Source organism: Candidatus Enterococcus courvalinii (assembly GCF_017315945.1).
Classification (GTDB): domain Bacteria; phylum Bacillota; class Bacilli; order Lactobacillales; family Enterococcaceae; genus Enterococcus_B; species Enterococcus_B courvalinii.
In genome coordinates, this window is record NZ_JAFLWI010000008.1 from 57,672 (window position 1) to 163,178 (window position 105,507).

Below are 105,507 nucleotides of genomic sequence, written 5' to 3' on the forward strand. Positions count from 1 at the left end.
TTTGGGAAATCAACAAAGCCGAAAATGGAGTTGGTGAAGACGCAGATAAATATAAAGCAACCTATTATCAAGCTTATGTTTCAGAATTTACACCCAATGCGACAGCAGAAGACAATGTGGAACTAAGCTTAGCTTTTGCTGTTAACGGTGTTGGTCAAGAAGGATATGCAACGTTATCAGAAGACCAAGCTAAAGTGATTCAGTATACATTCAAGGACACTGTTTCAGAAACAGTTTAAACCAATGATGGATTGTGTAGTTTTATGACGAACACAATCCATTTTTATCAAAAATAATTGATTTTCAGGATTAAAAAGGAGAGAAAAAATGAATTTAGTGATTAAAGAAAAGGACTACCAATTTGTATTTGGTTATGGCTTTATCAAGGAAATGAATCGTCGTTATTCGGTAACAGAAAATGGCTTAACTTTGAAAATGGGGCTAGAAAGTATTTTATCGAATTTCTTTAATAAAGATGTTGAAACGTTAGTTGAGATGTTAAAGGTTGCAAACAGTACAGAGACACCAAAAGTAAGTGAAGATGACTTAGCCAATTATATTGTGGAAAATGGGGCTGAGGTATTGTTTGAAGAACTCTTGGAAGAACTAAAAAAGTCGGAATTTACGAAGAACAAGACCCTACAGTTGTTAGAACGCATTCAAGCAAACCAATAAATTTCACTGAGGTATACCAGCAAATGCAGCTGAACTGTTTGCGTTATTTAGAAATGAACGATTTTCTTGAAATTGATCGAATGACGATTTCTGAATATCAGTTACGGCAAAAAGCATATCAGCTAAGACAACTGGATCAGGAATATTTTCTACATCTTTCAGCATGGAAAAACTATGAAGTTCAAGCACAGAGTAAAAAAGGAAAAAAACAAGTACCGGTTTATCCAACGTTTCAGTCATTCTTTGATTACGAAAAACTACAAGAAAAAATTGTTGGCTATTTACCACAAGGTGAAAATCAAGAATTCTTGGATCTGGTCAAAAAAGCAAATACTTAAGAAAGGAGGGTATTTATGGGAGACTATACAGCGGAAAGTATTCTTGCAGCTTTTAGTGAAGGGGCTGTGGGAGTAATGAATACAGGCATTGAGAAGGCAAGCAAAGCAATCAAATCAATGACAAGTAATCTTTCTGGTTTTGACTCACTTAATTCAGTTATTAACACAGTCACTGATTCATTAAAGGAAACAGTCAAGCAATTTGAACAGCTTACTAGTAAAGCTTCAACAATGAATCTAGCTGGTTCCTCTTCAAAGGAAGTAGAAAGTTTTCAAGACTTGATTGGAAAAATTTCTGAGGTGACGAGTGCTGTTGATAATGGGATACAAGGGGCTGGTTTTGGTGAAACGATGGCGGGTTTTGATGATGTTTTAACCACCTATTCTACAGTTGTTGGAATCCAGGATAAGATTGCTGGTTTAGGTACTGCATATCAAGCTTGGACAAAGGCTACGGAAGGTGCAACGATTGCACAGAAATTATTAACGACTGCAATGAATGCGAACTGGATAGCAATTATTATCACTGCTGTCGTGACTTTAGTTTCAACATTGATCTATTTATGGAATACCAACGAAACCTTTCGTCAAGCAATCATTACTGCTTGGACAGCAATCCAGTCATTTCTGGAGCCAGTCATCACAACGATTACGACTTTTGTTCAGACCATGTTTACGATGCTTTTAACTTGGTGGCAAACAAATCAGGAGACAATTATGAATGTTGTCAGTACGGTGTGGACAAGTATTCAAAATGTTTTTACTATTGTTTTGGCTGCAATTCAACTAGTTGTTCAAGTTGTTTTGAGTCAAATTCAAGCATATTGGACTGCATGGAGTACGGTGGTACAAGTAATCGTTCAAACAGCATGGACAATTATCTCCAATGTATTCAAAACAGTGTTATCTGTCATTTTGTCAGTAGTTAGCGGTGTCTTTAATCAAATTCAAAACACAATTAACTTTATTATGGGCTTCATTTCGGGCATTATCCAAACGGTATTAGCGTTGATCAAAGGAGATTGGGATGGCGTATTAGCGGGAATTCAGTCAATTGTCAGTACTTTTGGTGATTTTGTAACATCTTCTTTTTCAACCTTTATGGCGACAGCAAAAGAGATTGTCAATGGCATTATTGAGGGAATTCGAGATTTGTTTAGTTCATTGTCAGAAATCAATCTTTTAGAAGCAGGAAAAGCGATTATTGATGGCTTTATCAATGGCTTAAAAGCAGCCTGGGAAGCAGGAAAAGAATTTGTTAGTGGCATTGCAGATTGGATCATTAAACATAAGGGGCCAGTTAGTTATGATAGTAAAATTTTGATTCCTGCAGGGCAAGCAATGATGTCAGGACTAAATCAAGGCTTAACAAATGGCTTTTACACTGTTCAAAAAAACATTGGGACAATGGCAGACCGTTTAACCGATGGGTTTCAACCAGTTCGCGACTTAGATTTAGAAGCGACATTAACTCGAGCAAATGGTCAGATGAATACGCAAGTTGAACATCGGATAAATTCTACAGATTCCACAAAGCCAGCAGTATTTACGATTACATTAGGCAAACAAAATTTTAGAGCTTTCGTGGATGATATCTCACAAGCTTTAGGTGAAGGGACAGAATTGAATTTAGAATTTTAGGAGGGAACAATGGAAGAATGGAAGAACAAATTATATTCATTTAAAGACACTGTGATGAGTTGGCAGATGTTCGAACAATTTCTGCCAACTTCTGCTATGAGCTACGATGGAGTTTATTTGGAAGAGCTGATTGATGGGTATCAGACACTGAAGGTTGAGGGGAGGGAAATGCTTTCGACAGAAATCGAACAACAAGCCATTCAAGTGGGGGCAATTGTTATGAACCAGACACTACCAGTACGAGAATTAAAAATCACGTATAAACTTGAGGATCGTAATCCAGAAACCTTGCAATTTAAGTTTAAAACTTTGTTGAATCACTTGTATCGTTCAAAGGATGTTGAAATTCGTTTTTATGATGAGCTAGATTACCATTATTATGGCCGCTATGCCTCTGCTGAAACAGTCAGTGGAGAATCTAATTCTGTTATTTCCAGTTTTACGATTCTTTGTGTTGATCCATTAAAGTATACGAAAGAATTTATGACAGACGGCTATGTCGGCGTACCAACTTTTTTCCCGGTGACACCTCGTAAAATCGAAGCTGTATTGTCAAGTAATCAATCAATTAAAATCACTAATGGAAAACAAACGATTAGCATCAGTGATGCACCAATTCAAATCGGTGATAAGATTGTTTTTCATTTTGCTGAGCAACGTGTACTAGTAAATGGAGCAGATTGGACACCGATAATTGATCTAGACAGTGATTTTGAAAATTTTTGTTTGGAACAGGGGCAAGAGATAAAAAGCAGTAATGGGACACTAAAAATTTATTATAAGGGGGCGACTATTTGAATTCATCGGTTTATTTTTTTGATAACTTTCAGCATTTGATCAAACGAAAAGATGCGAAGAATTTAATTGAAGTTTCTCAAGAAAAAGAAATTACTGCGGAGAAAAAAGAATTATTGAACGACGTACTTTATGTTACAACGAAATTCGATGAGACCATTACAAGCGCGCAATTCATGGCGGTTCGTGAAAGCGAATCGTCTTTTTCATTGTATCGAATCACGAAAATTAGTGATCCAAACGAAACACTTGAATTTACTGGGATTGGCTTTGCGTCTGATGAACTAGACTCGTATATCATCAATCAGATAGTAGCAAATAAGCAATCCATTGATTCTTTACTTAATGAGCTATTGGCTTTTACTAATGGTAATTGGCGAGTGGGCTACGTCGAACCAGGGCTATCCAAGATTACAACAACTTTTGATTATGTATCTGTACGAGAAGCACTAAAACAATTGCAAACTTTTGGAATGGAGTTTTTGTTTTGTTGCACACTAGATTCTGATGGGATCAAAGATAAGTGGATCGAAGTATATCTGCAGATCGGCACAATTTCTAATAAGCGATTTACTTATGGCAGTAAGGCATTAACTGTTATCAAAGAAGTCGATCAAAGTGCCATTTATACTTCAATCATCGGGCGTGGAAAAGGTGAAAATGTTGGAAGTGGTCAAGGAAAAAGGCTAGATTTTACCAATATTGAATGGAAAAAATCCAAGGGAGATCCACTTGATAAACCAAAAGGACAACCTTTTCTTGAAAACGTTGAAGCAACGCAAAAGTACGGCGTTCCACAAAAAAATGGAAAGATGTACAAACGAGAAAAAGTTGTTGTTTTTGATGATATTGATGACCCACAAGAATTGTTACAGAATACCTATCTGACTTTACTAGATTCAGCTAGACCGTTAGCTCAATTTCAAGCAGAAGTAACGGAGGGTGACGTCATAGGAAATACTGTAACTATTCACAGATATGACAAAGGATATCATTATGCCACACGGATTTATAAAACAAAAATCAATCGTTTAACCGGAAAAGCAACTGTCGAATTAGGTGATAATCTAACAAAAGATACAAGAAAACAGTCAGCAAAAGTTGCAACTAATTTGTCTGAATTGGAATCAACCAAAATGACTTTTTATCAATCAACTGAAATTGGAAAATATCAAGATGATATTATGCGTGGTGCTGGTGAAAATGGTGGTTCTGTTTATCAGGTGAATGGAATTGAAGCAGGTGTTAGCAATAGTCGGGAAGTATATGAAACGGTCTATATGGATGGGGAAAATATTCCTAACTCGAAGTATTTTATGATTGAAAATAATTCTGGAATTTCATTTAAGCAATGTAAGCAAGGTCAATGGAAAACAATCAAAGATGTTCATAATGGTCCGTCAACGACTGCATGGTCCTTAGATGGTCAATTCAATGCAAATTTTATTCGTACAGGTATTTTGAACGGGGTACTTGTGGAAGGCGTTATGTTGAAATCGGCTCATCGAAATATGACTTACCAAGCTGTTTTAGATAGAGGATCATTAGAATTTCAATACTACAAAGAAACACCAGAAGATTTAAATTATACGAATGAAAATTGGCAAAACGCAGTTGAGGGAGAAGTTGTAGGTAGAATCGAAGGAACTTTGGGAGCAGCTGGTAAACCAAATGGATTTGCAGTCATCCAGTATCCAGGACAGATTTTTTCCATTAATTCTGCTTATGAAAATGGTAGTACGGGAGCTGTTTTCCAGATTCCTAAAGAATCTAGTGGTGAAAAGCGGAAGTACAAGCTTTTGGGAGAAGGTACGTTTAGCAATGGAAAAATTATTTTTGAAGACGATGTGACATTTGAGGGAAAGGTACAAGTCAATGGACGACTGGATGCGAAAGAACTCTATATCAATGGTGTAAAAATTGACACAAATGGTGGCGGAAGTTCTGGTGGAAATAACGGAAGCTGGAATGGACAATATCCATCAGAAGTCACTTCTGATCGTGACAAACGTTATTGGCAGATTTGGGCAATGGCTATTAGCGCTGGGTTTACGAAGCAAGCTGCTGCTGCACTATTGGGTAATGCACAAGGTGAATCAGATGCCAACCCAGTTGCAGATGAAGGCAACGGTGTACCAGGCTATGGTTATGGTGTATGGCAATGGACAGATAATACAGGTGTGAATAGTGGGCGTGTGTATATGATTAATCTCATGACACAAGCAGGAGTCACAGAAGATCCAGACACAATCACAGCACAGTTTAAGTTGTTAATGTGGCATTCATTAAATGGGCAATGGATTGCAACTAGCGCTTATCCACTCACATGGACACAATTTATGAATTTAACTGATATCAATACAGCCGCACAAGCATTTGTGACCAATTTTGAAAGACCACGCGATCCACATCCGGAAAGAAGTGTATGGGCGCAAGAATGGTATGACAAATTCGTAAATTTGGATATTCCAAAAAATGAAGGATACACCAAACCTATCGCGAGTCCAATCACCGTTACAAGTGAAATGGGATGGCGCATTTCGCCAATCACTGGACAACAAGAGTTTCATAATGGAATTGATTTGGTGAATGGAAATCCGAACACCCCGATTTTTGCAGCAGGCGATGGTGAAGTCATCACTGCGGGGGCAGAATATTTTGATTGGTACGGGAATTACACGGTTATAAAACATACGGATGGAATGTTTACTGGATACGCACATCAAAGTCGAGTAGATGTCTCTAAAGGGCAAACAGTGGTTGCTGGTCAGCAAATTGGCTTGATGGGAACGACTGGACCATCCACAGGTGAGCATCTGCATTTCCAATTTATGGATGAGTTTTACCCATCATCGAGTAATCATTTTCATAATCCAAGAAACTATATTGACTTTTAAAGGAGGAAAACAATGACAAATCATAAAATGATACTAAGTACGACCACACCTAACAACAATGTACCTTTAATCCGTATCATTCAAGACGATAAAAATAGCCAGATTTTTGAAGCTGAAATGACAGAAGAAGGAAAGTTACTAGATTTTGAGGATAAAATTGTTTTCTTTAATGCTCAAATCGGACCGTATAAAGTACGCGATAAGGTAGAAAGTGTTGATTATACAAATAGTCGCGTCTCATATACGTTAATTGATGCTTTCTTGCAAAAAGTGGGTAATTTTGAAGCTTGGTTTAGCTTTGCTGATAGTGACATACCAGAGTCGGACTCATTCAGTACGATGAAATTCGCTTATAAAATCCTTCCTGGAATCAGAAAAAATATTTGGGAAGGAAATTACTTTTGGGACTTAAAAGAGTTAGTTGACTATTATCAACGTTATAAAAATATTATTGCTAATATTATTGAAAATGAGAATTTCAGTGGATTAGTTGATAAAATTGCTGAAATTGAAGGAAAAACGAATCAAATAGATAATTTTTCCACTGCTACAAAGACAGAAGCGGAGCAAGGAACAGCAGTCAATAAGTTCATGACGCCGCAAAGAGTTGCGCAACAAACAGATGCGCGATTAAGTACAAGTAGTGAAGCTATTAATGCGATGGATGATAAAAAGCTAATGACTCCACAAAAAACTGCACTTTTGATAAATGAAAGTCGAGTGCCTACAACTCAACTTATTGGTAAAAAAGAGATGTTTCTCGTTTATAATCCAGAAGCTGAACCAACGCTCGTGTTAGAGCGAATGGGTGATTGGGTTTTTATGATGATGCGGTGGACTTCTCCGACAAACGTACAAGCAAATAAAGTAATTGATCTTTTGACTATCCCGAATGGATTCAGAAGTTATGGTTTATTAAATGTTGGTCTAACAGCGCAATATGATGCTACTAGTATACCAACTTATTCAAGAATCAATGCAGGTAAAACCATTCAGTTGAAGATGGTTGAAGGAGGTTCTCATGGCTATTCCGTGAATGGAATTTGGAGGACAGGTGATCCTTTCCCCGATGATGCCGGCGACATTATGCCGGCTCTCTATCACATTGACGCATTAGAAGAATTCAGACGCAAAATCAATCCTAAAAAAGTTAACATTGGTTTTGTAACAGATTCACATTTTGATGAATACACTTACAGAGACGCTTATTCTCGATATGCATTAAAAAAATTAAATAATATTTTGTATTTGCAAACAAATTTCGACATCCTTCATTCAAATGGCGATAATTGTGATAGTGATCATGAAGACCATGAGATGTTATTGTCTTATTATAAACGTTATACAGATAGATGGTTTAGATATAGAGAAACACCTAAATTTATGGTAAACGGCAATCATGATGATGGTAGTTTTGGTTATGCAGTAGTAAATAATAATCATTATTTACCTAGCGCTGGAATCCTCACTCAAGAAGAATTTGCAGAACTTTTTAGAGGAAATGATCGTTTATATGGTGAGACAAGATCAAGTACAAAACAAGACTATGTCTACGATATAGACAAAGAAAACCATACTGTACGCGTGATAGGCTTAGATTCACTTATTCGCTCTTCTATTTTAGATTCAAATGGATATATCAAGTATCCTTCCCAAAATACTTACGGTTTTTCTGTGGAGCAACTTCAATTTATATACGAAGCATTAAAAAACACAGACAGTAAAACACATGTTGCTATTTTGATGCATGTACCTGTTACTGATTATTTAGACGGAAACGGTGTAAATGTCAATGTAGATTCCTTCATTCAGTTAATTAGCGCTTTTGTAAAAAAAGAGACATTGACCATCACTGGCACAAATATTGATTTTCCGTTTGCAATGGAAGTTGATTTCACGAAAACTGCAGGTAAATTTATTGCAACTTTTACTGGTCATACGCACTCTGAACATTTGAGGTTAATTGACAACACGTGGTACTCAGTATGTCATGGTAGAGCTATGCATAGTGAAGGCAATTCTTTGACAGGCACAGTGAAAGAGGACTGCTTCTATTGTATTGAAATTGATACATCCACGAAAACCGTGGATGTTAAAGGGTACGGGAGGGGAACTGCCTCACGAAAATTCACTTATTAGGAGGAATAAAATGTCAAAAAAAATAGGAAAAATTATAGTACCTACAAAACCCAAAAATTCACCAGTAACTATCACTGGATTTACTTTTAAATCATACGATAAAAATGCCGGTTTTCTACAATTCCAAATACAGAATCAAGATGGAAGCCCAACTGACTTGTTCGGAGCAACTGTTCGTTTGTTTATGTATATTTTTAAAGGGGAAGAGAAAAAAGAATTTCCAATTTTTGATAATCAAATTATTACTGAGAGCTATATGCAAGGTACTGTAAAATATCAAGTTCCAGAAATGCTACTTTCATACAATGGAAAAGTTGATGCTTATATCTATATTGATTTCCCTGATGGAAGTCATACCGACAATTTGGCGTTTACATTTAACATAGAAAAGTCTGTTATTGATAGTGATGTTCAATCAAATGGCGATTATTATTTTAAAGATTTTGAACAATTGTTAAAAAGCGTTGAAGATAAAACTGCAAAAAAAATTGAAGAGTTGGAAGATAACGCGTCAGAAGTAAATAAAAAGTTTGATGATTTGAACGAAAAGCTATCTTCGCTGAATTTTGAATCTTTTCAGAAATTAAAATTAACGAGAGATGACGGTAAGTCGCTGCGTTTAGCTGACTTAAATCATCTACCAACAACCATTGATGAGTTGACGCGACCGGGATACTACTATATTACTAGTGCAGAATCTAACACTTTTATTCCAGCTAATCACTACATTCGACAAATTGGCATGTCTGGTTCAGGATGGTTGACTGTTTATCCGGGAGATACAAGCGGAATGGTCGTCCAAGAATGGTATCGAAATACGTCGAGTACTGTAGCGAGCACTCGACACCTATATCGCAGGCAAGAATCAGCTGCACCTGTTAGCTGGAATCCTTGGTCAGAATATGCACAGACAAATAGTACAATGTTGTCTAGTAACTACTATCAAGGTGCAGCGCACAGGTTAGCAGAAGCAACGACTACTGGAAAACAAGCAACTAGTTACCTTGAATTAAGTGAGAATACAGGAATATATTATTTAACCACAAACGAAAGCAAATCAATGACCGATTTTTCTAGTTTACCACCAGAGTTTATTTACGGGATATATATCGAAAATATTCCCAACTCTTCTCTTGGTAATTATCTTCAAAAAATCACTAGCAATATCTTAGATGGAAAAGTACAACCACCAACCAGATATTGGCGAATTGTGGTAAAAACGGATAGTGGCTATGATGTCACAAAATGGCGTAAGTCTTTATCACAAGATGATGCTCAAATGTACAAGACAACTAAAGACAACGGTGACAGTTGGAGATTAGAAGATTTACCTACTAGACCAGATGGGTTAGAACAGTGGGCTAGATTGTACAAAGGTTGGTATTATATACCGAACTCTAGCTTAAAAACAATGAGTGACTACAGTACACTTCCAGTTGAGTTTGCTAACGCACATGTGCATATGGAAATACAAGGTGGCGCTGGTAGTGTATATGCGCGTCAAACTTTGACGATGTATCAAGCACCGTACACTCAAATATATAGAGTAGTCACAAATACTTTAGCTCAGCCATGGCAAACAGTAGCTATGAGTTCAGATTTGGATGCTGAGCGTCAAAGAATGATTGACCAGACACACGGATCGCTTGAATGGATCGCACATCGTGGGAACAATACGAATTTTCCGGAAAACAGTACAGTTGCATTTGAAAATGTAAAACGTCACTGGGGGATTGAAACAGATATTCACTTAACATCAGATGGGAAATGGGTAGTGATGCATGACGAAACAGTAGACCGGACAACGAATGGAACGGGAAAAATTACAGAAATGACTTACGCTCAATTTAGGGCTTTAAGAATAGATACTGGTCCCAATCTGAACGCATTGAGCGATGTAGAAAAAAGACCACCAGATTTAGATGAATATCTAACAATTTGTAAAAACAATAATAAGATTCCAGTTTTAGAATTAAAAGCTTCATCAAATTATACTCTTGATGAGTTAAAAAAAATAAAAAGTTTAGCAGACGATTTCGGAATTACTAATAAAATTGTATTCATTAGCTTTAGTTACGAGACTCTTCTTAATTTGAGAAAAATTTTTCCGTACAACATGCTACAGTTTCTGTTTAATGGAACAATTAGCACAACAGATATGATAAATAAAGCTTTGGCATTGCGGTTGCCTTCTGCAGTGAGTGTGAATTATGATAACGCAGGACTTAACTGGTTGTTTGTTTCGAAGATGCACCAAGCAGGTGTAAAAGTTGCGGTTTGGACTGTTCCAGATGCCTCATTCCAAGTAATGAAAAATTTAAAAGTGGATTATATTACGACTGATAGTCTGTCTGGAAATCTACGTTATCAAAAATTAAAATTACTAAATGGTTTCACTGAAAGCATAGACGCGGGTAGACTTAAAGAATCTTATGTTGAAGAGATCGGAGGTGGTATGATACATCTTAATTTCAATGTTTCGACTGGAGCTAATGATCAAAACAAAGCAATCGCTGAGTTACCTGATTGGGCTAATCCGATGTACAGACAATACAATAATTGTGCTATTAGAAATTCAAGTGGTGTTCAATTTGGAACTTTTGATGTGACGGGGCGACTATCACCAGAAAGCGGAACTCCCAAAACGTTAAGCGTTGGTTTAAACTGGTCTGGCAGAACAATGTGGGCAGCTGGATCATGTGTATACAAAGTAGATTGATAAAAAATATAATAAAAAGCACTCTTTTGAGTGCTTTTTGTATGCTCAAAATAGAAAGCGAAGGGTGGGAAACATGGTGTTAGTTGATAATACGGTACTTCTGGGAGAATTCCGAGGATTACTAAATAACATTTACATCCAAATTTTTGTTTGGATTGTGATTGCAGATATTGTGACAGGTATTTGTAAAGGAATTTTTGTTAAAGAAACGAATAGTACGAAAGGTTTAATGGGGATTGTAAAACATTTGCTCGTTGTTGGTTTGGTTTTGATTGCTTATCCTTATCTAAAAATTATGGGGTTTGAAGGAGTAGCAACAGCGTTTGTTTTTTCTTATATTGCTGTTTATGGTATTTCAGTGATTGAAAATCTAGGGCAGTTAGGCATTCCTGTACCAGAATTTGTCAAAAATCGTTTTAGTAAATTAAAAGAAACATCAGAAAAACAAGGCGAAGAAAATGGAGGGGAAAAATAATGGTCAAAATTATCAATAATTCTGTTTGCCGCGGTGTAGCAGGTAAGCGGGTGGGAAGTGTAAAAGGCGTTGTCATCCACAATACTTGGACGAACACGACAGCAGAACAAGAAATGAATCGTTTAGCTTCCATGTCAGCTAAACAATTAGAAGCTGGCTTTGCCCATTATTATGTGGATGAAAAGACAATTATTCGCACGGAAGACACTTACAATCGTGCTTGGCACGTGGCGAATTCAGATGGTAATAATAGTTACCTTGGTTATGAAGTACGTGGCAATCGCGAAACGCCTAGAGCAGTATTCCTACAGGCAGAACAAAATGTTTTCTGGCAAGCTGCGATTGACTTACATTATTATGGCTTACCAGTCAATCGTGACACAGTTAAATGCCATCATCAGTTTTCAGCAACTGAATGTCTGAAGCGCTCGTTGATGGAACATTGTGGATACGATTCGACGTTTGCCGTACCAACAGAGGTGACTGGTAAAATGCAAGATTACTTTATTACACAAATCAAAAAATATTATAATAATCCAGCTTTGCAGCCTGATGGAAGTAGTGAAGGAAACAATGAACATGATGAAATTATTGCAGCAAGTCCTGCAAAAACGATTAATGGGATGACTGCAAAACTAGACATTTTTAATGAAAATCCAACTGGTTCTTTCCGCGGAGCAGGCTGGATGATTCCAGGTTATAGTTATGGATTTGTATTTTTAATGGACGGAACAAATAAACAAGAACTTGCAAGAAAGCTGTCGTCTGGAATCGTACGAGATGATGTCAATCAAGCATATGGATTGCCTCTTGGCTCAAAATATGGATTAGATTGTACATTTGATATTACAAAATTAAAGGGACGTAAGGTGTATATCATGTTTAGACGAACAAATGATAAAGATGGAAATACGATAGGTGGAGCAAAGGATATTCATTTCGATGAGTATGTATTAACTGTACCAGAACGATAAAAAATATGAAAATTGAAGGAGAGAGAAAAATGGGAACACAAGAACAAACAGCAAAACAAATTTGGGATTATTTGACAAGCAAAGGATGGACAAAGGAAGCAGTTTCCGCAATTTTGGGTAATATGCAGTCGGAAAGTGGGATTATTGCTGATCGTTGGGAATCAGATATTGTTGGTAACATGTACGGTGGATATGGTCTTGTTCAATGGACACCAGCTACTAAGTATATTGATTGGGCCGTAGGGAATGGGTTAGACTATCGAAATGTGATTAGTCAATGCAAACGAATCGAGTGGGAAGTTGCAAATGGTCAACAATTTTACCATCCATCAATGACGTTTAAACAATTCACTCAAAGTACACAAAGTCCTGAAACGTTAGCTGATATTTTTATTCGTTATTATGAAAGACCAGCCAATCCTAATCAACCTGTTCGTCAAACACAGGCTCGCTACTGGTATAATAAATTTAAAAATTCAAGTACTGAAGGAAAAACGCCACAGGAAATCCATGATGAAGCTATTGCTAGTTCATCAATTAAAATTTCGAATGGTGTACAAGCAAAAATCGAAATTTTTAAAGAACAACCTACGGGTAATATTACTGCAGGTGGTTGGATGGGCCCTGGTTATAACTATGGGTTTGTTTTGGTATTAGATCATAATACGGGAAAAGAATTGGACAGAAGGATGTCTCCAGGAATTGTACGTGATGATGTAAATGCCCATCTAGGGTTACCTAATGGATTGAAATATGGAATCCAAGGTGTATTTCCAAAAGCACAATTTAAAGGTAAAGTAATTGATGTAGTGTTTCGTAGAACAAATGATAAATCAGGAAATACTGCGGGGGGCTATCAGGATTTTCGTTTTAATGAGTTTTATTTAACAATCTGATATTTAAGAAAGCTGCCAATCTTACAACGACAAAAACACACAAATAAACTCTAAAATTTAACAGACATAGTAACTTTATTTGCACGAATTTTGATTAAACAAAACAGAAACGTGCCTGAAACATGAATCAAAATGGTTATGTTTCAGGCACGTTTTCATAAATAAAAGGTGATCAAAAAGCAATTCTTTCTTAAAGTTGCTTATTTTTTGCCCCTGTTTTGTTCTACATAGAAATAAAAATGATCAACTAATATACCCATTATTTTTTAACGCTTTTTGATGTTCACAAGGTTCCCCAACAATTGTAAAGTTAGTGATTCTAGCGCTTTCTTGTTGATTTGTCCAATCGTACGTGTAGTTTTTGCCAGTCCAGATGCTATCACAAGCAAAGCAATGATATTCCACTTCAATTAGTCCAGCTGGGGTTTCAGCTTGAATCCACCCAATACATTTAGCCGTACCATTTGTAATCGTGGCTTGGTCTAAGTCAAAATCATAAGGATTATAAGTAAATTCTGTTAAAGGTATCGCTTCAGTAGTTAGTGCTTTTGCTAATACAGGATCGACAGGAGCTTTCTCTTCTGGTACTTTCTGTTCTTTTGATGTTTGTTCTTCTGATACTTGTTTTTCCGGTTGTGTCTGTCCTGTTTGTTGACTTGTTTCAGTTGAAATAGTTGAAGAAGCAGTCTGATAGACTACTTGCGTTGATAAAGATGTTGATGCTGTTGCTGTCTGTTTTTCTGAAGTAAGCAATGGGAAAGTAAGCATTCCTAAAATAAAAACACCAATTAATACTACGATTCCTGCCAATACTCCTACAATCACTTGCCATGTTTTCATCGTTCAATCCTCCATTCACTATTAAGTTTAGCGCTTCAATAGTGTTTCGTAAATATAAGATATTTTTGTGGTACAGCACACGAAGAGATGAAGTAGGAAAAGCTTACTTTCCACTTAATACCTGTTTCAATGCTTCTTCAATTTGTTGAACATCGTCAGGATATTGTCTTTGAAGTTTAGTTGCTTCAGCAGTTGCTGCACTTTTAGGTGTTTGAACAGAGTGTTTGATATAAGGATCTTCTAATGACTCAATATAATCCGTTTGTTCTTGCCAAGATGCTTTGATCGAGTAATAATAATTAGTTTTTTCTGAAGATGCTCTTTCTTGGTAAATTGTTTCTGATTGCGTGCTAGTTGTCTGAGGAACTATTTGGTTTGTTGAAGTGGTTTCGTTTGTGAATGATAAATTTTCAGAACTATTTTTGGAACCACAGCTTACTAGAAACGACAGGGAACAAATAAGGATATTGACCAACATTATTTTTTCATTCTTTCCACCTCTGGACGTTTGTTACTTTTGAAAACTTTTTCTTTTACTATTAGTATAATACAAATACATAAGAATGGTTTGCGCAGTTCATGTACTTATTTTTGAGTGAACAGTTTATCGTTTTTGTTGAAGAAGCTGTATCAGTTTTCTTTTCTTTTCAGGATTTTCCTGAATAATGGTAAAATAAAGAAAAGGGGGGATGCGTGTTGGAACTTACGTTTTCCATGGTTGATCAAACCACAACGATTTCTTACGGTGAAACGTTAAGCAGTCTGCTAAAACCATTGGCTATTAGAGAACCAATCTTGTTCTTAACGAATCAGCGTTACTATGATTTGTTTTCAGAAAAAATGAATCAATTTTTTGCAAATCAGGCGAATGTTGATTGGTATATTTGTACGAATAGTGCGCAATGTAATAACTTAACAGAACTCGCGCATCTCTTAGACTATGTCAAACGTTTTCCGGAAAATCAGCAACTGATTGTGATTGGATTTGGAAATGAAGGAATGATGGAATTAGCTAGTTTTTTTCAAAAACACACGATTCTCACAACGAAACTTTGGTTGATTCCTGTGTCTGCTCGTTCATTTGGTGGAGCATTAACAAACAAACGCAGCATTTTACAGTTGCCTTATCAGGCTGTTTTAGAAACAGAGAATTTGCCAGAACAAATTTTCTATGACCAAACGATTAGTGATCGCCAAGTTGAAGGCAAACAAATCGACTTTTTAACGTTCATTGTTTGTGGATTGGTTTGTGATTATGGTTTCTTACAGAATTTATACAAAAATTACTCAACCCAGCAAAAATTACACAATGTACCTTTTGCCGGGATGCTTGAAGAATTGGTCCATTTTTACCAAGAAGAGGCGGAAAATCTTGCAACTTATGGTAAACTATTTGAGCAAGCTTTTTATCTAACAGAAAACGGACATTTATTATCAGCAAGTATGAAAAAATTTTTAGGATTGATTTTTCAACTAGTTTGGAATATCGAACGAAATGAAATCTCTTTTCAATTGAAAAATTTTTTTATTTGGTTGCAACATCTTGGCTATCCAATTGATTGGTTGGAACAGCTATCTGAAGCTGAATATTTAGAAAATGTCTTGAGTTTAGCAGAAAAAAGCAAAAAGATTCTTGTTTTAGAAAAAATTGGTATAATAGAAGGATACCATTCACCGAGCGAGAATGAATTGTTGAAAATGATGACAAGATATCAACAAATTGTCAACGAGATTAGAGGGAATTGAATGAAAACGTATAGTGAAAAAATGTTACAAGCCTTGTCTGAAGAAGATTTAGCACAGGCACAGCTATTGCTTGTACAGGCTTTAAAGGAAGACCCAGCAGATGTTTTAGCTGAATTAGGAGAAGAGTTACTAGCAATTGGCTTTTTGGAAGAAGCAAAACAAATTTTTGAACAACTTGTAACACAATATCCTGAAAATGATGGCTTAAATATTCCATTGGCAGAGATCGCGATTGAAGATAATGAAATTGACGAAGCATTTACGTATCTAGAAAAGATAAGTAAAGAGAGTGATTATTATCCGCAAGCGTTATTAGCCATTGCTGACTTGTACCAAGTAATCGGGATCCCAGAAGTAAGCGAAGCGAAATTAAAAGAAGCAGCTAGTTTACTTCCCGACGAGCCATTGATTCAATTTGCTTTAGCAGAATTGTATTTTTCAGTGGACCGTTTTAAAGAGGCCGCTGTTATTTATGACAACTTGTTAAACAGTCAGATCAAAGAAATTTCTGGTATTTCGATGCAAGAACGTTTAGGTCAATCACTAAGTATGCAAGGTGAATTTGAAGCAGCAATCAAACCATTAGAAGCAGCATTGGAAGAAGATCGTACAGATGATCGATTGTTCCAGTTAGCTTTTACGAATTTACAATTAAAAGAAAATCAACAGGCAATCAATTATCTGCAAGAATTACGGACAGTTAATCCGCACTATCAATCACTTTATTTGTATTTAGGACAAGCGCTACAAGAAGAAGAATTGGTTGAAGAAGCACAAACAGTGTTGGAAGAAGGAATCAAAGAAAATCCTTATCAAGTCGAACTGTATCATTTGGCTTCTGAAAACGCCTTTCGTTTGCATGACAAAGAAAGTGCTGAAAAATTATTGTTGCAAGCTCTTGAATTAGGAGAAAAACAAGATGATACGTTATTGACTTTAAGTAATCTTTACTTAAATGAAGAACGTTATGAAGATGTTATTAATGCAGTCAACCAAATGGAAGAAACAGCAAATCCATATGCCGAATGGAATTTGGCTCATGCGTATAATGAATTAGAAGATTTTGCTGTTGCAGCGCTCCATTATGAGCAAGCTTTCCACGAGTTGCAACATGAACCAGATTTCTTGAAAGAATACGCATTTTTCTTACGTGAAGAAGGAAAACTGGATCAAGCAAAAGAACTATTAAAACATTACTTACATCATGAACCTGGAGATATGGAGGCCCTGTCTTTATTAGATGATCTATCATAAGGGGTGATCAAGATGTTTATAAATGTGCGAGAAAAAAAGAATTTCTTAACGTGGATGGTGAACCATGTTTCGTTTAGTCGCCGTGAAGTTTTTTGGATTTTGAATTACTTGTCAAATCATGAAGCGATTTTGAAAAATGTTCATTTTGTTGAGGGGGCGGATCAAACTTCCCGTGGCTTACAAATCAGCGACTTGTCTGTAGCTGGTGAACCAATGAAGTTGTTTTTAAAAGGCAAAGTATTTACTGATACGGATCAAATTTTTCATGAAATTCGATTGAATCGAACGGAACCGTTGTACGTGGAATGTTTTTTTGAAGATGCTTGGCAAACGAGTGAATATCTATCGATTTTAGAAGATAATCCTTTTGCTACTTGGGATTCAACGATTGCAGAAGAAGAAACAGAAGCAATTGAAAAATACTTTCAAGCAAAAGAACAAGAGGCACAGTTAAAGATGCTTTACGCACAAATTGATCAAGCATTAGAAGATGGAAATAAGGATGCGTTCTTGAAACTATCCGATGAAGTCAATCGCCAAATTCTAGCAGATGCGCAAAAAGCGTCAAATAAAAATGGCGTTAGCTAATCAAAGAAGCTGCTTGGGGAACACCATGGATAAGGTTGTGGCGCAAAATGTTTAGCTCCGACAAGATAACGAGCAGACATGTAAAATAGCTTTCAATTGTTTGTTATTTCGAAGAGTTATTTTGAGAACACCGTTGATTTGGAAGAAAGGCTGTGACAATATTTTTGTCACAGCCCTTTTTTTTGTCTGAATGTCAATCGTTTCGCTTGAGGCTTTAAATAGGTAAATCCTTCACCGGCCACTTCATGAACATTAATGACGGAAATAAAAGCTTGTTCATCAATTTCATAGATGATTTGCTTGGCAGAAGCTAATTCACTGGAACTGACAACTAAGTAAATTATTTTCTTCGAATAACCAGAAAATCCACCTTCACCATTTAAAAAAGTGACGCCTCGTTGTAGACCAGTCATCAATAACGGTGCGATTTCTTCGCTTTTATTAGAAACAACTAGTAGCCCTTTTGCGGAATAGCCACCATCAAGAATCGAATCAACCACTCGACTAAACACGTACGAAACAATCAAGGTGTACATCATTCGTTTCAAATCAAGATAAGTTAATGAAGCCAGTAAAACGATAATATCAAAAGTGAGTAATGAGCGCCCCATAGAAATACCATAATTCTTTTCTAAAATACGTGCGATGATGTCACTACCGCCAGTCGTTCCTCCCATACGATAGACCAAACCGCTACCCACGCCAGCAATGAGTCCTGCTAATAAAGCAACAATCAATAAGTCATGTTCTAAATTGATCTCGATGGGGACACGTTGCCAAACCCAAAGAGCAGCTGATAAAGAAACGGTTCCTAGAATTGTGTAAGCTAGTGAGCGTCTACCAAGAATTTTTCCACCAATGAGAATCAACGGAATATTGATAAGTAAAGTTGTATAAGCGGGATCAATACCAAAGAGTGCGCGTAAAATCAAAGTAATCCCTGAAACGCCCCCTTCAGCTAAGTGATTTGCGATATTTAGATAAACAAGTCCAAAGGCATAGATACTTGTTCCAATAATAATAAAGAAAACCTCTTTAATTGTTTTTAATAATGTCATGTGATCCCTGCTTTCGATAAAAATAGCTGACAAAGTTAGAAAATTTTTTCAATTCAATATTTAATGTAGCATGTAATTTTCATTTTCACAATTGCTCTTAACTATGTTTTACTGTAAAGTTTTGTTAGGATAGTCTTGAAAGGGGAACGTTATGAAGAACGAACGGACATTAAGAAGTATGCAGATAGAAGTGGATGAGTATATCCAACAATTCAAGGTCGGTTATTTTTCTCCTTTAGCGCAAATGGCACGCTTGACGGAAGAAGTTGGCGAGCTTGCGCGAGAAGTCAACCACTCTTATGGTGAAAAAGCGAAAAAGAAAACGGAGAAAGAAAATTCTGTTGCACAAGAGCTAGGCGATGTGCTTTTTGTTACAATGATTATGGCTAATTCACTAGAGATTGATTTGACAGAAACTTTTGAGAAAAATATGGAAAAGTTCAATCAAAGAGATCATTATCGATTTGAGAGAAAAGATGGCCAAAGCGGCGAAGAATAAACGTCCTATCAAAGAGAAATACTAAAGAGGTAGAAAAATGAAATTAGAACAATTACCGTTGGAGTACCAAAAGGCGATTCCAGTTTTACAAAAATTAGAACATGCCGGATATGAAGCTTATTTTGTCGGTGGGAGTGTTCGCGACATCTTGTTACATCAAGAAATTCATGACGTGGATATTGCAACGAGTGCGTTCCCACAAGAAATCAAAGCGCTATTCCCTCGAACGATTGATGTCGGCATTGAGCACGGAACCGTTTTAGTCTTAGAAGAAGAACAATATGAGATCACAACCTTTCGAACAGAATCGACCTATCAAGATTTTCGACGTCCGGATAAAGTGGAATTTGTTCGTTCGCTTGAGGAAGATCTAAAGCGTCGTGATTTTACAATCAATGCATTTGCTTTAAAAGAAGACGGAAAAATCATCGATCTTTTTGATGGGTTGGCTGATTTACATAACCATGTTTTACGAGCTGTAGGAAATCCTCACGAACGTTTTCATGAAGATGCACTACGAATGATGCGTGGGCTGCGATTCGTTAGTCAATTGGGCTTTGAATTAGAATTAGAAACAGTGGAAGCAATCAAAGAAAACCATGCCTTATTGGGGAAAATTTCTGTTGAGCGAATCAATATTGAATTTGTTAAAATGCTTTTGGGAAAAAATCGTCGAGCGGGTTTACAGGCATTTGTTGAAACCGAGTGTTACATCTATTGTCCAAATCTAAGTGAGCAAGGTGAGGCCTTACTGCGAATGGCCGATTTGCCAGAAGTTCCGTTGAAAACGGAAAGTCAAGCATGGGCATTGTTACTAAATCAATTAGGTCTAGCTGGTTCAGCAGTCCGCCCCTTTTTGAAAAGTTGGAAGTGCTCCAATCAAATGATCAAAGAGGTACAGGCGTTAGTTCAAGGATTGACTTTGCGACAACAGGGACCGTTATTACCAATGTCTCTGTATCAACTAGGCGAAACAGCAGCTGTTCAAGTAGAAGAGTTAATGGTTTACTTTGAGAAAACACCTGAGCTTACGAAAGTGAAGAAAGATTATCAAGAACTTCCAATCAAATCATTACGAGAATTAGCGATTGATGGGAAAATTTTACTAGCTACGATGGAGCGAAAACCAGGTCAGTGGGTCAGTGAGGCGCTGCAATCAGCAGAAGAAGCGGTCATTAATCAAGTAGTGAAAAATGAGCGTGAAGCATTATTGACTTACGTGAAGGAGCAACTCAGTAATTAAAGTATAAGAGAGGGGCCGTGGCAAAAAAATATTTTTGCAGGCCCTTTTTCTGAATCAATATTGTTTCCCAAACAGCTTTTCCAAGTAGCTTGCATCCACTTCAATACAGGAAGAGCTATTTTGTGTCTGGCTATATTGTCGGGCAAAAATGTTTTGAGGCACAATTTCTATTCACGGTGTTCCTCAAGCAGCTTCTTCAACAATAAGTTCTCTATTGATCAAAATATGAAAAACTATTTTTAGAAAAATATCCTGATTGCTTGAAGCAAATCGGTTGGAGCAATAACCTCTTGATTTTTAGAACTTAAAATGTGACCACTTACATTTGTTATGCTAAACTTGTAGTGCAATGCTGATTATTATTTGGAAGAAGGAGATTTTTTATGAAAAAAGAAATGACAGCGCTAAAATTTTATTTCCGTAATGGAGAAACTTGGACGATTGATCGTCGTCATATTGGTGACTTATGGATCAAACAAATTACAACGAGCTTTGGAAGAATCAAGGGAAGTGAATTTGTTGAGATTCATCCATGTGCTGGATTTAAAATCGAAATTTTTCAAGAAGGCGACTCAGTTGCAACTCATGATATCAACTTGGGCGGCTTAGAAATGGGCATGTTTAGCCGTGCGTTAAAATATGAAGATATTGAACGAATGGAAATTTTATATCGTAATGGTACGCCTGATATGGTTTACTTCCCTTACATGGACAAAGGAACAGAAGGTTTGGATAATCAATATCAATCAACAAAAATCAGTGAACAAACTGGAAGCTTGTACATCGTCATCAATCCTGAACAACGTGTAGAAGAAGTTTACGGACAATTTTTCGAATAGAAAAAGTAGTAAAATGTATTTGTTTTTTCCTCAACTATGGGGTGAAAAATGGATACATTTTTTGCTGCATTCATTTGTAAAATTGCTTAGTGCAGTGAAATGAAAACTTCATTTTTATTTTCTGAAAGAACTTTTTAATTTTTTTGCGGAAAACTTGCTATCTTGCATCTTTTGGAATAGAATAGGGTCTTGAAAAATCATTGTAAACAGCAAACGGACAATAGTGAGACAAGGGATGAGCTCGATTAAAAGAGTTCAAAGTTTTGCTATCAGATGTGCAGTTTGTATATAGGAGATCTGAAAAATGAGAGAGAGTTTTGAAAAACAAAAAAGACTGTTGCATGATCGCTATGGGGCATTTTCGATGGAAGATCGTCGTCGAATTCTTTGCTATTTACGAAAGAAAAATATTTTAACATATCGTCAAATGGAACGTTTGAAACATGAATTACTTCGTTTAGAATCAAAACGAGTACAGTGTGAATTAGATGGCAATGAAGTACAAGCTGAAGCTGTCGAAAGTAAGATTTTGAAGAAAAAGGAACAATTTTTAAAAGTACTTGCACAAAATAAAAAATAGAGGAGATGGGCCATGGAATTTGCTGAGTTAGTAATCATCTTTGCTGTAACGATTACTGCATCAAACATAGTCAGCCGCATCTTACCGGTAATCCCAGCACCATTGATTCAAATTTTTCTTGGAGTTATTTTAGGTCTAACGGAATGGGGAGAATCTATCAACTTTGAACCAGAATTGTTTCTGGTGATGATCATTGCTCCTTTGCTGTTCCGTGAAGGTGAAAAAGCAGATGTTACATCGATTCTTAAAAATTTTGATACGATTCTATTTCTAGCCTTTGGAGGAGTTATTTTGACTTTGCTTGGTGTAGGGATGACATTGTCATTTTTACTACCAAGTTTACCTTTTGCTGCCTGTTTTGCCTTTGGCGCGGCACTTGGACCAACAGATGCCGTTGCAGTCAGTTCATTGTCAGGACGAGTGAATATTCCCAAAAAAGCCATGCATATCTTAGAAGGCGAAGGATTGCTCAATGATGCGTCGGGCGTTACAGCCTTCCAATTTGCGTTAGCTGCCCTGATCACTGGGTCTTTTTCTGCAGTAAATGCAGGAGTGAGTTTAGTGATCTCAAGTTTGGGTGGGGCACTTGTTGGTTTCTTGTTGGTTTGGGTTAAACGAAAAGTCATCAATATGATTGAAAAAGCTTCAGCTAGAGATGTGACAGGATATCTATTAATCGAACTTTTGCTACCTTTTTTGGCTTATGTGTTGGCAGAAGTCTTTGGTGTTTCAGGTATTATTTCTGCGGTCGTTGCTGGGATATTACAAGCATCGAGTTTTCGAAAAATCACGATTTTTGATGCAGAATTATCTAGTTTATCTAACAGCACTTGGACCACTGTGACATTTACGTTGAATGCGCTCGTGTTTATTTTCTTAGGAATTGAATTGACACAAGTCTTTTCTCCTGTCTGGGAGAATGGAGCCTATCCCAATTGGATGTTGATTCTTGTCATTTTGTTGATCTCAGTGATGTTGTTTGTCATTCGTTTTGTTTCAATTACGGCTTTTTATTTATTTAAAGGTGGCTTGACCAGATTTAAAGAGGAACTCAATGAAATTTTGATTTTAACTTTTGGTGGAGTTAAGGGAACAGTCAGCTTAGCAACGATTTTTATTTTACCGCTGACAATTAATGGCATGGTCTTTCACCAGCGATCATTGCTACTATTCTTAACAGCAGGTGTCATTTTGGTTACTTTAGTTGTTGGGATACTTGCATTACCAATCTTGACTGAAGAGCAAGAAACAAATGGAACGGATTTAAACGCATTGATGATTTTAGAAGAAGTTGTCGAAAGTTTGCGTCAAGAAGCAAAAGACTTACCGAAAAATTCAAAAGAGTATCTAGCGACAGAAGCTGTGATTGAAAATTATCAAGAACGAATCCGAGAATTGTATTTTGAAGATTTAACAGAAGATGAAAAACAAGAAGTACAAGAAATCCAAGCACTTATTTTGTCGATTGAACGTGATGGATTAGATGAAAGCTATCGTTCAGGAAAATTGACAGTCAATGGTTATCGCTTCTATTCGCGCTTTTTATCACGTTTTGAACGCTCAATTACAGGTGAAATTCTCTCTTTTATCGGTTTTTGGTTATTATTTGTTCGTCGAGTCATTCGAATTATTTTGCATCCAAAAATGTTCTGGGAACGTCGCAAAAGAGAGCAACAAACGATTGTTACGAAAAAAGATATTAGTGATGTAAGAGATGTCTACCATAAAAATACGCAATTGATTATCGAAAGCTTGGACAACTTAACAGATGTGTATGGTGATGTGATGATCCAATTCTTTATCGAACAAAGGAAAGCGCAAGAAATGCGGATGATGTCGAAAAACTTTTTCTCTACAATGATGATTCAACAAGAAACTTTGTTTACGAAAAAAATGCTTCGAGGCTATTATTTGGAACGAAAGGTTGTCGATGAATACGAAGTTGCTGAAACGATTACCACTTTTTCAGCAAATGATTATCGTAAAAATATCAATCTTTTAGAATCCTACACAATGAATAAACCGGCTGATGCTTCACCTTTACGATTTGCGTATGGTCGAAAAAAGCGTGAGCTACAAACTCAAAAGATGAAGCAACAAGCGCACGATAAATAATTGATGCAAAGAATGAATTTAAGCAAGCTTGAAAGAAAGATCATGATGATTTTTGTTTCAAGTTTGCTTTTTTGTTTTTGATAATAGTTAAGTGAAAAAGTCTCATTATTCCTGTAGATTTTATGATACAATAACCGAGATAAGGAGGGGACAAGTTGAAAGAATTAAAAGTAACTGACCTCAAAAAAACTTACGGAGAAAAAGATTTATTTAATCAAATTTCTTTTTTGATTCATGAAAAAGATCGGATTGGATTAATTGGAACGAATGGTACTGGCAAGACCAGCCTCTTAAATATCTTAGCCGGCATAGATAGTGGTGATGGGGATCGTCAAACAGTTTTTTATCCGACGAATTACCGAATAGGCTATTTATCACAATCAACAGATTTTTCAGATGAATTAACTGTTTTACAAGCAGTTTTCCAAGGTACAAGCCCGCTCATTCGAACGGTGCGTTCCTATGAAGAAGCTTTGCTACGCTTGAGCACTAATGGTGATGATCCGGCTGCACAAAAACAATATGCACAAGCGGAAGAAGCAATGAATAAAGAAGATGCTTGGACAACAGATACGAATGCAAAAATTATTTTGCAAAAGCTAGGTATCAGTGAATTAGATAAAAAGATTGGTACACTTTCTGGTGGACAAAAGAAACGTGTGAGCTTAGCTCAAGTCTTGATTGATGAACCAGATTTATTATTGTTAGATGAACCGACAAACCATTTGGATTATGCAGCAATTGAATGGCTTGAATCTTATTTGAAGCAGTATCGTGGTGCATTACTAATGGTTACCCATGATCGTTATTTCTTAGATCGAGTGACGAATCGAATTTTTGAGTTGGCGTTTGGCGAGCTTCATGAATATAAAGGAAATTATGAAGCATATGTTCTAGAAAAAGCGGAGCGAGATCGTGTCGAAGTCGAACAAGAAGAAAAGCGCAAGCGTTTATACAAACAAGAACTTTCTTGGATTCGCGCAGGTGTGCAAGCACGAGGTACAAAACAGCAGGCTCGAATCAATCGCTTTGAAGATTTAAAAGAAAACTTGTATCAAGTAAACCAAGAAGCGGACCTAGAGTTAAACATCGCAACACAGCGTCTTGGGAAAAAAGTTTTAGAAATCAAAGATGGCTATTATTCCATTAACAACCAAATTTTATTAGCTGATTTGCAATTGTTGATTCAAGCAAAAGAACGACTGGGAATTACTGGAAAAAATGGTGCTGGAAAGTCCACCTTGCTAAATATTTTGGCAGGACGAATAACCTTAGATAGTGGCACATATTCCATTGGTGAAACGGTGCGATTAGCGTACTATACACAAGAAAACGAAGAGATGGCGCCAGATCAACGAATGATTTCTTATTTGCAAGAAGCTGCTGAAGAAGTGAAGACGGCTGACGGCGCACAAATTGGTGTAGCCGAATTATTGGAGCGATTCTTATTTCCAAGATATATGCACGGCACACGAATCGGCAAACTTTCTGGTGGCGAAAAACGACGTTTATATTTATTAAAACTTTTGATTCAACAGCCAAATGTTTTATTGTTAGATGAACCAACCAATGATTTAGATATTGCGACGTTAACCATTTTGGAAGATTATTTTCGAACATTTCCAGGTGCGGTAATCACTGTGTCCCATGATCGTTATTTCTTAGACAAAGTAGTTGATAAATTACTTGTGTTTCAAGGAAATGGCAAACAAGAACTCTTTTATGGAGACATGTCCGACTATTTGGAAAAGCAAAAGGAAGAAGATAAAGTAGTCATTGCTAAAGCAAAGCCAAAAGCTACACCAAAAGACGAAACAAAAAAGAAAAAGCTCTCTTATATGGAACAAAAAGAATGGGTAACCATTGAAGATGATATCGCAGAGTTAGAAAATAAACTCGATGAATTGCAAGAAGAAATGAACCATCAAGGAGATGATTTTACACGTCTTCAAGAATTACAAAAAGAAGTGAGTTTGACAGAAGAACAACTGGAAGAAAAAATGGCTCGCTGGGAGTATCTTAGTGAGTGGGCCGATAATTAGGAGGAGAATGAATGGAACAAGCTTATCTTGATTTAGGAAAAAAGTTGTTGGAAGAAGGAAATCAAAAAGGTGATCGAACAGGGACAGGTACACTTAGTACGTTTGGTTATCAAATGCGCTTCGATTTACAAAAAGGTTTTCCATTGTTAACAACTAAAAGAGTCCCATTTGGTCTCATTAAAAGCGAATTACTTTGGTTTTTAAAAGGAGATACGAATATCCGCTATCTTTTAGAAAACAATAATCATATTTGGGATGAATGGGCGTTTGAACGCTACATCAAAAGTGAGGATTACACTGGTCCAGATATGACGGACTTTGGTCATCGAAGCTTAGTTGATGAGGCATTTAATGAACTTTATCAAGAACAAAGTAAACGATTCTGCGAACAAATCGTCAATGATACAGAATTCGCAGCTAAATATGGAGACCTGGGACATATTTATGGGTATCAATGGCGTCATTGGGAAACAAAAGATGGCAGTTTTATTGATCAAATCAAAGAAGTGATCGAAGCTATCAAAACGACACCAGATTCCCGACGTTTAATCGTTTCAGCGTGGAATCCTGAAGATGTACCAAGTATGGCATTGCCTCCTTGCCATACTATGTTTCAGTTTTATGTTTTTGAAGGTCGCTTAAGTTGTCAGTTGTATCAACGAAGTGGTGATGTGTTCTTGGGTGTTCCATTCAACATTGCTAGCTACGCGCTGCTTACTCATTTGATTGCGCATGAAACAGGATTGGAAGTCGGCGAATTTGTTCATACGCTAGGTGATGCGCATTTGTATTCCAATCATGTAGAACAAATGAAAGAGCAATTAAGTCGTGAAGTACGTGCGTTTCCAAAATTAAGTTTGAATCCAGAAAAACAATCTGTATTCGATTTTGAAATGGAAGATATCCAACTAGAAGGATACCAACCACATCCAGCAATTAAAGCACCGATTGCTGTGTAAGAAAGGATGAGAAGATGCTAGCTGCAATTTGGGCACAAGATGAAAATGGATTGATTGGAAAAAATGAGCAACTTCCTTGGCGATTACCAAATGACTTGAAATTTTTTAAACAAACAACCGAATCAAATATTTTAGTAATGGGAAGAAAAACGTTTGAAGGAATGGGCAGTCGACCATTGCCAAATCGCCAAACAATTGTCCTTACACGTGATAAAAATTATCAAGCAGACGGCGTAACCATCATGCATGAGCTAGAAGAAGTCCTTGCTTTTGAAAAAAAAGCAGATGGCATTGTCTTTATCGCAGGTGGTGCTGCCATTTACCAAGAATTTTTACCTTACTGTAATGTATTGTACCGCACCGTGATTCAGCACGTTTTTGAGGGAGATACATACTTTCCAGCTGTTAATTGGGAAGACTGGTCATTGATCAATGTCAGTACAGGTGAAGTAGATGAAGCCAATCCTTATGCACATCAATTTGAGACGTACCAACGAAATGAAAAATAATGACGACAAGCAAATTTCATTTTGCTTGCACGCATAAAAAAAGAACTTTGCGCGTCCTTCGCGTAAAGTTCTTTTTTTATGCGTTCTTTTTAGAATCAAGTAAAGAATAAGACAGAAAAATACATGAATCCTGCACCTAACATAACGAAAAGGTGCCACACGACGTGCATGAAACGAACGGATTTCAAACTATAAAAAAAGGCGCCGACTGTATAAGAAAGTCCACCTAAAACCATTAACGAAATCCCCATTAAACCTAATGAATGGTAAAGAGGAACGGCAGCAATCAGGCAAAGCCAACCCATCACGATGTAAATGAAGGTTGAAACTTTTGAGACCGTTTCTTTTTTGTGTAAGGTTAGTGACTTATAAACGATTCCTGCAATTGCAAAGACCCAAATCAAACCAAAAAGTGTCCATCCTAACCAGCCTTTAACACTTAAGAGACAAAAAGGTGTATAGCTTCCAGCAATCAATAGGAAGATGGAACTATGATCAAAGACCTGAAAAACGCTTTTCGCTTTGGTAAAAATCAATGAATGAAACAATGTTGAAGTTAAAAATAAAAGAATCATCATAGATCCATAAATAGCATAAGTGACAACATGAAGTGGAGAATGAAGATGCGCGCCTTTAACGAGTAAAATGACTAAGCCAGCGATACTTAATCCAGCACCAATTCCGTGAGTGATCGCATTAAAAACCTCGTTGACAATCAAGTAACTGCGACTAAATTTTGTTTTTTCCATGAAAACGGCTCCTTTGTTTGACGTATTTAATGAAAAATCATTATTTGTCTGTTATACTAAAAAAAGAAATTGCCTTGAATGTAAGTTTAACATGAATAAGGCAGCTGTTAAAGGAAGAGTGAGAAAACAATGACAAATGTAAAAATTGTAACAGATTCTTCTTGTACAATGGAAAAAGATGTACGAGACACTTTAAATATTCATGTCATGCCACTATCAGTAATGATTGATGGCGTTATGTATCCTGATGATGATCAGTTAGATGGAGAAACATTCATGCAGATGATGTCTACTGCTAAGGCTTTACCAAAAACGAGCCAACCACCAATTGGTGAATTTGTTTCATTATATGATGAATTGGGCAAAGATGGCAGCGAAATTATTTCCATTCACATGACAAAAGGATTAAGTGGAACTGTAGAAGCTGCACGTCAAGCGAGCAATTTAACTAAAAGCAAAGTAACGGTTATTGATAGCGACACAACGGACCAAGGCTTGTCTTTCCAAGTCATTCAAGCAGCAAAATTAGCAAAAGAAGGTAAATCTTCAACCGAAATTTTAGCTGAAATCGAAAAAATTCGAGACAATACCAAATTATATATTGGCATCGCTACTTTAGATAACTTAGTCAAAGGCGGACGAATCAGTCGTGCGACAGGACTGCTATCAAGTATGTTGAACATTCGTGTGGTCATGAATTTTACCCATGGAGATTTAATTCCAGTTGCCAAAGGCCGCGGAAAGAAAACTTTTGATAAATGGTTCGATAGCTTGAAAAAAGAACTAAAAGAATTGCCGAATGTTCATCAAATTGCTATTTCCCATGCTGATGCAAAAGAGTTGGCATTAGAGTTCAAAGAAGGTCTACAAGAACTATTTCCTGAAATGCACATCCCAGTTTTACAAACAAACCCAGTAATTGCTACACATGCGGGTAAGGGTGCTTTTGCGATCATGTATTATGTCGATTAAAAATCAATAGCGTCACAAAAAGAACTAGTGATAGTTTCCTTTCACTAGTTCTTTTTGTGTGTTTTTTGAAAAAAAGATAAATTCTTATGATTTCTTTCGAAAAGCTACCTTTTTCAAATAACTTTTGATAAGATTAGACACAATTGAAGACAGAGGTGAAAAAATGAAATTAGTTAAGAGATATGGATTATTTTTTATTCCAATCGTCATTGCAGTCATCGTTTTCGCTGGATTATCATTGACTATTCCGAAAGCAGAACCCTTAGTAAAGCCATCAGTTGCGACGAAAAAAACGTCGAACATGAAAAATAAACTTCATTATGTAGCAATTGGCGATTCTTTGACTGAGGGCGTAGGTGACCAGACCAAACAAGGTGGTTTTGTGCCTTTAGTTGCCAATGATTTACGAGAAGATTATCAGTTGAAGACTGTTGAAACAGAAAATTATGGTGTCAATGGCGAACGAAGTGACCAGATACTTAAGCGAGTGAAGGAAAAAGAAACAATCCAATCAAACATTAAGTCCGCTGACTTTATCACGTTGACTGTGGGTGGAAATGATTTGATGAAGGTGATCCAAAATAATTTTTTTGGGTTAACAACACGCTCTTTTAAAAAACCTTTAAAAAACTATCAAGAAAACGTGACTGAACTTTTAGCAGAGATCCGAGACTTAAACTCAAGTGCGCCGATTTATGTTCTAGGTATTTACAATCCTTTTTATTTGAATTTTCCAGAAATTACAGATATGCAGACAATTGTAGATAATTGGAATCAAGGAACAGAAACGATTGTTAAAGAGACAGCTAATTGCTATTTTATTCCAATCAACGATTTACTTTATCAGGGATTAGATCAAAAAGTTGGTGTAGCTGAGGAACAATCAGATACAACTGATAGTACAGCAGAAAGTCTGAATGATATTAAAAATAATGTGTTGTATGAAGAAGATCATTTTCATCCAAACAACTTAGGCTATCAATTGATGGCTAATGCAGTAAAAGAAAAATTAGTTGAGACTAAAGAACAATGGCTACTAAAGGAGGGCGACAAATGATAGAACCAGAAAGTCCAAAAAATCCAGAAATAAAAGTAAAAGAACCCTTGAATGAGAAAAAACGTCATGTGTCAAATTATTGGCGAATGGCTTTCTTGATTTTATTAGGCGTTGTGGTTGGCACAATCGTTTTTTTAGGTGCTCGAATTTTTTCAAGCCAACCCGAGTACAAAAATATGCCAGAAATTACAGCAATCGAAGGTGAACCAGTTCTAACAATCAATTCAAATAAAGAAAAAGTCAATCAGCTGATTAGCTTTTTCTTGAGTGATTTTCAAAAAGAAGGCGACATTGAGTATAAATTCTATTTAGAAAATGAAGCCATGCTAAATGGTCAATTTGAAGTCTTAGGTTTTCCTGTAAATTTCTATCTGTATTTTGAGCCTTATGTTATGGAAAATGGGAATGTTCAGTTGAAAGCAAAAAGTTTATCCATTGGTACATTGAGTTTGCCAATCAAAGATGTGATGAACATGGTTAAACGTAATTATAATTTACCTAAATGGGTCGAGATTGATACGAAAGATTTAACAGTTATGATTCGACTTGATAAGTTTCGAATGCAAAACGGAATGTACATTAAAGCCGATAAAATAAATTTAGTAGACGATGATATTCGTTTTAGTCTATACTTACCCGCAAGTGAAGAAACAACAAAAGAAAGTTCCAATCAATAAGTGAAATCAATGAAAGAATCAAAAGGGGGAATTTGATGGAACGTGCAATTTTTGCAGGTGGCTGCTTTTGGTGTATGATTCAGCCATTCGATACTCTACCAGGTATCCACTCCATTATGTCGGGATATACTGGCGGACAATTGGCTAATCCGACATATGAGCAAGTGAAGAGCCAAACAACTGGTCATACAGAGGCCGTTGAAATTATTTATGATCCACGGGTGATTTCCTATCAAGAATTAGTTGAACTATATTGGGAACAAACAGATCCGACTGATGCGTTTGGTCAGTTTGAAGATCGAGGGAGTAGTTATCGACCTGTCATTTTTTATTCAACAAAAGAGCAACAAATGATTGCAGAAAAAAGCAAACAACAGTTAGCTGAGAGTGGTCGTTTTACAGAAAAAATTGTGACGACTATTGAACCCGCACAGCCGTTTTATTTGGCTGAAGCTAATCACCAAGACTATTATAAAAAGAATCCAGAAAACTTTGCACGCAATCATGCAAGAAGAGCGGCTTTTGTCGAGAAAAATTGGAGGAATCATCAGTGAATCGAAGTTTTTACCATTATTTAATGACCCTTCGTGGACCAAACCATCTAGATCCAGTGACTGAATTTGCAAATGAAGCAGGAAAAGATATTCAATTTCCAAAACATAGCTCAGATTATGAAGAACTTTCTGATTATTTGGAAATGAATGTAGACTATCTGGCTTCCATGGATGTGTTCGATGCAGCCTGGGAACAATATTTGGAAAACAACCATGCCTCTTGAGTTTCTGTTTATCTTTGAAAGAAGATTAATTTTATCTCTTGGTCGCAATTTGTTTGAATTTTTTCTATAATAAAAATAGAACTACAAATGAGGGATGAATGTTGACAACAAAACAGAAGTGGACGAATCGTTTTTGGTTAGCTGTGAAATATTTACTGATTTCGATTTTTCTGGCATTTATTTTACGTGGCTTTCTTTTTATTCCAGTGCCGGTTGAAGGAAATTCAATGGAAAATACATTGAGTCAAGGAAATATGACAGTAATGGAGAAGTTTACCGAGATCAAACGATTTGATGTCGTCGTTTTTCAATTAGCAGATGGAACGATCTACATCAAGCGAGTAATTGGGCTGCCTGGTGAAACAATCAGCTATCAAAATGACACACTACAAGTGAACGGAAAAAAAATCAAAGAACCTTTTTTGAATAAAAATATCCAATCAGATCACGAGACGGCTCCTTATACGACAGATTTTACATTGCAAGGATTGACTGGTGAAGCAAAGTTAGCTGAAGATAATTATTTTGTCATGGGAGATAATCGAAGAATTTCAAAAGATAGTCGTTCTTTTGGTACAATTTCTCGTGAAGATATCTTGGGTAAGGCACGTATGGTGTACTATCCTTTGAGTGAAATAAAATGGATCAAATAATTGATGGCTTGAAATAATATCAGTCAAAAAAGACAATTGAGTAAAATCAATTGTCTTTTTTTGTTTTTTTAAAATATAGATAAAGTTATTTTTTGACAGTTTATAACGGGATATGTTAACGTTTTCTTGGGCGATGATTTTTTTTATTTGTTGTTTTATCTTATCTTTTTTGGAGGAGGTGAAAGTTGAAAAGAGCGATTGAATAATTTGTTGAAAAAAATAAAACAAAAAAAGGAGAAAGAAAATGAAAAAGATCGTTGGGTTGATTTTTACTTTATTTCTATTATTTCCTCAAGTAGTGGTTCATGCAAATGAAACGGAACAAGAGATTGACGCAAAAAGTAGTGAAATAAATTACGGAATGGAGTTTGTAGTTACCAGAAATGCTGAAGTATCTTCATTGCAAGAGGGTTGGGGAATACAAGGAATGAGAGTAACAGAAGATGTAATTGAATTCGATGTTGATATGTCTGACGAATTTTACAAATACTGTCAACCAAAAGAGATACAAACTTTAACTAGTGGACCAGGGGGCCAATACCAAGTAAATGGCAAACGAATTCTTCGTGAAATAAAAAATGGGAGACGCTATTACACAATGCGTTTTGATAGAAACCAATATATAAATGGTTCTAATACAGTTATCTATATAAAGACAGTTGTGGATTCTCAATTTGTATACAACGAGCTAATTATCTCTTTAGATACAAAGATACCAATCAATTACAATGACATACTTGTTTCGATTCAAAGCAAAATAGATCCTTGGAAAGTAGTTGATTGGTATCAAGAACGAAATACGGCAATCAGTTTTAATAATGATGGAAACAGTAATCAAAAATGGTATTTACATTACAATGAAGCAAAAAATGCTTATAGTATACATAGTTATAAATCTCTCGCTTATAGCTTAATAGAAAATGCCAACGGAACTGTTGGTGTTAAACCAAATGTTAGTGACAGTGATAGTGCACTGTGGCAATTAATTTGGGAAGGGTTTCATGAAAATGGGAGTGCATATTACTTGAAGAATTTGAAGAGCGGAAAAGTAATGGATGTTGAAGCAAATCAATTAGATGGCGGCAATATTATTACATTTAATCAAAGAGAGACAGAGAATCAAAAATTTATTTTGCACATTGAAGGTAGAAAATGAATCCTAATAACATTTCCTGTAAAACATGAAGATAAACTAGCAAAAAAGGAAACACATTCATGTGTTTCCTTTTTTGTTTACTTGAAAAACTTTTTATAACCAAGAAGAAATCAGTCAAAATTGTGGGGTGATTTTGATGATAACTTCTTGACTGTTAGCCAGACAGTTATCCAATTTTTTCGTTTCCTTTTACATTGCCATCCAAGATGGTTCTAACATATTTCCATCTAGGTCCTGCACTTCAAGACCAAACATCTGATCTTCTGGAATACCCATGTCAACGTGGTAATAAGATCCACCATTTTCTTTCGCTGTTTCAGCAAACTTTTTGACTGCTTCTGCATTAGGCAGACTGAAAGCAATCAGTGCGCCACTGGTTGTCTGTGCATTTGCAATTTTTCGGTCGTTGATAAATGTTTGATAAAATTCATGATCCAATAGCATAATCCAAAAGTGATCATCCCATACCATAGAGCTTGCTTGTTCTGTCGAGAATTCTTGATTTTGTTTAAAGCCAAGCTTCGTATAAAATTCTGTTGACTTTTTCACATCTTTAACTGGAAAATTAACAAAAACCATTGTACTCATTTTTTTCGACCCCTTTCTACCTTTTATCATCCTCTGTTAAGTAAGCGCTGTCAAAAAATCTGCTTAACTTTTAATGAAGAAAAGAAATGTTTAACATTGAATGTTCAAAACAATAGCTGGTTTTATTTTTAAGGTAACTAGATATGAGATGGTTACACCGCTAGCTATTATTTGATTTATCTAATGCGCAAGATTATTTCCTAGTGAGGAGCTTTTTTTGATTTGTTTTATTGGATGGGTCATTTTATACTTTTATTGTCTATTCTCTATTAAAAAGTTGGTGGTTTTGATAAAGAGAAATAGCACAAAAAGCATAATGGAAAATGTAGCTGGCAGTTATTAACTGAAGCAGTTTTATTTTTTCTAAACAATAGGCGTTTTGCCAGAAGGAGTAAGTAAAAAATGTCAAAGAAAAAAAGGTTTGTTAATCGGGGGAGACCATTGAAAAAAGGAAAAAATTGGCTTGTCATAAGTATTGCAACGCTAACAATCTGTGGAAGCATTCTTCAAAGCAGTCCTATTTTAGTTCTGGCTGCCGTAAGCGAATTTAAACAAAACACATTTAAATCTACAGAAGACTTAGCACAAACAGCTGTCACAGCTGAAACTATCGCTGTATTAGGCAGTGAAGAAACAAAAGAGACCGAAGAAATTTTGACAATGCCAACGGAGTCTTTGACAAGTGAACAGGTGACTAGTCAATCAGAGGATACGAGCCCTGCAACAAGGACGACGGTCGATTCTTCAACCACCAATTCGTCAACGAATGAGGCAATGGAAGCCATTAGCCAGAAAGAAGTAAGTCAAGAATCAGAAACCAAAATGGTAGCTGCTGATTCCGATGTCAAATATTTTGGGGTAAAAGATGGGATACATTGGTACATAGATCATGCAGACACACTTCACTTAGGTACAGAGAATCTTGGAGGAACAGATTCTTGGATTAACTATCAGAAAACGATAAAAAAAATTGTTGTAGAATCACCGATAACTTTACCACGATATGCAGCTGGCTACTTCGCAAACATGGAAGAAGTAATGTCTTTTGAAAATGCTGAATTAATCGACACAAGTAAAGTCGTGGAAATGAGTCAGATGTTTCAAAAAAATCTTAAATTAATTTCCATTGATGTATCAAATTGGAATTTGGAAAATGTAACTACAGTTCATTCGATGTTTTCTGGATGTACGGAGTTGAGAAAACTTGATGTATCAAAATGGGACACAAAAAATATTAAGGATTTCAATTCAATGTTTTCTAACACATGGTCTCTAACTGAACTTGACGTATCAAATTGGGATGTATCGAATGCGACAAATATGGAAAGGATGTTTTTTTCGTACAATGGTTCAAAATTAGATGTCTCGAACTGGAATGTAGGGAATGTTGTAAATATGTCAGACATGTTTGGACGATCCAGTATCAAAGAATTGGATTTATCCAAGTGGGATGTGAGCCGTGTCACTAGTATGTACAGTATGTTTACTCAAATGGCTGAACTTGAGGCACTAAATCTATCGAATTGGAATGTTGCCAATGTTAAGAATATGGAGAGAATGTTTTATACTTATGGAGAACCGACGAAACTAAGGTCATTAAATCTTGCCACTTGGGAAAACGCTTCAGCTGAAGGAATGAAGTTAATGTTTGCCGACCTAACTCAATTGACGGAACTGGATCTATCAAGTTTAGACATGTCGAATACACTGAATAAGGAATCGATGCTAGAAAATTTACCTAGCTTAACGAAGCTGACTTTAGGTAAGAAAACAAACATTGCTGGAACAAATTTGACTGAACCAGCTAATGAACAAAGATGGCGTGCAGTTGGATTAGGAACACTGGACGATCCTGCTGGTAACGAACTCTTTTCATCAGCCGATTTGATGGTTAACTATGAGGGAGATACGATGGCGGATACCTATGTTTTGTACAGTGCTAAGCCTATCATCGTTCATTATGTTGATGAAAATGGAGATGCCATCAAGGGTGTCGCAGATCAAGAGTTGAAGTATTCTAATCAAGGAAATATAGTTGGTGAAGAATATGAGGTCACCCAGAATATCATACCGATTACAGGTTATCATTTTATGAATCAAGTTGATGACACTAAAAGTGGATTGCCGATGTCTGGTAGGCTTACCAACGATATGGTTATCCATGGTGGAGACATTTATCTGCAGTATCATTCGATTGACTTTTCAACTCAGATTGTTTATCCAGACAATACTGTGAAGAAAGTTCCGACTATATTTGAAAAAGTGATGACCGTAACTGAAAATTCTAAGTATGGGATTGACTTAGAAAAGACCATTTTTCTAATGAAAACTGAAACCTCAGAAGAAAAAACGATAGGTTCTCTAGCCGATTTTGCGAAAAACTTTGGGATGGATTTTGGTGGAAAAACACGAGTTTTTAGTGTAGATGACCTCACTAAAGTACAAATAATTATCGATAAGGTTCAATCGGTTTTAGAAAATCCTACTGCTGAAAAACAGAAAGCATTCCGTGGTTCAGTGATTTATACCGGGCCCTATCGCTTAGATTATCAATTAGTAGAGAATAAATCAGAAATTACAGGAGTTAATCAAACGGTTTTTGTTAATGAGTATAGTACTGACAATAAGCCATTAAAAGATAGCTATATTGACAAAGTAATCAACGCGTTAGGAGAACATAGTGATATAAGCACCGAAGAAATTGTTGTAGATGATAGTCGTGTTATCTGGGATACAGTTGGAGATTATCAAGTGATCTTGTCTTATACTGATAGCTTAAGCGACAAGGTGGTCACTGCTGAGGTAACGGTTCATGTGAAGGCGACTAGAGCCGAAGTGATCGGTCACGATAGTACACTAATTGCAAGTCCTAACCAGAAATGGGAAGCAAAAGACAACTTTGACTCCGCAGTTGGTGCAAATGGAGAAGTAGTTGACTTTAAAGACATAAAAGTAAAAGGTGAGGTTGATCCAACAACTCTGGGTGATTATGAAGTCACTTATAGTTATGAAGACACATTTGGCAATGTTGTTTCATCAACGGTGACAATTCATGTCGTGAAAGAAAAGGTAAGTACACCTGATAGTGAAGAACCAACAATTCCAGTGAATGAATCTTCCTCTCCAGAAAGTAAAACAAACAATAAAAATAAGAAGAATGTATTTCCGAAAACGGGAGAAATCCTTAGTTATTCGATGGAATTGATAGGCATGCTATCCAGTACGCTTGGGTTTATTGCTTTAGTTGTACATAAAAAAAGGAATAAAAAGAGTAAATAAGTTTAGCTTAAAAGATGTTTACCAAATAGAAAAAGTCTGACTATCTAGTTAGAATAAGAAAGATTGAAAAGGTGTATAAACAAGTAAAATGTAACAAATTATTTTTTGCGGAGTAGATAAATTTACTTCGCTTTTTGTTGTCAAAAATAATTAGGGTCAGTGCAATTTACTGATTAAATTATTTTTGCTGAGTAATGAAAATTGATAAGATTTGAACAGTTCCTCAGTAAAATTATTTATTTTATTAGGTAGAGAAAGGTAAGCGCGACAAAAAACAAATTTGAATGTCAAAATGAAAGCCAAAAATGGATTGTGAATTATGCTTGAAAAAAGAAAAACTGCTTGTAAAAAAGCAAAGACTTGCAAGTGTATGGGTTATTGTTTAATCTAGCAGAGATTTATGGTAAAATGCGAAAGATGTCTAGTGATAAGATAATACATGGAACAGTTTTTTTACAAAAGAAAAAACATGGTTCTATGAAAGATATTTTATTAGAAATGAAACAGTTTAAGGTTCAATAAACCTTAATACGAAAGGAGTTGCATTTACAAGATGGCTATCCAATGGTTCCCTGGACACATGGCTAAAGCACGTCGTGAAGTGTCTGAAAAAATGAAATATGTTGATATCGTGTTTGAATTAGTTGATGCACGTTTGCCATTATCATCAAGAAATCCAATGCTTGATCAAATCATCCAACAAAAACCACGGATTGTTTTATTAAACAAAGCTGATTTAGCAGATCCACAACAAACAAAATTGTGGCAAGAATACTTCAAAAAGCAAGGTCACGCAGCTTTAGCAATCAATGCACAAAAAAATAAAGGTGTTAAGGGTTTGATTCCAACCGCCAAAGAAGTGTTAAAAGGAAAAAGAGCGAGAGATGCGGCTAGAGGATTGAAACCACGCGCGATTCGAGCAATGGTTTTAGGAATCCCGAATGTTGGAAAATCGACATTAATGAATCGCTTAGTTGGAAAAAAAATTGCACAAACAGGAAATAAACCTGGGGTTACTAAAGGTCAACAATGGTTACGTCATGGGACAGAACTAGAATTATTAGATACACCAGGAATTCTTTGGCCTAAATTTGAAGATGAAGAGATTGGTAAAAAACTGGCATTGACTGGTGCAATCAAAGATCAATTACTTCATTTAGATGACTTGGCCATCTATGGGTTGGATTTTTTTGCCCGTTATTATCCAGGGAGAATTCAAGAACGTTACCACTTAACAGAAGAACAAGAACAAGGACTTGCACCAGAAATTTTGATGGATATCACGGCTAAAAGAGGGTTCAGGGATGATTACGCTCGTGGAAGTGAACTAGTTGTGTTTGAAATCAGAGATGGCAGACTGGGTCGCTACACGTTAGATCGTTGTGAAGAAATGGGGCAAGTAATGAATGAGTGAGTCGATTCAAGCCATTAAGGAAAAACTAGCCACAATCACTTCCTTCACTGATCCTTCACTTGAATATTTGAAACAAGATCCGCGAAAAGGCGTGCAACAAGCACTTAATTCCTTAGCAAAGCGACTAGAAAAGGAAGCAAAAGTCAAAGAAAAGTATCAAGAAATGTTTATTTTTGAAAAACAAGGGTATGCCAATGGTCATCAATGGATTGCAGGGATTGACGAAGTTGGTCGGGGGCCTTTAGCTGGTCCGGTTGTTGCGGCAGCTGTTGTATTACCCAAAGATGAAGAAATCCTTGGCTTGAATGATTCTAAGCAGTTATCTGAGAAAAAACGTGAATTACTTTATCAGGAAATTCAAGAGAAAGCTTTGGCTATTGGAATTGGAATTGTTGATGAAAAAATAATTGATCAAGTCAACATTTATGAGGCAAGTAAACTGGCAATGATTCAAGCAGTTGAAAAATTAGCAGTTAAGCCAACTTACTTATTGATTGATGCGATGAAATTAGATTTACCCATTCAACAAGAGAAGTTAATCAAAGGTGATGCGCGTTCTGTTTCTATTGCCGCCGCCAGTATCATTGCTAAAGTTTACCGCGATCGTTTGATGGAAGAATACGACCATTTGTATCCAGGGTATGGATTTGGGCATAATGCTGGTTATGGGACAAAAGAACATTTGATTGGTATGGAAAAACAAGGAATTACGCCAATTCATCGTCGAACATTTGCTCCAGTGAAAAAATATTTATAAAAATTTAAACTCATCTTTTGCGTATCTTATCAAAAAGAAAGCAAAAGGTGGTTTTTTTATGGAAAAAATAAAAGAATATTTATTGCGTTTGACTTATGCAAAGGGGATCAGTAGCCAAGGAAAATGGCAAGTGCTTCAGTACTTATTGGCAAACCCAGAAGTGCGGTTAACAATAGAAGAGATTTGTAAGATTGCTTCCATTACGAGTCATCGTGAACTGTTTCGACAAAGCTGGTTGGAAATCGAAAGCAACTGGGAAACGATTAAACAAGACCAACAATATATTACTTGCTTGGATTCATGCTATCCACCACAATTACTGGATTTGACATATCCTCCCATTCTATTATTTTATCGAGGAGATGTATCCTTATTGACGTGCAAGATGCTGAGTGTTGTTGGAGGAAGACGTTCGTCAGTTCTGGCAAAAAAAACTGTACTTCAGCTCTTACGTCCGGTGATTGCTGATGGTTACGTGATTGTGAGTGGCTGTGCCAAAGGAATTGATACATATAGTCATTGTGCAGCAATTAGGGAAGGCGGACGAACGATTGCGGTTGTTGGAACAGGCTTGGGAAAATTTTATCCGAGAGAAAATGAACAATTACAAATGAAAATTGCTGAGGAGCATTTGCTGTTAAGTGAGTATCCGCCAGAAGCGGGACCAAGGAGACATCGCTTTCCGATGAGGAATCGAATTATTGCTGCATTGTCACTGGGAACTTGTGTGGTTGAAGCAAGGAAAAAAAGTGGTTCACTAATAACAGCACAGCAAGCATTAGACTTAGGTAAAGCTATTTTTGCCGTCCCAGGGAACGTATTAACAGAACACTCTGAAGGCTGTCATCACCTCATTCAAGATGGCGCAATTTGTACGATTTCAGGACAAGATATTTTAGCAGAATTGAAAGAATAACATCACATTTCCCATTTGCTTTCCTTGACAAACGATTTCTGAATGGATATGATTAGCTACGATTTGTAGGAAACCTCTAATATAAGTATATATAGTAGGAACTCGACAATGAAAGGAGTCCATTCAAGAATGGCATATAAATATTTAGTGATTGTAGAATCACCAGCAAAGGCCAAAACAATTGAAAAATATCTGGGCCGAAATTATAAAGTAATGGCAAGTGTAGGCCATATTCGTGATTTACCGAAAAGTAAAATGGGAATTGATGTCGAAAATAATTATGAACCCCATTATATTTCTATCCGAGGAAAAGGCGACGTTATCAAAAGTTTAAAATCTGCGGCTAAAAAAGCACAAAAAGTTTATCTCGCAAGTGACCCGGATAGAGAAGGAGAAGCTATTGCTTGGCATTTAGCTTATTTATTAGGATTAGATCTTGAAGACAAAAATCGTGTTGTTTTCAATGAAATCACTAAGGATGCTGTGAAAGCTGCGTTTAAAGAACCTCGTTCAATTGATGTTGATTTAGTGGATGCACAACAAGCACGCCGCGCATTAGACCGATTAGTTGGTTATTCAATCAGCCCAATTCTTTGGCGTAAAGTGAAAAAAGGATTGAGTGCAGGACGTGTTCAATCTATTGCTTTAAAAATTATCATTGATCGTGAGCAAGAAATTCGCGAATTTATTCCAGAAGAATACTGGAGTATCGATGGAAATTTTAAAAAAGCACGTAAGAAATTCAAAGCGAACTTCTGGGGAATCGATGGGAAGAAGAAAAAATTGCCGAATGCAGAAGCTGTGAAAGAAGTCACTGCTAGAATTGATGGTCAAGACTTCGAAGTAAAAAAAGTTGAAAAGAAAGAACGAAAAAGAAACCCAGCAAACCCATTTACTACGAGTAGTTTGCAACAAGAAGCTGCACGTAAGTTGAATTTCCGTACAAGAAAAACAATGATGGTCGCGCAACAACTTTATGAAGGAATTGCATTAGGAAAACAAGGGACAGTGGGGTTAATCACCTATATGCGTACCGATTCAACGCGAATTGCCGACACAGCAAAGGCAGAGGCAGCCTCATTTATCCAAGAAACGTATGGCAATGAATTTTCTGCTCATGGAAATAAAAAGGTAAAAAATGCTCAAGGCGCACAAGATGCCCATGAAGCAGTAAGACCAACTAGTGTTTTACGCACACCCGACGAAATCAAACAGTATTTGGATAAAGATCAATTAAAATTATATACATTGATCTGGTCACGTTTTGTTGCCAGTCAAATGACGCCGGCAATTTTAGATACAATGAAAGTTACTTTAGACCAAAATGGTGTCATCTTTATTGCTAACGGTTCAAAGGTGAAATTCAAAGGATTTATGCAGGTGTATATTGAAGGGCGCGATGATGGGAAAGAGGACAAGGAAAATATCTTGCCTGAATTAACAGAGGGAGATATCGTTCAGTCTGTGGACATCGAACCAAAACAACATTTTACGCAACCACCAGCAAGATTTAGTGAAGCAACACTTATCCGAGCATTGGAAGAAAATGGTGTAGGTCGTCCATCTACTTATGCACCAACATTGGATACGATCCAACGTCGATACTATGTCAAATTGACACAAAAACGTTTTGAACCAACAGAGTTAGGGGAAATTGTCAACTCATTGATTGTTGAATTCTTCCCTCAGATCGTTGATATTCATTTCACAGCAGAAATGGAAAATGACTTGGATAAAGTGGAAGAAGGGAAAGAAGCTTGGGTCCAAGTAGTTGACCGGTTCTATAAACCGTTCGAAAAAGAATTGAGTAATGCAGAAGAAAAAATGGAAAAAATCCAAATCAAAGATGAACCAGCTGGATTTGATTGTGATGTCTGTGGACATCCAATGGTGATTAAATTAGGAAAATATGGTAAATTTTACGCATGTAGCAATTTTCCAGAATGTCGTAACACAAAACCAATCGTTAAAGAAATCGGTGTTACTTGTCCTGTATGTCACGAAGGCCAAGTGATTGAACGTAAATCCAAGAAAAATAGAATTTTTTATGGTTGTTCTCGTTTCCCAGATTGCGAATTTACTTCTTGGGATAAACCAGTGGGCAGAAATTGTCCAAAATGTAATCAATATTTGGTTGAGAAGAAAGTTAAAGGCGGCAAACAAGTTGTCTGTGTAAATGGCGACTATGAAGAAGATGTTCAAAAATAATCGAAAAGAGGTTTTTACTTGAAAACTGTAAATGTCATTGGTGCCGGCCTTGCCGGAAGTGAAGCAGCTTGGCAAATTGCACAAGCTGGAGTTCCTGTTCGTTTATATGAAATGCGTCCAGTTAAATCAACGGAAGCACACCATACTGAAAATTTTGCGGAATTAGTTTGTTCTAATTCTTTAAGAGGAAATAGTTTAGCAAATGCTGTCGGTTTATTGAAAGAAGAAATGCGTCGTTTAAATTCCGTAGTGATTACTTCGGCTGACGAAACAGCTGTTCCTGCTGGTGGTGCATTGGCGGTTGACCGAGATTCGTTTTCAGAAACGATTACTCGAAAAGTGAAGGAGCATCCATTAGTCACTGTTGTCAATGAAGAAATGACTGAAATACCAGAAGGCATTACAGTTATCGCGACAGGTCCGTTGACCTCTCATCCATTAGCAGAAGCGATCAAAGAATTTAATGGTTCAGATGGTTTTTATTTCTATGATGCTGCTGCACCCATTATTGATAAATCAACGATTGACATGGACAAAGTTTATTTGAAATCACGTTATGATAAAGGCGAGGCAGCCTACTTGAACTGTCCAATGACAGAAGAAGAGTTTACGGCGTTCCATGATGCATTGATTCATGCAGAAGTCGCAGAATTAAAAGCATTTGAAAAAGAAAAGTATTTTGAAGGTTGCATGCCAATTGAAGTAATGGCACAACGTGGATTTAAAACGATGTTGTTTGGTCCGATGAAGCCAGTCGGATTGGAAGACCCAAAAACAGGCAAACGTCCTTATGCAGTAATCCAATTGCGTCAAGATAATGCGGCTGCTTCTCTTTATAATATTGTTGGTTTCCAGACTCATTTGAAATGGGGCGAGCAAAAACGAGTATTCCGTATGATTCCTGGCTTGGAAAATGCTGATTTTGTACGCTATGGTGTCATGCATCGTAATAGTTTCATGAATTCACCAGAACTATTGAAACCAACTTACCAATCAGCTAAGCGTGAAGATTTATTTTTTGCAGGTCAAATGACTGGTGTGGAAGGTTATGTAGAAAGCGCAGCTAGTGGTCTGTTAGCTGGAATCAATGCTGCACGATTGGCAAAAGAAGAAGAGCCAGTAGTCTTTCCACAAGAAACAGCGATTGGAAGTATGGCATACTATATCACGCATGCCGAAGGAAAACATTTCCAACCAATGAATGCAAACTACGGCTTGTTTCCGGAATTACCTGAACGAATCCGCGATAAAAAGTCGCGCTATGAAGCATTAGCAAACCGAGCATTAGCAGCCAATGAAAAAGTGATTGCTGACTTATCTTCACCTGTATCTGCACAATAACCAGAAAATTTGATTCGACTTAGAGAATGATGATTGATTCATCTTTCTCTAAGTTTTTTTGTCGCGCAAAATGAAAGATTCACTGAAAAATTAGCGAGAAAAATGAAAACAAAACGAAAAATTGTGCGAATTGTGAACAAACTTAGAAATATTGATTAAATTCTGACAATTTATTTGTTTTTTTATAATGGCTATGCTAAATTTATTTCTGGGATTGTAAGGAAGGTGAGAAAATGGCAGAACTAAGCTTGGAAGAAAAGTTTCTACGCTATTTGATTGTCGAGCGAGGATACTCGGATAAGACGCGTCAAGCATATGAAGAAGACATTAACGACTTCAAGGAGTTCCTAAAAGAATCTGGTGAGGAAGACTTATTTAGTATCAATCACTTAGATGTAAGAGTGTATTTAGGATTTTTATCGGACAAAGAATACAGCAGAAACACAATTAGCAGAAAAATTGCCAGTTTGCGTTCATTTTATCAATATCTTTTAAAAGAGGAACTGATTGAGGAGAATCCTTTTTCTTATGTCCATTTAAAGAAAAAAAATATTCGATTACCACGCTTTTTTTACGAAAATGAAATGCAAGCTTTGTTTGAAAGTGTGGCAGGTGATAAACCTTTAGATTTTAGAAATCGAGCAGTGCTGGAAGTTTTATATGGCTCTGGTATTCGATTAAGTGAATGTAGTGGGTTGCAAGTGAAAGATATCGACTTTCAAGCAGAAGTAATGTTGATCCATGGAAAAGGAAACAAAGAAAGATATGCGCCGCTGGGATCATTTGCTCAAGAAGCTTTACAAGAATATTTTGAAAAAAGTCGCTCGTTCTTGATGAACAAATACCATAAAGAACATGGTTTTGTTTTTGTTAATCACCATGGTGATCCGATTACACCAACTGGAATTGAATATATTTTAAATCAAATAATTAAAAAAAGTAGTTTAGACAGTGATATTCACCCCCATATGTTGCGCCATACGTTTGCAACGCATTTGTTGAACAATGGTGCAGATATGAGGACAGTTCAAGAGTTATTGGGACATGCAAATCTATCTACAACTCAAATTTATGCTCATGTGACGAAAGAAAGTCTACAAAAAAATTATCGCTCTTTTCATCCAAGAGCATAGCAAAGACATTATTTTATTAGGGGGTCTACAAATGGTAGAATCACAATTTCATTCAACCACGATTTGTGCAGTTGAAAAAGACGGAAAATTTGCAATGGCTGGAGACGGTCAAGTAACAATGGGCGAATCTGTTGTTATGAAAGGAACAGCTCGCAAAGTTCGCAGAATTTATAATGATGAAGTGGTTGTCGGCTTTGCTGGAAGCGTAGCGGATGCCTTTACTTTAGAAGAGAAATTTGAAGGGAAATTGAATGAATACAACGGTAATCTGCAACGTGCTGCTGTTGAGTTAGCGCAAGAATGGCGAACACAACAATCCATGCAGAAATTGGAAGCAATGTTGATTGTTATGAATGATAAAGAAATGTTGTTGGTTTCTGGAACGGGTGAAGTGATTACACCTGATGATGGTATTTTAGCCATTGGTTCTGGCGGAAACTTTGCATTAGCTGCTGCAAGAGCAATGAAAAATTATGCACAAAATGAGATGAGTGCAAAAGAAATTGCTGAGAACGCACTGAACATCGCAGCGGATATTTGTATCTTCACAAATCATAATATCATTGTAGAAGAATTATAAGAGGTGATTAGAATGAATGAATTAAGACAAACACCAAGACAAATTGTGAGTGAATTGGATCAATACATCGTGGGACAAGAAGCAGCTAAAAAATCTGTGGCTGTCGCTTTACGAAACCGCTACCGTAGACTCCAGTTGGATGAAAGAATGCAACAAGATATTACACCTAAAAATATGTTGATGATTGGACCAACAGGTGTTGGGAAAACAGAAATTGCCCGTCGACTTGCAAAAATCGTCCATGCACCTTTCATCAAAGTAGAAGCAACTAAATTTACAGAAGTTGGTTATGTTGGCCGAGATGTTGAATCAATGGTTCGTGACTTGGTTGAAAATGCGATTCAAATCGTTGAAAAAGAACAATACAGCCGAGTGTATACAAAAGCTAAGAAAAATGCTGAAAAGCGGTTAGTGAAAGTTTTAGTACCAGGTATCAAGAAGGAGCAAAAACAATCGACAAATCAATTTGAACAGATGATGAATATGTTCAATGCTTCTACACAACAGGCTGAACCACAAGAAGAAATCACTGAAGATATTCGTGTTAATCGTCGCACAGTCTTAGATCAACTGGAAAAAGGTCTGCTTGATACACGTGAAGTGACGATCGAAGTCGAAGAACAAAAAAAATCTGCGCCAATGATGAATAATGGTTTAGAACAAATGGGTATTGATTTGAATGAAACATTAGGGGCATTAACCCCCGCTAAAAAAGTTGAAAGAACAGTCACAGTGAAAGAAGCACGTGAAATTTTGATTCGTGAAGAGTCTGCTAAACTTGTGAAAGATGCAGATATTCACAGTGAAGCAATCAAATTGGCTGAATCAAGTGGGATCATTTTTATCGATGAAATCGACAAAGTAACTTCAAAATCACAACAGTCTGGCGAAGTTTCTCGAGAAGGCGTACAACGTGATATCTTACCAATTGTTGAAGGCTCACAAGTCAATACGAAATATGGTACGTTACAAACCGATCATATTTTATTTATTGCTTCAGGTGCCTTCCATTTATCAAAACCAAGTGATTTGATTCCAGAATTACAAGGGCGCTTCCCGATTCGTGTCGAATTAGATGATTTATCAGCGGAAGATTTTGTGAAAATTTTGACAGAACCTAATAATGCATTGATAAAACAATACATTGCATTGATTGAAACAGAAAATGTTTCCGTTACATTCACTAAAGAAGCAATCGAGCGTATTGCACAAATTGCTTTTAATGTGAACCGTGATACAGACAATATCGGTGCACGTCGTTTGCACACAATCTTAGAAAAATTATTAGAAGATTTATTATTTGAGGCACCAGATATGCAGATGGGTGAGATTACAATCACAGAAGCATATGTCGATGATAAATTAGTTTCAATTGCACAGAATGAAGATTTGAGCCGCTATATACTTTAAGAATCGGAGGACGACTATGACGGATTTGCTAACAAAAACCCGAAAAATCAACAAGCTTTTACAACAAAAAAATACCTTTGATATGGATGCTGATTTACCATATGACAAAATGGCAGTGACACTAGGTGGAGTACTGGATAGTAATACGTATATCATAGGCAGCGATGGTGTATTACTTGGTTATAATGAACGTCATGATGTGAATAACGAACGTGTAAAAACAATGTTTGTAGAAAAACAATTTCCACTTTCTTACACGGATACAGTCGATCAACTAGTTAAAACCGAAGCAAATATCCCGATCACGAGTGAAATTACAGCTTTTCCAGTAGAATCGAGAGAAAAATATCCATTTGGCTTAACGACAGTCGTACCGATTTTTGGTGCGGGGGAACGGTTAGGAACAATTATTTTGTCACGTATGGAACAAGCATTTACCGATGATGATTTAGTTTTAGCGGAATATGGTGCAACAGTAGTAGGTATGCAAATTCTTTACCAACAGTCACGTAGTATTGAAGAAGATGTACGGAGTGCAACAGCTGTCCAAATGGCGATCAACACTCTTTCTTACAGTGAATTAAAAGCAGTTCAAGCCATCTTCCATGCCCTTGATGGCGATGAAGGTCGTTTGACGGCTTCAAATATTGCTGATGAGATTGGAATTACTCGTTCAGTAATTGTTAATGCTTTGCGTAAATTGGAGTCTGCAGGTATCATTGAGTCACGTTCTTTGGGAATGAAAGGAACCTACTTGAAAGTCCTTAATTCACGCTTCAAAGAGGAACTAGCAAAACACAGCTACTAATATTTCATTAGTCAAGACAATCAAGGAAAGTAGCAATTTTAAAAATGGGGGAGTAACAATGACCGTAATTATTCAAAATGATCAGCTTATTGCTAAAATAGCTGAACATGGAGCAGAGCTAATTAGCTTACAATCAAAAGAGCATAATCTTGAATATATTTGGCAAGGGAATCCAGAATTTTGGGGACGTCATGCACCGGTTCTTTTCCCATTTGTTGGTCGTTTAAAAAATGACGAATACATGTATCAAGGAAAAACGTATTCGATGGGACAACATGGTTTTGCAAGAGATATGGATTTTGAAGTGATTGAGCAAGGATCAGAGCAAGCAAGTTTTCGGTTGAAAAGCACACCCGAAACGAAAAAAAATTATCCATTTGATTTCGAATTAGTCATCACTTATGAATTAGGTGGCGACGGAATAACTGTTCATTACCAAGTTGAAAATGTTGGAGAGGAAGAAATGTACTTTTCAATTGGTGGACATCCAGCGTTTAATGTACCACTGGAAGAAGGCTTGACATTTGAAGATTTTTATTTGGCTTTCTCGCCACGAAAATCAAGATTGCGTTTACCGTTGGCAGGGCCTTATATCGATTTAGATCAACGAACTTTGGGACAAACCAATACGAACTTAGCTCTGGATCGTGAATTGTTTGATCAAGATGCACTTGTTTTTGAAACAAAGGGACTAAATGCGTATTCGATTCGTAGTGAAAAATCACGCCACAGTGTGACTTTAAGCTACAAAGATATGCCTTATGTTGGTATCTGGTCGCCTTATCCTAAAGAAGCACCATTTGTTTGTATTGAACCTTGGTGTGGGATCGCCGATACAGTGAATAGTAATGGTAGTTTGATGGAAAAAGTGGGAATCAATCAATTGGGTGCCCATGAAATTTTCCAAACAAAATATTCAATCACGGTGAAATAAATATAAAAAAAGTGAGCTACGACAAATGGTCGCAGTTCACTTTTTTTAGAAAAGAAAAATCATTTCTTTTTGCTACTATTTAAACCAAAAGGAATTCGGCTTTCCGTTTTGTTTTTGATTCGTTGGATGTTTTCTTTGTGGCGAAGAAAAATAAAGGAAGACACTAGAAAAGCGATGATCGTTAACAGCCAATTATGTTCTGGTAAAATGACTGGTGCGATATAAGGTAAGAAAATCGTTGATAAAGTAATCAGTACCGCACTGATCATGCTACTCAAACTTACCATGCTTGTGAAGTAAAGACTTACGACAAAGATTACTGCAGAATAGACGAAGAAAATGGGACTGAATCCTAGAAGCATGCCAGCGCTGGTGGCGACTGCCTTTCCACCTTTAAATTTGGCGAAAATCGGAAAAGTATGACCCAGAATTGCACAGACCCCAAACCAAAGTGGATTGATTGTCGTAATGTGAAAAATAAGTGGGAGACAAGTTGCCAATGTTCCCTTTAAGATGTCCATTAATAAGACAACGATTCCTGCTTTTTTGCCTAATACTCGAAACGTATTGGTTGTTCCAGTATTTCCACTTCCATATGCGCGAATGTCTTTATTGAAAAAGATTTTTCCAATCCAGACGCCGGAAGGAATAGAACCCAAAAGATATGCTACAATAAGTAATAAGATCAATTTCATTTTTTTACCTCTTTCAAGTTGAAAACTAATGTTTATTTTAGCATGAAAGAGTAGTAGGAACAATCGAAATTCACGAATGAAAGGAATGAGTAGGATGCCATTTGAAAATCCAAGCCAAGAAACGATTTTTGACTATTTAAAGTCAGCAAAAAATATTGCTGTTGTCGGTTTGAGTAATAACCCTGAGCGAACAAGTCATCAAATCGCAAAACTGTTACAGCAAAAAGGTTACCGCATTTTTCCAGTGAATCCAGTTTTGACTGGACAAGAAGTATTAGGTGAGAAAGTTTATGATCACCTGACAGAAATTACAGAACCAATTGATATTGTTGATATTTTTCGACGTGATGAATTTTTACCTGAAGTAGCAAAGGACTTTTTGCAAACAGATGCAAAAGTTTTTTGGGCACAGTTAGGAATTGAAAATGAAGAGGCAGCAAACTTATTGCAAGCTGCTGGTCGAAAAGATATCGTGATGAATCGTTGTGTAAAAATTGAATTAGCTAAGATGGAAAATGACAAGGTTGAATGAAAATAAATAAAAATTTTAATGTGCAAAAGTTGTTAGTTAAAAGCAGGTTGGGCGACTGTTTCTCTTGATTTTTTCCCAACCTCTTTTTTTTCGCAGTTTTTTTTAGTATGATTAGTTCGATGCGGTCTTTGCTATTTCCGCAAGTATTATTGAAGGAGCGTTTGCCTTGGCAAAAAAAGTAATCAATGAATATAATGATGCGTCAATCCAAGTTCTTGAAGGATTAGAAGCAGTTAGAAAACGACCAGGGATGTATATCGGTTCCACTGATAGCCGAGGCTTACATCATTTAGTGTATGAAATTGTTGATAATGCAGTCGATGAAGCATTATCAGGTTATGGAAATGAAATTGATGTAGTGATACATAAAGATAACAGTATCACTGTAGTAGATAGTGGTCGCGGAATGCCAGTTGGAATGCATGCTTCAGGAATTCCAACGGTTGAAGTGATTTTTACAGTGTTGCATGCTGGAGGAAAGTTTGGTCAAGGTGGGTATAAAACATCTGGTGGATTGCATGGTGTAGGTGCTAGTGTGGTAAATGCTTTATCAAAATGGTTGACTGTGACTATCGTCCGCGATGGCGTTGAATACCAGCAAAAATTTGTAGACGGTGGAAAACCACAAGGTACCTTAAAAAAACTTGGCAAAACAAAAAAAGCAAATGGAACCACCGTTCACTTTTTACCTGATGATACAATCTTTTCAACAGTGAAATTCTCATATGAGACGTTATCAGAACGGTTGCGTGAGTCTGCTTTTCTTTTAAAAGGTGTTCGAATTACACTAAGTGACCTCCGTGGTGAGGAAGAAATCACAGAAGTTTTTCACTATGAAGAAGGAATCAAGGAATTTGTTGAATACTTGAATGAAGAAAAAGACACCTTGACACCAGTTGTCTATTTTTCAGGTGAAAAAGACGGTATCGAAGTGGAAGTATCTTATCAATATAATGATGGCTATTCAGAAAATATATTATCTTTTGTGAATAATGTACGGACGAAAGATGGCGGTACACACGAAGCCGGAATGAAAACAGCAATGACGAAAGCTTATAATGAGTATGCCCGTAAAGTTGGTCTTTTGAAAGAGCGAGATAAAAACCTAGAAGGCAGTGATTTTCGTGAAGGACTCGCGGCAGTTTTATCCATTCGCGTACCAGAAAACTTATTGCAGTTTGAAGGTCAAACAAAAGAGAAATTAGGTACGCCAATTGCTCGGACGGCCGTTGATAATGTCATTGGTGAACAAATGGGTTTTTATTTACAAGAAAACAGTGAAATGAGCCAAATGTTGGTCAGAAAAGCAGTGAAGGCTCGTGAAGCGCGAGAAGCTGCCCGTAAAGCGCGAGAAGAAAGCCGTAATGGGAAAAAACGCAAAAAAGGCGAATCTTTATTATCAGGGAAATTAACGCCTGCTCAATCACGTAATCCTAAAAAGAATGAACTTTATCTAGTCGAAGGCGATTCTGCTGGCGGTTCTGCCAAACAGGGGCGTGATCGTAAATTCCAAGCTATTTTGCCACTTCGAGGTAAAGTCATCAATACTGAAAAAGCCAAAATGCAAGACATTTTGAAAAATGAAGAAATCAATACGATGATTTATACGATTGGTGCTGGTGTAGGACCAGAATTTTCGATTGAAGACTGTAATTACGACAAAATTATCATTATGACCGATGCGGATACGGATGGTGCACATATCCAAGTGTTATTGCTCACTTTCTTCTATCGATACATGAAACCTTTGATTGAGGCTGGAAAAATCTACATTGCTTTGCCACCTTTATACAAGGTCTCTAAGGGTCAAGGGAAAAAGCAAGTAGTCGAATATGCTTGGACAGATGAAGAGCTAGCTGAAGAAATCAAAAAAGTTGGTAAAGGTTACTTATTACAACGTTATAAAGGACTAGGAGAAATGAATGCTGATCAGCTGTGGGAAACAACAATGGATCCAGCTTCACGAACATTGATTCGAGTACGAATTGATGATGCGGCTCAAGCAGAACGACGTGTAACAACATTAATGGGAGACAAAGTTGAACCACGACGAAAATGGATCGAAAGCCATGTCCAATTTACATTGGAAGAAGATGGCAGTATTTTAGATAAAAAAGAAGACACTGAAATGCCAATTTCATCTTCAAGTGAACGATTAGATGAAGAATATGAAAATGTTGAAAAGCCAATTCAGTTGTTTGATGTAGAATAGGAGGTCACCTGATGGAAAATCGACAAGAAATCCAAGAATTAACCTTAGAAGAAGTAATGGGTGACCGATTTGGACGTTATTCAAAATATATTATTCAAGAGCGCGCCTTGCCGGATATTCGTGATGGGCTAAAGCCAGTCCAACGCCGAATTTTATATGCAATGAACAAAGATGGAAACACCTACGATAAAGGCTTCCGCAAATCTGCGAAATCAGTCGGAAATATTATGGGTAACTATCACCCACATGGAGATAGTAGTATTTATGAAGCGATGGTTCGTATGAGTCAAGACTGGAAGCTCCGAGAAGTGTTGATCGAAATGCACGGAAATAACGGTAGTATGGACGGCGATCCTCCAGCAGCCATGCGTTATACAGAAGCGCGTCTGTCTAAACTAAGTGGGGAAATGTTAGCTGATATTGAAAAAGATACGGTTGATATGGTTTGGAACTTTGATGACACTGAAAAAGAACCAACTGTTTTACCTGCTAGATATCCAAACTTATTGGTAAATGGTTCGACAGGGATCTCAGCGGGGTATGCGACCGAGATACCTACACACAATTTAGGGGAAGTCATTGATGGGACAATTTACCTTATCGACCATCCTAATGCAAGTTTAGAGAAACTGATGGAATTCATTCCAGGACCTGATTTTCCAACAGGAGGAATCTTACAGGGAAAAGATGAAATCAAAAAAGCATTTGAAACTGGGCGCGGAAAAGTAATCTTGCGTTCTAAAACAAAAATTGAAGCAATTAAAGGAAACAAGGAACAAATTGTTGTTGCTGAAATTCCTTATGAAGTAAATAAAGCAACACTTGTGAAAAAAATCGATGAAGTTCGTTTAAACAAAAAAGTTGATGGAATTGCTGAAGTTCGTGATGAAAGTGACCGAACAGGGTTACAAATCGTTGTAGAATTAAAAAAAGATGCAAACGCACAAGGAATCTTAAATTATCTATTTAAAAACACGGAACTACAAATTAACTACAACTTTAATATGGTAGCCATTGACCATATGACACCACATCAAGTTGGTCTACGAGATATTTTGAGCAGTTATGTGGGACATAGGAAAGATGTGATTACGAAACGTAGCCAGTATGATTTAACAAAAGCAGAAAAACGTCAACATATTGTAGAAGGTTTGATGAAGGCATTATCGATCTTAGATCAAGTGATCACGACAATTCGTGAGAGTAAAGATAAACGTGATGCGAAGAAAAATTTAGTGGATGTCTTCCAGTTTACGGAAGAGCAAGCAGAAGCAATCGTGACGTTACAACTTTACCGTCTAACAAACACCGATATCACTGAACTTCAAAAAGAATCCGAACAATTGATTGCGCAAATCACAGAATTAAATAAAATTCTTTCAGATGATAAAGAATTGTTTTCATTAATGAAAAAAGAATTGCGCGAAGTGAAAAAAAATTATGCAACAAAACGTATTACAACAATTGAAGATGAGATCGAAGAAATAAAAATTGATACGAAAGTATTAGTTGCACAAGAAGACGTAGTCGTTAGCGTTACGCGTGAGGGATATGTGAAACGAAGCAGCCTACGTTCTTATAGTGCTTCGAAACCAGAAGAGATTGGTATGCGTGAAGGCGATTATCTTCTATATACAGGCGAATTAAGTACATTAGATCATGTTTTGTTTGTGACGAATAAAGCGAATATGATTTATCGTCCTGTTCACGAGTTACCGGATCTAAAATGGAAGGAAGTTGGAGAACACATTTCACAAACGATTTTGAATTTGTCAATGGACGAATCCATTATTGCAGTGTTCCCATACACGAAAACCCATCCAGAACAAACCTTTATCTTTATCAGTAAAAATGGCATGATCAAACAGACTAGAATGACTGAATTTGAACCATGGCGTACGTATAAGAGTCGTCCCCTTAGTTCAATGAAACTAAAAGGCGATGACGAGCTGATTGCGGTCTATTTGGAAGAAGGACAAACGGATTTAGATGTCTTTTTAGTTACTCATCAAGGAATGGGCTTAAGGTATCCGCTGGTTGAAGTACCAGTCGTTGGTGCAAAAGCAGCAGGAGTGAAAGCCATCAATCTAAAAGAGGATGATACGGTAATAAATGGGTTATTAGTTTTGACTGAAGGTGATACACCAATCGTCATCGTCACGCAAAGAGGTGCAGTCAAACGAATGCTTGCGCAAGAAATCTCACAAACTTCACGCGCAAAACGAGGGGTGCAAGTTTTAAGGGAATTAAAGAAAAATCCTCACCGAGTGGTTTATATGTCAGAAGGAACAAGTCGTGAATTAACCATTGTGAACCAAAAAGGAAAACAAGTAGAATTTAATCCAACTGATTTTCCAATTGGTGATCGTACGTCGAATGGTTCGTTTGTGTTGGATGAAAAACAAGGCGGAGAAATTATCGATGTCCTTGAAGCTCCCATCACAAAAATAGAAGAATAGCTGTATCATTTTTTATTGAAGGAGCACAATCTGTAGTAGTACAGATTGTGCTTCTTTTTTCATTTGTTAACTAGAATAAATTGAACTTTTTTATTGGAATATGAAAGTGTTCACAATGCTTAATGCTTGGTATTGAAGCATTGTTTAGTAATGTAGTAATTAAAATCTAAAAATTGTTAAAGAAAAAACAAGAAAACCCTTGCAAAGATGCCGCTCTGTGTTATACTAATCACGTAAAAACTGTTACATAAAACAGAAACTTTTAGGAGGTCCATACAATGGAGCAATGGAATGGATTTAAAGGAAAAACCTGGAAAGAAGAAGTAAACGTTAGAGATTTTATCCAAGAAAACTATACCCCTTATGATGGTAATGACGAATTTTTAGCTGGTCCAACAGAAGCAACAACAAAACTTTGGGATCAAGTAATGGAATTGAACACACAAGAGCGTGAAGCTGGTGGCGTATTAGATATGGATACTAAAGTGGTATCTACAATTACTTCACATGGCCCAGGCTACTTGAATAAAGATTTGGAAACAGTTGTTGGATTCCAAACAGAAAAACCATTTAAACGTAGCTTGCAACCATTTGGTGGAATCAGAATGTCTGAACAAGCAGCTGAAGCTTACGGCTTTGAAATTGATTCAGAAGTTTCTCACATTTTCCGTGATTACCGTAAAACACATAACCAAGGCGTTTTTGACGCATACACACCAGAAATTCGTGCGGCACGTCGTTCAGGTGTTATCACTGGTCTTCCTGATGCTTATGGTCGTGGACGTATCATTGGTGACTATCGTCGAGTAGCACTTTACGGTGTAGATTATTTGATTAAAGAAAAACAAATTGATTTGTCTAACTGTGGGATTGGCATCATGTCAGATGATATCATTCGCCAACGTGAAGAATTGAACGAACAAATCCGTGCATTAAGCGAGTTGAAAGAATTAGGAAATATCTACGGTTTCGATATTTCAGGCCCTGCTACAAATGCAAAAGAAGCATTCCAATGGTTATACCTTGGATATTTAGCAGCAATCAAAGAACAAAATGGTGCAGCAATGTCATTAGGGCGTACATCAACATTCCTAGATATCTATGTGGAACGTGATTTACAAAATGGTGTTATTACTGAAGAAGAAGCACAAGAAATTGTTGACCATTTCGTTATGAAATTACGTCTTGTTAAATTTGCTCGTACACCAGATTACAATGCATTATTCTCAGGTGACCCAACTTGGGTTACAGAATCAATCGCTGGTATCGGTGAAGACGGACGCCACATGGTAACTAAAAATAGTTTCCGTTTCTTACACACATTATCAAACTTAGGACCAGCTCCAGAACCAAACTTAACTGTTTTATGGTCAACTCGTTTACCACATAACTTTAAAACTTTCTGTGCAAAAATGAGTATCCAAACATCAGCTATCCAATACGAAAATGACGACGTTATGCGTAAACACTGGGGCGATGACTACGGAATTGCTTGCTGTGTGTCAGCAATGCGAATTGGTAAACAAATGCAATTCTTTGGAGCTCGTGCAAACTTAGCGAAAACATTATTGTATGCAATCAATGGTGGGGTTGACGAAAAATCAAAAGCTCAAGTTGGACCTAAATATCAACCAATTACTTCAGAAATTCTTGATTACAATGAAGTAATGGAAAAATACGATGTCATGATGGACTGGATCACTGAATTATATGTGAATACGTTGAATATCATTCATTATATGCATGATAAATATTCATACGAACGTATTGAAATGGCTTTACAAGATACAGATATCTTGCGTACGATGGCAACTGGTATTGCAGGATTCTCAGTAGCAGTTGACTCATTATCAGCAATCAAATATGCAACTGTTCGCACAGTTCGTGATGAAAATGGTATTGTTGAAGATTACGAAATTGAAGGCGACTATCCTAAATATGGTAATAATGATGACCGTGTTGATGAAATTGCTATTCAATTACTAAAAACATTTATGACAAAAGTGAAACGTAATAAAACTTATCGTGATTCAACACCAACAACCTCAATTCTTACAATCACTTCAAATGTTGTGTATGGTAAGAAAACAGGGAATACACCTGATGGCCGTCGCGCAGGCGAACCATTTGCACCAGGTGCTAACCCAATGCATGGTCGCGATACACACGGAGCATTAGCAAGCTTGTCTTCAGTAGCAAAATTACCATATGAATATTCATTAGATGGTATTTCAAATACATTCTCAATCGTACCGAAAGCTTTAGGTCGTGACGAAGAAACACAAGAAGAAAACTTAGCAACAATGCTTGATGGTTATGCGAAGAAAATGGGTCACCATTTGAATATCAACGTATTCAACCGTGATACTTTATTGGATGCCCAAGAACATCCAGAAAAATATCCTCAATTAACTATCCGTGTTTCTGGATATGCTGTAAACTTCATTAAATTAACACGCGAACAACAAAACGATGTAATTGCACGTACAATGCACGAATCAATGTAACAAAAGTCAAGGAGGCGGATGGACTGATTCAGTCGATTCGCCTTTTTTTACTCGAAAGTCATTATTAGGAGGACACGTCTATGACAACACCTGTAACAGGTTTTATTCACTCAACTGAAAGCTTTGGGTCCGTTGACGGCCCTGGTATCCGTTTTATCGCATTTATGCAAGGATGTCGGATGCGTTGTCAATTTTGTCATAATCCAGATACTTGGAATATTGGCGGTGGTGTTGAACGATCAACAGACGATGTGTTAAATGAAGCACTTGCTTACCGAGAATTTTGGGGAGATAAAGGCGGTATTACTATTAGTGGTGGTGAGCCATTGCTGCAATTAGATTTTTTAATCGATCTTTTCAAAAAAGCAAAAGCGCAAGGGGTTCATACAACAATTGATACATGTGGTAAACCATTTTCGCGTGAAGAACCATTTTTCAGCAAATTTGAAGAGCTAATGGAATACACAGATTTGTTATTATTTGATATCAAACATATTGATAATGATCAACATAAAATTTTGACAGCGAATGGAAATCAAAATATTTTGGAAATGGCACAATACTTGTCAGAAATCGGTAAACCAGTTTGGATTAGACACGTCCTTGTTCCTGAACGTAGTGACTACGATGAGTATCTGATTCGGTTAGATGAATTTATCAAAACGTTGAATAACGTTGACAAAGTGGAGATCCTACCTTACCACACCATGGGTCGATACAAATGGGAAACATTAGGTTTGAAGTACCCGTTAGATGGAATTGAACCACCGACGAAAGAACGTGTAGAAAATGCAAAACAATTACTTCACACAGAAGATTACCAAGGATATTTAACTAGATAGTTTTGAAACGGAAAAGGAAGTTAGTATTGCTCTTTTCCGTTTTTTTGCTATTATTAAATAGGAGAAAGAACAAAGGAGCGAATGACATGTCAAAAATTTTAGTTTTTGGACACCAAAATCCAGATACAGATGCAATTGGTGCGGCGATCGCATTTTCACATTTACAAAATGAATTAGGAAAACAAACAGAAGCTGTAGCATTAGGAACACCGAATGAAGAAACGCAGTTTGCCTTGGATTCCTTTGGATTAACAGCGCCTCGCGTAGTAGAGTCAGCGAAGGCAGAAGATGCAGCTGTTATGTTGGTTGACCATAACGAATTTCAACAAAGTATTTCAGATATTGCAGAGGTAACGATTTTATCAGTTGTGGACCATCATCGCATCGCAAATTTTGAAACAGCTAATCCTTTATATTACCGTGCCGAGCCAGTTGGTTGCACAAGTACAATCGTTTTGAAAATGTACAAAGAAAATCAAATAAGCATTCCAAAAGAAATTGCCGGAATCATGCTTTCAGCTATTGTTTCTGATACACTGCTATTTAAATCACCAACTTCTACACCAGAAGATGAAAAAGCAGCGCAAGAGCTTGCTGAAATTGCGGAAGTAGATCTAAGTGTTTATGGTTTAGAAATGTTAAAAGCAGGTACAAAATTAAGCGATAAATCAGCTGCAACCTTGCTTGATTTAGATGCGAAAAGTTTCCCAATGGGAGACAAAAATATCCGTATTGCTCAGGTTAATACTGTTGACTTGAATGAAGTAATGGATCGTCAAACTGAGTTAGAAACAGCCATGGCTGAAGAAATGACTACAAATGATTATGATTTGTTTGTTTTGGTCGTAACGAATATTTTAGACAGCGACTCAGAATTATTGGTTGCTGGAGATGACAAAGAAAAAGTGGAAGCAGCATTCCAAACAAAATTAACAAATAATCGTGCATTTTTAAAAGGCGTTGTTTCTCGTAAAAAACAAGTTGTTCCTCAATTAACAGAAGTTTTTAGTTAATTTACTGATATAGCTGAGTCGAGCATAAACTGCGACTCAGCTTTTTTTATCAGAATGAAGATAAATGTTGAATGGAGTGAGGGAGCAAATGAATTATTTTTATTCACCAAAAAATAAAGTTTATCAAAAATTGGTGGCTGATCCGCTGTTCTCGCCAGTTGTTGTGTATTTAAGTGGGCAGCCCGAACCGGTCATCTTGAGAGAATTAAAAAAAGTCTTTCCTCAGCGAAAGTTTGAACATTTTTTGGATCAATTGATTGAAGCTGGCCTAGTGAAACGAGAGCAAAGAAGATATGAGTTAAGCTTCCCAATTTTCACAGAAGAGGAAGCTAACTATCAAGAAATCATTGCTAGTCAAGCTCAACGATTAAGTGAACAGCTTGCTAAGCTTTCCCAAGATGAGCAACAATTCATTCTAGGAGAAACCCTTTGGACTACTTGTTTTGAAGAAGATAGTAAAGTTTTTTATGGCTACAAAGGTGAGACAGAAGAAACAACACAAAAGACAATTGCAGGAAATGAAGCCTATCAATTTGTTTCAATTTCTACTACAAAAAACTTCCCAGTAACATTGGCTAATTATTTCTTCGTTCAAAAAAATAAGCCTACACAATTCCCAGATTTTTTACCATTAGCAACTTTGCTAGGGGATGTGAATGAAGCCTATTATTTCGATCAAGTGGAAGTGATCATTGAACGTATTCGACTAAATAAATTCAAAAATCGCCGTCCAAATATTTTTTTGGAATCCTTAATTGAAACAAAGACCATCCAATCAGAACCGACTTTTGAATTATTGTTACCGGTTCTTGAAAATGAAAAAGAATTGAGTGATGTTCAGTTTACTGAACTAGGTAGTCTAACAGAATCAGAAGCTGCTTTCGTTCACAGAAGAATGTATGAAGAAGTGAAACACGCTCTTGGGTTAACGGCATATTCTTATATCAAAGCAAAATAAAACAGCCAGACAAACGTTCAATCGTCTGTCTGGCTGTTTTATTTATATGTTTTGTTTCGTTGATATTGCCACATTAGGAATGCTAAACAAATCACAAATAAGAAATCAAAACAGTTACTGACATCTTGAATAATGGTTGTTTGGATCGTTGGTGCAAATGCCAAAAACAAAAAAGCAAAAAAGTTATAACCAAAACAAATTAGTGAGACCCAGCAAAAGAAAGGATTTAATTTCAATTCTTTAAAAACTAACGAGAAGAAGAAGAAAGAAAAAATTACTAAGGTAACCACTAAGCCGTTCAAAATAAAAAAGAAAAGCGAATTTTGATTAAAGGTATAGAGTAAAACAGCTAAAAATGAAAACAATTTTAATGCGATAAAAATAAATGAAGCTTCCGCTAGTTCCTTTGTTTTTTCTAGGTAAACATAGCGCGAAAAAAAGATGGCAAACAAAAGTGATGATAAAGAAGACAAGATAAGTAAGCCCGCGCTCTGGTCTAGTGTATTAAGTGTTGAATAATCCAGTAAGAGCCATCCAAGCGCATGGTTTGGCGCATCAGAAGTTGTAGAAAAGGTATGTAATACAAAAAATAGAATTGCCAATAGTCCAAATAGCGAAGCTAATTGGAGATAAATCATTGTTTTTCGATACATTTCAAGTAGTTCTCCAATACTAAAAAATGATATTTTGCATATATTATCATAACAAAACAATGAGCTTTTGTCGATGGTTTAGACAAAAATAAACCGGTTCAAGCAAGTAGAGTTGGTTGAACCGGTGCGAGAAAATCATTTCTTTTTTGATTAATAAAATTTAATTTTTTTGACGTTTCCGAACTTTTTTTGTCCAAAATCCACCAGAAATGTACTTTGGTTCATAAGAAATAATAAATGCACGTTCTTCGACTGTTTTGATCAAGTGATAGAGCTCACGTTCGCTTTTACGTGGGGAAAGGATTTCTAAAACTAATCGTTCACCCTCAAGCCCCATGGCAGAAGTTTGTGTAACTCCGTACCCATTTTCTCGCAAAATTCGAGGCAAATTTTTATCTTCAGAGGTATTTGTTGGCAAAATCGTCGTAACCATGATGTAGCCAAGTGCTAATTTGTCTTCGATCAAGATCCCTACACTGATTCCTACAGCATAGCCGAGTGCGTAAACAAAGAGATTTAAAGGGTTATCTAAACGATCAAGAACGAGAGAAAGGCCCATAATATAAATAATTATTTCAACCATACTCACTAAGGGAGCGATCAAGCGATAGCCCTTCATCGTTAGCATAAATCTTAGGGTATTTAGCGTAATATACGCAAAATTGATAATAAAAATCATTAGTAACATTTTTGGATCAACCATCAAAACACTCCTCCTAATTCTTTCTTCTCTACAATAGCAAAAAAATCAAAATTTGGGAAAAAATTAAAGTATCTTCATTTGAAAAAAATTAAAAAAAGATTATAATTGTATTATAAAGGCGATGGGTAGGTGATGCTATGAAAAAGATCAATCAAATTATTTGTGTTAGCCATCTATTGAGTATGGTCTTTAGTGTGTATTTAGCTGTTTATGCCGTTCAAGAAACGTTTGAGGTAGAGGATCTGTTCTTCTCACTATCCATCATTGATTACTTTCTATTAAGCGTTATATTCTTTCTAGTCCTTTTTATTGGGAGTATGTTTGGTGGAGTAGCTAGCTTTCTTCGTTTTTCTATTTATCCGGTATTTACACTGTTACTGGGAATAATCGGATTATCTTCTCTTTTTTTATTTCCGCAATGGTATTTACAATCGACTTTGCTTTTTTTTAGTAGTATTAGCATTTTTCAAATTTTAAGTAGCAGTTGGTTGTTTTTTCAAAATATAAATTTAATTAAGTTAGGTGACTCAAAGTGAATCCAATCATGATGAAACGTAAGGTGAAAGCAATTCCCGTGTTAGAAGTTGTTTTAGAAGAACTCAAACACAAAAAAATTCCAGTGGTTGTCTACTATCACGGCTGGCAAACAAGTAAGGAATTGGTTTTGACACAAGGTAGAAAAATTGCGCAGTATGGGATTCGAGTCATTTTGCCAGATGCAATGAATCATGGCGAGCGGAAACAGCCTGTGTCTTCCATTCCTTCTTACACGTTTTGGAATAGTATTTATGGGAATTTATTCGAATTTGAAACACTGATGGAACATCTCGATAAGCGAGATCTACTCCATGAAAAAGTAGCGGTAGGCGGTGTTTCGATGGGTGGGATGACTACTTGCGCATTACTTAGTCATCATCCTAGACTTATTGCGGGGGCTTGTTTAATGGGGTCACCTGCGCCACTAGCTTACGGGCAAGGGATCGAGGCGCGTGCTAAACAACTTGATTTTACTTTACCTAAGGATTATTTTGAATTGATTTCTTGGGTTGAAAGATATGACCTGTCTTTGAATCCACAGCGTCTAGCAGGAAGACCTTTGTTTTTCTGGCATGGAAAGGAAGATGAGAAAATCCCCTTCGAGCAGACCGCCGATTTTGTAAAGGCTAATCAATGGACTCAAGCAGGGCGACAGATTCTTTTTCATCCTTCAGAAAAGCAAGGCCATTTAGTTGAAGTTTCATTGATGGAAGAAGCAGCGGAATTTTTTTACAAATGTTTGATTAAAGAGAACCACGAGGAAAAGATGTAAGAGAATCGTATTTAGTAGTGGAAGAGGAATAAGAGCTTTTGAATAAAGATATTTTCTCGAGTGAATTTGTTATTTCTAGTAATAAAACATGAGATTGGAGATTTCTTTGATTCCAATCTCTTTTTTTGCTTGGTAATAGAAAAGATATGAAACCTTGACTATAAAACGAAAAAAATTTAGGTATAATAGAGGATGAAGTAAATTGGTCTATGTCCTTCATCGTGAGGTGTATTCGCGAAATTTTTGTTAGAAAGAGGTAGAGCTATGACAACTCTTGCAGACGTAGCAAAATTAGCAAATGTTTCAAAGATGACTGTATCAAGGGTGATCAATCATCCTGAACAAGTCACTGATGAGCTGAAAGAACTGGTTTTTTCAGCCATGGCTGAATTGAACTATCGCCCTAACATTGCGGCAAAAGCACTTGTTTCTAATCGATCACAAGTAATCAAACTGTTTATTTTAGAAGAAATCGATACAACAGAGCCCTACTATATGAATTTATTGATGGGAATCGCCAATCGAATTGGTCGAGCACATTATTCATTACAGCTAGTGACAACGAGTGGCTTTGACGTTGGTGCTTGTGACGGATACATCATTACGGGGATGCGTGAAAAAGATTTTGATTGGATCGCCCGCCTGGAAAAGCCAACTGTTTTATTTGGGGAAAATGATTTTGGTTATGATTATGTAGATAGTGATAATCAATACGGAACAACAAAAGCAACTGAATATGCTTTATCTCGAGGGTATGAATCGGTGGTTTATCTTGGGATGGATGTAGCAGAGCCTTTTGAACGTGCTAGAGAAGCGGGATATTTAGCAGTTATGAAGGAACAGGGATTATCAACAAAAACGGTTCGTTTTCCTAATCATTCGACAAAAGCGGAAGAATACATTGACTCACATTGGGCTGAATTTGACAAGAATACTTGTTTTGTTTGTAGTTCAGACCGTTTAGCTTTAGGTGTTGTGCGAGGAATTATGAAAGTTGGCGGGAAAATTCCTCAAGATTACGGTGTGATTGGTTTTGATGGCGTCTTTTTGGATCAAATCAGTTCTCCTAAGTTAACAACAGTGAAGCAAGATATTATTCGGATGGGTGAAGTTTGTGGTGAAATGTTGCTGAAAAAAATAGAAGAAAAAGGAGCAAGTCAAGGTTACCGACGATTTTTTCCGGAACTTATTTTGCGTGAAACGACCAAATAATTCACGTTTTCTTTAAAAATGGCCGTGATTTCTGAAATTTATCCGCGCATTATTACTGAAATAGCTGAAATTATGCTATGATTGAGAAAAGTTCCGTTTTGAAAAGGATGAGTTAAATGAAAGAAATCAAGCGAAAGCATTTTCGTTTTCCCGCTTATGATGATGAAACAGGGGTAAAATTAAGTACGGAGTCTAATCGAGTTTTGTTTGATGGTGTCGATGATTTGATGAACCAAACAGATCAACATCCACAACAACGTTATGGTCGAACAAAAGAGTTTCATTTTGATGAAAGCGAACGAGAACAGACACGCCAAAAAAAACAAAGACGTACGATGAGTGAAACGACAAAAGTTGCACCACGCCAAGAGAAGTTGGAACGTTATAAAGAAAGTTTGCCAGAATATGGAAAGCATTATCAACCTAAGACGTCGCCAACTGGGCAGAAGAAGCTTTTTGGTGAAAAAAATCATGTTCAAACTAATCAATCGGTGACATCACCTGCACGTAGTACAAAATCTTCAAAAACAAATAATGTCACTCATGAACGTTCCTACTTTGTGCCAAAATTTATTCCAGCATCAATTATTCCAGATCCAAGAGAAACACAAGTGACGGAAAATGAATTAATCCAATCAATGAAAAAAACAGAAGATGCGTACTTACTATTTGATACTGAGTCAACGCCGTATCAAGAAAAAAAAGGGGATAAAACAGTCAAGAGTTTTCACAAAGGTGAAGAAGAAACAGCAGTGAAGACAACAAACAAAAAGACAACTAAAGCAAAAAAAGCACATGGAGTGTTAGAACGCTCGCTTCATGGGTTGATCGAGGATCAAGGAAATTCATTAAAAGAAAATAGTTATTTCAAGCAATAACAATAGCTGATTGAAAATGATAAAAAGAGCAATGATGCAAATCATCGCTCTTTTTGTGTATGGTTGGCTATCCGTGAAGATGATTTGGCGATTGTTTCTTAGTTAACTGGAGACTTTAAGCAATCATCTTAAGTGTCAATCAGTTGAAGTGAGACTGAGGAGTTTGTGCCACAACCTTTATTACGGTGTTCCCAAAGCAGCTCCTCCATATAGCTTACAGTCACGTCAAAATATGAAGAGCTATTTTGAGTGCTTGCTGGCTATCTTGTCGGAGCTGGCCGCTTTGCGTCACAACCTTTAGAAAGTAGGAAGAATCATGAAAAAACAAATGAAAAAAATTGGCTTCTATCAAGGATTACCAATCGAAGAAAAAGAGAGTTTCATCGAAATAACTGACGTAGTTCCCGTTGCTACTGGGCACGATTTATTAGTAGCAGTGGATGCAATTTCTGTTAATCCAGTTGACACGAAGTTTCGCCAGAGTGCAGCAAAAAAAGATCAGTTAACGGTTTTAGGTTTTGATGCAGTTGGACGAGTCGTCGCTGTAGGTGAGAGTGTTGAAAAATTTCAAGTCGACGAACGCGTTTTTTATGCAGGAAGTAGCAAACGTCCAGGTAGTAATCAAGAGTTTCAACTAGTCGATGAAAGAATCGTAGCCAAAGCACCAGCTTCTTTATCAGATGAAGAAGTAGCTGCATTACCGCTAACCAGCTTGACGGCTTTCGAATTGTTATTTGAAAAATTTCAATTAACTCCGCAAGCAAAAGCAAATGTAGGGAAAAAAATATTAGTAATCAATGGTGGAGGCGGTGTTGGCTCCATTTTGACTCAGCTTGCTAAATGGAGTGGTCTTGAAGTATTTGCAACAGCGAGTGTCAAAAACTTTGAGTGGCTTCGTAACAATGGAGTGGATCATCCCTTGGATTATCATGAAAACTTAAAGAAACAATTAATTTCTTTGGGAACGGATCGAGTTGACTATGTGGCTGTACTATACGATATTTTACCCTATTTCCAACAACTATTAGAAATTGTTCAACCAGGAGGCCGGGTGGGAACGATTGTTGGTGTCAATCAGCCCTTGCCAATTGGTGAATGGAAAAATCAATCAATTAGTTTTGATTGGGAATATATGTTTGCGAAAACGGATTTTGATTATAAAATTGAAACACAAGGGGCGATTTTAGCAGAAATCAGCACTTTGGTTGAACAAAAAGAAGTGCATAGTCATCTAGGCAAAGTTTACCAAGGAATTTCTGTCACTCACTTGAAGCAAGCAACAAAAGATGTCGAAGAAGGCCACGTTCGAGGAAAAGTGGTGTTAACGGGTGGTTTTGTTAAATAGATAAAAAAAGAGCTTGGGTATCCGTAGCATATCTCAAAAGTTAGACTAAAAAGCGAACTTTTGAGGTGCACGGCATTCCCAGCTTTTTTAAGTTGAACAAACTAGTTGTATCAAATTGGTTCTTGATATTCCGGTAATTCTTCAAAAGGCGTTGCAGTTTCTTCTAAAGTCCCCATTGAATCTTTCGCTGATTGAAAGAAATCAGGAAGCTGAACATACTTTACTTTGTTTAACGTATAAGCTAAAACAGAGCAGCTTAGTAAAGTATATAAGAAGTGTCTAAGATCAAGGTATAAAAGAGACACGACTAAGATAATAAAAGTGACTAAGAAAAGACTCTTTCCGATTTTAACATGAAAATACTTTTCAATTGCTTGATATAAAATATCGGTTCCGCCCGTACTACCCCCAAAGCGGAAAACCAAGCCACAACCAATACCAGAAAGCAGGCCAGTCATCAGACTATTGATTAACAAGTTCCCAACGGCAAACTGTATATGAAGACTTTCCCATAAATGTAAAAAGAAAACTAATGCAAATGTTCCCACAATCGTACGAAGAAATGCATGTTTTCCAAAAATAAATAATGAGATCAGTAATAATGGCAAATTAAAGACTAATGAAGTGATTGAAGGTGCAAATCCAAAAAGGTTATTTAGTAGTAACGCAATACCTGTCACACCGCCATCAGCAAGTTTTGAAGGTACATTGATTCCAGTTACTGCAAGCCCGTAGATCCCAGCACCTAAAATAATTCCACCAAGGTCTGTAAATAAATGTAGTTTTTTCATCTCTAACCCCTTTTCTGTTTGAAAATTTTCAGCAACCCCTATATTATACAAATAGAATCAATTCTTCAAGAGGAAAAAAGAAATTTTTTTCTATGTGAAAACTTTTTATTAGGCAAACAAAAATAAAGGAGAAAATCATGCGAGCTGCTGACTTACTAACTATTTTGACTAATCCGCCACAAAACAAAGAATATCAAGGGATTTTCTTGCTGATTAACAATCAGAAACAGCCAGTCACGAAAATTGAGGTCACACCAAAAAACGAGTTGGTCTTACATTTCAATCAACGAAAGAACAGATTAACAATGAAAGAAATCTTAGTTGAACTAATGATGAATCGTGAAAAAAATATTTACTATCAATTGGATGCAGAAATAATGCCGTTATATGGTATTAAAGAAACAGGAACAGAATTAATGATTTAAATAAAAAAAATCGCGTGAAGCATTAGTTTTTTTTAAAATTGATATTTTCCGATGGAACGGTAAAATCTGAATAGATTTAAAGTGGCGAGTTTTGTTATTATTTAACTCGGGGAAAGCAATTATGTCACACAACGAAGGGGGGATGAAATGAGACAGAAAAAGCTAATGATCGGCACGACATTTCTGTTAGCTATTTTCTTGATAAGTCCAGTAGCATTTGCCACACAGGGGAACGAAACGTCACTTACCGTCCATGGGGTACTTTATAGACCAACATTCGGGGAAACAACAATCAGCATACCAGAACAATTGCCAAAAACAGCGGAGGTTCAATCAGAAGCATTGGTGTGGTTGGGAATATGTCTGGTCTGTATTTCATTCGTTGGTTACCTGCTTGGACGAGATGAAATGAACTTTCTTGGGGATAAGAATAGTGTCAAGAATAGAATCCAAAGTAGTGGTCAATCTTTTGCTCACTATATAAGAAGCATCCTTAAGAAAAAGAGATTCGTACATAAAACGTAGCAAAACGTTTATCTTGATGTTCTTTGCTTGAAACGACCAAAGAACATGGGAGCACATAGTGAAAATGAGTTGTTTTTTTTATAGATAGTTTACCTGATGGTTGTGAAGGGATCTCCTCTGGTTGTAAAGCCAAGTAATGTGTTCCTGTAAGAAAAATATGGGAACGACCATCAACAAGGTAAAAAGAAACAAAAAAAGAAAAAGAAACTAGGCTAAGAAAAGGGTCCCCCAAAGATTCTTCTCTCATCCTAGTTTCTTTTATTGCTAACGGACGTCCGTTGAACCTATGGTAGCAATGACTTAGTAATAATGCCAACAATTATACTTGTGAAAAAAGTCACGGCAAGAAAGAGAAAATAAACAACATCTTTTTTGTCAAAAATGGAAAAACGTCTTATTTTTTAACAGTTATGCGCAGAAAACAGCTTTTTTTTACAATTCTCACAAAAATTTCGTCTATTCACCTATAATTACAAGGGAACAAGCCAGTAAAGAAAATTATCTCCCCCACGAGATTTCCACTTTATTGGCTGTTTTTCTTCTTATTGATTTGTTGGGCTGAACTGCTAAGACAGAAGAGCTCCTAAAATTCCCCATCATTTTGTTGTTTTTTTAGATAAAACAAAAAGACCAGAAAATCATCATGATTTTCTGGTCTTTTTGGTGTAACAAGGCAACATACTTGGGGAAAGTATTTGAGAGGTTTATACTTAAGAGATGACAAAATTAATTAAGAAAGAGGAGACTAATGAATCAGTTTATTCAAATTCTCGATGAACGAAAAGCAGAATTGCTAACTGCCACATTCCAACACCTATCGATTTCTTTCTTTGCATTACTCCTTGCGGTTTTGATTGCAATTCCTCTAGCTATTTGGTCGGTGAGTCATAGAAAGTTAGCAGAAGTTTTATTACAAATCACTAGTGTATTGCAGACGATTCCATCATTAGCTTTATTAGGATTATTAATTCCGTTTGTTGGAATTGGTACAGTGCCAGCATTGATTGCTTTGGTTGTATATGCGTTACTCCCCATTTTTCAAAATACGTATATTGGTTTAACTGAAATCGACCCATCAATTGAAGAAGCAGCTGTAGCTTTCGGGATGTCACGGATGCGACGTTTGATCAAAGTCGAATTACCAATTGCATTGCCAGTAATTATTTCGGGGATTCGTACAGCGTTGGTTTTGATTATTGGGACAGCTACCTTAGCAGCGTTGATTGGTGCGGGCGGTTTAGGAACATTTATCTTGTTGGGAATCGATCGCAATACACCTGCGTTAACACTGATTGGTGCCATTAGTTCGGCATTACTAGCTATTATTTTTAGTAGTTTGATTCGTTTGTTACAACGTGTTCGACCGCTATATACATTGATTGTGTTAGCCTTGACGATTGGCATCCTTGGAGGAGTATCCGCATACCAAACATTTTTTGTGAAAGAAGAGCCCGTAGTAATCGCGGGTAAACTAGGCTCAGAACCAGAAATTTTGATTGAGATGTATAAAGAACTGATTGAGGAAAAAAATCCAGATCTTGCTATTGAAATCAAACCAAATTTTGGCAAGACGAGTTTTTTGTTTAGTGCCTTGCAGAATGAGCAAATCGATATTTATCCAGAGTTTACTGGAACAGTTTTAGAGAGCTTAGTCAAAGTTCCAGAAGCAATGAAAGCAACGAAGTTATCCGAAAAAGATACGTATCAACAAGCAAAAGAATTGCTCCAGCAACAAGAAGCAATGACTTTCCTACAACCAATGGCGTATCAAAATACTTATGCACTAGCAGTGAAAGAGTCCTTTGCTAAAGAGCATCAGTTAGAAACGATTTCTGATTTGATCAAAGTGAACAATCAACTCAAAGCAGGTTTCACCTTGGAATTTATTGATCGTAACGATGGTTATCGTGGAATCCAATCGGTTTATCATCTAGTGTTTCCAAGTGTCCAAAGCATGGAACCAAGTCTTCGTTATCAAGCAATCAAGAATGGGGACGTCAATATAATTGATGCTTACTCGACAGATAGTGAGTTAAAAGAATATGGATTAGTGGCTTTAAAAGACGATTTACAACTATTTCCACCTTACCAAGGTGCGCCTCTGATGAAAGAAAATTTTGCTAATAATCATCCAGAAATCGTGAGTGCCTTGAATGAACTTGGTGGGAAAATTACTGAAGAAGAAATGATTGAGATGAATTACCAAGTAAATGTTGAAAAACGAGAACCAGCACAAGTTGCCCACGAGTTTTTAGTAACGATTGGGTTGATCAAGGAGGCTGAAAAATGACAGAAATCATCGAGTTTCATCAAGTCCAAAAAAAGTTTGCTGAAAAAGTTGTGATCGATCAACTAAACTTTGTTGTTCATTCAGGTGAAATCTTTGTGTTAGTCGGACCGTCTGGTAGTGGAAAAACAAGTACGCTGAAGATGATCAATGGATTGATCAAGCCAACGAGTGGGGAGATTTATTTTAAAGGTGAGAACCTAACCAGCTACAATCTACAAAAATTGCGGTGGAAAATGGGGTATGTTTTACAACAAATTGCTTTGTTTCCAACTATGACTGTTAAGCAAAATATTGAAGTGATACCAGAGATGTTAGGTTGGGACAAGTCAAGACGGGAACAGCAAGTGGATCGATTGTTGGAAAAAGTAGGGCTTTCGCCAGCGGATTATCGGGATCGTTTTCCACGGGAATTATCTGGCGGGGAGCAACAACGAATCGGTATTCTACGTGCAATTGCTGCTAATCCAGAAATCATTTTAATGGACGAACCGTTTAGTGCACTTGATCCTCTTTCACGTGCTTCCTTGCAAGAATTAGTCCTTTCTTTACATCAAGAATTAGGGACGACTGTCGTTTTCGTTACCCACAATATGGAAGAAGCAGTCAAACTAGGGAATCGAATAGGTGTCATGAAAGATGGTCAGTTGATTCAATGTGATACACCCGAGAAACTATTGAAGCAACCAAATAACGCATTCGTTCAAAGCTTTTTTGAAGAAACTAATCAAAAAGAAATTTTAGTGGAAGAACTGATAGCTTTAGGTTTCTATGCCAAAGAAATAACAGATAAAAACGTTCCTATGATTGAGATTACAGCTCCATTAACTCAGGTTTATGCAAAATTAGCCCAAGCACCAGTCGTTCAAATCATCAATCAAGGAAACGTTATTGGAGAGTTGTCTGGTCAAGATGTCTTTGCATTTTTAAGTCGAAAGGAGTCGAATAAATGATGAAAGAGTATGACACAATTGTGATTGGTTCAGGGGTGGCTGGATTAAGTGCCGCTTATGAGTTGAAAGCAAAGCAGCAACAAGTATTAGTGATTGAAGAAAACTTATGGGGAGGGACTTGTCCTAACCGGGGATGTGATCCTAAAAAAATCTTGATTAGTGGTGTGGAAGCACGTAACCGGGTCAAACAACTACTTGGTAAAGGGTTCTCTGAAGTACCACCATTGAATTGGCAAGAACTTCAGTCTTTTAAACGAACATTCACTGATCCTGTCTCTGCAAACCGTCAAAAAGAATTAAGCCAAGCAGGAATTGATCATCTGACCGGGACAGCAAGTTTTCTTGACGAAGAAACGATTGAAGTAATGGGAAAAACATTTCGCGGAAAACATTTTGTACTGGCAACTGGACAACGTCCAACAATCTTACCGTTAGAAGGAAAGGAATATTTACAAACGAGTACCGATTTCCTAGCACTTTCCGATTTACCAAAACAACTGATTTTTATTGGTGGAGGCTATATTTCCTTTGAATTAGCGACAATCGCTCACGCGGCTGGGAGTGAAGTGACCATCGTGCATCACAACCAGCGACCTTTAAAAGAATTCGATGAAGAGTTGGTTCAAGAGGCCATTATTCAAATGAGAAAAGCAGGGATTCAGTTTGTTTTTGATGTGGACACCAAAAAAATCACGCGTCAAAATGGGAAATTACAGTTGATTGCTGAGAAAGAAACGTTTGAAGCTGACGCGATTTTTTGCGCAACTGGTCGCCAACCAAATGTTGAATCTTTACATTTGGAGCGTGCCAAGGTTGATTTTACGAAAAAAGGGATCGTGGTCAACGAATTTCTTCAAACAACAAATCCCCAAATCTTTGCGTGTGGAGACATTATTGAAAAACGGTTACCAAAATTAACGCCTGTGGCGACATTTGAAGGAGAATATGTCGCTAGAAAAGTGATAAAAGAACAGCAAGAAGCCATTAAGTATCCTGTCATTCCAACCATTGTTTATGGTAGTCCAAAGATTGCAACTGTTGGAGTAACGAAAGTCGAAGATGACAAGCAAACAGTAACAGTTACCCAGGAAATGACTGATTGGTTTACTTATCATCGAGTAAATGAACCGTTAGCTAAAGCAAAGTTATTTTTTAATAAAGAAAACTTTTTGATTGGTGCCAGCGTTCTAAGTGAACAAGCAGATGAACTGATTGATTTTCTTGCGATAGCTATCAACCAACAGTTGACAAAAGAAACCGTGGATCAATGGATCTTTGGTTATCCAACATTGGCTAGTGATTTACCTTATTTACTGAAATAGTAAAGGGATAAATCAAGAAGAATTGCTTGTTGCACTAATTTTGTTATGCTACACTGAAAAAAATGAATACTTGTTTCTGGGGATGTCGTAAACGGCATGAGAGTAAGTTGTGAACTTAGACCCATCGAACCTGTCAGTTAATACTGGTGAAGGGAGAAACATAGCAAACGCTTGTTTAAGTGAGACCTATGTTGTGTCCGTAAACAAGCGTTTTTTTGTTCCAGTGTTAAATTTGATTCATTTAGGAGGTGAACTATTGAAGAAACATTTATATCCAGCAATCAGTGTGGGTGTTCTGCTACTGGTTTGGCAAGTCAGTGTTCAACTTTTGCAGACACCAACTTTTATCTTGCCTAGTCCAATTGCCGTTTTTCAAGCATTGCTTGCTGATAAGCAAACGCTGTTTTTTCATTCACTCACGACTTTGAGTGAGGCCTTGTTAGGAGTAGTGATTGCAGGAATCATTGCGTTTTTCACAGCATTACTGATGGACTATTATGACTTATTAAAGACCGCAATTTATCCTATCTTGGTGGTGTCACAAACTTTGCCAATCATGGTATTGGGACCATTACTCACGTTGTGGTTTGGTTTTGGCCTAATGCCTAAAGTGGTTTTAGTTATCTTGATGAGTTACTTTCCGATGGTCGTTTCTTTTTCAGATTCATTGAGCAAAGCATCAAGGGAACAAATTATTTTTTTGCGAACAATGGGCGCAAGTACAGGACAGATTTATCGAATCTTCAAAATTCCTGAAGGACTTGCGGGTTTCTTTTCTGGGCTAAAAGTTGCGGCAACCTATTGTGTAAGTGGTGCAATCGTTGGGGAATGGCTAAGCGCACAGTCAGGATTAGGCTATTATATGATTCGTGTAAAAAACAGTTATCAAATCGACAAGGTTTTCGCAGCAATCCTTTGTGTGGTCGTTCTTAGTTTGTTGTTGAATGGCTTAAGTGTATTAGTGAAGAAAAGTTATTATTATTGGTTATATACTAGAAAATAGGAAGAGGAAGAAAATGAAAAAATTGTTATGGTTAGTACCAACTCTGTTACTATTTACCGCGTGTGGAGCAAATAAGCAAGAAATAAGTGATACGGATTCCACAAAAGAATTAACGGATGTCACTCTCGTGTTAGACTATGTACCAAATACGAATCATACAGGTATCTATGTCGCAAAAGAACAAGGTTATTATAAAGATGCTGGCTTGAATGTGAATATTATTGAGCCAGGAGATGACTCGACAAGTATCGGTCTAGTGGGTGCAGACAAAGCACAGTTTGGTGTGAGTTACCAAGAAGACATCACCTACGCCCACGCTGATGGACAAGCTATTCCAGTTAAGGCGATTGCGACAATTATGAAGCACAATACTTCTGGATTCGTTGCAGCAAAAGATAGCGGGATAACGAAACCAAAAGATTTTGAGGGAAAAACCTATGCTGGGTGGCAAAGTCCCAGTGAAGAAGCGGTATTGAAAGCAGTTATGGAGCATGATAACGCAGACTTTTCTAAGTTAACAATAGTTGGAAGCACTGGAGAAGGACCAGAAGCTTTAGGAAAAGGTGTCGACTTACAGTGGTATTTTGAAGGCTGGGATATGATTAAGGCTAAAGAAGCACAAATTGACTTGAATTATCTTCCGCTGAGAGAACTAGATGAACGTTTAGATTATTATACTCCGGTTATTATTACGAGTGATAAAATGGTTGAACAAGAACCAAAAATAGTTCAAAAATTTATGGATGCAACGAAAAAAGGGTATCAAGAAGCAATTAAACAGCCACAAGCAAGTGCAAAAATTTTGCATAAGTACGCACCAGACAATCAATTAAGTTTCTTAGAAGAATCACAAGCATTTGTTTCAGAAAATTATACCGATGAACCAGAAAAATGGGGGTTGATGCAAGAAAACGTGTGGGACAACTATACTGATTTTATGCAAGAGAGTGGACTAATCAAAGAAAAAGTGGATTCAAAAGAATTATTCACAAATCAATTTATTCAATAGGAGGAAGAGATGTGGCAATTGAAATCAATCAGTTAACTGTAACGATTGATAACTTAGAGATTTTAAAAGAAATGAATCTTATTGTTGAAAAGAATTCGTTTGTATCAATTATTGCTCCAAGTGGTGCAGGCAAATCGACCTTATTGAAAGTTTTAACGGGTGTAATGGTGCCAACGTCAGGAGATATTTTTGTTGATGGTGAACCAATTACGGGATTAAATACAGCGTTTAGTTACATGCCCCAAGAAGATTTATTATTACCATGGGCTAGTGTTTTTCAAAATGTCACATTGTATCAAAAAATCAACCATCAAAAAATTAACCAAGAAAAAGTAATGGCAGAACTAGAATTATTTGGATTGAAAAAATATAGTAGTTTTTTACCAGAACAGCTTTCCGGTGGTATGAAGCAACGGGTTGCATTATTGCGAACCATGATGAATCCAGCTGACTACTTATTGTTAGATGAGCCGTTTGGTGCGTTGGATGCGATGACTCGAAGTCAGATGCAAGACTGGCTACTTCAGTTACCAAGACAAAAAACGAGGACCACTTTACTAGTGACCCACGATATCGAAGAAGCGATCTATTTATCCAATCGAATTTTAGTGCTGTCTGCTCGACCAGCACGAATCATTGCTGATATCAAATTACCAGAAAAAAAACGAATAAGAAGTTGGCTTGGTGAACAAGCAACGCTGAAACAAAATATCTATCAATTGTTGGCGGGTGAAGCACATGTTGATTGATGGGCATTGTCATTTGGCAGGAAGTGCAGAATTAGCACAACAGCAACAAAAATATCAGATTTTGACGATTCTAAATTGTGAGTCGCCGGAAGAATGGGAAGAAAATCGACGATTGACTAAAGAGGGGCGTCTTCAAATGTTAAGTTTTGGTGTTCACCCTTGGAAAGCAGATCGCTACCAATTTGAAGAAGTCTTACCTTATTTAGAAAAAGCCAACATAATTGGTGAAATTGGATTAGATAACGTGTGGACGCAAGTGCCAATGTCGCGACAACTTACTATTTTTGAACAGCAACTGGCTTATGCAATGGAGCACCAAAAACCAGTTGTTTTGCATACAAAAGGCTGCGAAGCAGAAATTTTATCCTTGATCAAAAAATATCCCAATCGTTATTTGATTCACTGGTACTCAAGTATGGCACTTCAAGAAGCTTATATTGAACTTGGTTGCTATTTTACCATTGGGATTGATTTGATGCGAAATCATGCAGTCAAAGAACTGGCTAAAAAAGTACCACTTGATCGGTTGCTGATCGAAACAGATGGGTTGGCGGCTATCGAATGGGCATTGGGGCAAAAAGTAAAGGTAGAGGATTACGTATTGATAGTAACAAATCATTTGCAATCTTTAGCTGAATTAAGAACGATCAAGTCACCGATCTTAGCAGAGAAAATGGCGAAGAATCTTCAAACATTTCTTAATGGCAAAATTTAAGATCTGAGTGAGACAGCAAATGTTAGTGGTCATGTTGGACAATAACGAGGTTATCAGTTTTTACTTCTGTTAAAATGAAGAAAAGCTTGTCTCGTGGAATTTCAGTGCTCAAGTTTGATTCACTGTAAGAAATGGATTCTACACTAAAAGGCTGTGACAAGTTTTTGTCACGGCCTTTTTTTGATGACATGTTTAGTAAATGGAGGGTGACTGAGACATTCGTTCATAAAAAGAAAAACTATTCATGAGTAAGGGGGAAGTACAATGCAAAATTCATTTAAAAAAAATATCAACCAGTTATCTCAAGAACAAAAGGAGTTATTATTTTTAATTCACTTAGCAATGGAAGAACTATATGTTGTAGGGGAAGAAAATCAATCAATGAATCATTTGCTCACACAATATTCTCTTAAAGAAACCCTATCTGTTTTTGAACTTTATGCGTGCAATGTTCAGTATGACATCACCAAAAGCATGAGTAACAAAATTTCAATGACTAAATTCCATGAGATATTGCCGGACTATTCAACTTACGAGAATAAATACCAATATGAATTATTAGGCCAGATGTATCAAGAGGCTTGTTCGAATACAACGAGTACCTATCTACAAGGAACCAGAATGCAAAAGGACTTAATTACGAAGTTAAATGATACGAGAATGCGAAAAAAATTAAAAAAGATGGCAGCTAATTGGTAGATTTCATTGCTTATACTTTTTTATACCATCCTTATCAACAGAGAAAAGATAAAATAAAAAATTGATTGATGGACAAAAGACATTATAGTAAAGTTTGATTGAGTAATAAGGAAACTTATTACTCAATTTTTTTGTTTTTATAACATTTATAAATAAAAATATTTGATTATTCACTTCGTTTTGTTATAATAATCACATAGAAAGGCAATTATTTTAATCTTTTTATAATTTTACCGAAGGAACTTTTCCAAATATTCCGAAAAATTACCCATGGGAGCTAACTTTAAAATTATGCTAGGAAGTTGGAAAAATTACTAAGGAATTTGAAAATTGATCATTGTTGCTTTGTACTAAGAGCTTTTTTGGTTGGCAAATAAGAATGAATAACAAATTCACCGAAAACAAGAAAGAACATCTTTGGGTATTTGTTATGCGGTGAAAAAAATAATTTTGGTCATTCTAATAGCCTGGCTGTCGGTAAAAATTGATTTTCTAAAACGCTTTATAGCAATTATAATTCTACAGGAGCTAAGAACTGGTGGGATGATTGGTTGTTATTTTTTTGCTGATGCTGCTTTTGAGGAAATCACAAAGTCTTGATTTGTAAGGGAGAGACAGTTTATTTTTTGTCAAATGCCACTTCATTTCAATTGATTTTTTATTGATCGAAATGTTTGAAATGGAAAAATGGAGCTATAGTTTACATGGTTGAATGATGTTACATATTATTTATAGAGTGGGGTGTAAGAATGAGAGCTTGTCTAGATAGTCGTTTAAGTCGACAATTAGCAATTCTTGAAACATTGTGGGACTCCGAGTGGATGACCAGCGAGGAGCTAGCGGAACGAACCGGTAATTCTGAAAAAACGATTCGAACGGATATTCCAATTATCAATAAGTATATTTATCCTTTAAGCATTGAGACCTCATTTAAACTGGGGATATTTTTAAAAAAAGATGTAACTATTCCAAAGTCTTACATATATGCAGCAATTTTAAATGAAAGTTCAGAATATGCCATGCTTGAACAAATCTTTTTCGCAGACAATTTAAAAAAAATCGATTTGAGTGAACAATTATATACTTCCGAATCACAGATCACGCGTTGGCTAGCAAGAATCAATCAATCTTTAGAAAAGTACGAGTTGAGAATCGATAATGCGTTACAAATCAACGGAGATGAACAAAAAATTCGTACGTTCTTCTCCTGTTTCTTTTTAGAAAAGTACAGCTCACCAGAAAAAAATTTCCTTATGAGCAAGTTCAGTTGATTGATCGCTTGATCGAAAATTTTTTGAAGGAAAATATTGCCATTGTTTTTGCCTATTCTAAGCAACATTTTTCTCTTAGTCGTTTGAAGTTTCAATTACTCATCAGTATTGAGCGTATGAAGAGAAAACATGAGATTCAAACAGAAGAATTAGTTAATGAGTTTTCGTTTTTGATGGTGGAAGCTAGTTTGTGCGAGGAGTTTAAAACAGTCTTTGGTCTGGAACTGACGAGCCATGTACTACAGCAACTCTTCCAAGAATATTTTTATCCATTTTATCCCTCTCGGGTCAAACAAGGATATGAAGAACTAAGTCCACTAAAAATCAAAAATAAAATTGAAGAAATCATTGATGAATTGTCTAAGGTCTATCATGTTGAGTGTGATTACCGAGATAAAATCGTTCGTGACATTTATTGGACGACATTTCAAATTTGTGGACCAACTTATATTCTACACGATAAGAAAAAAGAATTTTTTGAGGGAATCTTAGCAGATAGTCCAGATTTAGCTCAATTTTTGCATCAAAAATTCCAACGAATCTTTTCAGAAGTAGACATTTTCAATCAAAGAAAAGTAGATGAAATGGTTCATCAAGCAATTTTTGAATTGATGACTTCATGGGCAAGTTTACGGTTGGGTGTGCGTCAATCAACAATCACAGTGACAGCCGCCTTGATGTTGGATACAACCTATGAGCATATGAAAATGGTCAAAGAAGAAATTGAATTTTATTTCCGGCATAAAATCAAAATCGATATTATCGATCCATATGTGAAACTTGATCGCGAAAATTTTTCCAAGTATGACTGCTTATTGACAGATACATATACAAATAACACGTATCCAATTCCAACAATTGGTATTTCGAATTACTTAAATGATGATACGATTTCAAAATTACTAGATTTTGTCTATTTAAAAAGAGAAGAGTCCAAAGAAATCTTTGCAAAAAGTCACTTAAATAGTATTGGTTTATTAAAAGAATAAGAAAATTATTTGCCAAAATAAAAAAACGGGGAACCCAATGGGTTGCCCGTTTTTTGTTTTGATTTTATCTTAGTACCAACCGTTTGCTAACCAGAATGATTGAGCAGCTTCCCAAGAACCATAACGTGAAGACACATAAGCGTCTGCCACACGTTCTTGATTGGCAGCTGAGTAGTCACCGTTTAAGTAAGATGAATCTAATTGGTAACGTCCGATGTAGCGACCGTTTGTTGCTGAATAAGAACCGCTTGATTCTTTTTGTGCAATCCATTCTTTCGCAGAGTTAGAAGTAGTAGCAACTGCTTCAGTTGTTTCTACTGCTGGAGTTGCTTGAACTGTTTCTTGAACAGGTGCTTGAGCCACTTCTTGTGTTGTTTCTTGTTGAACAGGTTCAGCTTGAACTGCTTCTGTTTGAGGGGCAACATAAGTTGTTGCTGCTTGCTCAGCAGTTGGGATCGTTAAAGTTTGACCTGCAAAAATCAGATTGATATCTGAAATTGAATTTGATTGAGCAATTTGGTTAATCAAGGAGTTATCGCCAACATATTTTTGTGAAATAGTTGATAATGAATCGCCTGATTGAACAGTGTACGCTTCGTCTGCGTGTGTTGTTGTTCCCATAAATAATGCAGCGCCGGCAGCCAAAGTTGTTCCTAGTAATACAGTTTTAAGTGATTTCATATAAAATAGTTTCTCCTTTTGAGTTGTTCGAATTTTGTTGTTGTGATCAACTTGGACTACTTTAACATGGAAAAATATTTCATAGGTAAAAGGTTGATGACAATTTATGACAAAACTCGTTCTTTTGTAATCTTTTTAGTAACGTACGTAAAATGAACGATTGGAAAGGCTGCTAAATCAATGGATTGCTTAAACTATTTCTTGTTTTTTGGACTGTTTGATTGTAAGAAAAGAAGATTATCCAAAATTTTTTTTATAGAAATAAAAAGTATGGATTTCAATTTCGTTTTGATGGTAAAACAAAACGCAAAACTCGTTATAATTCATTTTGTAATTATTTTTGGAGGTGCTTATGAAAAGAAATTATTCGATTGACTTGATCAAAACGATGGCTGCTTTTTTTGTGGTGGCTGTTCATTTCTTATTAAATAGTGGTTTTTACGATCAAATGATCCAAACAAAACTTACCTTTTTTTGGATGATGACGAGGCAAGTAACGATAACTGCTGTGCCATTGTTTTTATTATGTACAGGTTTTTTGATGAATCGCAAGAAGCTTTCTGTTTCCTACTTACTCAATCTGTTTCCTGTTTTATTTTTATATGTCAGTATTTCTTTAATCGGCTGGTTGAGAATGGTTGTGATGGGTGAAGGCGTGAGTTTGGTTGATGCACTTTTTGGTATTTTGGATTATTCAACCAATACTTATTCTTGGTATGTGGAGATGTACATAGGGTTGTACTTGATGATTCCTTTACTAAATTTGATTTGGCAAGCAAATCAGAATCAGTTTTTCCATCGATATGTTGTTGGGGTATCGCTTTTTTTATTTTTTGGACCATCTTTGTTGAACTCATTTGGAAAAGTGGTTCCAGATTTTTGGATTGAAGCTTATCCAATCGGCTATTATTTCATTGGTGCCTATTTATTTGAGTATCAAGAACAATTTAAAAAATTTAAGAAAACTTGGTTGCTTTTACTCATCGCTATTTTCACATTCTTTGTCTTAGACGTGATACTTGATTATCAAACAACTTATCAAGATTTTGCTGGCAATCAATACAATGGTTTTGAACCACTGATTATTAGTTTTTTGATTTTTGTGTGTTGTTTGCGCATAACAGTACCCAAAGGATTTCAATTGCCTATTAGAAAGCTGAGTCAATGGACACTTGGAATCTACTTGATGTCGGATGTCACAGATCAAATCGTTTACCCGCTTGCAAGAATATGGTTACCAACAATGGAACAACGCTTGATCTATGGTTTTGCAATTATCTTAACTAGCTTTAGTGCAGCTGTTCTTTTCAGTTATCCATTTGAACGAATAAGCGAATGGCTACGGCGAAAATTACGGAGTGAACAATCAGTAGAAAGGAAAGACCAGCATGTTTCTTCTAAAATTCATTGATTATTACACGATTGGTTATCCAATCCTGATGTCCATTTTATGGTCGGTTGGCGCATACTTTTCGAGAATCAAGTACACCAAGCAAGAATCATTAAAAAGTTATCCAAAAGTTTCGATCGTTTTATCTGCCTACAATGAAGAAGAAACGATTCAAGAAGCAATGTCTGCTTTAGAACAACTCACGTATCCTAATTTGGAAATTATTGTGGTTGACGATAAAAGTACAGACAATACATTAATGCTTCTTGAACAAATCAAACAAGGATTTTCTAAAGAAAAAGAATTAAGAATTCTTGTTCAACAAAAAAATGGTGGTAAGGCGACTGCGCTAAATACTGCTTTGGAAATAGTTGGTGGAAAGTATTTGTTGGTATTAGATGCAGATGCTTTGTTGGCACCCAATTCAGTTGAAATCTTAACTGCGGAGTTAGAAAGTAGTTCGATGATTGGGGCGGTAACAGGAAAGCCGGTCGTGCGAAACCGCTCAACCTTGTTAGGAAAATTACAGACATTGGAATATGTTGGAATCATAGACGGAATCAAGCGCACGCAAACATTTATGTTAGGTGCGATCATGACAGTCTCAGGCGTCATCGTGATGTATCGCGTATCAAGTTTAAAAGAAGTTGGTGGATTTAATCCCGAGGTTATGACGGAAGATATTGATGTCACTTGGAAACTGCATCGCGCAGGTTGGCGCGTGACCTATAACTGCCGCGCACTTTCTTATATTTTAGTCCCAGAACGTTATTTTAGTTTATTGAAACAAAGGAAACGCTGGTCAATTGGTGGTTTAGAAGTGCTTCTTGGAAATTTTTCATGGGTCATGCGGTTTGGAGATCTAAACTATAAATTGTTACTTAGCGAAATGATTTTAAGCCATCTTTGGGGTTGGACCTTTGTTTTTAGCACATTCAATTATGTTGTTGCAACTTATTTTCGACAGGAATTACATGTTGCGGGTGGTGTTGTCGTGTTGTTTATTTTATTGTCTATCTTATTATTTTGGATTGGTGTCAATGGCGATCAGAATGATAGTCAGCTCAAATTGCAAGATAAACTAACCGTTCCAGTCTATTTGATATTTTATTGGTTAACCAATCTGATTAGTGCAATTTCTTCAGAATTTGCTGTAGTCACAGGTAGAACAAGTAAAGGAAAATGGGAAAGTCCAGATCGAGGTGTATAAAATGGATCATTTGATTATTCGAAAAAAGATGTTCGTCCGTAACTTGCTTTCGGGCATGTATTTATTGATTGCATGGTGGTTGTTTTTAGCGTTATTATTTTTGATGTTTTGTTCGTTGCTGGGTTATTATTCTGATGCTATTGGTGCGATTTTTTTATTAGTTGATTTTCCGTTGACTCAAATAACAGATATTTTACATCTTATTTTTGCCTTATTAGCGATTTTTATCGTACCGATTTTAATTGGAATCGTCGCACTAAAAGCAACAGGAGGTACGAAATGAAACATGTCAATCGATTACTTACCAGTTTAATGAGTTTTTGTCTGATTGGTGTTGTTAGCTTTTTACTTTTTAGCCAGACAAAACAATTAGTTGAAAGTGAAGTGAGCATAGGTTTTTCTTATGCTCCTTTATCAGATGAAGATGGGGTGATCGTTTTATGCTATCATCGTGTACTAACAGATAATTTTGTGGTGGACGCTGTTTCAAAAATGTCAAAAAATACCCAACTTCATCAATTCAATGTACCACTGAGTGATTTTACCCAACAAATGCAAGACTTGAAGGAAAGAAACGTAACTGTTTTAACAATGGATGAATTGATCGAAAAGCATGCGAAGAAAGAGTTGACTGGGCGAAATGTAGTGATCACATTTGATGACATCGATGTTACACTACCGAACAATGCTTTTCCAGTTTTAGAGAAAGAAAAGTTTCCCTTTACAGCATTTGTAATTACGGGTGAGACTGGAAATAATCTTTCTGGTTCACAGATGGCGAGTTGGTCACAGATCAAAGAATTAGCGGCTTCGCCTTTAGTCACATTTGGTGTGCATACCAACGATTTACATTATCAGGAAAAAGGCAAACCTGTATTATCGACCAACTTATCGCAAAAGACAATGGTTGCTGATTATAAAAAAAGTCAAGAAGTCTTTAAACAGGAACTTGGATATCAAGCAGATTACTTTGCTTATCCGTATGGAGCAAAAAACAAACGACTAACAGACTACATGAGTCAAGACCGGATCAAAGGTATCTTTAGTTTAGAAACAGGAGTTGTGACAAATGAAACACAAACGACTGATATGCCAAGGCTGATCGTTACAAAAGAAAACTGGCCAACATTACTACACTGGCTAGATAACGATTCAAACTAAAAAGGTTATAAAAAAAATGAAGTTGATACTTCTTAGTGAATTTCTCGTACAAACAAAAAAGAGGAAGGGGTTAACTAAAAAGTGTTATATTAGGATGCAGGAAAATTTAGGAGGGTGTTATGACGATTAACAAATTAGATTTACTCAGCGATTCAGCTCGGTATCAGCTCGATATCTTACGAATATTTGACATGCGTAAGGGGCAATTCACTTCAGTTGAATTATTAGTTGAGTTATTAGGAATCTCAAAGTTTAAAGTAAATAAGTATATTGCTGAACTTGAACAGGCATTAGTTGCTGCAACTTCTGCAAAAGTTGTGCGATTATCGAAAGGTGAAATTGATATTCCCAACCTTTCCAATGAAGTGATTCGGCAGTTACAACTTTATTATTTGAAACAATCTGATTTGTTTTTGCTCTTTAACGAAATGGTTCAGTTTGGATCCACACCAGAAAAGTTTTCACAAAAATACTTTTTGAGTCGCTCCAAAGCGTATCTGATTAAAAGCGAACTGGAAGATATCTTGGCACCTGCTGGCATTCAAATCAATGAGGGGACATTAGTGGGAGACGAAGCAAAAGTTCGGCGAGAAATTTTTGATATTTACTATTATTTTTTCAATGGGTTAGAGTCGCCATTTGAGTCTTCCTTACGTCAAAAGACACATGAAGTGTTAGAGGTAATCATTCATACCTTGAATTTAGAAATGATCATGACTCGGATTGCCAAATTAGAATTGTTTTTGAGCATCACGCTTTTGCGCTTATCAAAACGAAGTTATGTGAATAGCGTCGAAATTGAATTTGAAGACGTCTACGCAAAAGAAATTCGGCAACAGCTTGTGTTTGTTCAAAATAAATTGCAAAAGGTCGCTGTGATCCCAGAAGAAAAACAAGAAAATGAGCAATTATGGCTCTTGGTTTTTTTATTAAGTGAGGAATGTCTTTCACTGACGACGCAACAAAAGACAATCAGGTGGAACCAAAATCTAACTGAGTTGACTACTTCACAGGTCGATTATTTATTTCAAACGTTGAAACTTGTTTTATCAACGGAAAGAAAAACAGAAAAAATTGTAGAGCTACAACAAGTTTTGGAACTAACAAATTTCAAGTTGGCGTTTGCCAATCATTCCCGATTGACATTTATTTCAGAGGATCAAGAGCTTTTTTTTGCTGAATTATATCCGCAATTTCATCAAGTGGCTAAGAAATTTGTTGAATTAGCAAAAAACAGTAAGATTTATGATCAAGGATTACTGACGAACGACAGTCTTTATTATGATTATATTTTTGCCATTATTTCAGTTATCCCACAAAAGTATTTATCTGATAAAGTTTACGTGTGCGTGGACTTTTCGAGAGGATCGGCATATACAAAATTCATTGCGGAAAACATTTTAGCTTTTCAAAATTTGAATATTGAGATTCAAAAAAAGGTCAATAACCAAACACAATTATATGTCAGCGATTTGTTGGTCGATAAGTTGAACTGTCCGCAGATTATCTGGAAAAATCCGCCAAGCGATCATGATTGGTTGTTATTTGGTGAAATGGTGATTAAAGTGAGGAATGAAAATGAAAGTTAAATCCTTAATCGTTAGTGGTATGTTAGCAACAACTTGTCTCTATCAAAGTGTTATTTTGAGTGGTCTCGTTGATCAACCAATCCGTGAAAAGAAAATTGAATTGTCAAAAGAAAGTCTGCTTCATGATATCCAAGTGGAAAATAACGGTGAGACATTGGTTTTTAAAAATCATCGTCGGATAAAACGAAATGAATTAACGATGCTGGAAAATCGGATTTCGGCTATGGAAAAGAATCCACAGGTGCCTTCTGGCGGCGGAGCAAGTCAGACTTTGATTGGCCAGCGCATGGCTCGATTTAGCGGGAGTTTGGTTTATGGAATGAGGCAAGAATAATGAAACGCAGTATTTATCGAGGAGCTTCTTTGTTTGTGGGTATTATAAGTTTGTTTAGCCCGTTTTTATTGGTAACTGCTACAAGCACCACACAAAAATCCACTCAACAAACAAGCACGCAATCTTTAGTAGAAAAACAAGTGTATGGAAATCAAGCACAACTTGATTTGGGCGATGGTCAAAAAGTTCTTTCTAATCAAGCATTTGTCACGATGTACCGCAAGTCCTTAAAAAAAGGAACCCATTCTAAAGAACTTTTAACTGTTGACCAGTCTTCAGGAAAGGCAATTCCAGGAGCTGTTTATGAAGTCAAAACTGGAGATGGCGAAACACAGAGATTAACTGCTGATGAAACAGGTCAAGTTTCGCTAGCTAAATTACCAAAAGGACAATATGTGATCCAACAAGTGGAAGCACCTCTTGGCTACGAACTTTCGGAAGAAACAGTCGAATTAGTTATCGAAAATCAAACAGCCATTCAGCGGATTTTTACCAATCAGCGACAAAAAAATACAATCCTACTAACAAAAATCACTGATGAGAATGAGCCGCTTGCTGGTGTGACATTTACACTTTATCAAGATGGAAAAGTGTTGCAAAAAAAGATCAAAACCAATCAATATGGTCAACTAGCTGTCGGTAACTTAGCAAAAGGTGAGTATTATTTTATAGAAACAAAAGCACCAAAAGAATACCAAACAGATGCAAGAAAATTGGAATTCACGATAGGGGGTGAAACAAAATGAGAGAAATAAAAAAACTTATTTTCTTCAGTGGTGTTGTTTTTTTCGCTTTTCTTAGTTGCAAGGCTTTCGCTGGTGAAAATCTATATGAGGAGCCCTTGACCCTTGGATCAGAAAACTTACAAGAGTATTTTTCGTTACAAGGCGCAGCTTCTTATGATCCAGTAACTGAGATTATTTCGTTAACACCCAATAGGCGATTGCAAGCTGGAAATGTTTCGTTGAACAAAAAGTTACCAGTCACAACATCTTTTCATTTAGAAGCAGAAGTAAACTTAGGTGATAAAACAGATGTAGAAGGTGGAGGAGATGGGGTGGCACTTGCGCTTCATACGGATTTACCATCCGCCATCGGAAAACCTGGAAATGGTATTGGTGTGTTAGGCTTGGCAGGTGTTCAAGCATTTAAGTTAGATACGTTTTGGAATCGCAGTGAAGAGTACGAGGAGCCACCTGAAAATATAGAGCGGATCTCAGGAAGAAATCAACCTTTCGGTGCCTTTTTAGTCTCTGACCCTACGACAGTTATGATTCAAGATTCCGTACAATATTTAGCGAACAACCAAGAAGCACCAACCGATGTGGATGGGCAATTTCATTCATTTATTGCTGATTACGAGGCGACAAGCAAGGAACTAACGATTCGCTTTCATTCAAATCAAGGGTGGATGACGTGGCGACAAATACTGCCTTTACAGGAAAATTATGCAATCGCAATCAGTGGTTCAACTGGTGTGAATGTCAACCATCAGCAAGTGAAACTGCATTCTTTCGTAACCAAACCAGAAACTATAACAGGGCAGTTCAATCTACAGTTAACAGACCAAGAAACGAAACAACCACTTACTGGTGGGCAATTCGAGATTCGTGCTGTTGCAACAGGGAAATTGATCCAGACAATCACGACAGATCAGAATGGAAAAGCAAGTGTAGCACAGCTTCCTATTGGCACTTATCAGTTGAATCAAATAACGACACCAGCAGGATATGAAAAAGCAGCCATCCAGACCTTTTCCATAACGGAAGATCAATTAACCCAACAACTTGAAGTAAAAAATCAACCCATTTTAGGCAAATTGAAGGTAACATTGACCAGCCAAGCAGATGTGAATCAGAAGTTATCTGGTGGTCGCTTTCATCTAATCGATGATTCTGGAAAAATTCTGGAAAAGAATCTTTTAACAAATGACCAAGGCGTATTTGAAGTTACCAAACTACCAATTGGAACGTATACCTTAATCCAAGATAAAGCTCCGACGGGTTATCAGATTATCGATAAGGAAACAACTATTTGGATTCAAGGAAGCCAGTTGCTGGAAGTGCCAGTACAAAATGCAAAAGAAGCAGAGACAGCTAAAACATCTGGTGATGAAAGTTCCAAAGAAACAAAGTCATCGGAATCAGCAACACCAAGCTCATCAACAATTAGTTCGTCAACAACGGAATCAACCAGATTAATAAGTTCAACGTCAGCAAGTGAAATCTTAGCAGAGAAAGACAATCAAACAATAGTGATCGAATCAAGTTCATCAACTATACACGAAGAGTTACTTCCCCAAAGTAATCAGACAATTATCCAGTTGCCGCCGAAACAAGTAACGCAGCTGACTATCCAACTGAAAGAAACAAATGGTCAACCAATTCAAGAAGGTTCATTTGAATTACTCAATATGCAAACAGGTCAAGTCCAACAACTAGCATCTGCTTTAAATGGACCAATAACACTGATGAATCTTCCGTTTGGAACGTATGAACTACGTCAAACAAAAGCAAAATTTGGTTTTGTACGAGCAACCGAAACGATACATTTTGAATTATCAAGTCAACACTTAGTCGAGACAATCACCTTACTCAACCAAAAATTGATTCCAACACAACTGACGCAAAACGCTGTAGTGAAATCAGCTAAACAAAGCCTGAATGGCGCTACAATTGAATGGAACACCAAGATTAAATTTGGAACAGATATTCTCGAAGCACCTCTAGTTATTTTTCAAAATGTGCTAGATCAATTAGTAGCAACCGACATTAGTGGTAGTTATCAGGGAGAATCCATCGAAAGCATGGGGCATTTCGATCAAAAAAATGGAATGGTACGATTTCTTTTTGATAAGAAGGACGGAAGCTATCATTATTTAGTTGCACAAGAAATCCAAATGAAGATTGTTACAACCCCAGATCAATGGTGAAAGTCAAAGAGTGAGAGTAGTTTTTTTATCAAAAATTGTGTATGCTTCTTGTTAGAATGAGAAAGTTAGCTAAAGGAGCGGATAATTTGTTTATCTCAATGTGGGCACAAGATCGGAACGGTTTGATTGGAAAGGATGGGTTATTACCGTGGAAACTACCAAATGATATGCGCTTTTTTCGGGAACATACAATGGATCGAATTTTAGTGATGGGACGAAAAACATATGAAGGGATGGGAAAATTAAGTCTTCCTTATCGTCATATTATTGTTTTAACAACACGACCAGACCTTGAAGTTGCTGAAAACGCGGAAGTCATGCATTCAATTGAAGAAGTGTTAGCCTACAGTAAGCAAGTAACAGAAGATATTTATGTTTCTGGTGGCAGTCGAATTTTTCAAGAATTATTACCAGAAACAGGGATCATTTGGCGAACATTGATTGACGAAGAATTTGAAGGCGACACGTATATTGGTGAAATCGACTTTTCTGATTTCACGTTGGCAGAAGAACACGTGGGGATTTTAGATGAAGAAAATCGGTACCCACATCGTTTCCAAAAATGGGTACGAAAAGACTAAGTGAAGTTTACCAATAATTCAAAAGAGCTAGGACTTCAATTGTCCTAGCTCTTTAATGTTTCAGAAGTTTTTTAGTTTAACTTTTCAGCAAGATCGTTCAACATGTCTTGGCTGGCAATTGGTCCATTGTACAACCAACTAGATTCTGGGCCAAATTCGAGCAAGTGATTTTCTTTGACTGCTTTCAGATTTTTCCATGCAGGTTCCTCAAACATGGCAGCACCTTGGTCACTGTTGACCAAAATCAAATAATCAGCATCTAACTCAGCTAATTTTTCTGAAGAAACGGCAGACCAATCAGAAGTAGCATCTTTGGAAATTTCTTTAACTAAGCTAGGAACACCAAAACCTAAATCGCCATAGACAATGCGACCACTTGAGCGATTTTCACTCACCATAAACGCAGAATTATTGGTTACCCATAGCACAGCTGCTGTTTTGCCAGTGATTTTATCGGCTAATTCTTCTTTGATTTTTTTGGCAGAATCTTGGTATTCATTGATGATTTCTTTTGCTTGATCTTCTTTTGCTAAAGCTTTACCCACATCTTTTAACTGATCTTCCCAAGTTACATCGCTACCATTTGTAACGACATAAGTAGGAGCAATTTTACGGTATTGGTCATATTTTCCGCCTTCAACAGTTGCCGAAGAAGAGATTAGAAGTAAGTCAGGTTCAAAATTTAAAACTTTTTCATAAGGTAAGTCATAAGAAATCGTTGGGATATCTTTCAGGTCATCTTGCAAATAATCTTGGATTGATCCGCTGCCAACCGTCCATTGTGCAATAGGTTTTTCATCTAGTGCAATCAAATAGTCTTCTAAGTAGCTTCCAATAATCCGTTTTGGTTGATTGGGAATGGTTACTTTATTGCCCAAAGTATCTGTCACAGTGTGCGTGCCATTGCTTTTTGCTGCAGTTGTTGAATTTGTTGTGTCTGTCGTTTTATTTTCTGTGGAGCAGGCTCCTAATAAACCCATTAATAATAGAGTTGTTGAGATTGTGAAAAACTTTGCTTTTCGTTTCATTTTCTTCCTCCTAGAATAATTGAGAATCATTCTCAGATGCTATTATTCCTGATAATTAAAGCACTGTCAACCAATTTTTTAGTGAAAGCAAAAGAAAACTTGTGCTTGACGAATTTGTGAAGTAGCGTCATAATTGAGAATGATTTTCAACGAAAGGGTGGGTGAAATGGCAAAAATCGAAGCAGTCGATATTGCAGCAGGATATCCCAAAAAGCAAATTATTGATGCTTTATCAGTAAAAATTCCTGAAGGCAAAATTACTAGTTTGATTGGACCAAATGGAAGCGGGAAATCGACATTATTAAAAAGCTTCACACGAATCCTTCCTGTGAAAAAAGGGAAAATCATTGTGAATGATTCTGAAATTTCTACATATAGTTCAAAAGAGTTGGCACAAAAAATTGCTTTGCTGGCACAAAGTAGTGATCACCCATTGGGGATGACCGTGGAAGAAATTGTTTCTTATGGCAGATACCCTTATCAAAAACCTTTTAGTGGTTTGACTGTAGAAGACCAAGAAGCGATTCAATGGGCGCTGGAAGCGACTAGTTTAGACACGTTAAAAGCAAGAGAGATTGCTACCTTGTCTGGTGGACAAGCGCAACGTGTGTGGATTGCTATGGCGTTAGCGCAAGAAACAGACATTTTGATTTTAGATGAACCGATTACTTTTTTAGATCCTGCACATCAATTAGAAATCTTACATTTATTGGAAGAAATCAATCGCGTAAAACAAACCACGATTTTGATGTCCATTCATGATATCAATCATGCCTCTCGTTTTTCGGATTATTTATTAGGATTGAAAGCTGGCCAATTATTAGTTGAAGGTCCACCAAAAGAAGTAATTACAAAAGAATGGATGCGAGAAATTTTTGAAATTGATGCACAAATCGTTCATTTGCCTGATTCTGACAAACCAGTCTTTCTAACTTACGATTTACTTTCACGACAGGAGGCAAATCAATGACGAGCAGAAAGAAGAGTCGTTTTATTTGGCTACTGATAGTAGTAAGTACGATACTTTTTTTATTAGCTGTTGCAAATGGTGTAGCGGCAGTGACGTTGAAAGATTTATGGTTATCCGTTGTTCAATTTGATCCAACGAATCAAGCACAACAAATTTTGCGAACGATTCGACTTCCACGAGTGCTAGGCGCATTTGTTGTTGGTAGCAGTTTTGCTTTAAGTGGGGCATTGATGCAAGGCGTGACACGTAATCCATTGGCAGATTCTGGGTTATTGGGAATCAATGCAGGGGCGTCTTTAGCTATGGCCATTAGTTTTGCTTTCTTACCAGCTGCTTCGTCTTTTCAAATGTTTTTGATTTCTCTGATTGGGGCATTAGCAGTGACGACCATTGTGTTTGGCTTTCTCAAATTTTCCAAAATGGGCATCAATCCAGTTCAACTAATTTTAGCTGGGGTGGCAATCAGCTCATTTTTTACTGCCATTAGTCAAGCGCTAACCCAATTATTTAATTTGCAACAAGATTTAGCTTTTTGGTTTGTTGGAGGAGCAGCAAATATCACTTGGCGACAATTGACAGTTTTATTACCTGTTTATTTAGTTGCTTCTATTTGTGCTTGTTTGCTGGGTAAAGCAATCTCATTAGTTAATTTAAGTGAATCGCATGCTGTGGCACTTGGTGGAAACCCACGAAGAACGCGTCTTATTTCTTTTGGAATGGTGGCGATTTTAGCTGCAATTGCTGTGTCACTTGTAGGTCCTGTTTCATTTATTGGTTTATTAGTACCACCCTTGGTTCGTGGTGTAGTAGGTTCAGATTATCGGTATGTGCTACCTGGCTCTTTTTTAGCGGGAGGATGTTTAGTAATGGTAGCAGATTTAGTTGCCCGGATGATCAATCCACCATTTGAAACTCCTTTTGGCTTAATTATTGCTTTGATTGGTGTACCATTCTTACTTGTTCAAGTTAGGAGGGAAGAGGAATGAAAAAATTCCGATGGCTGATAGTCTTCTTATTGCTCTGCTTGTTCATCAGTGCTTTGCTCAGTTTGATGATTGGGACACCAGTTTTATCCATTCAACAAGTTATTGATGGGGTTACTGGCTCTGCATCGCCAGTTACACAGTTGATCATCCAAGAATTTCGTTCACCACGACTATTAGTTAGTCTCATAGCGGGAATGTGTTTGGGTATTTCTGGATACTTACTGCAAGGAGTCACTAGAAATGAGCTGGCAGATGCTAGTATTTTAGGAATCAATGCAGGTGCTGGCTTTTTCGTCATGCTTTATTTAGGTTTCTTTTCACAAGCTGCAGCAACTTTTCTTTTGCCATTTGCGGCTTGTCTAGGTGGCTTGCTGGCTGCCCTTTGTGTGTATCTTACTTCCTATACTAAAAGTGGTGTGTTGAAAATGAATCGAATTTTACTTTCGGGAATTGCGGTAAATGCTGGATTATCGGCAATGACTTTGCTAGTGACAATCAAAATCTCAAAAGAAAATTACGGTTTTGTAAATTCTTGGTTAGCAGGATCTATTTGGGGTGCTAGTTGGGCTTATGTTTGGGCGTTGCTTCCGTGGGCAGTTGTTCTCTTGCCACTCGCTTTTTATTATAGCCAACAGATTGGACTTCTCTCTTTTGGACAAAAACGAGCACAAAGTTTAGGTTTGCATGTCCGAAGAAGTCAACGTACGTTATTGATTTTGGCAGTGGGTTTAGCTTGTGCCAGTGTTGCTGTCGCAGGTAGTTTATCCTTTGTAGGTTTGTTAGCGCCACATGTGGCAAAAACAATCGTCAAAAAAGAGAATCATTGGACGTTTTTACTAAGTGGTTTATTTGGCGCCTTATTAGTGAATGTAGCCGATATTATTGCGCGTGTCATTCTTCCAAGTGGTGAAATCCCGACAGGAATTTTGATTGCGTTAATCGGTGCGCCGTATTTTCTTTATTTATTATTCCAAAAGCAAGCTTAAAGGTTGTGGTTCAAAGCGTTTAGCTCCGAAAAAAAGAAAGAACATCTGACAAAAACAATTTTTGCTGTTTGAAAACTCGTAGATAAGGGTTGTGGCATCAAATCTTTACCTTAAAAAATCTGAAGCAAAGAGTTCAAGTACTCATCTTGAACTCTTTTTCTTTTGAGAGGAACAGTTATTTCTCTGTCACAGCATTGCTATTTTATTCATTTTTCGATAACATGCTATCAAGGAAGGTAGGTTGGAAGGTTGAAGCAAACGAAAGCACAATTACGTCAACTAGGCGTTCAGACATTAAAAAATCTAGCGCCGAGCGAAAAAGCAGAGAAGGAACGGCGGATCCATCAAAAATTATTTTCGAATTCAGCATTTCAAAACGCCCAAACGATTGGAATAACTTTAGCAAATGAAATCGAGGTCGCAACAGAACCTGTTATCCACTATGCTAAGCAACAGCATAAAAAAATTGTGATTCCGAAAACATTACCGAAACGTCAAATGGCTTTTTATGAGCTGACAGCTGAAACGGTTCTAGAACGATCCAGTTTCGGTGTCTTAGAGCCAACGAATTCACCCCTTTTTTTACCCGAACAAATCGATTTATTGATTGTACCTGGCTTAATATTCACAAAATCAGGTTATCGAATTGGTTTTGGTGGTGGCTATTATGATCGTTATCTACAACAATATCCAAATCAAACAGCGAGCTTGGTCTTTACTGAACAGTTGAATGATGAATGGTCACCAGAATCATTTGATCAAAAAATTCAACAATTGTTTATTGATTAATTTTATTACTAATAGGAGGTTTTCATGGATTATCAGCAAAAACGAAAATTCCAATTTTGGTTGAAAAAACCAATCTGGACATATATTTTTTTAGGAATTCAAACGATTGTGTTTGTATTGATGTACTTGTTTCCAGAGCTAAAAATAGAATCATTTGGTGGAATGTATGGTCCTTTTTTTGCCTATTATCATGAGTGGTGGCGCTTGATTACCCCAATTTTTATTCACTTTGGCTTGATGCACTTTGCAGTGAACTCAGTGACACTTTATTTTATGGGTTCGCAAATTGAAACGATTTATGGACACTGGCGTTTTTTCCTCATTTATTTATTGAGTGGCATAGCTGGAAATCTAGCTAGTTTTGCGATGAATCAAGTGGGTGTGTTATCTGCTGGAGCAAGCACATCACTGTTTGGAATGTTTGGGGCTTTCGTGATTTTAGGCTTCCATTTTCGAAATAACCCTGCAATTACACAGATGGTGAGACAGTTCTCGTTATTTATCGTTTTAAGTTTAGTCTTTGGCGGATTTGACACATCAGTTGATATCTGGGGTCATGTTGGCGGCGTTCTTGGTGGGGTCCTTTTAGGAAATATCTTGGGCTTGCCTGAACAAAGAGGAAACTTTTCAATTCATCAACGAATTATTTCTGGAATGATTTTTATTTTTCTTTTAGTAATTTGTCTGTTAGTGGGTTTAAAAAAGTATGGTTTACTTGTATAATGTGAAGGAAGTGCTTTAACATGGAAAGCTTGTATGACGTACAACAGCTGTTCAAAAAATTCGGCATCATCATCTATGTTGGCTCACGGATTTATGACATAGAGTTGATGACGATTGAATTAAGAACGTTATATGACAATCGCTTGATTGATCATGATACGTACATGACGGCATGGCGCATTCTGAAAAGAGAGCACCGAATAGAAGAAAGCCGAAAGAAAGGAAACGTGTAATGGACAAGAAAATTATTGGAATTGATTTAGGTGGAACAACTGCAAAGTTTGCAATTATGACTCCAGAAGGTGAAATTCAACAAAAATGGAGTATTGATACCAATATTTTAGATGAGGGTGTACATATTGTCCCTGAAATCATTGAATCAATCAATCATCGTTTAAATTTATATAACATGAAAGCGGAAGACTTTATCGGTATTGGCATGGGGACTCCGGGAAGCGTGGATAGCGAAGCTGGAACAGTTATTGGTGCGTATAACTTGAACTGGACAGAATTACAACCAGTGAGAGAACAAATCCAATCAGGTACTGGAATCCAGTTTGCGATTGATAATGATGCCAACGTTGCTGCCTTAGGTGAGCGTTGGAAAGGTGCTGGCGAAAATGATCCTGATGTTGTTTTCGTTACATTGGGAACAGGTGTTGGCGGTGGAATCGTTGCTGCTGGCAATCTTGTACATGGCGTTGCTGGTAGCGGCGGCGAAATTGGTCATATCACTGTGGATCCAAATGGGTTTGAATGCACATGTGGGAAACGTGGCTGTTTAGAAACAGTTTCTAGTGCGACAGGTGTCGTACGTCTAGGTCGTTTCTTAGCGGAAGAATATGCAGGTGACTCAACACTTAAAGCAATGCTTGATAATGGTGAAGAAGTTACAAGTAAAGACATTTTCGAATTGGCAGAAGATGACGATCCCTTTGCATTGATGGTTGTGGATCGTGTTTGTTTCTATCTAGGACTAGCTTGCGGAAACTTAGGAAACACATTGAACCCTTCAAGTATCGTTTTAGGTGGCGGTGTATCTGCAGCAGGCGAATTTTTACGTAGTCGTGTCGAAAAATACTTTATGGAATTCACTTTCCCACAAGTAAGAGAATCAACAAAAATTAAATTAGCAGAGCTTGGTAATGAAGCAGGTGTCATTGGAGCTGCATCATTAGCCTTGAAATTTGCGTAAAGATGGAGGCAACTCATGTTTTTTTGGATTAATATTTTTTTGATCGCGATTATTTTAGCGATTGTATTTTGGGAAGCATACTTACGTATCATGGCAAAACGTTCAGCAAAAATGTTAGAAGAAGAAGAGTTTCGTGAAGGAATGCGTAAAGCACAAATCATTGATGTCAGAGAAAAAGATGTTTTTGATGCTGGACATATTTTAGGTGCACGAAATATTCCTTATACCGTATTAAAGAATTCATTAGGCTCCATTCGTAAAGACCAACCTGTCTATATCTACGATCAAAGAAAAAGCTTGAGCATTCGAACAGCTAACAAATTACGTAAAGAAGGCTTTAAAGAACTTTATATTCTAAAAGGCGGCTATGATGGCTGGTCTGGTAAAATCAAAAGTAAAAAAGTTTAATTGACTATTTTTTAAAGGATAGAGGAACTAGTACTCAGTTTCTCTATCCTTTTTTATTTTTGTGCTCTCGTCCATTTTTGGCTAAAATAAGGAGTGAAAGGAAAGGGGCAAAGAAAATGATCCAATTGAAACGAGCTTATCAAAAAGCAGAAGAAACAGATGGGTTCCGAGTTCTTGTTGACCGTATCTGGCCAAGGGGTGTTTCTAAAGTGGAAGCAAAACTTGATTTATGGCTGAAAGAGGTCGCACCAAGTACAGAGCTGAGAAAATGGTATAACCATATCCCAGAAAAATTTTCTGAGTTCGCTGAACGTTATCAAAAAGAATTGCTAAATGAAGAAGCTTCTCACCAAGCATTTCAGGAACTACTGGCTATTTGTCAAAAAGAAAAACAAGTAACGCTTGTCTTTGGTGCAAAAGATGAAACGGAAAATCAGGCAGTCGTGTTGAAAAAATTGTTGGATCAACAACTAGCTGTTTAAATAAAGAGAAGGTGTAAGATGAAGATTGGCATTATTGGTGCAGGTCCACGTGGCTTAAGCATGTTAGAAAGAATTTTACGCAATAAACAAACGAATCAATCGCTTCAAATTTATTTATTCGATGTGATTGGCCCTGGTGGACGAGTTTGGCGAATAGATCAATCAACGGATTTGTTGATGAACTCAGTTTCACAACAAGTAACACTGTTTACTGATGACACACTTTCGACGGGAGGAGTCGTTTCTCCAGGTCCCAATCTTTATCAATGGGCAAAAAAAGAGGGAATTCCATTTGTGAAACAACAATCATTGAAACAACAAAATTTTTTTCTAGTAGAGATGGCGCAATTAGGAAAAAATGAGCACACAACGCGTTGTCTATATGGTTTGTATCAGCAATGGTTTTTCATGGAACTTCAAAAAGAATATCCCGATACGATTACTTTTGTCCGCTCGCTTGTTAATAGTGTCTCGCAAACAGAAGCAGGCTTTGATTTGAAGGCGGACGATACAACATTTTTCATGGATCAGATTGTGTTGGCGAGTGGTCATTGGGAAAATGAATTGATGAATGAGGAACTGGCTTTTGCTGACTATGCACAGCAACATGGTTTATTTTATCAACCTCCAAGTAACCCAGCAGATGTTTCAGTTGACGATATTCCTACGAATGAACCAATTTTTTTGCGTGGGCTAGGTTTAGCTTTTTTTGATTATATTGGCCTATTAACTGTCGGACGTGGTGGTTATTTTGAAGAACAAGAAGATCATTTTATTTATCACCCTTCTGGAAACGAACCAGTTATTTACGCTGGGTCTCGCCGAGGTGTTCCCTATTATCCACGTGGCAAGAATCAAAAGCAGGGTGGTGCGATGGCTCGACTCAAGTTATTAACAACAGAGAATCTAAAAAAATGGCAGATAAAAGGACAGTTGACAGGTGAACGTTTTTTTGACTTGTTCAAAAAAGAAGTCGAATTATTTTATTATCAAAAAACGATTGAGGAACAACAATTAGCAATCAATCCTTTTGAGTTTGAGCAGGTGTTCTTGTTAAAGCCTTCTGAAGAATGTTTGGCAGATTATCCGCAATTAGAACCTTATATTTGGTCATGGGAAAGGTTGGAACAGCCTCTCTCAACTTTTCCTGATGATTTTGAAAAAGGTGTTCGCTCCTTTTTAGCATGGCAAATCAACGAGGCTGAAAAAGGAAATGATACGGGTGCGTTTAGTTCCACCTTAGATGCAATCAAAGACTGGCGTGAACCAATTCGTGAAGCCATCGCGTGGGATGTTTTTTCAGTTGAAGAATATCGCGAACAACTGTGGTCTTGGTTTACACCGCTGAATGCTTTCTTGACTATTGGGCCCCCTTTGAAAAGAAGCAAAGAGCTTGCTGCACTGATAGATGCCGGTATTTTTCATATAGCAGCTCCACCATTTGAAATCAAACGAGCCAGAGGAAATTTTTGGATTGAAACAGCAGAGAAAGCATTTAAAAGTCGCTATTTACTTGAAGCACATTTGCCGATTAATAGTGTGTCTTATTCGAAAAACCCAGTCATTCAAAGCATGAGTAAGAATGGTTTGATTCGTGCCTATCAAAAAACAGAAGATACAGAACATTATTTTTCAGGTGCGATTGATGTGAACAAAGCAAATCAAGTTATAGGTGCAGATGGAAAAGTGATTCCCCACTTTTATTGTTATGGGATCCCAGTTGAAGGCGTCGACTGGTTGACGGCTGCAGTGGCACGTCCATATACAGATGCCTGGAATTTAAGACAAGCAGATTTGATTGCTCGCCATTTGTTGAATAATAAAAGAAAAGTAAACAAAAAAGACAGCTAGGATGAACAAGCCATAAGTGACTTGGACATCTTAGCTGTCCTTTTTTAAATAACTAATTAACGTGCAACACGTTTACGCATCGCTTTTTTTCGATTTTCTTCAATCATTGATTCTTTTTCATCAATTGGATCGATTACCGTTTTTTTAACTGAAGCGACAACACCTGCTACAGCAGCAACAGTTGCTAAACTTCCGACTAATAATCCAGATACAAATTTTTTCATTAAACACACCTCTTAATTGTTTGATACTTCTATTATGAAACAAAAACCGAAAAAAGGCTAGTTAGACGATTAGTTGAAAACCTTTACAAAAACGATTGAAAAAAATTACTAAATGTTTTATTATAAATTTACTAAATAAAATCATAGAAAAAGCTGGTGATTGCCAAAAACTGTTTCGAAACTTCCGTTTTCTTTTGGTACAATGAAAGATGGATGATCAAAGAGAGTCAACTATCAATAAAGGAGTGTTTAAATATGTCAATTTTAGTTTTAGGTGGTGCTGGATACATTGGCTCACATGCAGTCGATCAATTGATCCATAACGGATATGATGTTGCTGTTGTTGATAATTTATTAACAGGCCATCGTCAAGCCGTTCACCATGATGCACGTTTTTATGAAGGTGATATTCGTGACAAAGCATTTTTGAAAACGGTATTTGAAAAAGAAAAAGTCGAAGGTGTGATCCATTTTGCCGCAAGCTCACTAGTGGGAGAATCCGTAGAAAAACCATTGGATTACTTTAACAATAACGTTTACGGTACACAAATTTTGCTTGAAGTCATGCATGAATTTGACGTAAAACAAATTGTTTTCTCATCAACAGCAGCCACATATGGTGAACCAAAAATGTCACCAATAACAGAAGAAACCCCAACTAATCCCAAAAATCCATATGGGGAAAGTAAATTGATGATGGAAAAAATGATGAAGTGGTGTGACAATGCGTACGGGATGCGTTATGTGGCTCTTCGCTATTTCAATGTAGCAGGTGCGAAGGCGGATGCAAGCATTGGTGAAGACCATACCCCTGAAACACATTTAGTACCGATTATCTTACAAGTAGCATTAGGTCAAAGAGAAGAGTTAGCAGTTTATGGTGATGATTATGATACACCAGATGGGACTTGCGTTCGTGATTACGTTCAAGTGGAAGATTTGATTGCTGCACATATCAAAGCTTTAGAATATTTAAAAGCTGGAAATGAAAGTAACTTCTTTAATTTGGGAAGTAACAATGGTTATTCTGTCAAAGAAATGCTTGAAGCAGCTCGTGAAGTTACTGGCAAAGAAATTCCTGCAAAAATTGCGCCTCGTCGTGCAGGTGATCCAAGTAAATTAGTTGCTTCAAGTCAAAAGGCAAAAGAAATCTTAGGCTGGGAGCCTGCATACACTGACGTCAAAGCGATTATCAAAACAGCATGGGATTGGCATGTAAGTCATCCTCATGGCTACGAAGAATAGGAGAAGTGACATGTCTATCAGTCAAACAATTTGTGACTTTGCAACGCTTTCGATTGGCTCCGGTGGCTTCATGGAAATGGATCGAATTTATCTTCAAAATCGACTGTTAAGTTTGATCGGCGAAGAAGCGTTCACTGGAGAAGTCACACCACGTCCAGTAACGGTACCTGCAGTGGATTTGCTGGCAGAATTAGTTCAAGTAGCAAAGAATAATCAAGTCATTTCAGATTTGCCTGCGGAACAAGAAATATTTGAAGCACAGTTAATGGATTTTTTGACTCCACCGCCGTCTGTTGTTAATGCTTTTTTTGCTCAACACTATGCTAGTTCACCCGAGGAAGCAACCGAATACTTCTTTCAGTTGAGTCAGCAAAATGACTATATCAAAACGCGTGCGATTGCTAAAAATATCCAGTTTCCAGTACAAACTGCTTACGGAGACCTTGAAATTACAATCAACTTATCGAAACCTGAAAAAGATCCAAAGCAAATTGCTGCAGAACGAGAAGCAGTGAAAGTAGACTATCCAAAGTGTTTGCTTTGTATGGAAAATGAAGGATATCGAGGGCGTTTGAATTATCCTGCAAGAACAAACCATCGAATTATTCGTATGAATCTAGATGGCGAAAGCTGGGGATTCCAGTATTCGCCGTATGCGTACTACAATGAACATTCAATTATTTTGTCAGAAGTTCATCGTCCAATGCAAATCAATCGAGATACTTTCCGCCGATTGTTACGGATCACGGAAGTGTTGCCTCATTATTTTGTGGGATCAAATGCAGATTTACCCATTGTAGGAGGTTCTATTTTATCTCACGATCATTATCAAGCAGGGAGGCATGAGTTTCCTATGGCGAAAGCACCAATGGAACGATTGATCAAATTAACTGATTATCCCCAAGTTATTGCAGGAATCGTGAAATGGCCAATGTCAGTGATTCGACTTCAATCACCAGACAAAGAACTCCTTATAGATGCGGCAACAACCATTTTAGAAAAATGGCAAGCTTACTCGGATGCGTCCGTCGAAGTTTCAGCATATTCTGCTGACGGGACTGCACACCACACGATTACGCCGATTGCACGTAGGAAAGATGGCTACTTTGAATTAGACTTAGTGTTACGCGACAACAATGTATCTGAAGAACATCCGGATGGGATTTTCCATCCCCATCAAGACGTTCAGCATATCAAAAAAGAAAATATCGGCTTGATTGAAGTGATGGGATTAGCCGTGTTACCACCACGATTAAAAACAGAACTTGAAGAAGTGGAAAAATATTTGTTGAACCAAGAAAATCACTTAGCTGACTATCATCGTGAATGGGCAGATGAGTTGCAGGCATCTCATACAATCACAGCAGATCATGTGACTGAAATTGTGCAGGAAGCTGTTGGTCAAGTGTTCTTGCGTGTGTTAGAGGATGCAGGTGTGTTTAAACGGACAGAAGAAGGGCAAGCAGCATTTGCTCGCTTTACTGATTATTTATAATTGATCCAGTGAGGAGGAAACATCATGGCAACAATTAAAGATATTGCACAGTTAGCAGGTGTTTCTCCTGCGACTGTTTCAAGAGTCTTGAATTATGATTCGGAACTCTCAGTAGGCCTGGCGACCAAACAGAAAGTTTTCGAAGCAGCAGAGCAACTAAACTATACGAAACATAAAAAAAGTCTTCCGGCGAATCAAGCGACTTTGCGATTGGTTCAATGGCACAATGAAGGCGAAGAACTCGAAGATTTGTATTATTTAGCGATCCGTCTAGGTATTGAGAAGAAGGCAGAAGAATTGAATGTTGATTTGCTTAAAGAAACTTGGGATTCTATTAGTGAACGTGAAGTTGATGGAACGATTGCTGTTGGTAAATTTGACTTGCAACAATTGACAGAGTTGAAAAAATCTCAGTCAAAATTACTTTTAGTTGATTCCGATGGAACATCAGTAGGTATCGATTCGCTAACTGTCGACTTTTTCTCAAGCGTAAAAAAAGTAGTCGATTATTTTCTGTCATTACATGTTAAGAAAATCGCCATGCTAACGGGGAAAGAATATACTAAAAAAAATCGTCAACTATTGTGTGATCCAAGAAGGGTAGCTTTTGAACAAATCATGACTAGCGCGCAACAAAAGCCATTTGCTATGATTGAAGCCGATTTTTCGGTGGAGGCAGGTTACTTAGCAATCAAACAATTTTTAGATGAAACAATCGAAAAACCAGATGCTTTATTTGCTGCAAATGATGCATTAGCAATTGGCGCGTTAAAAGCAATTCAAGAGAGTGGCTATCATGTGCCTGAGGATATTGCAGTCATCGGATTTAATGACAGTAGTGTAGCCAAGTATGTGACACCTGCGTTATCGACGGTAAAAGTTTATACCGAATGGTTGGGGGAGATTGCTGTCGAAACGATTTTACAGTTGATTCAAACAGAAGCCCCCGTTCCAAGAAAAATCGTGGTTGGCACAGACTTGATCGTGCGAGAATCAACGTAACAAACAATTGAAATACTAATAATCAAAGCTAGCGAAATTTTTTGTAAGAACCTATTCATCAAGTAACATTCCCAACAGATGAGTTTACACGTGGTTCTTATGGAGTATCGCTAGTTTTTTTTGTTGTTATCTCAGACTAGGTTTCCATAAAAAGTGTGCTACAATAAGAAACGATAGTTAACGGAAAGGAACCAAAACATGATTACATTAGGAATTGATACAGCAAACCAAACTTTAGCTATAGGAATCGTGGAGGACGATGTGGTTCTTGGACAAATTCAAACGAACATCAAACGAAACCATAGCATTACTTTGATGCCAGCAATTGACCAATTATTTGCTGATCTTCAATTAAAGCCAACAGCGATTGATCGCATCGTTGTTTCTGACGGACCAGGTTCATATACTGGTTTGAGAATCGGCGTGACGACTGCAAAAACTTTAGCTTATACAATGAAAAAAGAGTTGGTGGGTATTTCCAGTTTGAAAACAGTCGCAGCTAACTGTGTGAATATAGAAGGTGTGATTGTGCCACTCTTTGATGCAAGACGTAAGAATGTTTACGCAGGAGCGTATCAATGGAAAGAAAATCGATTAGAAACATTGATTGAAGATAAACATTCCTCATTAGATGATTTACTCACAGAGTTAAAAACACTTGAACAATCGATTTATTTTGTTGGTAGTGATTGCCAAAAATTTGAAACAGAATTAAAAGCAACTTTACCAGAAGCAACAATCAATTTGATTCCTCAATGGAATATCCCAAATGGAACTGTGCTAGCAAATTTAGGAGCACAAGCTGATCCTGTCTCTGATGTTCAAGCATTCTTACCAAGGTATTTAAAAAAGGTAGAAGCGGAAGAAAAATGGCTAGAAACTCATACGCCTGGAGCCGAAAGTTATGTTGAAAAAATTTAAAAAATTAACGAAATATTTGTTCCGAGAATCGTCATTTTATCCTGCTAAAGAGCTAGAAATAAATCAAGACATCTATCAAATACGTCAATTGACGACAGCAGATATCAAGGATTTGTTGACAGTCGAGAGAGAAGTCTACCTTGGCGAATTGCCTTGGACGCGGAGCGCATTTATATCTGAATTTCGCTCTCCTTTAATTCATCTGTATTTGGGGGTCTTTATCAATGAGGGATTAGTGGGGTTCATCGGTTCACGAATCATTGGAACAGACTGTCATATTACAAATATCGCATTGATGTCTCGCTATCAGCGAAAAAGTATTGGTTCGTTCTTGATTGACGAAATAGAAAAGTTTGCTATAATGAATCGCTGTGAGACTCTTTCGTTAGAAGTTCGCGTAGGCAATCGGGATGCGCAAAAGTTGTACCGAAAGCTGGGTTTCGAATCAAAGACCATCAAAAAAGGGTATTACACTGAAAATAATGAAGATGCCTTAGACATGGTAAAAAATTTAGAAAAAGAGTGAAGATTGTTGATTTATCAAAAAGCAGCATTTGATTACAATGACTTGGCAGAAAAACTCTGGTTGATTAGTAATCAGGCGTATACGCATGGTTCACCATGGACAAAAACACAGTTTTTAGCAGATTTACAACAACCTCATACAGATTATTTGATAGCGATTGAAGCAAACGAAATCATTGGTTTTTTGGGTTTTAGCCGTGTGGTAGATGAAGTTGAAATTACCAACATTGCAGTAAATTCAACTTTCCAAGGAAAAGGACACGCGCGACAATTATTGAAAGCATTGATTCAGCAAGAAAAAGCTAATGATGTGTTTCAAGTTTTCCTAGAAGTTCGTAAATCAAATGAAAAGGCAAAATGTCTGTATGAATCAGAAAAATTTCGAGTGTTGGGCATTCGTAAATCTTATTACCATCAGCCAGTAGAAGATGCCTTTATTATGAGTACAAAGTTAAAGACGGAGACGATGAAATGAATAGAGAATTGATTCTTGCGATTGAATCAAGTTGTGACGAAACAAGTGTTGCTGTCGTAGAAGATGGGACAAAAATCTTGTCAAATATTGTCGCATCGCAAATAAATAGTCATAAACGCTTTGGCGGCGTCGTACCAGAAGTTGCTAGCAGGCACCACGTAGAACAAATCACGCTTTGTATTGACGAAGCGCTGACTGAGGCAAAGGTAACTGTAGCCGAGCTTTCAGCAGTAGCAGTTACCTATGGACCTGGATTAGTTGGGTCTTTATTAATTGGTATTTCTGCTGCTAAAGCATTTGCATGGGCAAATAACTTACCTTTGATTCCCGTCAATCACATGGCGGGGCATATCTATGCCGCACGATTTGTTAAACCATTTGAATTTCCGCTCATCGCTTTACTCGTTAGTGGCGGACATACGGAACTTGTTTATATGCAAGAGGATGGTTCTTATGAAATTATTGGAGAAACACGAGATGATGCAGCTGGTGAAGCCTATGACAAAGTTGGACGTGTCCTTGGGTTGAGTTATCCTAGTGGAAAAGAAATTGATGAATTAGCACATCAAGGAGAAGATAATTATCATTTTCCAAGAGCGATGATCCATGAAGCAAACTATGATTTTAGTTTTAGTGGCTTGAAAAGTGCGTTCATTAACTTAGTTCACAATGCAGAACAACGTGGAGAAGAGCTAGATAAAAATGATTTAGCTGCTAGTTTCCAAGCGAGTGTTGTGGAGGTACTAGTGACCAAAACACTACGCGCATGCAAAGAATTTCCGGTGAAACAATTAGTTGTTGCTGGAGGTGTTGCAGCTAATCAAGGGCTTCGCGAAGGATTAACCACAGCGTTAGCGGAAGAAATGCCAGAAGTTGAGTTGATTATCCCCCCACTACGTTTGTGTGGAGATAATGCAGCAATGATTGGTGCAGCAGCACATGTTGAACGACAAAAGGGAATTGTTGCTGAATTAACATTGAACGCAAATCCTAGTTTAGTTCTGTAAAAAAAGATTAAAAGAGAAAAAAGTAGCGAA

At 36.9% G+C, this 105,507-nt stretch carries 102 protein-coding genes and 1 riboswitch (1 of these 103 cut by a window edge); of the genes, 90 read left to right on the forward strand and 12 right to left on the reverse strand.

Annotation, left to right across the window (positions count from 1 at the left end):
- From JZO71_RS06720 to JZO71_RS12490, 11 genes are all read left to right on the forward strand, one after another.
- On the forward strand, nt 1-239 hold the 3' end of the coding sequence (locus tag JZO71_RS06720; RefSeq protein WP_206898765.1) for a phage major tail protein, TP901-1 family. Its footprint begins 265 nt before the window's first position; 239 of the gene's 504 nt are visible here — the last part of the coding sequence; its start codon lies off the left edge, out of view; the stop codon is at nt 237-239.
- Between the two features lie 88 nt (nt 240-327).
- Nucleotides 328-675, forward strand: coding sequence for a tail assembly chaperone (locus tag JZO71_RS06725; protein WP_206898766.1), 348 nt, complete (start codon nt 328-330; stop codon nt 673-675).
- A gap of 23 nt (nt 676-698) precedes the next feature.
- Entirely contained in the window at nt 699-1,013 is a 315-nt protein-coding gene (locus tag JZO71_RS06730; protein ID WP_242590476.1) for a hypothetical protein, read from the forward strand.
- A gap of 15 nt (nt 1,014-1,028) precedes the next feature.
- Nucleotides 1,029-2,654 carry a phage tail protein gene (locus tag JZO71_RS06735; protein WP_206898767.1) on the forward strand — a complete coding sequence of 542 codons (1,626 nt, stop codon included), beginning with the start codon at nt 1,029-1,031 and terminating at the stop codon, nt 2,652-2,654.
- Nucleotides 2,655-2,663: 9 nt separating this feature from the next.
- Nucleotides 2,664-3,452 (forward strand): distal tail protein Dit, encoded by a 789-nt coding sequence (locus tag JZO71_RS06740; protein WP_206898768.1) that lies wholly within the window; start codon nt 2,664-2,666, stop codon nt 3,450-3,452.
- Nucleotides 3,449-6,346: a phage tail spike protein gene (locus tag JZO71_RS06745; RefSeq protein ID WP_206898769.1), complete on the forward strand. Its 2,898-nt coding sequence runs from the start codon at nt 3,449-3,451 to the stop codon at nt 6,344-6,346. Before JZO71_RS06740 ends, JZO71_RS06745 begins: the two co-directional genes overlap by 4 nt.
- Nucleotides 6,347-6,358: 12 nt before the next feature.
- Nucleotides 6,359-8,485: a BppU family phage baseplate upper protein gene (locus JZO71_RS06750; protein WP_206898770.1), complete on the forward strand. Its 2,127-nt coding sequence runs from the start codon at nt 6,359-6,361 to the stop codon at nt 8,483-8,485.
- A 10-nt stretch (nt 8,486-8,495) separates the two neighbouring features.
- Entirely contained in the window at nt 8,496-11,204 is a 2,709-nt protein-coding gene (locus JZO71_RS06755; RefSeq protein WP_206898771.1) for a glycerophosphodiester phosphodiesterase family protein, read from the forward strand.
- A 73-nt stretch (nt 11,205-11,277) separates the two neighbouring features.
- A complete protein-coding gene (locus JZO71_RS06760) occupies nt 11,278-11,679 on the forward strand; it encodes a phage holin family protein (RefSeq protein ID WP_206898772.1) in 402 nt (133 codons plus the stop codon).
- On the forward strand, nt 11,679-12,653 hold the full coding sequence (locus tag JZO71_RS06765) for a peptidoglycan recognition protein family protein (RefSeq protein WP_206898773.1): 975 nt from the start codon (nt 11,679-11,681) through the stop codon (nt 12,651-12,653). Before JZO71_RS06760 ends, JZO71_RS06765 begins: the two co-directional genes overlap by 1 nt.
- Nucleotides 12,654-12,682: 29 nt before the next feature.
- A complete protein-coding gene (locus JZO71_RS12490; RefSeq protein WP_242590478.1) occupies nt 12,683-13,549 on the forward strand; it encodes a phage tail tip lysozyme in 867 nt (288 codons plus the stop codon).
- Between the two features lie 243 nt (nt 13,550-13,792).
- On the opposite strand, the gene JZO71_RS06775 is transcribed toward JZO71_RS12490, so the two are convergent.
- Together JZO71_RS06775 and JZO71_RS06780 are read right to left on the reverse strand one after the other, a co-directional pair.
- The gene (locus JZO71_RS06775) at nt 13,793-14,389 is read right to left on the reverse strand and encodes a hypothetical protein (RefSeq protein WP_206898774.1); all 597 of its coding nucleotides are present in this window, start codon (nt 14,387-14,389) and stop codon (nt 13,793-13,795) included.
- 103 nt (nt 14,390-14,492) lie between these two features.
- Entirely contained in the window at nt 14,493-14,867 is a 375-nt protein-coding gene (locus JZO71_RS06780) for a hypothetical protein (RefSeq protein ID WP_206898775.1), read from the reverse strand.
- 236 nt (nt 14,868-15,103) lie between these two features.
- Here JZO71_RS06780 and JZO71_RS06785 point away from each other — a divergent pair, with 236 nt between their 5' ends.
- From JZO71_RS06785 to JZO71_RS06795, 3 genes are read left to right on the forward strand one after another with little or no spacing between them, the layout of a single operon-like run.
- Nucleotides 15,104-16,135: a hypothetical protein gene (locus tag JZO71_RS06785; RefSeq protein WP_430733283.1), complete on the forward strand. Its 1,032-nt coding sequence runs from the start codon at nt 15,104-15,106 to the stop codon at nt 16,133-16,135.
- On the forward strand, nt 16,136-17,389 hold the full coding sequence (locus JZO71_RS06790; protein ID WP_206898777.1) for a tetratricopeptide repeat protein: 1,254 nt from the start codon (nt 16,136-16,138) through the stop codon (nt 17,387-17,389). It abuts the gene before it with no gap.
- A gap of 12 nt (nt 17,390-17,401) precedes the next feature.
- The gene (locus JZO71_RS06795) at nt 17,402-17,977 is read left to right on the forward strand and encodes a ReoY family proteolytic degradation factor (RefSeq protein WP_206898778.1); all 576 of its coding nucleotides are present in this window, start codon (nt 17,402-17,404) and stop codon (nt 17,975-17,977) included.
- A gap of 167 nt (nt 17,978-18,144) precedes the next feature.
- Here the strand turns inward: JZO71_RS06795 and JZO71_RS06800 are convergent, their stop codons facing one another.
- Nucleotides 18,145-19,035 carry a YitT family protein gene (locus tag JZO71_RS06800; protein WP_206898779.1) on the reverse strand — a complete coding sequence of 297 codons (891 nt, stop codon included), beginning with the start codon at nt 19,033-19,035 and terminating at the stop codon, nt 18,145-18,147.
- 151 nt (nt 19,036-19,186) lie between these two features.
- Between JZO71_RS06800 and JZO71_RS06805 the strand changes: the two genes are divergently transcribed.
- The 8 genes from JZO71_RS06805 to JZO71_RS06840 all read left to right on the forward strand — a co-directional run bounded on the left by JZO71_RS06805 (nt 19,187) and on the right by JZO71_RS06840 (nt 27,821).
- Nucleotides 19,187-19,534 carry a nucleotide pyrophosphohydrolase gene (locus tag JZO71_RS06805; protein WP_206898780.1) on the forward strand — a complete coding sequence of 116 codons (348 nt, stop codon included), beginning with the start codon at nt 19,187-19,189 and terminating at the stop codon, nt 19,532-19,534.
- Nucleotides 19,535-19,571: 37 nt separating this feature from the next.
- On the forward strand, nt 19,572-20,777 hold the full coding sequence (locus JZO71_RS06810) for a CCA tRNA nucleotidyltransferase (RefSeq protein ID WP_206898781.1): 1,206 nt from the start codon (nt 19,572-19,574) through the stop codon (nt 20,775-20,777).
- 383 nt (nt 20,778-21,160) lie between these two features.
- The gene (locus JZO71_RS06815) at nt 21,161-21,616 is read left to right on the forward strand and encodes a hypothetical protein (protein ID WP_206898782.1); all 456 of its coding nucleotides are present in this window, start codon (nt 21,161-21,163) and stop codon (nt 21,614-21,616) included.
- Nucleotides 21,617-21,920: 304 nt separating this feature from the next.
- Nucleotides 21,921-22,196 carry a hypothetical protein gene (locus JZO71_RS06820; protein WP_067484952.1) on the forward strand — a complete coding sequence of 92 codons (276 nt, stop codon included), beginning with the start codon at nt 21,921-21,923 and terminating at the stop codon, nt 22,194-22,196.
- A 12-nt stretch (nt 22,197-22,208) separates the two neighbouring features.
- Entirely contained in the window at nt 22,209-24,311 is a 2,103-nt protein-coding gene (locus tag JZO71_RS06825; protein WP_206898783.1) for a cation:proton antiporter, read from the forward strand.
- A 155-nt stretch (nt 24,312-24,466) separates the two neighbouring features.
- Nucleotides 24,467-26,353: an ABC-F family ATP-binding cassette domain-containing protein gene (locus JZO71_RS06830; RefSeq protein ID WP_206898784.1), complete on the forward strand. Its 1,887-nt coding sequence runs from the start codon at nt 24,467-24,469 to the stop codon at nt 26,351-26,353.
- An 11-nt stretch (nt 26,354-26,364) separates the two neighbouring features.
- Nucleotides 26,365-27,312: a thymidylate synthase gene (locus JZO71_RS06835; RefSeq protein ID WP_206898785.1), complete on the forward strand. Its 948-nt coding sequence runs from the start codon at nt 26,365-26,367 to the stop codon at nt 27,310-27,312.
- 14 nt (nt 27,313-27,326) lie between these two features.
- Complete coding sequence (locus JZO71_RS06840) at nt 27,327-27,821, forward strand: dihydrofolate reductase (protein WP_206898786.1); 495 nt, start codon at nt 27,327-27,329, stop codon at nt 27,819-27,821.
- A gap of 95 nt (nt 27,822-27,916) precedes the next feature.
- Here the strand turns inward: JZO71_RS06840 and trhA are convergent, their stop codons facing one another.
- Nucleotides 27,917-28,570 carry a PAQR family membrane homeostasis protein TrhA gene (trhA, locus tag JZO71_RS06845; RefSeq protein WP_206898787.1) on the reverse strand — a complete coding sequence of 218 codons (654 nt, stop codon included), beginning with the start codon at nt 28,568-28,570 and terminating at the stop codon, nt 27,917-27,919.
- A gap of 129 nt (nt 28,571-28,699) precedes the next feature.
- On the opposite strand from trhA, the gene JZO71_RS06850 reads away from it, so the two are divergent.
- From JZO71_RS06850 to JZO71_RS06880, 7 genes are all read left to right on the forward strand, one after another.
- A complete protein-coding gene (locus tag JZO71_RS06850; protein ID WP_206898788.1) occupies nt 28,700-29,542 on the forward strand; it encodes a DegV family protein in 843 nt (280 codons plus the stop codon).
- A 163-nt stretch (nt 29,543-29,705) separates the two neighbouring features.
- A complete protein-coding gene (locus tag JZO71_RS06855; protein ID WP_206898789.1) occupies nt 29,706-30,599 on the forward strand; it encodes an SGNH/GDSL hydrolase family protein in 894 nt (297 codons plus the stop codon).
- Nucleotides 30,600-30,628: 29 nt separating this feature from the next.
- Nucleotides 30,629-31,276 (forward strand): YpmS family protein, encoded by a 648-nt coding sequence (locus JZO71_RS06860; protein WP_430733284.1) that lies wholly within the window; start codon nt 30,629-30,631, stop codon nt 31,274-31,276.
- 35 nt (nt 31,277-31,311) lie between these two features.
- On the forward strand, nt 31,312-31,830 hold the full coding sequence (gene msrA, locus JZO71_RS06865; protein ID WP_206898791.1) for a peptide-methionine (S)-S-oxide reductase MsrA: 519 nt from the start codon (nt 31,312-31,314) through the stop codon (nt 31,828-31,830).
- On the forward strand, nt 31,827-32,054 hold the full coding sequence (locus JZO71_RS06870) for a YozE family protein (protein ID WP_206898792.1): 228 nt from the start codon (nt 31,827-31,829) through the stop codon (nt 32,052-32,054). The genes msrA and JZO71_RS06870 overlap by 4 nt, the downstream gene beginning before the upstream one ends.
- Before the next feature lie 98 nt (nt 32,055-32,152).
- Complete coding sequence (lepB, locus tag JZO71_RS06875) at nt 32,153-32,707, forward strand: signal peptidase I (protein WP_430733282.1); 555 nt, start codon at nt 32,153-32,155, stop codon at nt 32,705-32,707.
- A gap of 244 nt (nt 32,708-32,951) precedes the next feature.
- Complete coding sequence (locus JZO71_RS06880) at nt 32,952-33,863, forward strand: RICIN domain-containing protein (protein WP_206898793.1); 912 nt, start codon at nt 32,952-32,954, stop codon at nt 33,861-33,863.
- A 189-nt stretch (nt 33,864-34,052) separates the two neighbouring features.
- Here the strand turns inward: JZO71_RS06880 and JZO71_RS06885 are convergent, their stop codons facing one another.
- Complete coding sequence (locus JZO71_RS06885; RefSeq protein WP_206898794.1) at nt 34,053-34,451, reverse strand: VOC family protein; 399 nt, start codon at nt 34,449-34,451, stop codon at nt 34,053-34,055.
- Between the two features lie 402 nt (nt 34,452-34,853).
- Between JZO71_RS06885 and JZO71_RS06890 the strand changes: the two genes are divergently transcribed.
- From JZO71_RS06890 to JZO71_RS06940, 11 genes are all read left to right on the forward strand, one after another.
- Nucleotides 34,854-37,730 (forward strand): BspA family leucine-rich repeat surface protein, encoded by a 2,877-nt coding sequence (locus JZO71_RS06890; RefSeq protein WP_206898795.1) that lies wholly within the window; start codon nt 34,854-34,856, stop codon nt 37,728-37,730.
- Between the two features lie 553 nt (nt 37,731-38,283).
- Nucleotides 38,284-39,144: a ribosome biogenesis GTPase YlqF gene (ylqF, locus tag JZO71_RS06895; RefSeq protein WP_206898796.1), complete on the forward strand. Its 861-nt coding sequence runs from the start codon at nt 38,284-38,286 to the stop codon at nt 39,142-39,144.
- A complete protein-coding gene (gene rnhB / locus JZO71_RS06900) occupies nt 39,137-39,901 on the forward strand; it encodes a ribonuclease HII (RefSeq protein WP_206898797.1) in 765 nt (254 codons plus the stop codon). Before ylqF ends, rnhB begins: the two co-directional genes overlap by 8 nt.
- A gap of 58 nt (nt 39,902-39,959) precedes the next feature.
- Entirely contained in the window at nt 39,960-40,817 is an 858-nt protein-coding gene (dprA, locus tag JZO71_RS06905) for a DNA-processing protein DprA (RefSeq protein WP_206898798.1), read from the forward strand.
- A 129-nt stretch (nt 40,818-40,946) separates the two neighbouring features.
- Nucleotides 40,947-43,025 (forward strand): type I DNA topoisomerase, encoded by a 2,079-nt coding sequence (gene topA, locus JZO71_RS06910; RefSeq protein ID WP_206898799.1) that lies wholly within the window; start codon nt 40,947-40,949, stop codon nt 43,023-43,025.
- 18 nt (nt 43,026-43,043) lie between these two features.
- The gene (gene trmFO / locus JZO71_RS06915; RefSeq protein WP_206898800.1) at nt 43,044-44,366 is read left to right on the forward strand and encodes an FADH(2)-oxidizing methylenetetrahydrofolate--tRNA-(uracil(54)-C(5))-methyltransferase TrmFO; all 1,323 of its coding nucleotides are present in this window, start codon (nt 43,044-43,046) and stop codon (nt 44,364-44,366) included.
- Between the two features lie 233 nt (nt 44,367-44,599).
- Nucleotides 44,600-45,499: a tyrosine recombinase XerC gene (gene xerC / locus JZO71_RS06920; protein WP_206898801.1), complete on the forward strand. Its 900-nt coding sequence runs from the start codon at nt 44,600-44,602 to the stop codon at nt 45,497-45,499.
- 31 nt (nt 45,500-45,530) lie between these two features.
- Nucleotides 45,531-46,079: an HslVU peptidase proteolytic subunit gene (gene hslV / locus JZO71_RS06925; protein ID WP_067485006.1), complete on the forward strand. Its 549-nt coding sequence runs from the start codon at nt 45,531-45,533 to the stop codon at nt 46,077-46,079.
- 12 nt (nt 46,080-46,091) lie between these two features.
- Nucleotides 46,092-47,489 carry an ATP-dependent protease ATPase subunit HslU gene (hslU, locus tag JZO71_RS06930; protein WP_206898802.1) on the forward strand — a complete coding sequence of 466 codons (1,398 nt, stop codon included), beginning with the start codon at nt 46,092-46,094 and terminating at the stop codon, nt 47,487-47,489.
- A gap of 16 nt (nt 47,490-47,505) precedes the next feature.
- Nucleotides 47,506-48,297 (forward strand): GTP-sensing pleiotropic transcriptional regulator CodY, encoded by a 792-nt coding sequence (codY, locus tag JZO71_RS06935; RefSeq protein ID WP_067485011.1) that lies wholly within the window; start codon nt 47,506-47,508, stop codon nt 48,295-48,297.
- A gap of 58 nt (nt 48,298-48,355) precedes the next feature.
- A complete protein-coding gene (locus JZO71_RS06940) occupies nt 48,356-49,231 on the forward strand; it encodes an aldose 1-epimerase family protein (RefSeq protein ID WP_206898803.1) in 876 nt (291 codons plus the stop codon).
- A gap of 59 nt (nt 49,232-49,290) precedes the next feature.
- Here the strand turns inward: JZO71_RS06940 and plsY are convergent, their stop codons facing one another.
- Entirely contained in the window at nt 49,291-49,926 is a 636-nt protein-coding gene (plsY, locus tag JZO71_RS06945; protein ID WP_206898804.1) for a glycerol-3-phosphate 1-O-acyltransferase PlsY, read from the reverse strand.
- A 94-nt stretch (nt 49,927-50,020) separates the two neighbouring features.
- Here plsY and JZO71_RS06950 point away from each other — a divergent pair, with 94 nt between their 5' ends.
- The 7 genes from JZO71_RS06950 (at nt 50,021) to JZO71_RS06980 (ending at nt 60,449) form a co-directional block, all read left to right on the forward strand.
- Entirely contained in the window at nt 50,021-50,458 is a 438-nt protein-coding gene (locus JZO71_RS06950; RefSeq protein ID WP_206898805.1) for a CoA-binding protein, read from the forward strand.
- A 166-nt stretch (nt 50,459-50,624) separates the two neighbouring features.
- Nucleotides 50,625-52,670: a DNA topoisomerase IV subunit B gene (gene parE, locus JZO71_RS06955; protein WP_206898806.1), complete on the forward strand. Its 2,046-nt coding sequence runs from the start codon at nt 50,625-50,627 to the stop codon at nt 52,668-52,670.
- An 11-nt stretch (nt 52,671-52,681) separates the two neighbouring features.
- Nucleotides 52,682-55,129 (forward strand): DNA topoisomerase IV subunit A, encoded by a 2,448-nt coding sequence (gene parC, locus JZO71_RS06960; RefSeq protein ID WP_206898807.1) that lies wholly within the window; start codon nt 52,682-52,684, stop codon nt 55,127-55,129.
- Between the two features lie 278 nt (nt 55,130-55,407).
- Entirely contained in the window at nt 55,408-57,636 is a 2,229-nt protein-coding gene (gene pflB, locus JZO71_RS06965) for a formate C-acetyltransferase (RefSeq protein WP_206898808.1), read from the forward strand.
- An 80-nt stretch (nt 57,637-57,716) separates the two neighbouring features.
- On the forward strand, nt 57,717-58,478 hold the full coding sequence (pflA, locus tag JZO71_RS06970; protein WP_206898809.1) for a pyruvate formate-lyase-activating protein: 762 nt from the start codon (nt 57,717-57,719) through the stop codon (nt 58,476-58,478).
- An 86-nt stretch (nt 58,479-58,564) separates the two neighbouring features.
- Nucleotides 58,565-59,491, forward strand: coding sequence for a manganese-dependent inorganic pyrophosphatase (locus JZO71_RS06975; RefSeq protein WP_206898810.1), 927 nt, complete (start codon nt 58,565-58,567; stop codon nt 59,489-59,491).
- Between the two features lie 88 nt (nt 59,492-59,579).
- Complete coding sequence (locus JZO71_RS06980; protein ID WP_206898811.1) at nt 59,580-60,449, forward strand: DUF1803 domain-containing protein; 870 nt, start codon at nt 59,580-59,582, stop codon at nt 60,447-60,449.
- Between the two features lie 38 nt (nt 60,450-60,487).
- On the opposite strand, the gene JZO71_RS06985 is transcribed toward JZO71_RS06980, so the two are convergent.
- Together JZO71_RS06985 and JZO71_RS06990 are read right to left on the reverse strand one after the other, a co-directional pair.
- Nucleotides 60,488-61,102 (reverse strand): hypothetical protein, encoded by a 615-nt coding sequence (locus tag JZO71_RS06985; protein ID WP_206898812.1) that lies wholly within the window; start codon nt 61,100-61,102, stop codon nt 60,488-60,490.
- Between the two features lie 160 nt (nt 61,103-61,262).
- Entirely contained in the window at nt 61,263-61,805 is a 543-nt protein-coding gene (locus JZO71_RS06990) for a DUF2179 domain-containing protein (RefSeq protein ID WP_206898813.1), read from the reverse strand.
- Nucleotides 61,806-61,942: 137 nt separating this feature from the next.
- Here JZO71_RS06990 and JZO71_RS06995 point away from each other — a divergent pair, with 137 nt between their 5' ends.
- The 5 genes from JZO71_RS06995 (at nt 61,943) to JZO71_RS07015 (ending at nt 66,549) form a co-directional block, all read left to right on the forward strand.
- Entirely contained in the window at nt 61,943-62,341 is a 399-nt protein-coding gene (locus tag JZO71_RS06995) for a hypothetical protein (RefSeq protein ID WP_206898814.1), read from the forward strand.
- The gene (locus tag JZO71_RS07000) at nt 62,338-63,114 is read left to right on the forward strand and encodes an alpha/beta fold hydrolase (RefSeq protein ID WP_206898815.1); all 777 of its coding nucleotides are present in this window, start codon (nt 62,338-62,340) and stop codon (nt 63,112-63,114) included. The genes JZO71_RS06995 and JZO71_RS07000 overlap by 4 nt, the downstream gene beginning before the upstream one ends.
- 264 nt (nt 63,115-63,378) lie before the next feature.
- Nucleotides 63,379-64,326 (forward strand): LacI family DNA-binding transcriptional regulator, encoded by a 948-nt coding sequence (locus JZO71_RS07005; protein WP_206898816.1) that lies wholly within the window; start codon nt 63,379-63,381, stop codon nt 64,324-64,326.
- 116 nt (nt 64,327-64,442) lie between these two features.
- Nucleotides 64,443-65,204: a hypothetical protein gene (locus tag JZO71_RS07010; protein WP_206898817.1), complete on the forward strand. Its 762-nt coding sequence runs from the start codon at nt 64,443-64,445 to the stop codon at nt 65,202-65,204.
- A gap of 316 nt (nt 65,205-65,520) precedes the next feature.
- A complete protein-coding gene (locus tag JZO71_RS07015) occupies nt 65,521-66,549 on the forward strand; it encodes a zinc-binding alcohol dehydrogenase family protein (protein ID WP_242590480.1) in 1,029 nt (342 codons plus the stop codon).
- Nucleotides 66,550-66,659: 110 nt separating this feature from the next.
- Here the strand turns inward: JZO71_RS07015 and JZO71_RS07020 are convergent, their stop codons facing one another.
- Nucleotides 66,660-67,340 carry a YitT family protein gene (locus JZO71_RS07020; protein ID WP_206898818.1) on the reverse strand — a complete coding sequence of 227 codons (681 nt, stop codon included), beginning with the start codon at nt 67,338-67,340 and terminating at the stop codon, nt 66,660-66,662.
- Between the two features lie 137 nt (nt 67,341-67,477).
- Here JZO71_RS07020 and JZO71_RS07025 point away from each other — a divergent pair, with 137 nt between their 5' ends.
- The 12 genes from JZO71_RS07025 to JZO71_RS07080 all read left to right on the forward strand — a co-directional run bounded on the left by JZO71_RS07025 (nt 67,478) and on the right by JZO71_RS07080 (nt 79,287).
- Nucleotides 67,478-67,765: a hypothetical protein gene (locus tag JZO71_RS07025; RefSeq protein ID WP_206898819.1), complete on the forward strand. Its 288-nt coding sequence runs from the start codon at nt 67,478-67,480 to the stop codon at nt 67,763-67,765.
- 147 nt (nt 67,766-67,912) lie between these two features.
- A complete protein-coding gene (locus JZO71_RS07030) occupies nt 67,913-68,290 on the forward strand; it encodes an LPXTG cell wall anchor domain-containing protein (protein ID WP_206898820.1) in 378 nt (125 codons plus the stop codon).
- Nucleotides 68,291-69,038: 748 nt separating this feature from the next.
- Nucleotides 69,039-70,580, forward strand: a complete 1,542-nt coding sequence (locus JZO71_RS07035; RefSeq protein WP_206898821.1) for an ABC transporter permease/substrate-binding protein — start codon at nt 69,039-69,041, stop codon at nt 70,578-70,580.
- Nucleotides 70,577-71,530 (forward strand): ABC transporter ATP-binding protein, encoded by a 954-nt coding sequence (locus JZO71_RS07040; RefSeq protein ID WP_206898822.1) that lies wholly within the window; start codon nt 70,577-70,579, stop codon nt 71,528-71,530. Before JZO71_RS07035 ends, JZO71_RS07040 begins: the two co-directional genes overlap by 4 nt.
- On the forward strand, nt 71,530-72,852 hold the full coding sequence (locus JZO71_RS07045; RefSeq protein ID WP_206898863.1) for a dihydrolipoyl dehydrogenase family protein: 1,323 nt from the start codon (nt 71,530-71,532) through the stop codon (nt 72,850-72,852). Before JZO71_RS07040 ends, JZO71_RS07045 begins: the two co-directional genes overlap by 1 nt.
- 67 nt (nt 72,853-72,919) lie before the next feature.
- A riboswitch (TPP riboswitch) is annotated at nt 72,920-73,024 on the forward strand.
- Between the two features lie 84 nt (nt 73,025-73,108).
- Complete coding sequence (locus JZO71_RS07050; protein ID WP_206898823.1) at nt 73,109-73,855, forward strand: ABC transporter permease; 747 nt, start codon at nt 73,109-73,111, stop codon at nt 73,853-73,855.
- Nucleotides 73,856-73,868: 13 nt separating this feature from the next.
- Complete coding sequence (locus tag JZO71_RS07055) at nt 73,869-74,864, forward strand: ABC transporter substrate-binding protein (protein WP_206898824.1); 996 nt, start codon at nt 73,869-73,871, stop codon at nt 74,862-74,864.
- 11 nt (nt 74,865-74,875) lie between these two features.
- Nucleotides 74,876-75,613, forward strand: coding sequence for an ATP-binding cassette domain-containing protein (locus JZO71_RS07060; RefSeq protein ID WP_206898825.1), 738 nt, complete (start codon nt 74,876-74,878; stop codon nt 75,611-75,613).
- Nucleotides 75,603-76,328, forward strand: a complete 726-nt coding sequence (locus tag JZO71_RS07065) for a TatD family hydrolase (protein ID WP_206898826.1) — start codon at nt 75,603-75,605, stop codon at nt 76,326-76,328. Before JZO71_RS07060 ends, JZO71_RS07065 begins: the two co-directional genes overlap by 11 nt.
- A gap of 264 nt (nt 76,329-76,592) precedes the next feature.
- Nucleotides 76,593-77,027: a hypothetical protein gene (locus tag JZO71_RS07070; RefSeq protein WP_206898827.1), complete on the forward strand. Its 435-nt coding sequence runs from the start codon at nt 76,593-76,595 to the stop codon at nt 77,025-77,027.
- Between the two features lie 749 nt (nt 77,028-77,776).
- Entirely contained in the window at nt 77,777-78,298 is a 522-nt protein-coding gene (locus tag JZO71_RS07075) for an AcpB/EbpR/MafR family transcriptional regulator (RefSeq protein WP_206898828.1), read from the forward strand.
- Nucleotides 78,295-79,287 carry a hypothetical protein gene (locus JZO71_RS07080; RefSeq protein WP_206898829.1) on the forward strand — a complete coding sequence of 331 codons (993 nt, stop codon included), beginning with the start codon at nt 78,295-78,297 and terminating at the stop codon, nt 79,285-79,287. The genes JZO71_RS07075 and JZO71_RS07080 overlap by 4 nt, the downstream gene beginning before the upstream one ends.
- A 69-nt stretch (nt 79,288-79,356) precedes the next feature.
- On the opposite strand, the gene apf is transcribed toward JZO71_RS07080, so the two are convergent.
- Nucleotides 79,357-79,968 (reverse strand): aggregation-promoting factor, encoded by a 612-nt coding sequence (gene apf / locus JZO71_RS07085; RefSeq protein ID WP_206898830.1) that lies wholly within the window; start codon nt 79,966-79,968, stop codon nt 79,357-79,359.
- A gap of 352 nt (nt 79,969-80,320) precedes the next feature.
- On the opposite strand from apf, the gene JZO71_RS07090 reads away from it, so the two are divergent.
- The 9 genes from JZO71_RS07090 to JZO71_RS07130 all read left to right on the forward strand — a co-directional run bounded on the left by JZO71_RS07090 (nt 80,321) and on the right by JZO71_RS07130 (nt 89,165).
- Nucleotides 80,321-81,379, forward strand: coding sequence for an acyltransferase (locus tag JZO71_RS07090; RefSeq protein WP_206898831.1), 1,059 nt, complete (start codon nt 80,321-80,323; stop codon nt 81,377-81,379).
- Entirely contained in the window at nt 81,357-82,568 is a 1,212-nt protein-coding gene (locus JZO71_RS07095; protein ID WP_206898832.1) for a glycosyltransferase family 2 protein, read from the forward strand. The genes JZO71_RS07090 and JZO71_RS07095 overlap by 23 nt, the downstream gene beginning before the upstream one ends.
- A gap of 1 nt (nt 82,569) precedes the next feature.
- Complete coding sequence (locus tag JZO71_RS07100; RefSeq protein ID WP_206898833.1) at nt 82,570-82,851, forward strand: hypothetical protein; 282 nt, start codon at nt 82,570-82,572, stop codon at nt 82,849-82,851.
- On the forward strand, nt 82,848-83,729 hold the full coding sequence (locus tag JZO71_RS07105; RefSeq protein ID WP_206898834.1) for a polysaccharide deacetylase family protein: 882 nt from the start codon (nt 82,848-82,850) through the stop codon (nt 83,727-83,729). Before JZO71_RS07100 ends, JZO71_RS07105 begins: the two co-directional genes overlap by 4 nt.
- Before the next feature lie 119 nt (nt 83,730-83,848).
- The gene (locus tag JZO71_RS07110; RefSeq protein ID WP_206898835.1) at nt 83,849-85,318 is read left to right on the forward strand and encodes a helix-turn-helix domain-containing protein; all 1,470 of its coding nucleotides are present in this window, start codon (nt 83,849-83,851) and stop codon (nt 85,316-85,318) included.
- Entirely contained in the window at nt 85,308-85,652 is a 345-nt protein-coding gene (locus JZO71_RS07115; RefSeq protein ID WP_206898836.1) for a hypothetical protein, read from the forward strand. Before JZO71_RS07110 ends, JZO71_RS07115 begins: the two co-directional genes overlap by 11 nt.
- Nucleotides 85,652-86,398 (forward strand): MSCRAMM family protein, encoded by a 747-nt coding sequence (locus JZO71_RS07120; RefSeq protein WP_206898837.1) that lies wholly within the window; start codon nt 85,652-85,654, stop codon nt 86,396-86,398. The genes JZO71_RS07115 and JZO71_RS07120 overlap by 1 nt, the downstream gene beginning before the upstream one ends.
- Nucleotides 86,395-88,584 (forward strand): lectin-like domain-containing protein, encoded by a 2,190-nt coding sequence (locus JZO71_RS07125; protein WP_206898838.1) that lies wholly within the window; start codon nt 86,395-86,397, stop codon nt 88,582-88,584. The genes JZO71_RS07120 and JZO71_RS07125 overlap by 4 nt, the downstream gene beginning before the upstream one ends.
- 86 nt (nt 88,585-88,670) lie before the next feature.
- Nucleotides 88,671-89,165, forward strand: coding sequence for a dihydrofolate reductase (locus JZO71_RS07130; protein ID WP_206898839.1), 495 nt, complete (start codon nt 88,671-88,673; stop codon nt 89,163-89,165).
- 71 nt (nt 89,166-89,236) lie between these two features.
- Here the strand turns inward: JZO71_RS07130 and JZO71_RS07135 are convergent, their stop codons facing one another.
- Nucleotides 89,237-90,193, reverse strand: a complete 957-nt coding sequence (locus JZO71_RS07135) for an ABC transporter substrate-binding protein (RefSeq protein WP_206898840.1) — start codon at nt 90,191-90,193, stop codon at nt 89,237-89,239.
- A 139-nt stretch (nt 90,194-90,332) separates the two neighbouring features.
- Here JZO71_RS07135 and JZO71_RS07140 point away from each other — a divergent pair, with 139 nt between their 5' ends.
- From JZO71_RS07140 to JZO71_RS07185, 10 genes are all read left to right on the forward strand, one after another.
- The gene (locus tag JZO71_RS07140; protein WP_430733285.1) at nt 90,333-91,163 is read left to right on the forward strand and encodes an ABC transporter ATP-binding protein; all 831 of its coding nucleotides are present in this window, start codon (nt 90,333-90,335) and stop codon (nt 91,161-91,163) included.
- Nucleotides 91,160-92,149 carry a FecCD family ABC transporter permease gene (locus JZO71_RS07145; RefSeq protein ID WP_206898842.1) on the forward strand — a complete coding sequence of 330 codons (990 nt, stop codon included), beginning with the start codon at nt 91,160-91,162 and terminating at the stop codon, nt 92,147-92,149. Before JZO71_RS07140 ends, JZO71_RS07145 begins: the two co-directional genes overlap by 4 nt.
- On the forward strand, nt 92,146-93,135 hold the full coding sequence (locus tag JZO71_RS07150; protein ID WP_206898843.1) for a FecCD family ABC transporter permease: 990 nt from the start codon (nt 92,146-92,148) through the stop codon (nt 93,133-93,135). The genes JZO71_RS07145 and JZO71_RS07150 overlap by 4 nt, the downstream gene beginning before the upstream one ends.
- Before the next feature lie 249 nt (nt 93,136-93,384).
- Nucleotides 93,385-93,924: a 5-formyltetrahydrofolate cyclo-ligase gene (locus JZO71_RS07155; protein ID WP_206898844.1), complete on the forward strand. Its 540-nt coding sequence runs from the start codon at nt 93,385-93,387 to the stop codon at nt 93,922-93,924.
- Nucleotides 93,925-93,948: 24 nt separating this feature from the next.
- Nucleotides 93,949-94,647: a rhomboid family intramembrane serine protease gene (locus JZO71_RS07160; RefSeq protein ID WP_206898845.1), complete on the forward strand. Its 699-nt coding sequence runs from the start codon at nt 93,949-93,951 to the stop codon at nt 94,645-94,647.
- A gap of 20 nt (nt 94,648-94,667) precedes the next feature.
- The gene (locus JZO71_RS07165) at nt 94,668-94,880 is read left to right on the forward strand and encodes a YqgQ family protein (protein WP_067484177.1); all 213 of its coding nucleotides are present in this window, start codon (nt 94,668-94,670) and stop codon (nt 94,878-94,880) included.
- The gene (locus JZO71_RS07170; RefSeq protein ID WP_206898846.1) at nt 94,880-95,842 is read left to right on the forward strand and encodes an ROK family glucokinase; all 963 of its coding nucleotides are present in this window, start codon (nt 94,880-94,882) and stop codon (nt 95,840-95,842) included. The genes JZO71_RS07165 and JZO71_RS07170 overlap by 1 nt, the downstream gene beginning before the upstream one ends.
- Nucleotides 95,843-95,857: 15 nt before the next feature.
- Nucleotides 95,858-96,250: a rhodanese-like domain-containing protein gene (locus JZO71_RS07175; RefSeq protein ID WP_067484181.1), complete on the forward strand. Its 393-nt coding sequence runs from the start codon at nt 95,858-95,860 to the stop codon at nt 96,248-96,250.
- 116 nt (nt 96,251-96,366) lie between these two features.
- A complete protein-coding gene (locus tag JZO71_RS07180; protein ID WP_206898847.1) occupies nt 96,367-96,732 on the forward strand; it encodes a DUF488 domain-containing protein in 366 nt (121 codons plus the stop codon).
- A gap of 18 nt (nt 96,733-96,750) precedes the next feature.
- Nucleotides 96,751-98,583: an FAD/NAD(P)-binding protein gene (locus JZO71_RS07185; RefSeq protein ID WP_206898848.1), complete on the forward strand. Its 1,833-nt coding sequence runs from the start codon at nt 96,751-96,753 to the stop codon at nt 98,581-98,583.
- A 56-nt stretch (nt 98,584-98,639) separates the two neighbouring features.
- Here JZO71_RS07185 and JZO71_RS07190 read toward each other — a convergent pair whose 3' ends face one another.
- Nucleotides 98,640-98,807: a DUF3042 family protein gene (locus JZO71_RS07190; protein WP_067484184.1), complete on the reverse strand. Its 168-nt coding sequence runs from the start codon at nt 98,805-98,807 to the stop codon at nt 98,640-98,642.
- A 255-nt stretch (nt 98,808-99,062) separates the two neighbouring features.
- On the opposite strand from JZO71_RS07190, the gene galE reads away from it, so the two are divergent.
- The 7 genes from galE (at nt 99,063) to tsaD (ending at nt 105,477) form a co-directional block, all read left to right on the forward strand.
- Nucleotides 99,063-100,052, forward strand: a complete 990-nt coding sequence (galE, locus tag JZO71_RS07195; protein ID WP_206898849.1) for a UDP-glucose 4-epimerase GalE — start codon at nt 99,063-99,065, stop codon at nt 100,050-100,052.
- Nucleotides 100,053-100,062: 10 nt separating this feature from the next.
- On the forward strand, nt 100,063-101,547 hold the full coding sequence (gene galT / locus JZO71_RS07200) for a UDP-glucose--hexose-1-phosphate uridylyltransferase (protein ID WP_206898850.1): 1,485 nt from the start codon (nt 100,063-100,065) through the stop codon (nt 101,545-101,547).
- Nucleotides 101,548-101,571: 24 nt separating this feature from the next.
- Nucleotides 101,572-102,549 carry a LacI family DNA-binding transcriptional regulator gene (locus tag JZO71_RS07205; protein WP_206898851.1) on the forward strand — a complete coding sequence of 326 codons (978 nt, stop codon included), beginning with the start codon at nt 101,572-101,574 and terminating at the stop codon, nt 102,547-102,549.
- 198 nt (nt 102,550-102,747) lie between these two features.
- Nucleotides 102,748-103,470: a tRNA (adenosine(37)-N6)-threonylcarbamoyltransferase complex dimerization subunit type 1 TsaB gene (gene tsaB, locus JZO71_RS07210; RefSeq protein WP_206898852.1), complete on the forward strand. Its 723-nt coding sequence runs from the start codon at nt 102,748-102,750 to the stop codon at nt 103,468-103,470.
- A complete protein-coding gene (gene rimI, locus JZO71_RS07215) occupies nt 103,454-103,996 on the forward strand; it encodes a ribosomal protein S18-alanine N-acetyltransferase (RefSeq protein ID WP_206898853.1) in 543 nt (180 codons plus the stop codon). Before tsaB ends, rimI (JZO71_RS07215) begins: the two co-directional genes overlap by 17 nt.
- A gap of 6 nt (nt 103,997-104,002) precedes the next feature.
- A complete protein-coding gene (gene rimI, locus JZO71_RS07220) occupies nt 104,003-104,470 on the forward strand; it encodes a ribosomal protein S18-alanine N-acetyltransferase (protein WP_206898854.1) in 468 nt (155 codons plus the stop codon).
- Nucleotides 104,467-105,477, forward strand: a complete 1,011-nt coding sequence (gene tsaD / locus JZO71_RS07225) for a tRNA (adenosine(37)-N6)-threonylcarbamoyltransferase complex transferase subunit TsaD (protein ID WP_206898855.1) — start codon at nt 104,467-104,469, stop codon at nt 105,475-105,477. The genes rimI (JZO71_RS07220) and tsaD overlap by 4 nt, the downstream gene beginning before the upstream one ends.
- Nucleotides 105,478-105,507 lie beyond the last annotated feature (30 nt).

What these genes read in the sequence shown, in the direction of transcription:
- JZO71_RS06725 (WP_206898766.1), top strand. Translation starts at nt 328, where the DNA reads ATGAATTTAGTGATTAAAGAAAAGGACTACCAATTTGTATTTGGTTAT.
- JZO71_RS06730 (WP_242590476.1), top strand. Translation starts at nt 699, where the DNA reads ATGCAGCTGAACTGTTTGCGTTATTTAGAAATGAACGATTTTCTTGAA.
- JZO71_RS06735 (WP_206898767.1), top strand. Translation starts at nt 1,029, where the DNA reads ATGGGAGACTATACAGCGGAAAGTATTCTTGCAGCTTTTAGTGAAGGG.
- JZO71_RS06740 (WP_206898768.1), top strand. Translation starts at nt 2,664, where the DNA reads ATGGAAGAATGGAAGAACAAATTATATTCATTTAAAGACACTGTGATG.
- JZO71_RS06750 (WP_206898770.1), top strand. Translation starts at nt 6,359, where the DNA reads ATGACAAATCATAAAATGATACTAAGTACGACCACACCTAACAACAAT.
- JZO71_RS06755 (WP_206898771.1), top strand. Translation starts at nt 8,496, where the DNA reads ATGTCAAAAAAAATAGGAAAAATTATAGTACCTACAAAACCCAAAAAT.
- JZO71_RS06760 (WP_206898772.1), top strand. Translation starts at nt 11,278, where the DNA reads ATGGTGTTAGTTGATAATACGGTACTTCTGGGAGAATTCCGAGGATTA.
- JZO71_RS06765 (WP_206898773.1), top strand. Translation starts at nt 11,679, where the DNA reads ATGGTCAAAATTATCAATAATTCTGTTTGCCGCGGTGTAGCAGGTAAG.
- JZO71_RS12490 (WP_242590478.1), top strand. Translation starts at nt 12,683, where the DNA reads ATGGGAACACAAGAACAAACAGCAAAACAAATTTGGGATTATTTGACA.
- JZO71_RS06775 (WP_206898774.1), bottom strand. Translation starts at nt 14,389, where the DNA reads ATGAAAACATGGCAAGTGATTGTAGGAGTATTGGCAGGAATCGTAGTA.
- JZO71_RS06780 (WP_206898775.1), bottom strand. Translation starts at nt 14,867, where the DNA reads ATGTTGGTCAATATCCTTATTTGTTCCCTGTCGTTTCTAGTAAGCTGT.
- JZO71_RS06785 (WP_430733283.1), top strand. Translation starts at nt 15,104, where the DNA reads ATGGTTGATCAAACCACAACGATTTCTTACGGTGAAACGTTAAGCAGT.
- JZO71_RS06790 (WP_206898777.1), top strand. Translation starts at nt 16,136, where the DNA reads ATGAAAACGTATAGTGAAAAAATGTTACAAGCCTTGTCTGAAGAAGAT.
- JZO71_RS06795 (WP_206898778.1), top strand. Translation starts at nt 17,402, where the DNA reads ATGTTTATAAATGTGCGAGAAAAAAAGAATTTCTTAACGTGGATGGTG.
- JZO71_RS06800 (WP_206898779.1), bottom strand. Translation starts at nt 19,035, where the DNA reads ATGACATTATTAAAAACAATTAAAGAGGTTTTCTTTATTATTATTGGA.
- JZO71_RS06805 (WP_206898780.1), top strand. Translation starts at nt 19,187, where the DNA reads ATGAAGAACGAACGGACATTAAGAAGTATGCAGATAGAAGTGGATGAG.
- JZO71_RS06810 (WP_206898781.1), top strand. Translation starts at nt 19,572, where the DNA reads ATGAAATTAGAACAATTACCGTTGGAGTACCAAAAGGCGATTCCAGTT.
- JZO71_RS06815 (WP_206898782.1), top strand. Translation starts at nt 21,161, where the DNA reads ATGAAAAAAGAAATGACAGCGCTAAAATTTTATTTCCGTAATGGAGAA.
- JZO71_RS06820 (WP_067484952.1), top strand. Translation starts at nt 21,921, where the DNA reads ATGAGAGAGAGTTTTGAAAAACAAAAAAGACTGTTGCATGATCGCTAT.
- JZO71_RS06825 (WP_206898783.1), top strand. Translation starts at nt 22,209, where the DNA reads ATGGAATTTGCTGAGTTAGTAATCATCTTTGCTGTAACGATTACTGCA.
- JZO71_RS06835 (WP_206898785.1), top strand. Translation starts at nt 26,365, where the DNA reads ATGGAACAAGCTTATCTTGATTTAGGAAAAAAGTTGTTGGAAGAAGGA.
- JZO71_RS06840 (WP_206898786.1), top strand. Translation starts at nt 27,327, where the DNA reads ATGCTAGCTGCAATTTGGGCACAAGATGAAAATGGATTGATTGGAAAA.
- trhA (WP_206898787.1), bottom strand. Translation starts at nt 28,570, where the DNA reads ATGGAAAAAACAAAATTTAGTCGCAGTTACTTGATTGTCAACGAGGTT.
- JZO71_RS06850 (WP_206898788.1), top strand. Translation starts at nt 28,700, where the DNA reads ATGACAAATGTAAAAATTGTAACAGATTCTTCTTGTACAATGGAAAAA.
- JZO71_RS06855 (WP_206898789.1), top strand. Translation starts at nt 29,706, where the DNA reads ATGAAATTAGTTAAGAGATATGGATTATTTTTTATTCCAATCGTCATT.
- msrA (WP_206898791.1), top strand. Translation starts at nt 31,312, where the DNA reads ATGGAACGTGCAATTTTTGCAGGTGGCTGCTTTTGGTGTATGATTCAG.
- lepB (WP_430733282.1), top strand. Translation starts at nt 32,153, where the DNA reads ATGTTGACAACAAAACAGAAGTGGACGAATCGTTTTTGGTTAGCTGTG.
- JZO71_RS06880 (WP_206898793.1), top strand. Translation starts at nt 32,952, where the DNA reads ATGAAAAAGATCGTTGGGTTGATTTTTACTTTATTTCTATTATTTCCT.
- JZO71_RS06885 (WP_206898794.1), bottom strand. Translation starts at nt 34,451, where the DNA reads ATGAGTACAATGGTTTTTGTTAATTTTCCAGTTAAAGATGTGAAAAAG.
- JZO71_RS06890 (WP_206898795.1), top strand. Translation starts at nt 34,854, where the DNA reads ATGTCAAAGAAAAAAAGGTTTGTTAATCGGGGGAGACCATTGAAAAAA.
- ylqF (WP_206898796.1), top strand. Translation starts at nt 38,284, where the DNA reads ATGGCTATCCAATGGTTCCCTGGACACATGGCTAAAGCACGTCGTGAA.
- rnhB (WP_206898797.1), top strand. Translation starts at nt 39,137, where the DNA reads ATGAGTGAGTCGATTCAAGCCATTAAGGAAAAACTAGCCACAATCACT.
- dprA (WP_206898798.1), top strand. Translation starts at nt 39,960, where the DNA reads ATGGAAAAAATAAAAGAATATTTATTGCGTTTGACTTATGCAAAGGGG.
- topA (WP_206898799.1), top strand. Translation starts at nt 40,947, where the DNA reads ATGGCATATAAATATTTAGTGATTGTAGAATCACCAGCAAAGGCCAAA.
- xerC (WP_206898801.1), top strand. Translation starts at nt 44,600, where the DNA reads ATGGCAGAACTAAGCTTGGAAGAAAAGTTTCTACGCTATTTGATTGTC.
- hslV (WP_067485006.1), top strand. Translation starts at nt 45,531, where the DNA reads ATGGTAGAATCACAATTTCATTCAACCACGATTTGTGCAGTTGAAAAA.
- hslU (WP_206898802.1), top strand. Translation starts at nt 46,092, where the DNA reads ATGAATGAATTAAGACAAACACCAAGACAAATTGTGAGTGAATTGGAT.
- codY (WP_067485011.1), top strand. Translation starts at nt 47,506, where the DNA reads ATGACGGATTTGCTAACAAAAACCCGAAAAATCAACAAGCTTTTACAA.
- JZO71_RS06940 (WP_206898803.1), top strand. Translation starts at nt 48,356, where the DNA reads ATGACCGTAATTATTCAAAATGATCAGCTTATTGCTAAAATAGCTGAA.
- plsY (WP_206898804.1), bottom strand. Translation starts at nt 49,926, where the DNA reads ATGAAATTGATCTTATTACTTATTGTAGCATATCTTTTGGGTTCTATT.
- JZO71_RS06950 (WP_206898805.1), top strand. Translation starts at nt 50,021, where the DNA reads ATGCCATTTGAAAATCCAAGCCAAGAAACGATTTTTGACTATTTAAAG.
- parC (WP_206898807.1), top strand. Translation starts at nt 52,682, where the DNA reads ATGGAAAATCGACAAGAAATCCAAGAATTAACCTTAGAAGAAGTAATG.
- pflB (WP_206898808.1), top strand. Translation starts at nt 55,408, where the DNA reads ATGGAGCAATGGAATGGATTTAAAGGAAAAACCTGGAAAGAAGAAGTA.
- pflA (WP_206898809.1), top strand. Translation starts at nt 57,717, where the DNA reads ATGACAACACCTGTAACAGGTTTTATTCACTCAACTGAAAGCTTTGGG.
- JZO71_RS06975 (WP_206898810.1), top strand. Translation starts at nt 58,565, where the DNA reads ATGTCAAAAATTTTAGTTTTTGGACACCAAAATCCAGATACAGATGCA.
- JZO71_RS06980 (WP_206898811.1), top strand. Translation starts at nt 59,580, where the DNA reads ATGAATTATTTTTATTCACCAAAAAATAAAGTTTATCAAAAATTGGTG.
- JZO71_RS06985 (WP_206898812.1), bottom strand. Translation starts at nt 61,102, where the DNA reads ATGTATCGAAAAACAATGATTTATCTCCAATTAGCTTCGCTATTTGGA.
- JZO71_RS06990 (WP_206898813.1), bottom strand. Translation starts at nt 61,805, where the DNA reads ATGGTTGATCCAAAAATGTTACTAATGATTTTTATTATCAATTTTGCG.
- JZO71_RS06995 (WP_206898814.1), top strand. Translation starts at nt 61,943, where the DNA reads ATGAAAAAGATCAATCAAATTATTTGTGTTAGCCATCTATTGAGTATG.
- JZO71_RS07005 (WP_206898816.1), top strand. Translation starts at nt 63,379, where the DNA reads ATGACAACTCTTGCAGACGTAGCAAAATTAGCAAATGTTTCAAAGATG.
- JZO71_RS07010 (WP_206898817.1), top strand. Translation starts at nt 64,443, where the DNA reads ATGAAAGAAATCAAGCGAAAGCATTTTCGTTTTCCCGCTTATGATGAT.
- JZO71_RS07015 (WP_242590480.1), top strand. Translation starts at nt 65,521, where the DNA reads ATGAAAAAACAAATGAAAAAAATTGGCTTCTATCAAGGATTACCAATC.
- JZO71_RS07020 (WP_206898818.1), bottom strand. Translation starts at nt 67,340, where the DNA reads ATGAAAAAACTACATTTATTTACAGACCTTGGTGGAATTATTTTAGGT.
- JZO71_RS07025 (WP_206898819.1), top strand. Translation starts at nt 67,478, where the DNA reads ATGCGAGCTGCTGACTTACTAACTATTTTGACTAATCCGCCACAAAAC.
- JZO71_RS07030 (WP_206898820.1), top strand. Translation starts at nt 67,913, where the DNA reads ATGAGACAGAAAAAGCTAATGATCGGCACGACATTTCTGTTAGCTATT.
- JZO71_RS07035 (WP_206898821.1), top strand. Translation starts at nt 69,039, where the DNA reads ATGAATCAGTTTATTCAAATTCTCGATGAACGAAAAGCAGAATTGCTA.
- JZO71_RS07040 (WP_206898822.1), top strand. Translation starts at nt 70,577, where the DNA reads ATGACAGAAATCATCGAGTTTCATCAAGTCCAAAAAAAGTTTGCTGAA.
- JZO71_RS07045 (WP_206898863.1), top strand. Translation starts at nt 71,530, where the DNA reads ATGAAAGAGTATGACACAATTGTGATTGGTTCAGGGGTGGCTGGATTA.
- JZO71_RS07055 (WP_206898824.1), top strand. Translation starts at nt 73,869, where the DNA reads ATGAAAAAATTGTTATGGTTAGTACCAACTCTGTTACTATTTACCGCG.
- JZO71_RS07065 (WP_206898826.1), top strand. Translation starts at nt 75,603, where the DNA reads ATGTTGATTGATGGGCATTGTCATTTGGCAGGAAGTGCAGAATTAGCA.
- JZO71_RS07070 (WP_206898827.1), top strand. Translation starts at nt 76,593, where the DNA reads ATGCAAAATTCATTTAAAAAAAATATCAACCAGTTATCTCAAGAACAA.
- JZO71_RS07075 (WP_206898828.1), top strand. Translation starts at nt 77,777, where the DNA reads ATGAGAGCTTGTCTAGATAGTCGTTTAAGTCGACAATTAGCAATTCTT.
- apf (WP_206898830.1), bottom strand. Translation starts at nt 79,968, where the DNA reads ATGAAATCACTTAAAACTGTATTACTAGGAACAACTTTGGCTGCCGGC.
- JZO71_RS07090 (WP_206898831.1), top strand. Translation starts at nt 80,321, where the DNA reads ATGAAAAGAAATTATTCGATTGACTTGATCAAAACGATGGCTGCTTTT.
- JZO71_RS07095 (WP_206898832.1), top strand. Translation starts at nt 81,357, where the DNA reads ATGTTTCTTCTAAAATTCATTGATTATTACACGATTGGTTATCCAATC.
- JZO71_RS07100 (WP_206898833.1), top strand. Translation starts at nt 82,570, where the DNA reads ATGGATCATTTGATTATTCGAAAAAAGATGTTCGTCCGTAACTTGCTT.
- JZO71_RS07105 (WP_206898834.1), top strand. Translation starts at nt 82,848, where the DNA reads ATGAAACATGTCAATCGATTACTTACCAGTTTAATGAGTTTTTGTCTG.
- JZO71_RS07110 (WP_206898835.1), top strand. Translation starts at nt 83,849, where the DNA reads ATGACGATTAACAAATTAGATTTACTCAGCGATTCAGCTCGGTATCAG.
- JZO71_RS07115 (WP_206898836.1), top strand. Translation starts at nt 85,308, where the DNA reads ATGAAAGTTAAATCCTTAATCGTTAGTGGTATGTTAGCAACAACTTGT.
- JZO71_RS07120 (WP_206898837.1), top strand. Translation starts at nt 85,652, where the DNA reads ATGAAACGCAGTATTTATCGAGGAGCTTCTTTGTTTGTGGGTATTATA.
- JZO71_RS07125 (WP_206898838.1), top strand. Translation starts at nt 86,395, where the DNA reads ATGAGAGAAATAAAAAAACTTATTTTCTTCAGTGGTGTTGTTTTTTTC.
- JZO71_RS07135 (WP_206898840.1), bottom strand. Translation starts at nt 90,193, where the DNA reads ATGAAACGAAAAGCAAAGTTTTTCACAATCTCAACAACTCTATTATTA.
- JZO71_RS07140 (WP_430733285.1), top strand. Translation starts at nt 90,333, where the DNA reads ATGATTTTCAACGAAAGGGTGGGTGAAATGGCAAAAATCGAAGCAGTC.
- JZO71_RS07145 (WP_206898842.1), top strand. Translation starts at nt 91,160, where the DNA reads ATGACGAGCAGAAAGAAGAGTCGTTTTATTTGGCTACTGATAGTAGTA.
- JZO71_RS07150 (WP_206898843.1), top strand. Translation starts at nt 92,146, where the DNA reads ATGAAAAAATTCCGATGGCTGATAGTCTTCTTATTGCTCTGCTTGTTC.
- JZO71_RS07160 (WP_206898845.1), top strand. Translation starts at nt 93,949, where the DNA reads ATGGATTATCAGCAAAAACGAAAATTCCAATTTTGGTTGAAAAAACCA.
- JZO71_RS07165 (WP_067484177.1), top strand. Translation starts at nt 94,668, where the DNA reads ATGGAAAGCTTGTATGACGTACAACAGCTGTTCAAAAAATTCGGCATC.
- JZO71_RS07170 (WP_206898846.1), top strand. Translation starts at nt 94,880, where the DNA reads ATGGACAAGAAAATTATTGGAATTGATTTAGGTGGAACAACTGCAAAG.
- JZO71_RS07175 (WP_067484181.1), top strand. Translation starts at nt 95,858, where the DNA reads ATGTTTTTTTGGATTAATATTTTTTTGATCGCGATTATTTTAGCGATT.
- JZO71_RS07180 (WP_206898847.1), top strand. Translation starts at nt 96,367, where the DNA reads ATGATCCAATTGAAACGAGCTTATCAAAAAGCAGAAGAAACAGATGGG.
- JZO71_RS07185 (WP_206898848.1), top strand. Translation starts at nt 96,751, where the DNA reads ATGAAGATTGGCATTATTGGTGCAGGTCCACGTGGCTTAAGCATGTTA.
- JZO71_RS07190 (WP_067484184.1), bottom strand. Translation starts at nt 98,807, where the DNA reads ATGAAAAAATTTGTATCTGGATTATTAGTCGGAAGTTTAGCAACTGTT.
- galE (WP_206898849.1), top strand. Translation starts at nt 99,063, where the DNA reads ATGTCAATTTTAGTTTTAGGTGGTGCTGGATACATTGGCTCACATGCA.
- galT (WP_206898850.1), top strand. Translation starts at nt 100,063, where the DNA reads ATGTCTATCAGTCAAACAATTTGTGACTTTGCAACGCTTTCGATTGGC.
- JZO71_RS07205 (WP_206898851.1), top strand. Translation starts at nt 101,572, where the DNA reads ATGGCAACAATTAAAGATATTGCACAGTTAGCAGGTGTTTCTCCTGCG.
- tsaB (WP_206898852.1), top strand. Translation starts at nt 102,748, where the DNA reads ATGATTACATTAGGAATTGATACAGCAAACCAAACTTTAGCTATAGGA.
- rimI (WP_206898853.1), top strand. Translation starts at nt 103,454, where the DNA reads ATGTTGAAAAAATTTAAAAAATTAACGAAATATTTGTTCCGAGAATCG.
- tsaD (WP_206898855.1), top strand. Translation starts at nt 104,467, where the DNA reads ATGAATAGAGAATTGATTCTTGCGATTGAATCAAGTTGTGACGAAACA.